The 115343-nt window shown below is 38.8% G+C and carries 104 protein-coding genes and 3 pseudogenes (2 of these 107 cut by a window edge); 48 read left to right on the top strand and 59 right to left on the bottom strand.

All coding sequences use genetic code 11. The features are described 5' to 3' along the window. Window positions 1–202, top strand: partial view of a Uma2 family endonuclease gene (locus ANA_RS00260; RefSeq protein WP_015078028.1) — the 3' portion only. It extends 362 nt beyond the left edge of the window; 202 of the gene's 564 nt are visible here — the last part of the coding sequence; its start codon lies off the left edge, out of view; its stop codon occupies window positions 200–202. Window positions 203–233: 31 nt separating this feature from the next. Here ANA_RS00260 and pheS read toward each other — a convergent pair whose 3' ends face one another. After that, window positions 234–1226, bottom strand: a complete 993-nt coding sequence (pheS, locus tag ANA_RS00265) for a phenylalanine--tRNA ligase subunit alpha (RefSeq protein ID WP_015078029.1) — start codon at window positions 1224–1226, stop codon at window positions 234–236. A 32-nt stretch (window positions 1227–1258) separates the two neighbouring features. Beyond that, window positions 1259–1510, bottom strand: a complete 252-nt coding sequence (locus ANA_RS27225; RefSeq protein ID WP_235081905.1) for a hypothetical protein — start codon at window positions 1508–1510, stop codon at window positions 1259–1261. A gap of 14 nt (window positions 1511–1524) precedes the next feature. Between ANA_RS27225 and surE the strand changes: the two genes are divergently transcribed. Next, complete coding sequence (surE, locus tag ANA_RS00270) at window positions 1525–2322, top strand: 5'/3'-nucleotidase SurE (RefSeq protein ID WP_015078030.1); 798 nt, start codon at window positions 1525–1527, stop codon at window positions 2320–2322. Window positions 2323–2484: 162 nt separating this feature from the next. Here surE and ANA_RS00275 read toward each other — a convergent pair whose 3' ends face one another. The 4 genes from ANA_RS00275 to ANA_RS00290 form a co-directional block, all read right to left on the bottom strand. After that, entirely contained in the window at window positions 2485–2760 is a 276-nt protein-coding gene (locus ANA_RS00275; protein ID WP_015078031.1) for a PIN domain-containing protein, read from the bottom strand. Further along, window positions 2760–2987: a hypothetical protein gene (locus tag ANA_RS00280; protein ID WP_015078032.1), complete on the bottom strand. Its 228-nt coding sequence runs from the start codon at window positions 2985–2987 to the stop codon at window positions 2760–2762. Before ANA_RS00280 ends, ANA_RS00275 begins: the two co-directional genes overlap by 1 nt. 378 nt (window positions 2988–3365) lie before the next feature. Then, window positions 3366–5081, bottom strand: a complete 1716-nt coding sequence (locus tag ANA_RS00285) for a bifunctional serine/threonine-protein kinase/formylglycine-generating enzyme family protein (protein WP_015078033.1) — start codon at window positions 5079–5081, stop codon at window positions 3366–3368. 222 nt (window positions 5082–5303) lie between these two features. Next, window positions 5304–5852: a DUF2854 domain-containing protein gene (locus ANA_RS00290; protein WP_015078034.1), complete on the bottom strand. Its 549-nt coding sequence runs from the start codon at window positions 5850–5852 to the stop codon at window positions 5304–5306. Window positions 5853–5988: 136 nt separating this feature from the next. Here ANA_RS00290 and ANA_RS00295 point away from each other — a divergent pair, with 136 nt between their 5' ends. Next, window positions 5989–6171 (top strand): hypothetical protein, encoded by a 183-nt coding sequence (locus tag ANA_RS00295; protein ID WP_015078035.1) that lies wholly within the window; start codon window positions 5989–5991, stop codon window positions 6169–6171. 146 nt (window positions 6172–6317) lie between these two features. Here the strand turns inward: ANA_RS00295 and ANA_RS00300 are convergent, their stop codons facing one another. Together ANA_RS00300 and ppk1 are read right to left on the bottom strand one after the other, a co-directional pair. Then, window positions 6318–6752: a response regulator gene (locus tag ANA_RS00300; RefSeq protein WP_015078036.1), complete on the bottom strand. Its 435-nt coding sequence runs from the start codon at window positions 6750–6752 to the stop codon at window positions 6318–6320. A 458-nt stretch (window positions 6753–7210) separates the two neighbouring features. Next, complete coding sequence (gene ppk1, locus ANA_RS00305; protein ID WP_015078037.1) at window positions 7211–9376, bottom strand: polyphosphate kinase 1; 2166 nt, start codon at window positions 9374–9376, stop codon at window positions 7211–7213. 496 nt (window positions 9377–9872) lie between these two features. Here ppk1 and ANA_RS23375 point away from each other — a divergent pair, with 496 nt between their 5' ends. The 3 genes from ANA_RS23375 (at window position 9873) to ANA_RS00320 (ending at window position 13129) form a co-directional block, all read left to right on the top strand. After that, the gene (locus tag ANA_RS23375) at window positions 9873–10394 is read left to right on the top strand and encodes an HNH endonuclease (protein WP_051155158.1); all 522 of its coding nucleotides are present in this window, start codon (window positions 9873–9875) and stop codon (window positions 10392–10394) included. A 242-nt stretch (window positions 10395–10636) separates the two neighbouring features. Continuing rightward, window positions 10637–12148 carry a sensor histidine kinase gene (locus ANA_RS00315; RefSeq protein WP_083881490.1) on the top strand — a complete coding sequence of 504 codons (1512 nt, stop codon included), beginning with the start codon at window positions 10637–10639 and terminating at the stop codon, window positions 12146–12148. Window positions 12149–12268: 120 nt separating this feature from the next. Continuing rightward, window positions 12269–13129 carry a tetratricopeptide repeat protein gene (locus ANA_RS00320; RefSeq protein WP_015078040.1) on the top strand — a complete coding sequence of 287 codons (861 nt, stop codon included), beginning with the start codon at window positions 12269–12271 and terminating at the stop codon, window positions 13127–13129. Window positions 13130–13209: 80 nt separating this feature from the next. Here ANA_RS00320 and ANA_RS00325 read toward each other — a convergent pair whose 3' ends face one another. Further along, the gene (locus ANA_RS00325; protein ID WP_015078041.1) at window positions 13210–13608 is read right to left on the bottom strand and encodes a response regulator; all 399 of its coding nucleotides are present in this window, start codon (window positions 13606–13608) and stop codon (window positions 13210–13212) included. A 215-nt stretch (window positions 13609–13823) separates the two neighbouring features. Here ANA_RS00325 and ANA_RS00330 point away from each other — a divergent pair, with 215 nt between their 5' ends. After that, window positions 13824–16367 (top strand): DNA gyrase/topoisomerase IV subunit A, encoded by a 2544-nt coding sequence (locus ANA_RS00330; protein WP_015078042.1) that lies wholly within the window; start codon window positions 13824–13826, stop codon window positions 16365–16367. An 86-nt stretch (window positions 16368–16453) separates the two neighbouring features. Here the strand turns inward: ANA_RS00330 and ANA_RS00335 are convergent, their stop codons facing one another. The 3 genes from ANA_RS00335 to ANA_RS00345 form a co-directional block, all read right to left on the bottom strand. Continuing rightward, entirely contained in the window at window positions 16454–17254 is an 801-nt protein-coding gene (locus tag ANA_RS00335; protein ID WP_015078043.1) for a DUF4058 family protein, read from the bottom strand. A 62-nt stretch (window positions 17255–17316) separates the two neighbouring features. Then, on the bottom strand, window positions 17317–17820 hold the full coding sequence (locus ANA_RS00340) for a hypothetical protein (RefSeq protein ID WP_235081906.1): 504 nt from the start codon (window positions 17818–17820) through the stop codon (window positions 17317–17319). Between the two features lie 104 nt (window positions 17821–17924). After that, window positions 17925–18470, bottom strand: a complete 546-nt coding sequence (locus ANA_RS00345) for an RICIN domain-containing protein (RefSeq protein ID WP_041457477.1) — start codon at window positions 18468–18470, stop codon at window positions 17925–17927. 234 nt (window positions 18471–18704) lie between these two features. Between ANA_RS00345 and ANA_RS00350 the strand changes: the two genes are divergently transcribed. The 6 genes from ANA_RS00350 to ANA_RS00375 all read left to right on the top strand — a co-directional run bounded on the left by ANA_RS00350 (window position 18705) and on the right by ANA_RS00375 (window position 23679). After that, window positions 18705–21065, top strand: a complete 2361-nt coding sequence (locus ANA_RS00350; RefSeq protein WP_015078046.1) for a tetratricopeptide repeat protein — start codon at window positions 18705–18707, stop codon at window positions 21063–21065. Window positions 21066–21143: 78 nt separating this feature from the next. Then, on the top strand, window positions 21144–21380 hold the full coding sequence (locus tag ANA_RS00355; protein ID WP_015078047.1) for a type II toxin-antitoxin system HicB family antitoxin: 237 nt from the start codon (window positions 21144–21146) through the stop codon (window positions 21378–21380). Beyond that, window positions 21377–21601 (top strand): type II toxin-antitoxin system HicA family toxin, encoded by a 225-nt coding sequence (locus ANA_RS00360; protein ID WP_015078048.1) that lies wholly within the window; start codon window positions 21377–21379, stop codon window positions 21599–21601. The genes ANA_RS00355 and ANA_RS00360 overlap by 4 nt, the downstream gene beginning before the upstream one ends. Before the next feature lie 93 nt (window positions 21602–21694). Continuing rightward, window positions 21695–22633: a cation diffusion facilitator family transporter gene (locus tag ANA_RS00365; RefSeq protein WP_015078049.1), complete on the top strand. Its 939-nt coding sequence runs from the start codon at window positions 21695–21697 to the stop codon at window positions 22631–22633. A gap of 127 nt (window positions 22634–22760) precedes the next feature. Beyond that, entirely contained in the window at window positions 22761–22943 is a 183-nt protein-coding gene (locus ANA_RS00370) for a chlorophyll a/b-binding protein (RefSeq protein ID WP_015078050.1), read from the top strand. A 517-nt stretch (window positions 22944–23460) separates the two neighbouring features. Beyond that, window positions 23461–23679, top strand: coding sequence for a hypothetical protein (locus ANA_RS00375; protein WP_015078051.1), 219 nt, complete (start codon window positions 23461–23463; stop codon window positions 23677–23679). Window positions 23680–23839: 160 nt separating this feature from the next. Here ANA_RS00375 and fetB read toward each other — a convergent pair whose 3' ends face one another. Next, window positions 23840–24616 carry an ABC transporter permease gene (fetB, locus tag ANA_RS00380; RefSeq protein WP_015078052.1) on the bottom strand — a complete coding sequence of 259 codons (777 nt, stop codon included), beginning with the start codon at window positions 24614–24616 and terminating at the stop codon, window positions 23840–23842. A 14-nt stretch (window positions 24617–24630) separates the two neighbouring features. Beyond that, window positions 24631–25122, bottom strand: a complete 492-nt coding sequence (locus ANA_RS00385; protein WP_235081907.1) for a hypothetical protein — start codon at window positions 25120–25122, stop codon at window positions 24631–24633. A gap of 31 nt (window positions 25123–25153) precedes the next feature. Between ANA_RS00385 and ANA_RS00390 the strand changes: the two genes are divergently transcribed. Continuing rightward, window positions 25154–26302 (top strand): DegT/DnrJ/EryC1/StrS family aminotransferase, encoded by a 1149-nt coding sequence (locus ANA_RS00390; RefSeq protein WP_015078054.1) that lies wholly within the window; start codon window positions 25154–25156, stop codon window positions 26300–26302. A 101-nt stretch (window positions 26303–26403) separates the two neighbouring features. On the opposite strand, the gene ANA_RS00395 is transcribed toward ANA_RS00390, so the two are convergent. Both ANA_RS00395 and ANA_RS28410 read right to left on the bottom strand, forming a co-directional pair. Beyond that, on the bottom strand, window positions 26404–27147 hold the full coding sequence (locus ANA_RS00395; protein WP_015078055.1) for a DUF561 domain-containing protein: 744 nt from the start codon (window positions 27145–27147) through the stop codon (window positions 26404–26406). A gap of 230 nt (window positions 27148–27377) precedes the next feature. Then, window positions 27378–28091 (bottom strand): rubrerythrin family protein, encoded by a 714-nt coding sequence (locus tag ANA_RS28410; RefSeq protein WP_015078056.1) that lies wholly within the window; start codon window positions 28089–28091, stop codon window positions 27378–27380. A gap of 66 nt (window positions 28092–28157) precedes the next feature. Between ANA_RS28410 and ANA_RS00405 the strand changes: the two genes are divergently transcribed. After that, entirely contained in the window at window positions 28158–29543 is a 1386-nt protein-coding gene (locus ANA_RS00405; RefSeq protein WP_015078057.1) for an aldehyde dehydrogenase, read from the top strand. Between the two features lie 272 nt (window positions 29544–29815). Here ANA_RS00405 and rpmF read toward each other — a convergent pair whose 3' ends face one another. Then, window positions 29816–29992 carry a 50S ribosomal protein L32 gene (gene rpmF / locus ANA_RS00410; RefSeq protein WP_041457480.1) on the bottom strand — a complete coding sequence of 59 codons (177 nt, stop codon included), beginning with the start codon at window positions 29990–29992 and terminating at the stop codon, window positions 29816–29818. Window positions 29993–31014: 1022 nt separating this feature from the next. On the opposite strand from rpmF, the gene ANA_RS00415 reads away from it, so the two are divergent. After that, a complete protein-coding gene (locus ANA_RS00415) occupies window positions 31015–32862 on the top strand; it encodes a caspase family protein (RefSeq protein ID WP_015078058.1) in 1848 nt (615 codons plus the stop codon). 120 nt (window positions 32863–32982) lie between these two features. Here ANA_RS00415 and ANA_RS00420 read toward each other — a convergent pair whose 3' ends face one another. After that, complete coding sequence (locus tag ANA_RS00420; protein WP_015078059.1) at window positions 32983–33360, bottom strand: Mo-dependent nitrogenase C-terminal domain-containing protein; 378 nt, start codon at window positions 33358–33360, stop codon at window positions 32983–32985. A gap of 391 nt (window positions 33361–33751) precedes the next feature. Here ANA_RS00420 and ANA_RS23865 point away from each other — a divergent pair. Continuing rightward, window positions 33752–33985 (top strand): annotated as a pseudogene (locus tag ANA_RS23865) (SLC13 family permease); the annotation flags it as partial. Window positions 33986–34065: 80 nt separating this feature from the next. On the opposite strand, the gene ANA_RS00425 reads toward ANA_RS23865, so the two are convergent. Both ANA_RS00425 and dapA read right to left on the bottom strand, forming a co-directional pair. After that, the gene (locus tag ANA_RS00425) at window positions 34066–35832 is read right to left on the bottom strand and encodes a ribonuclease J (RefSeq protein WP_015078060.1); all 1767 of its coding nucleotides are present in this window, start codon (window positions 35830–35832) and stop codon (window positions 34066–34068) included. A 220-nt stretch (window positions 35833–36052) separates the two neighbouring features. After that, complete coding sequence (gene dapA / locus ANA_RS00430) at window positions 36053–36955, bottom strand: 4-hydroxy-tetrahydrodipicolinate synthase (protein WP_015078061.1); 903 nt, start codon at window positions 36953–36955, stop codon at window positions 36053–36055. A gap of 89 nt (window positions 36956–37044) precedes the next feature. Here dapA and ANA_RS28050 point away from each other — a divergent pair, with 89 nt between their 5' ends. Further along, window positions 37045–37170: a hypothetical protein gene (locus ANA_RS28050; protein ID WP_256380189.1), complete on the top strand. Its 126-nt coding sequence runs from the start codon at window positions 37045–37047 to the stop codon at window positions 37168–37170. Between the two features lie 29 nt (window positions 37171–37199). Here ANA_RS28050 and ANA_RS00435 read toward each other — a convergent pair whose 3' ends face one another. Next, a complete protein-coding gene (locus ANA_RS00435; protein WP_015078063.1) occupies window positions 37200–38231 on the bottom strand; it encodes an aspartate-semialdehyde dehydrogenase in 1032 nt (343 codons plus the stop codon). A gap of 816 nt (window positions 38232–39047) precedes the next feature. Between ANA_RS00435 and tig the strand changes: the two genes are divergently transcribed. The 5 genes from tig (at window position 39048) to ANA_RS00455 (ending at window position 43943) form a co-directional block, all read left to right on the top strand. Then, on the top strand, window positions 39048–40457 hold the full coding sequence (tig, locus tag ANA_RS00440) for a trigger factor (protein WP_015078064.1): 1410 nt from the start codon (window positions 39048–39050) through the stop codon (window positions 40455–40457). A 148-nt stretch (window positions 40458–40605) separates the two neighbouring features. Next, complete coding sequence (gene clpP, locus ANA_RS00445; protein ID WP_015078065.1) at window positions 40606–41283, top strand: ATP-dependent Clp endopeptidase proteolytic subunit ClpP; 678 nt, start codon at window positions 40606–40608, stop codon at window positions 41281–41283. A gap of 30 nt (window positions 41284–41313) precedes the next feature. Next, the gene (gene clpX / locus ANA_RS00450) at window positions 41314–42657 is read left to right on the top strand and encodes an ATP-dependent protease ATP-binding subunit ClpX (RefSeq protein WP_015078066.1); all 1344 of its coding nucleotides are present in this window, start codon (window positions 41314–41316) and stop codon (window positions 42655–42657) included. Between the two features lie 304 nt (window positions 42658–42961). Next, complete coding sequence (locus ANA_RS28055) at window positions 42962–43093, top strand: hypothetical protein (protein WP_256370237.1); 132 nt, start codon at window positions 42962–42964, stop codon at window positions 43091–43093. 22 nt (window positions 43094–43115) lie between these two features. Further along, window positions 43116–43943, top strand: a complete 828-nt coding sequence (locus tag ANA_RS00455; protein WP_015078067.1) for an alpha/beta fold hydrolase — start codon at window positions 43116–43118, stop codon at window positions 43941–43943. A 197-nt stretch (window positions 43944–44140) separates the two neighbouring features. Here the strand turns inward: ANA_RS00455 and ANA_RS00460 are convergent, their stop codons facing one another. After that, complete coding sequence (locus tag ANA_RS00460) at window positions 44141–45673, bottom strand: GMC oxidoreductase (protein ID WP_015078068.1); 1533 nt, start codon at window positions 45671–45673, stop codon at window positions 44141–44143. 231 nt (window positions 45674–45904) lie between these two features. On the opposite strand from ANA_RS00460, the gene ANA_RS00465 reads away from it, so the two are divergent. Together ANA_RS00465 and ANA_RS00470 are read left to right on the top strand one after the other, a co-directional pair. Further along, window positions 45905–47248: a histidine phosphatase family protein gene (locus ANA_RS00465; RefSeq protein ID WP_015078069.1), complete on the top strand. Its 1344-nt coding sequence runs from the start codon at window positions 45905–45907 to the stop codon at window positions 47246–47248. A gap of 238 nt (window positions 47249–47486) precedes the next feature. Beyond that, entirely contained in the window at window positions 47487–48359 is an 873-nt protein-coding gene (locus ANA_RS00470) for a DUF5895 domain-containing protein (protein WP_015078070.1), read from the top strand. Window positions 48360–48421: 62 nt separating this feature from the next. On the opposite strand, the gene ANA_RS00475 is transcribed toward ANA_RS00470, so the two are convergent. Further along, a complete protein-coding gene (locus ANA_RS00475; RefSeq protein WP_041457482.1) occupies window positions 48422–49648 on the bottom strand; it encodes a murein transglycosylase A in 1227 nt (408 codons plus the stop codon). Between the two features lie 2 nt (window positions 49649–49650). Beyond that, window positions 49651–49899: a hypothetical protein gene (locus ANA_RS00480; RefSeq protein ID WP_015078072.1), complete on the bottom strand. Its 249-nt coding sequence runs from the start codon at window positions 49897–49899 to the stop codon at window positions 49651–49653. Between the two features lie 238 nt (window positions 49900–50137). On the opposite strand from ANA_RS00480, the gene ANA_RS00485 reads away from it, so the two are divergent. Continuing rightward, a complete protein-coding gene (locus tag ANA_RS00485) occupies window positions 50138–50770 on the top strand; it encodes a bifunctional 4-hydroxy-2-oxoglutarate aldolase/2-dehydro-3-deoxy-phosphogluconate aldolase (RefSeq protein WP_041458166.1) in 633 nt (210 codons plus the stop codon). 172 nt (window positions 50771–50942) lie between these two features. On the opposite strand, the gene ANA_RS00490 is transcribed toward ANA_RS00485, so the two are convergent. Together ANA_RS00490 and lepB are read right to left on the bottom strand one after the other, a co-directional pair. Continuing rightward, window positions 50943–51728: an MOSC domain-containing protein gene (locus tag ANA_RS00490; protein WP_041458167.1), complete on the bottom strand. Its 786-nt coding sequence runs from the start codon at window positions 51726–51728 to the stop codon at window positions 50943–50945. Window positions 51729–51732: 4 nt separating this feature from the next. Further along, window positions 51733–52389, bottom strand: coding sequence for a signal peptidase I (gene lepB, locus ANA_RS00495; RefSeq protein WP_015078075.1), 657 nt, complete (start codon window positions 52387–52389; stop codon window positions 51733–51735). A gap of 282 nt (window positions 52390–52671) precedes the next feature. On the opposite strand from lepB, the gene ANA_RS00500 reads away from it, so the two are divergent. The 4 genes from ANA_RS00500 to ANA_RS00515 all read left to right on the top strand — a co-directional run bounded on the left by ANA_RS00500 (window position 52672) and on the right by ANA_RS00515 (window position 58844). Further along, entirely contained in the window at window positions 52672–54015 is a 1344-nt protein-coding gene (locus ANA_RS00500) for a dihydroorotase (RefSeq protein ID WP_015078076.1), read from the top strand. A gap of 570 nt (window positions 54016–54585) precedes the next feature. Beyond that, window positions 54586–56847, top strand: coding sequence for a serine protease (locus tag ANA_RS00505; RefSeq protein ID WP_041458168.1), 2262 nt, complete (start codon window positions 54586–54588; stop codon window positions 56845–56847). Further along, the gene (locus tag ANA_RS00510; RefSeq protein WP_015078078.1) at window positions 56844–57584 is read left to right on the top strand and encodes a hypothetical protein; all 741 of its coding nucleotides are present in this window, start codon (window positions 56844–56846) and stop codon (window positions 57582–57584) included. Before ANA_RS00505 ends, ANA_RS00510 begins: the two co-directional genes overlap by 4 nt. 3 nt (window positions 57585–57587) lie before the next feature. Beyond that, complete coding sequence (locus ANA_RS00515; RefSeq protein WP_015078079.1) at window positions 57588–58844, top strand: hypothetical protein; 1257 nt, start codon at window positions 57588–57590, stop codon at window positions 58842–58844. Between the two features lie 62 nt (window positions 58845–58906). On the opposite strand, the gene ANA_RS00520 is transcribed toward ANA_RS00515, so the two are convergent. The 3 genes from ANA_RS00520 to yvcK all read right to left on the bottom strand — a co-directional run bounded on the left by ANA_RS00520 (window position 58907) and on the right by yvcK (window position 61762). After that, window positions 58907–59335, bottom strand: coding sequence for a bifunctional alanine racemase/tRNA (adenosine(37)-N6)-threonylcarbamoyltransferase complex ATPase subunit type 1 TsaE (locus tag ANA_RS00520; protein WP_015078080.1), 429 nt, complete (start codon window positions 59333–59335; stop codon window positions 58907–58909). 196 nt (window positions 59336–59531) lie between these two features. Then, complete coding sequence (locus tag ANA_RS00525; protein ID WP_015078081.1) at window positions 59532–60332, bottom strand: Uma2 family endonuclease; 801 nt, start codon at window positions 60330–60332, stop codon at window positions 59532–59534. A 56-nt stretch (window positions 60333–60388) separates the two neighbouring features. Continuing rightward, the gene (gene yvcK, locus ANA_RS00530; protein WP_015078082.1) at window positions 60389–61762 is read right to left on the bottom strand and encodes a gluconeogenesis factor YvcK family protein; all 1374 of its coding nucleotides are present in this window, start codon (window positions 61760–61762) and stop codon (window positions 60389–60391) included. A gap of 190 nt (window positions 61763–61952) precedes the next feature. On the opposite strand from yvcK, the gene ruvC reads away from it, so the two are divergent. From ruvC to ANA_RS00555, 5 genes are all read left to right on the top strand, one after another. Continuing rightward, window positions 61953–62444, top strand: coding sequence for a crossover junction endodeoxyribonuclease RuvC (gene ruvC / locus ANA_RS00535; protein WP_015078083.1), 492 nt, complete (start codon window positions 61953–61955; stop codon window positions 62442–62444). Between the two features lie 518 nt (window positions 62445–62962). After that, window positions 62963–65701 (top strand): type I restriction endonuclease subunit R, encoded by a 2739-nt coding sequence (locus ANA_RS00540; protein WP_015078084.1) that lies wholly within the window; start codon window positions 62963–62965, stop codon window positions 65699–65701. Window positions 65702–66472: 771 nt separating this feature from the next. Further along, a complete protein-coding gene (gene tnpA / locus ANA_RS00545) occupies window positions 66473–66949 on the top strand; it encodes an IS200/IS605-like element ISAsp20 family transposase (RefSeq protein WP_015078085.1) in 477 nt (158 codons plus the stop codon). Between the two features lie 147 nt (window positions 66950–67096). Further along, on the top strand, window positions 67097–68845 hold the full coding sequence (locus ANA_RS00550; protein ID WP_041457483.1) for a type I restriction-modification system subunit M: 1749 nt from the start codon (window positions 67097–67099) through the stop codon (window positions 68843–68845). A 386-nt stretch (window positions 68846–69231) separates the two neighbouring features. Continuing rightward, window positions 69232–70578 (top strand): restriction endonuclease subunit S, encoded by a 1347-nt coding sequence (locus ANA_RS00555; protein WP_085929754.1) that lies wholly within the window; start codon window positions 69232–69234, stop codon window positions 70576–70578. Window positions 70579–70644: 66 nt separating this feature from the next. Here ANA_RS00555 and ANA_RS00560 read toward each other — a convergent pair whose 3' ends face one another. Together ANA_RS00560 and ANA_RS00565 are read right to left on the bottom strand one after the other, a co-directional pair. Then, window positions 70645–71571 carry a carbohydrate ABC transporter permease gene (locus tag ANA_RS00560; RefSeq protein WP_041457484.1) on the bottom strand — a complete coding sequence of 309 codons (927 nt, stop codon included), beginning with the start codon at window positions 71569–71571 and terminating at the stop codon, window positions 70645–70647. A gap of 258 nt (window positions 71572–71829) precedes the next feature. Beyond that, a complete protein-coding gene (locus tag ANA_RS00565; RefSeq protein ID WP_015078089.1) occupies window positions 71830–72306 on the bottom strand; it encodes a phosphate-starvation-inducible PsiE family protein in 477 nt (158 codons plus the stop codon). 457 nt (window positions 72307–72763) lie between these two features. Here ANA_RS00565 and ANA_RS00570 point away from each other — a divergent pair, with 457 nt between their 5' ends. The 4 genes from ANA_RS00570 to ANA_RS00580 all read left to right on the top strand — a co-directional run bounded on the left by ANA_RS00570 (window position 72764) and on the right by ANA_RS00580 (window position 76786). Beyond that, window positions 72764–74488 carry a diflavin flavoprotein gene (locus ANA_RS00570; RefSeq protein ID WP_015078090.1) on the top strand — a complete coding sequence of 575 codons (1725 nt, stop codon included), beginning with the start codon at window positions 72764–72766 and terminating at the stop codon, window positions 74486–74488. Between the two features lie 75 nt (window positions 74489–74563). Then, window positions 74564–74701 (top strand): hypothetical protein, encoded by a 138-nt coding sequence (locus tag ANA_RS26340; protein ID WP_158310490.1) that lies wholly within the window; start codon window positions 74564–74566, stop codon window positions 74699–74701. 17 nt (window positions 74702–74718) lie between these two features. Beyond that, on the top strand, window positions 74719–74946 hold the full coding sequence (locus ANA_RS00575) for a DUF433 domain-containing protein (protein WP_015078091.1): 228 nt from the start codon (window positions 74719–74721) through the stop codon (window positions 74944–74946). A gap of 133 nt (window positions 74947–75079) precedes the next feature. Continuing rightward, the gene (locus tag ANA_RS00580; RefSeq protein ID WP_041458170.1) at window positions 75080–76786 is read left to right on the top strand and encodes a diflavin flavoprotein; all 1707 of its coding nucleotides are present in this window, start codon (window positions 75080–75082) and stop codon (window positions 76784–76786) included. Between the two features lie 580 nt (window positions 76787–77366). Here ANA_RS00580 and ANA_RS26345 read toward each other — a convergent pair. Next, window positions 77367–77525, bottom strand: a complete 159-nt coding sequence (locus ANA_RS26345; RefSeq protein ID WP_015078093.1) for a hypothetical protein — start codon at window positions 77523–77525, stop codon at window positions 77367–77369. A gap of 312 nt (window positions 77526–77837) precedes the next feature. Between ANA_RS26345 and ANA_RS00585 the strand changes: the two genes are divergently transcribed. Then, window positions 77838–78599 carry a Uma2 family endonuclease gene (locus ANA_RS00585; protein ID WP_015078094.1) on the top strand — a complete coding sequence of 254 codons (762 nt, stop codon included), beginning with the start codon at window positions 77838–77840 and terminating at the stop codon, window positions 78597–78599. A gap of 3 nt (window positions 78600–78602) precedes the next feature. Further along, a pseudogene (locus ANA_RS23880) lies at window positions 78603–78764 on the top strand (Uma2 family endonuclease); the annotation flags it as partial. Window positions 78765–78812: 48 nt separating this feature from the next. On the opposite strand, the gene ANA_RS00590 reads toward ANA_RS23880, so the two are convergent. The 13 genes from ANA_RS00590 to ANA_RS00635 all read right to left on the bottom strand — a co-directional run bounded on the left by ANA_RS00590 (window position 78813) and on the right by ANA_RS00635 (window position 91034). Beyond that, a complete protein-coding gene (locus ANA_RS00590) occupies window positions 78813–79139 on the bottom strand; it encodes an RNA recognition motif domain-containing protein (RefSeq protein ID WP_015078095.1) in 327 nt (108 codons plus the stop codon). 366 nt (window positions 79140–79505) lie between these two features. After that, entirely contained in the window at window positions 79506–81575 is a 2070-nt protein-coding gene (locus ANA_RS00595; protein WP_015078096.1) for a hybrid sensor histidine kinase/response regulator, read from the bottom strand. 226 nt (window positions 81576–81801) lie between these two features. After that, window positions 81802–83871, bottom strand: coding sequence for a prolyl oligopeptidase family serine peptidase (locus ANA_RS00600; RefSeq protein WP_015078097.1), 2070 nt, complete (start codon window positions 83869–83871; stop codon window positions 81802–81804). A gap of 113 nt (window positions 83872–83984) precedes the next feature. Further along, on the bottom strand, window positions 83985–84635 hold the full coding sequence (locus ANA_RS00605) for an LON peptidase substrate-binding domain-containing protein (RefSeq protein WP_015078098.1): 651 nt from the start codon (window positions 84633–84635) through the stop codon (window positions 83985–83987). A 225-nt stretch (window positions 84636–84860) separates the two neighbouring features. Next, window positions 84861–85004, bottom strand: coding sequence for a hypothetical protein (locus ANA_RS27230; protein WP_235081908.1), 144 nt, complete (start codon window positions 85002–85004; stop codon window positions 84861–84863). Between the two features lie 32 nt (window positions 85005–85036). Continuing rightward, the gene (locus ANA_RS27235; protein ID WP_233467030.1) at window positions 85037–85189 is read right to left on the bottom strand and encodes a hypothetical protein; all 153 of its coding nucleotides are present in this window, start codon (window positions 85187–85189) and stop codon (window positions 85037–85039) included. Then, on the bottom strand, window positions 85173–85490 hold the full coding sequence (gene rpsJ, locus ANA_RS00610; protein ID WP_015078100.1) for a 30S ribosomal protein S10: 318 nt from the start codon (window positions 85488–85490) through the stop codon (window positions 85173–85175). The genes ANA_RS27235 and rpsJ overlap by 17 nt, the downstream gene beginning before the upstream one ends. A gap of 164 nt (window positions 85491–85654) precedes the next feature. Next, the gene (gene tuf, locus ANA_RS00615; RefSeq protein ID WP_015078101.1) at window positions 85655–86884 is read right to left on the bottom strand and encodes an elongation factor Tu; all 1230 of its coding nucleotides are present in this window, start codon (window positions 86882–86884) and stop codon (window positions 85655–85657) included. A 22-nt stretch (window positions 86885–86906) separates the two neighbouring features. After that, entirely contained in the window at window positions 86907–88985 is a 2079-nt protein-coding gene (gene fusA / locus ANA_RS00620; RefSeq protein WP_015078102.1) for an elongation factor G, read from the bottom strand. Window positions 88986–89163: 178 nt separating this feature from the next. After that, entirely contained in the window at window positions 89164–89634 is a 471-nt protein-coding gene (gene rpsG / locus ANA_RS00625) for a 30S ribosomal protein S7 (protein WP_015078103.1), read from the bottom strand. A gap of 381 nt (window positions 89635–90015) precedes the next feature. Next, complete coding sequence (gene rpsL, locus ANA_RS00630; RefSeq protein WP_015078104.1) at window positions 90016–90399, bottom strand: 30S ribosomal protein S12; 384 nt, start codon at window positions 90397–90399, stop codon at window positions 90016–90018. 76 nt (window positions 90400–90475) lie between these two features. After that, the gene (locus ANA_RS26350) at window positions 90476–90736 is read right to left on the bottom strand and encodes a hypothetical protein (protein WP_158310491.1); all 261 of its coding nucleotides are present in this window, start codon (window positions 90734–90736) and stop codon (window positions 90476–90478) included. After that, window positions 90708–91034 carry a HesB/IscA family protein gene (locus ANA_RS00635; protein WP_015078105.1) on the bottom strand — a complete coding sequence of 109 codons (327 nt, stop codon included), beginning with the start codon at window positions 91032–91034 and terminating at the stop codon, window positions 90708–90710. The genes ANA_RS26350 and ANA_RS00635 overlap by 29 nt, the downstream gene beginning before the upstream one ends. 20 nt (window positions 91035–91054) lie before the next feature. On the opposite strand from ANA_RS00635, the gene ANA_RS26890 reads away from it, so the two are divergent. After that, the gene (locus ANA_RS26890; RefSeq protein ID WP_168654014.1) at window positions 91055–91219 is read left to right on the top strand and encodes a hypothetical protein; all 165 of its coding nucleotides are present in this window, start codon (window positions 91055–91057) and stop codon (window positions 91217–91219) included. Here ANA_RS26890 and ANA_RS00640 read toward each other — a convergent pair. Together ANA_RS00640 and ANA_RS00645 are read right to left on the bottom strand one after the other, a co-directional pair. Continuing rightward, a complete protein-coding gene (locus ANA_RS00640) occupies window positions 91179–91595 on the bottom strand; it encodes a cupin domain-containing protein (protein ID WP_015078106.1) in 417 nt (138 codons plus the stop codon). The two genes, ANA_RS26890 and ANA_RS00640, sit on opposite strands and share 41 nt — an antisense overlap. 227 nt (window positions 91596–91822) lie before the next feature. Beyond that, complete coding sequence (locus tag ANA_RS00645; protein WP_015078107.1) at window positions 91823–93673, bottom strand: phosphodiester glycosidase family protein; 1851 nt, start codon at window positions 93671–93673, stop codon at window positions 91823–91825. Between the two features lie 1282 nt (window positions 93674–94955). On the opposite strand from ANA_RS00645, the gene gltB reads away from it, so the two are divergent. Then, a complete protein-coding gene (gene gltB / locus ANA_RS00650) occupies window positions 94956–99647 on the top strand; it encodes a glutamate synthase large subunit (RefSeq protein WP_015078109.1) in 4692 nt (1563 codons plus the stop codon). A 527-nt stretch (window positions 99648–100174) separates the two neighbouring features. Here gltB and ANA_RS00655 read toward each other — a convergent pair. The 3 genes from ANA_RS00655 to ANA_RS00665 form a co-directional block, all read right to left on the bottom strand. Beyond that, window positions 100175–101122: a polysaccharide deacetylase family protein gene (locus tag ANA_RS00655; protein WP_015078110.1), complete on the bottom strand. Its 948-nt coding sequence runs from the start codon at window positions 101120–101122 to the stop codon at window positions 100175–100177. Window positions 101123–101438: 316 nt separating this feature from the next. Next, window positions 101439–101807: an EamA family transporter gene (locus ANA_RS00660; RefSeq protein ID WP_015078111.1), complete on the bottom strand. Its 369-nt coding sequence runs from the start codon at window positions 101805–101807 to the stop codon at window positions 101439–101441. Between the two features lie 83 nt (window positions 101808–101890). Next, complete coding sequence (locus ANA_RS00665) at window positions 101891–102835, bottom strand: glycosyltransferase family 2 protein (RefSeq protein ID WP_041457486.1); 945 nt, start codon at window positions 102833–102835, stop codon at window positions 101891–101893. Window positions 102836–102876: 41 nt separating this feature from the next. Between ANA_RS00665 and ANA_RS00670 the strand changes: the two genes are divergently transcribed. After that, window positions 102877–104409: an ArnT family glycosyltransferase gene (locus ANA_RS00670; RefSeq protein WP_041457487.1), complete on the top strand. Its 1533-nt coding sequence runs from the start codon at window positions 102877–102879 to the stop codon at window positions 104407–104409. Window positions 104410–104513: 104 nt separating this feature from the next. Here ANA_RS00670 and ANA_RS00675 read toward each other — a convergent pair whose 3' ends face one another. Both ANA_RS00675 and ANA_RS00680 read right to left on the bottom strand, forming a co-directional pair. Beyond that, the gene (locus ANA_RS00675; RefSeq protein WP_015078114.1) at window positions 104514–105929 is read right to left on the bottom strand and encodes a DUF2079 domain-containing protein; all 1416 of its coding nucleotides are present in this window, start codon (window positions 105927–105929) and stop codon (window positions 104514–104516) included. An 11-nt stretch (window positions 105930–105940) separates the two neighbouring features. Further along, a complete protein-coding gene (locus tag ANA_RS00680; protein WP_015078115.1) occupies window positions 105941–107140 on the bottom strand; it encodes a mannosyltransferase in 1200 nt (399 codons plus the stop codon). A 237-nt stretch (window positions 107141–107377) separates the two neighbouring features. Between ANA_RS00680 and ANA_RS25480 the strand changes: the two are divergent. Beyond that, window positions 107378–107476 (top strand): annotated as a pseudogene (locus tag ANA_RS25480) (Uma2 family endonuclease); the annotation flags it as partial. 67 nt (window positions 107477–107543) lie between these two features. On the opposite strand, the gene ANA_RS00685 reads toward ANA_RS25480, so the two are convergent. Beyond that, complete coding sequence (locus ANA_RS00685; protein ID WP_015078116.1) at window positions 107544–108866, bottom strand: hypothetical protein; 1323 nt, start codon at window positions 108864–108866, stop codon at window positions 107544–107546. 319 nt (window positions 108867–109185) lie between these two features. On the opposite strand from ANA_RS00685, the gene ANA_RS23895 reads away from it, so the two are divergent. The 3 genes from ANA_RS23895 to ANA_RS00695 all read left to right on the top strand — a co-directional run bounded on the left by ANA_RS23895 (window position 109186) and on the right by ANA_RS00695 (window position 110619). After that, entirely contained in the window at window positions 109186–109359 is a 174-nt protein-coding gene (locus tag ANA_RS23895; RefSeq protein WP_233467033.1) for a hypothetical protein, read from the top strand. Further along, window positions 109360–109590, top strand: coding sequence for a hypothetical protein (locus tag ANA_RS00690; RefSeq protein ID WP_041457489.1), 231 nt, complete (start codon window positions 109360–109362; stop codon window positions 109588–109590). A 186-nt stretch (window positions 109591–109776) separates the two neighbouring features. Next, window positions 109777–110619: an HAD-IIB family hydrolase gene (locus ANA_RS00695; protein ID WP_015078117.1), complete on the top strand. Its 843-nt coding sequence runs from the start codon at window positions 109777–109779 to the stop codon at window positions 110617–110619. 134 nt (window positions 110620–110753) lie between these two features. Here ANA_RS00695 and ANA_RS00700 read toward each other — a convergent pair whose 3' ends face one another. The 6 genes from ANA_RS00700 to ANA_RS00725 all read right to left on the bottom strand — a co-directional run. Further along, on the bottom strand, window positions 110754–111509 hold the full coding sequence (locus ANA_RS00700; protein WP_015078118.1) for an SDR family NAD(P)-dependent oxidoreductase: 756 nt from the start codon (window positions 111507–111509) through the stop codon (window positions 110754–110756). A 37-nt stretch (window positions 111510–111546) separates the two neighbouring features. Next, window positions 111547–112383 (bottom strand): sugar phosphate isomerase/epimerase family protein, encoded by an 837-nt coding sequence (locus ANA_RS00705; protein WP_015078119.1) that lies wholly within the window; start codon window positions 112381–112383, stop codon window positions 111547–111549. Between the two features lie 108 nt (window positions 112384–112491). Then, window positions 112492–113613, bottom strand: a complete 1122-nt coding sequence (locus ANA_RS00710) for a DegT/DnrJ/EryC1/StrS family aminotransferase (RefSeq protein WP_015078120.1) — start codon at window positions 113611–113613, stop codon at window positions 112492–112494. A 2-nt stretch (window positions 113614–113615) separates the two neighbouring features. Further along, a complete protein-coding gene (locus ANA_RS00715; RefSeq protein ID WP_015078121.1) occupies window positions 113616–114038 on the bottom strand; it encodes a secondary thiamine-phosphate synthase enzyme YjbQ in 423 nt (140 codons plus the stop codon). Between the two features lie 2 nt (window positions 114039–114040). Continuing rightward, window positions 114041–115048 carry an SDR family oxidoreductase gene (locus ANA_RS00720; RefSeq protein WP_015078122.1) on the bottom strand — a complete coding sequence of 336 codons (1008 nt, stop codon included), beginning with the start codon at window positions 115046–115048 and terminating at the stop codon, window positions 114041–114043. Between the two features lie 69 nt (window positions 115049–115117). Beyond that, on the bottom strand, window positions 115118–115343 hold the 3' portion of the coding sequence (locus ANA_RS00725) for a glycosyltransferase family 61 protein (protein ID WP_015078123.1). It continues 1067 nt past the right edge of the window; the window shows 226 of its 1293 coding nt (coding positions 1068–1293); its start codon lies off the right edge, out of view; its stop codon occupies window positions 115118–115120.

A 115343-nucleotide genomic window follows, 5' to 3' on the forward strand; every position in this document is an offset into this window, starting at 1 on the left:
ATTAACGAAATTATTGCATTGTTCCCGTCACGGAACTGAATTAGGTTGGTTATTAAATCCAGAGGAAGAAAGTGTATTAGCTGTATTTCCTGGACAAAAAATAGAAATATATGAAGGTGATGATAAATTACCAATTTTGGAAAATATCAATTTAGAATTAACAGTTAAAGAAATTTTTGGTTGGTTAAGTTTTGGTTCATGATTATTAAGGGCGGGGAAACCCCGCCGCTGCATTAAAATTGTTGTAAAAAGCGCAAATCGCTATTATACAAACGACGAATATCATCAATTTGGTGTAATACCATGGCAAAACGTTCTACACCAAAACCGGCAGCAAACCCGCTATAAACTTCTGGATCATAACCCACAGATTTTAATACGTTGGGGTCAACCATTCCGCAACCCATAACTTCTAACCAACGTCCTTTCCACTGTAAATCTACTTCGGCTGAAGGTTCGGTGAAAGGAAAATAACTGGCACGAAACCGAATTGGTAAATCGCCAAATATTGATTGTAAAAATATTTTCACAGTTCCTTTGAGGTCTGTAAAAGTTAGTCCTTCATCTATGGCTAAAAGTTCAATTTGATGGAAAACCGCTGAATGGGTCGCATCTACATCATCTCTGCGATATACTCGACCTGGGGCAACAACTCGAATGGGTGGTTCTTCCTTTTCCATGTAGCGAATTTGCACTGAGGAAGTATGAGTCCGCAGCAAATTACCATCTGGTAAATAGAAGGTATCCTGCATATCACGGGCTGGATGATCTGGGGGAGTATTCAAAGCCTCAAAATTGTAGTAATCTGTTTCCATTTCTGATCCTTGGGCAACGGTGTAACCCATGCCGACAAAGATATCTAGGGTTTGGTCAATAATGCCATTGAGGGGATGAATCCGACCTTGGGGACGGTAAATACCGGGCATGGTGACATCTATTGTTTCCGCCTCTAGTTGTACCAGAATTTGAGCAGATTCCAGGGTTGTGCGTTGCTGGTCAAGGCTGTTTTGAATGGCTTCTTTGACAGTGTTAGCGATCGCCCCAATCTGAGGACGTTCTTCCGCGCTCATTTGCCCCATACTTCGTAACAGCAGCCCCAATTGCCCTTTTTTGCCCAAATAGTTAACTCTGAGTTCTTCTAGGCGTTCTAGGCTATCAGCAGCAGCGATCGCTGTTTCTCCTTCTTGTCGTAATGCTAAAAGTTGGTCTTCTAAATTGCTAGTCATTAGTTATTAGTCATTGGTGATTAGTCATTAGTCTATAGTAGGGAACGGGGAACAGGGAAGCAGGGAACAGACAAGAGGCAGGGGATGTAGGGGATGTAGGGGATGTAGGGGATGTAGGGGATGTAGGGGATGTAGGGGATGTAGGGGATGTAGGGGATGTAGGGGATGTAGGGGAGAGGATTTTTCCTACTGACAACTGACAACTGTACGGGCGAAGCATTTGGAGAACTATTTTTGGCAATGACCGATAATTTATCTTCCAAATGCTTCGCCCCTACTAACAACTGACAACTGACAAATGAAATTACTAATTAGCAACGATGATGGAATTTCTGCTTTGGGTATTCGTACCCTAGCCAACACCTTAGCAGCAGCGGGTCATGAAGTGACAGTAGTTTGTCCAGATCGAGAGAGATCCGCAACAGGGCATGGATTAACCTTACTGCAACCCATTCGCGCGGAAATAGTGGAATCTGTGTTTCATCCTGATATTAAAGCTTGGGCTTGTGATGGTACGCCTTCAGATTGTGTAAAATTGGCACTATGGGCTTTATTGGATTCTCCACCCGACTTAGTGCTATCTGGAATTAACCAAGGTGCAAATTTAGGGACAGAAATCCTCTACTCTGGGACTGTTTCCGCAGCAATGGAAGGAGTTATTGAAGGTATTCCTAGTATTGCTTTTAGTTTAACCAGTCATACCCATAAAGATTTTCAACCAGCAGCTAAATTTGCTGAAGTCCTGGTTGCTAAAATTGCCGCCCAACCACTGCCAGAATTGATGTTACTCAATGTCAACGTCCCCCCGTTATCTTGGGAAGAAATAGCTGGAGTTACTTTCACTAGACAAGGAGTACGACGTTATGTGGATGTTTTTGACAAGCGAACTGATCCTAGAGGTAAAACTTACTACTGGTTAACTGGAGAGGTAATCGAAGATGTAGAACCACCTATAGAATTAAACTTACCAACCCACATTCCCCTTGATGTTCATGCCATTCAAAAAAAATATATCAGTATTACTCCATTGCAATATAATTTGACTTATGGGCATGGACTTAATCAGCTATCTACATGGGAATTTAAACTTCCGTAGATTTAGGCAACTTTGACAAAACTAGAAAAGGTTATTTTCAGTAAAGTTACTGAATCTTTACTAGCTATTAATTAAATAAGTGTAGTAAACTATATAGAATAGGACTTGTGTATCCATGCAAGTAGGCGGTACTCGGCTAATTTTTGATGCTGGTACAGGATGTTACAGATTATGCAGTCCAATTTGACCTTTCACAACGTGCAAATCGGACAGCCTATCCATAATAGTTAATGTCGTTGAAATCGCTTGTCTAGCTAGTTCAATACTTTGAGTTGGTTTGCGAGCAATGTAGAAAATGTCAGTTAGTGTGGTAGCAGTAACATATCCAATTATTTGCCCAGAATCAATCGCTTGAAATAGCATTTCTGCATCTTCTAAAAACGGTTCTCGTTCTAACAAGTAATCTAAAATAATGTTGGTATCAATGAGAATTTTCACTAAATATACTTCTCTACTCGATGTTCTTCTAACATTCCATTTACTTGTTCATCGGTTGGTGCTGGTTGATTGGTTTTTAATAAACCTTTCATTTGTTTGATTATGCGAGTCCGTTCAGATTTTTGACTGGGTTGATTTTGCAATGACTCGATGATTGCGCGGACGAGTTCTAAGCGATCGCTCTCAGGTAGTTGAAAGGCTTGTTCTTTCAGTTCTTGTAAGGACATAGAGGTTATTTTAGGCTATATTTACCTTTATTTTATTTTATTTTATCTGAAAGCGATCGCACTCCCAAAATCTTACTTCAAGCGATCGCTATTGAGCAGAAGTTAATCACCAAAAGCCTGAAACGACGGATTTCCGTTCATGCACATCATCGTGAATTTGTACAGTGCGTAAGTCCTAATCTCTTACTCATAAAGATGATTTAACTGTCTAGCTACCTGTTAATCTTGAGGATCTTGACACTTTCCCAATTTATGTGATATGGTTCAATCAATACCTCTATATTCTTCTGGAAAAAAACTTTTTCCGCCAAAGGCAGAGGGATTAAGAAGGGAAAAGAGAAAGAAGAGCAGAGGGTAAAAGAATAAGAGTATAAAGGGCTACAAAGTCCTGAACGAAGACACAACCCGAAAACCGTAGTTGGAGTGACGAGTGGCGCACAAATAAGTATAGCGAGACGCAGACCGACAGCGCCTAGCAGGCTCATTCCAAGAACCGCCACGAAGCAGTCGATAATTTCTACCCCTTAGACTGTTATAAGCAGTGCCATCTGTAGGCGCGTTTATATAGTCGCAATACCAGTCATCTTCGCACCATTCCCAGACATTACCGTGCATATCATACAAGCCAAAAGCATTAGGGGGAAATTTGCCTACATCTGTGGTTTGTTGGTACTTATAATCATGATTAACTAAATCTGGGGTGATGTTGTCACCAAAGGAAAATGGCGTTTTTGTACCGGCTCTACAAGCATACTCCCATTCTGATTCACTGGGCAATCTGTAGCTTTTTCCTGTCTTTTGAGTTAGCTTTTGACAGAATGCAAGTGCATCATCCCAACTGACACATTCAACTGGGCGGTTTTTGCCTTTGAAATGAGCAGGATTAAGACCCAAGATAGCCTGATATTGTGCCTGTGTCAATTGATATTTTCCCATAAAGAAGCTGGGAACTGTCACTTGATGTTGAGGACTTTCATCACTATCTCTTTCTACTTCATTGTCCGGTGAACCCATGAGAAAAGTTCCTCCGGGTATGGCTATCATTTCTAATTTAATACCCTTTCCTAAGTCTTCGGTAAATGATGATTGAGGATTGATATTTAAGCTGGTATTTGTTGGTGGTTTGGGTGGGTTTGTTGGTGGAGAAATAAACTGAAAAATTTGTTGAAAGGGATTTTGAGAAGTTTGTGGTGGTGGGGTGGGAATAACTATTGTTTTTTGATTTGATAATGCAGCTAAAACTTCTGTAGCTGATTGATAACGATTAACAGGAATATCTTGTAACATTGTTTCTAATACAGTTGTTAATTCCTGACTTAAAGAAACATATTTCCGCCATTGCCACTCCATTCTGTTAGTATCAAACAATTGATCTGAACCATCGGATTTTGGAAAATGTCCCGTTAATAATCTCACACAAGTAACAGCTAAACTATAGAGATCACTATTATGGTAAGCCGTACCCCGCAACTGTTCTGGAGGTGCATATCCAGGAGTACCTACTGTAGTTCCAATTCTAGTTAAAATACTGCCGCTTGTTTCTTTGGAAACGCCAAAATCAATCAGGAATAATTGACCGTTTTTGCTTCTAATAATATTTTCTGGTTTGATGTCTCGATGAATGACTTTGTTATCATGGATAAATTGTAAAACAGGTAATAATTCTATTAAGATATTTCTGATTTGCGGTTCGTTTAATGTGCCTTGATTTTGAAATTCTTGTAATAAGTTTTGACCATCAATAAAGTCTTGGACTAAATAAAGTCTACCATCTTGGGGAAAGAAGGCTTCTAAGTCTGGAATTTGGGGATGTTTTCCTAGTTCTTGCAGTCTTTTGGCTTCTTGTTGAAATAGTTCAGTGGCTTTTTGTAATGCGCCGCTTCCTGCTTGTTGAGGTAAGAATTGTTTAATGACGCAGGGTGTATTTAATCTTTTTTCATCTACTGCTTGAAATGTTCTGCCGAAACCACCTTCTCCGAGAAATTTAATGGGACGATAACGATCATCTAAGAGGATTTTACCGCCGCATTTTTGACAATAGGTAGTACCCTGGGGATTTTGATAAATACAGGCGGGGTTAAGGCATTGGCTCATGGTAGATGGTGGGTATTTCTAGGGATGCTTATACTATACTAAGATAGTTCTACCAGAGCTAGGTTTAAGACACCCGCCAGCCAGACAACCGCCAGGGAATAAATTCCCTGTCTAATAGCTGAAGTCCGTTAAAACGGACTAGGAACTTTTTTAAGTGTTTAGTCATCTTTAGATGACTTGCGCTATTAGCAAGGAACTTGAGTTCCTTGCGGGATAGAGGTTTTAGATTAAAGTTTTCATCAAAGACAGTTCAATGTAGTCCTCTCTGGGCTGTTTAATGTTGACTTCTACACCTGGACCAAAATACTTGGTCATTTTTTCATGCTTTTGTTGCCAGGTATCAAAGGTGATGAGTGGTGAATCGAATTCTAGGATTAGGGTATAAGCGCCGTTGATTTCGGTTTCTCGCAAACCGGTGACGACTGGTCTGACTTCGTCAGTGGGACTTAAACCTAGATAAGCCAGGGCTAAATCTAGATGGGATTTTTGCCCATAACAGAAGCGGGTGATGTCCTTGCGGATTTTAGTTTGTGTGACAGTTGCCTGTTGCTTTCTGAGTTCGAGGATTGATGGTGTGGTAGTTTGGCTGAAGGGGATGGGTTTAAGTTCATTAGCTTTTAGGGCTAAACCTCCCAGTAATAGCGGAAAACCATAGAAAAATCCTACTAGATTGAGGGTAGCGTTATCCATGAAGTAGGCAACAAAACCTGTGATGGTGAGTATACTACCTACTGTTAAACCAAGTGTTCCCAAAGAAATTCCGCCGAGCATAATTTAAGCTTAGTATAATTTATTTTCATCTTTTATTATCATCGCTGATTGGTGGCAGATTGGGAAAGGGATATGGAGATTTTTCCTTTTTGCGTTAACTTTAGATTTGAAGTGTTTCAAAACTGGACGCAAAAAAATGGATATTCAGACAGTTAAAGACCGAATTAGCACTGTTCAAGGTAAACGTGAGCGGTTGCTGAGTTTATTAGAACAACCCAATTTGGGAACTTTAAGGGTTGATGTCAATCAAGCTTTGGAAGAATTAGATGATTTAATTGATGAATTTAAACGGACTATTCCCCAAGCAGGAAATAATTAACCTAAGTTGTTAGTTATCTAAAACTTAGACAGGAGAAAAGGTAATTGATAATTGTCAATTGCCTTTTGCCTGATCTAATTTGTACTTTTTTAATTATTAATGATGTTGGGTTTCCCAGGGTCAACCCAACCTACATAAATTTATGATTAGGCAGAGTTCAATATTTCTTCTGGAAATGAAGAATACCTATGTCTGTTCCCTAACTCTCTGACTAAGGCAATGAGTTCCTTTGTCGGAATATCTTTTTTGCAAACTTTATCAAAGTTATGCCTAGTTTTGTTTTTTCCAAAAGATACTTCATCTACAGAGGAATAAGCCAGAATTTGAGTATTTGGAGATATAGCTTTAATGTAATGAGATGCTGACCAACCATCCATAATTGGCATTTGTAAATCGAGAATGATCACATCAGGTTGATAGCATTGAACTATTTCTATAGCTTCTTGACCATTACTAGCTAAACCAACAACCTGGATATTTTCTTGAACAGAAAAAACTAATTGTAGGCTTAAACGAGTGAGTTCATGATCATCAACTATGAGAACGCGCAAATTAGAAGACTCACGGGACAACATTAACATTCCAGAAAAGAATAAATATGAATTCTTATAGTTTATGAGTACAAGTGAAATACTTCACTCTATCTTATGGATGAATTTTAGCCACTAAAAGTTAATTTTTATGCAAATTTTCCATAAAAAACTGTTTTTTTTGCATAATACTGGGGGCGACAGATTCAGCACTTATGAAACTGGCATATTATCATAGTGCATCATCTCCAAAATATGTTATTCATCACCGAATATCAAGTCTAATGTCCTCAACAATATACATTTAGTCTGATAGTTGTATAAGTCTGAAGACTATTTAAAATATATATATCTATTGACTGAATAAGAATTTACAGCAGGGTACGTCAATTAAGCTATGGTTGAGATCCCCGACTTCTCTGATTAATTATTTTCATGAGAAAATTGATCAAAGAAGTCGGTGATATTGGCAGAGGTTATTATTCACTTTTGCTGCAACTAATGAGAGTTTAATTTATGCCTACAGATCGTAATGTCATAGACATAATAGTTTTTTGAGAATTAGCTTCTGGACAGTTATCACAAGGACATCTTTGAATATAACTACCATCAGGTTGTAATTCCCAAGCATGACGATTATCTGCCAACATAATTCCTAAAATCTCTTGCAAGTCCTTAGCAATATCTTGGTCTTTAATGGGGGTAATGACTTCCACTCGACGATCTAAATTGCGACGCATCCAGTCCGCACTACCAATATATATTTCTTCTTGACTATTGTTGTAGAAGTAAAATATGCGGGAGTGTTCCAAAAAGCGACCAATAATGCTGATGACGCGAATATTTTCGCTCAGGTTTGGCACTCCGGGACGCAAACAACAAATACCGCGAATAATGAGGTCAATTTGTACACCTGCACGAGAAGCTTCGTATAGTGTAGAAATGATTTGTGGATCAACCAGGGCATTCATTTTAGCAACGATGCGACCAGAAAATCCATTGTGGACATTTTCAATTTCGCGCTTAATTAATTCCAGAAAGCGATCGCGCATATTCACAGGTGCTACCATAATTTCTCGATAGGATTTTTGGCGAGAGTAACCTGTTAAGAAATTAAACACATCTGTTAAATCTGCACCTAATTCTTCCCGACAACTAAATAAGCCTAAATCTGTATAGAGTCGTGCAGTTTTTGGGTTGTAATTCCCTGTACCAATGTGTACATAACGGCGCATTCTATCTTTTTCCCGGCGCACTACCAGAACAATTTTGCTATGGGTTTTTAAACCAACTAAACCATAGACAACATGAACACCAACACTTTCTAAACGCCTTGCCCAGTAAATGTTATTCTCTTCATCAAACCGGGCTTTTAATTCGACTAATACAGAAACTTGCTTGCCATTTTCTGCCGCAGCAATTAAAGCATTAACGATGGGTGAGTCCCCAGAAGTCCGGTAAAGAGTCATTTTAATGGCAAGAACATGAGGATCATGGGCAGCGCTAGTAATAAACCGGACTACTGTACCAGAAAAGGATTGATAGGGATGGTGGACGAGTAAATCTTTTTCACGAATGATGGAAAAAAAGTCTCTTCCTTCTTCTAGTTCGGGAACGTCAGCATCAATACAGGGTTCTCTGAGCCGTTGCAAGCGGGAAGGAACAACAGATTGACGGGGGGGATCTTTAAGTTCTGGTAATGGTAATGCCAGAAAATACATTAAATCCCGCAGTGCTAAAAGACCATCAATTTCATAAATATCGCTTTCGGTTAATCCCAAATCTTGTAAGAGCCGGGAACGAATTGATGCGGGGGTTTGGGAGCGAATTTCTAACCTGACGGTATTTCCACCCATGCGGCGTTTGCGAAGTTCCTGTTCAATAGCTAATAACAGGTCATCTGCTTCGTCTTCTTCTAGTTCCAGATCAGCATCACGGGTAATGCGGAAGGGGTGATATTCTTGGATACTCATCCCTGGAAAGAGGGATTCTAAGTTATGAGCGATCGCTTGTTCTAAGGGAACTCCGATCCAATGAGCAGTTTTACCATCTTCCTGAATTCCCAACTCTGGTGGTAAGGGTAAAAATTGTGGCAAGACTTTCGGAACTTTAACTATGGCAAAGGACTCCTCCTCAGTATCGGGATTTTTGACCACCACTGCCAGGTTTAAACTGAGATTAGAAATGTGGGGAAAGGGATGACCAGGATTAACAGCGAGGGGAGTTAGCACCGGAAAAACCTGTTCTTCAAAATAGTTATTTAAGTAATTTCGCTGTCTTTGATTCAGTTGTATGTAATCGAGAATATAGATTCCCTGTTTTACTAACTGTGGTCGCAGAACTTCCTCAAATTCTGCGTTATGTTTTTTGAGTTGGGGAGTCAAATGCAGACGAATATCATCTAGCTGTTTTGCTGGTGTGCGTCCATCTGGCGTTAATAGATTAATACTGGCTTCTACCTGTTGCTTTAAACCTGCTACTCGTACCATAAAGAACTCATCCAGATTGGAACTAAAAATGGCCAAAAATTTCAGCCTTTCCAACAGAGGAGTTCTGGGATCACAAGCCTCATGTAAGACCCGATGATTAAATTCTAGCCAACTTAATTCACGGTTAATATAGTATTGTGGATCACTCAGATTTATGGAATCAGAATTCTTTTTTGGTTTTGCCATGATCACCTAGATTAAGGCAGATATTGCCCATAGAGCATGAATATCAATATCTTAATGGCTGGGGCATAGATTTTAACAATTCTTGGTATAGAAACCTGATTAAGTTGGCGATTTGATATTTTTATGTATAAAAAATATTTTATTCAGATACGAGAGCAAATTTAATTAAGTCTCAACAAATTTGATTGACAATGCGATGGATACTGTGGATGAGTAAGCTGTCGCGCACTTAAATTGTATAATTTGAAGGTGGAAACCCGCCTATAGCCTAGATTGGGTTCAAAAACTAGATGCGTGACAGCTTATAATGATTGCCTCATCTCCAGCAATGCTTATTTGCAAGTTAATATACTTATGGTGGTTAGAAAGTAAGTTCTGAAATCATGATAATTTTTAGAGAAATTCTAGTCATCTACCCTAAATTAAGTAGATATCAAGAAAATTTCTTGCTATTCTTAACGTGATCTTTGTTAGTTAGTACGGAAAAATAACTGTAATGCAACGCATAGCCATTCCATCTAAAATCAAACGTGCAGTTCTTGTAGAAGCAGGACATCGGTGTGCAATCCCCACTTGCCGATCAACAACAACTGAGATAGCCCACATAGTTCCATGGGCGAAAACAAAGGACAATTCGTTTGAGAACTTGATAGCCCTTTGTCCAAACTGCCATACTAGGTATGACCAAAAAAAAGAAATTGATCAAACATCTGTGCAGATGTACAAGCAGAATCTGGGAATCTTGAACAATCGTTACGGTGAAGTTGAACGTCGCCTGTTTGAGGCTCTTGCAAAGTCAGAAGATCGGGTATTTGTATTGGGTGCTGCGGGTGATTTGATGGTCGCAAATGCTGTAAGAGATGGTTTTTTCTTAGATAAACAAATTGATGGGATGTCATATTTGGCTGACAGTCCTTCTGGGATTAGGAAAATGTTTCCACTGACATTTACTTATTGGGTAACAGATAAAGGTGTTGAGTTTATTAAACGCTACGCCAGTGGATTTGATATTTCATAAATTTAGTGGGATAACCTTATAGGTTCAGTTAACACAAGAAGACCTAACATGATTTGTTGGATTGCACTGTCGATCATATAGCGCACATTAAGCAGAGTTACGATATCAAATGAGTAAGATAGGAATAATATTTGATTTGTGAATATTTTCTAGGAGAGAGATCCCTGACTTCTTTTAGAAGTCAGGGATCTAGTAGTCTGTCAAATTATAAATGACTGGTTATTAATTTTATGTCTATTTATCTGTTTCAAGCTACTCGTCGGCGGTTAGCGATTTGGTACACTACTATAACTGCGATTTTACTATTATTATTTGCCAGTGGAGTATATTTGTATGTTCGCAGTACATTAATTGAAAGAATTGACGATACATTGTATCATGTCGTGGAAGTTGTCGAGCGCTCTTTGGTAATTGAACCGATAAACTTTCAACCAAATCAAGTGCGAGTAAATGTAGAAGCTAGTTTTCCTAATAATGCTGAAAATGCCGAAGATGATCGGATTGATTTAGAGTGGTTTAGTCCTAATGGTGAATTATTATGGTCAACTTTTTCACAAATATTAGATATTCCTATTCATACTCATCATACAGGTGAAACTGTACGAATAGAGGGAATGGGAGGATGGGGAGAATCTGCACAGTTATTTAGACAAGTTACAAAAAGGATAGAAAAAGGAAGACAGGTTTTAGGATATTTACGAGTAAGTCATCCTTGGTTTGAGGTAACGAAACCTAGCAGAGAATTAATTTTTGATTTGGCTTTAGGTATCACTCTAATGATCTTGTCAGTAGCCGCTAGTGGTTGGTTTTTATCTGGCAAAGCTATGGAACCAGTTGGAGAATCTTACCAACGCTTAAAACAATTTACTGCTGATGCTTCCCATGAATTAAGAAGTCCGATTGCTTTGATTCAAACTAATGTGCAAATTGCTTTGGCTGATTTGGATGCACGGGAAGAAGAAAAAAATACAGTTCAATATAAACAACAATTAAAAGTAGTTGAACGACTTACTCAACGATTGGGAAAGTTAGTTAATGATTTGCTATTTTTGGCTAGACAAGATAGTGGGATTAATACAGATTTATTTTCATCTTGTCCTCTTGATGCTTTGTTAATGGAAGTTGTAGAAGAACAACAATTTGTAGCTAGAGAAAAACAAATTAATCTGGGTTTGAACTTAGTTGATTCTCCGTTGACGGAAGTTAATCCCGAATTATTAGAAAACTGGTTTACTCTCACGGGAAATTGGGAGCAATTAGTCAGATTATTTACAAATTTGATTGGTAATGCCTTGCAATATACTCCACCCCAGGGAGTAATAAAAGTAGAGTTAGCAAGAATAGAGGGGATAAATCGAGTTACAGGAATGCGTTACACTAATTCTCATTTACAAGTAAAAGTTAGTGATACTGGCTCTGGTATTCCTGCGGACGCGCTGCCAAAATTATTTGACCGCTTTTATCGAGTTGATCCGGCACGAAGTCATAAAGGTGGGAAAACGGCTACAGCCACAACTACTGGTTCAGGATTAGGATTAGCGATCGCTCAAGCCATTATCGAGCATCATCAAGGACAAATTCAAGTAGCCAGCAATCTGGGTGAAGGTACTACTTTCACTGTGATTCTACCCATTTTTGATAAGAGGAGTCAGGAGTCAGGAGTCAGGAGTCAGGAGGAGGAAGAAGAAGAAGAAGAAGAAGAAGGAAGAAGGAAGAAGGAAGAAGGAAGAATAAAATTACTCATTGACAACTGACAACTGACAACTGACAACTGACAACTGACAACTGACAACTGACAACTGACAATTGACCAATCTATCTGATAGCGTGGCGTTAGCGATAAGATTCCAATATTCGGACTAGTAGGTGGTAGTGTGCCAAAATATATTCGGTTGATTTCTCTTTTAGTTGCCTGTAGTGTATGGAGTTTGCCAAAAGCTGCTCATGCTCAAGCATTTATTCCGCATACAGTGCAAGTTGATAATGCTCAATTAGAGAAACAGGGCTTGAATTTAGCCCAGCAAGCGGCTCAATTAGCTCAGTTTCAGCAGGTTGAACCAGCTTTGCTCAGAGCGCAGTTGGCTACGAAATTAGCCCCGCAGAATGACAAAGTATGGTGGCTACTGGGGAGTTTGCATTTACAAAATAAAGAATTTGATCAGGCTGTTACCTCCTTGAGTAAAGCCCAAACCCTCAATCCTAAAAATCCTGAAGTGCAGTTTGCGTTGGGTTCAGCTAAGTTTCAAAAAAAAGATTACCAAGGAGCTATTACCAATTATCAAGCTGGTTTGAAATTAAAACCCAATTATTCTGGAGGGTTGTTTGATTTGGGCAATGCTTACTTTATGTTACAGAAATTCCCAGATGCGATCGCTCAATTCAATTTAGCAGTCAACCAAGATAAAAAGTTTTGGCCAGCAATTAACAATATTGGTTTAATCAAATACGAACAAGGTGATGTCACCGGAGCGATCCAGCAATGGCAAACAGCAGTTAGCATTGATAAAAAAGCCGCAGAACCTTTATTAGCTTTAGCCGTAGCTTCCTATAATCAGGGCGATAAACAAAAAAGTTTACAAATGGGAGTATCCGCGCTCCGCATAGATTCCCGTTATGCTGACTTAGATTTTCTCAAAGAAAACCTGTGGGGCGATCGCTTACTTACAGACACCAAAAAATTCTTAGAATTACCACAAATTAAATCAGCCTCACAGCCCCAGGAGGAAGCACCCTAATAGGGAGTAGGGGGAGTAGAGGGAGTAGGGGGAGTAGGGGGAAAGAATTTGCCAACGGACAACGGACAACGGACAACTGACTATTCTGGTGGTAAAAGAGCCATAATTTTGTCAATAAACAGTTGGTGATCAACCACAGGCTTAGAAATATAAGCATCAGCACCGCTTTGGTTCAAAAAATTCTCCCGATCTCCTTCCATCGCGTGTGCCGTCACTAAAATCACTGGTAAGTTGGCTGTTTGCGGGTTAGACTTTAACATTTGTGTAATTTTGATCCCATCAACAGACTTACCTTGGTATACACTACGTGATAGGGACACATCCATTAAAATCAGGTCAATTTCACGAGCTTGGGCAATTTCCATGACCTCTTCTACATTTTCCGTATGTTTTACCCCCAATCCCCCGCGTTTACTCAGAATTTTAGAAAAAACGCGAGCATTAATTAAATCATCTTCCACAATTAGAACAGTTTTCATGAGACTTTATACTAAATAGGGTTAACACCTGAGCAATCTGTATTGTATTTTTAATAATCTATAAGCTTAGATCACATCAAGGATAATACTACTGCTTTTTATCTTCATGAGTATCAAGATTGTGTGAGTATTTCTATTTAATCCGTTATGCTGTGATTGCGGAGCGTGTCAACTTCTAGCGGCTGTTGTGTAGTCAAAATTCAGGGAAAAACCTCATGGCAAAACAGTTAAACCTTCTCTCCAAGGGACAGGTCATCACCACCGCCCTACACACCGAAATGCAACGGTCATACCTAGAATATGCCATGAGTGTGATTGTGGGGCGAGCCTTACCAGATGTTCGAGATGGGTTAAAACCAGTACATAGGCGGATTCTATATGCCATGCACGAACTCGGTTTAACACCAGATCGACCTTACCGAAAATGCGCTCGTGTAGTGGGAGACGTTCTCGGTAAATATCATCCTCACGGTGATCAATCAGTTTATGATGCCTTAGTTCGGCTAGTCCAAGACTTTTCCAGCCGTTATCCCTTACTGGGAGGACATGGTAACTTTGGTAGCGTTGATAATGACCCACCGGCAGCCATGCGTTACACGGAAACCCGTCTTGCACCGGTGGGACATGAGGGAATGTTGGCGGAAATTGCCGACGAAACTGTGGATTTTACTGGTAATTTCGACAATTCCCAACAAGAACCAACCGTACTCCCGGCTCAATTACCATTTTTGTTACTGAATGGTTGTGCAGGAATCGCCGTAGGGATGGCTACAAATGTCCCCCCCCACAATTTGGGAGAAATCGTTGATGGCTTAATTGCCTTAATTGACAACCCAGAGTTAAGCGATGAAAAATTATTTCAATTAATTCCTGGTCCCGACTTTCCTACTGGTGGGGAAATTGTTGATCATGGCGGCATTAGAGAAGCCTATACCACTGGTAAAGGTAGTATTATCATGCGCGGCATCGTCACAATGGAAGAAATTCCTGCCACCAGGGGAACTAAACGCCGGACAGCATTAATAGTCACTGAACTGCCCTTTCAAGTTAATAAGGCTGGTTGGATTGAAAAAATCGCCGATTTAGTCAACCAAGGTCGTTTACTAGGAATTTCTGACATTCGAGATGAGAGTGACAGAGACGGAATGCGTGTAGTTATTGAACTCAAACGCGATACAAATCCCCAGGAATTGCTCCAGCATTTATATCACCAAACTGCTTTACAAACTAACTTTGGCGCGATTCTGTTAGCTATAGTTGATGGACAACCTCGCCAATTAACCTTACGACAACTATTAGACGAATTTCTCAAGTTCCGAGAACATACTCTCAACCGTCGCTACAGTTACGAATTAGGAAAAGCGGAAAATCGGGTAAATATCCTGGCAGGATTACTGAAAGCTTTAGCAAATTTGGATGATGTTATTGCTATATTACGGCAAGCGCCCGATGGCAGTACCGCCAAGATGACACTTTGTAATCGCCTAGATTTAAGTGATGTCCAAGCAGATGCCATTTTGTCTATGCCCTTACGTCGTCTCACTGGGTTAGAACAGCAAAATTTACAACAGGAATTTGACCAACTTAACCAGGAAATTAGTATATTGCGGACATTACTGGACGATAGACGGGAATTACTCAAAGCCCTGAAAAAAGATTTGCGAACTCTCAAACGGAAGTACAATGATCCGCGACGGACGAAAATAATTCACACTACAGAAAAACCAGTTTCCGAAGAGAAAGGTAAGGCTAAACCAGCAGCAGTAGCCGCAGCAGATAATTCTCCAGCGAAAATTCCCACTCCTAAACCGGAAGCACCGCTAGAGGAAACTATTGTCGAAGTTACTCAACGGGGTTATATACGGCGGATTTCCCCCAACAGTAAAAAAACAAAAGGGGAAAATGGCTTGCTAGATCATGATTTCCTGATCCAAACGGCATTAACTAATACTCACAAAGACCTGTTAATCCTCACTAGCGGTGGTAAAGTCTATCCCATTACGGTGGGAGATATTCCTCTAACTACTGGACGTAGTTCGACTTCGCTCACTACAAGTTCAGCGCGAGGAACGCCATTGATTACGATGCTTACCAGTACCGCTCAAGGTAACACGGAAGGTATCATTACTCGGTTCTTGTTGCCAGAAAAACCCGAAACGTTGGAAATGGTTCTGTTAACGAAGGAAGGACGGATTAAACGCCTATCTTTGTCGGAATTTGTGAATTTCTCACGGCGAGGAATTACAATTTTGAAGCTTAAAGATAAGGACGAATTAGCGTTTACCCAATTCCTCAGCAGCGGAGAACATCTAATTTTGGCGAGTTCTAGCGGTCGTCTATTAAGGTTTCCCGTCAATGATGAACAACTACCGATTATGGGTCGGGCTGCAATGGGGTTACAAGCTTTCCGCCTTTTGAAAAATCAGCAAATGGTTGGTTGTGTCAATGTCAGTAAAAATCACCAATTATTGCTGGTGACGGAAGAAGGATATGGCAAAATTATGCCAGCAAATCAGTTAAGGGCGGCTAGTCGGGGGGATTTAGGGGTACAACTTGTGAAATTTAATAATAAAACGGACAATTTAGCGGCTATGGTAGCAGCAAAACCAGGTTCGGAGGTTGCATTATTGACAAATAAGGAGCGAGTTATCCGCGTATCGGTAGATGCAGTTCCTAATCTCAACAAAGATAGTAAGGGTGAAAGTATTTGTCAACTTAATCGGGATGAGAGGATTATTAGTGTGGTGGAGGTAGAGTAGGGTTTTGACAGTCCCCGGTCTCTAGATATGGGGATTTTTAAGACCAAATCAATCATTTTAACGGCAATGTCAGTAATAATTTTTATTTACTCTCTTCTTCCTTGTTCTTTTAATAATATATCCATCCATTCTCGATCTTCCGCTAACAAGTCTGGTACAGGAGGAATATGATAATCTAAAGTTAAATCAAATGCAGCTTGTTCATATATTTCTAAGAACAAATTCTGTAAATTTAACTCTATTTCCTCCTCTCCTTTTTGTAGAGGTATGGGAAAATTAGGTATAGTTTGTTTGACGGAAAATGCAAATAATTGAGCCGATGGAAACCGATAGGATCTCACAATTAAAATGCGATAATCTGTATCAGAAATCCTGGTAACAATGGGCATTTTTTCCCCAGTTCTAATTAAGTCAATTTCTACTAAGTTAGTATCACTTTGCAATATTTTCTCCCGTTTATCTAAATAGGATTTTCTACCTTCTTTAGTTTTTTTATTAGTGGGAGAAAGTATCTCAATTATAGTTACTACCTTACCTGTAGAAACTTCTCTAATTTCTAAATATCCTTCTTTAATTTCTAAAGGTAATGGTAAGGTTACAGTAATCGCCTTATTTTCTGTTTCTGTGGATAAAGTTGCTATTGCAGTTTTATGAATATTTGGTTTTTGTGCTTGTTTAACTGATAAAATTGCTACATCAGGAATACCAATTAATAAAGAGTCTTCAGTATCAAGTCTATAGGTACGTTTTTCAATAGCTACTCGATATTGAGGACGCAAAGTAGGAGAGATAGCAATAGCGATCGCTGTAATTAATCTATGATGTACTTCTGACCATAAATCAGGATTTTCTAAGTAGGGATTCATCCCTGGGAATGGTGAACTCATAAATTTATCACTACAATATTCTAGGAGTTACCATTTTAGTATAGCATTTATCTGGATTGTGCTTAAGGAGTTCTGGGCATTTGAAAATTATTCAGTTGACAAATAGTATCTGGATTGACTCTATTTTTTACCGCCTCTGTTCTGGCATTAATACAAGCAGTAATGATGTTAGCATTTGCTCTGACTACTTCTCTTTTATTTTCATTGTTTTGTCTAATATTTTCTAAATCACTTTGATTTGTACAGGGATTAGTATTAAATGTAGTTAATAGTTGATAACTATTTTGATCACCATTATTGATATAACCACCTGAAATAGATAAACCACATTGACTACCATAGGAACTATAACCACTAAAGCTAGAACTAAAGGCGGAAACTCCTTGGTTAATAGTATTTGTGTTTAAGTTAGTATTTAAATTAGATGCAGTTCCAGTATTGGGGGTTGATGTAGTGTTTGTGTCAGCAGTAGTTCCTGTTGTATTTTCTCCTCCGGCTGCTAATGATTCTGATGTATTTATGGTAAAAAAAATTATAGAAATGAGGACAAGATACCATTTAAGCACTGTTATCTCCTTAAAAAATTAGGGTCGTATAGACCCTACATTAAATAGATTTAATCAATTTGATTCACAGCATTATTCAGATTGATAATGATGATTATTTTTAATCACTTAATAATTGTCCATTTTTGCAATGAATAATTATCTCTGCAACGTTTCAAACTAATCGGACTAAAATTCCCTCCTGTAGCATCAGCTTCTATACAAAACCCTTTTCCTGACATTTGAAGACGTTGAATTGATCTTTCGTAATCAATCATTTGTCCAGAGTCACCCCATGTACAAACGTATAAAAATGGTTTTGCTCCATCTGTAGTTCCATTAATTGTGTTCCAACAAAGTGATTTATTTTTACCAAAACGGAGAAGCCTATAAGGGTCACGTTCTGGATCAGAATTAAAAGTTTGTTCAGGGTCGTTGCTAATGCAATTGTACTGTGAAATCTGTCTATTTAAATAGTTACCGTATCTATCTGGTCCTGGTACATTCATACATTTTCCTGTACCTACGTTTCGATATATATCTGCTTGAGCAGATTGTGGTAAAATAAACGAAAACACCAAAATCAATAAATACACAAATTTTGATGAATCCAATTTATTAAGCATTGCCGAAATCCGGGTATCGAGTTTTTTGACTCCAAGTTGTGGCATAATAATCACCAGAAATGTTTTTAAGAATCGTCCTAACCCCTTGAAGGTTAGGACTTTTTGTTTCCTTTTTCTATGTATATAGCTTAATGCCTTGTCTTTAATGTGAAGTGGGTTAAAGTGTTGTGTTGGATTAATCTAATAAGTGATATTAGGTAACTTCGAGTGATATTAAGTGACTTTGGGACTCAAAAATGAGATAAACTACATATTAGATTACCCAGTGTGAAATCAGACATGAATGTAGAAGACGCTATGAATTTTGCAAATACGTTAGTTCATCAGCAAACAGGACAATATTTAAACGCGATTCAAACTATTATTATTCGTCAATTATGGTCAGATCCTAGATTGAATTACATCAAGATTGCATCAGATAATGAATATAGTCATGAATATATCAAACAGGTAGGAAAAGAATTATGGCACACTCTGACCACTTCATTAAGAGAACCAGTCAGCAAAGCGAATTTTAAGGTAGTTTTCGAGAGCAGATGGAATTTACAATCACCCCCACCTATCATTGACAATCCTGAATATGATCCTAATTTCGTAGGTCGGAAAATTTCAATTTCCCACATTGACAGCCTCATCAATGAAGGTGCAAAAATCATCCAAATTATTGCACCTGGAGGAACTGGAAAAACTATTTTAGCCCAGAAATATTTCCAAAATAAGTTTAAAATAGTCATAGAATTTACTATTGCCAAAGAAACAAAAGATATTGCCTCTGTACAGAGTTTATTAGCAGGAAAACTGCGTGAATTAGATTTAGAACCCGGACCGGAGCTTATGGTATCTTTAGACCGATTAAAGCAGAAACTCCAAACAGAGGAAATAGGGATTTTCATAGATAACCTCGAACCTGCTTTAGATGCTTCTGGACAGTTTATTGAACAGCATCGTAGTTATGTGGAGTTATTGCGAGTTTTAACCGATTCCAGCGTTAAATCATTTACTTTAATTACCAGTCGTGAAAAATTGCATGAAGCAAGTATTGAAATTGAAACTTATAGGCTACCTGGTTTAACTTTAGAAGCATGGAAAAAATATTTTAATAATCAGAAAATAATAATAAATACTGATGCTGACAAGAAATCTCTGCAAGAAATTCGTGATGCTTTTGGTGGTAATGCTAAAGCAATGGATGTTATTAGTAAAGTAATCATACAAGATTATGATGTTAATTTAGAAAAATATTGGCTCAAAAATAAGGAATATTTGCTCATTGAACCTACATTAGAAAATTTAATTAAAGAACAGTTTAAGCGACTTCAATCAATTGATCTTAATGATGCTTATAATTTACTCTGTCGCATGGGATGTTATCGTTATCAAGATGTGCCAACTGTACCAGAGAAAGGTTTATTTTGTTTACTTTGGGATGTAGGATACAATAAGCATCAAAGAATTATTAGAGTTTTAAAAGAACGCGGTTTAGTTGAATTTAAGCATAATCAATATTGGTTACATCCAGTTATTCGGGAAGAAGCAATAGATAAATTGAGAAATAGTCAAGATTGGGAAAAAGCAAATATACAAACCGCAGAGTTTTGGACTGAAAGTGTTAAAAGTGTTGAAACTGTTAAAGATGCTTTAACTGCTTTTGAAAGTTATTACCATTATTTGAATATTGAAAATTATGATAAAGCTGGTTATGTTATTGCGAAAAAACTAAGTAATAGAATAGAACAGAATGTTCCTCTTGGAGTTGAATTTTATAGATTTGGATTATTAGAAGAAATGAAGGCTGCAATTAATATTATTATAGATAAAGTAAAAACTAGTTATACATTATCTCGTCTACATAATATAGTGGGTGATTTATATTGGATGACGGGAGAATTATCTAAAGCAATTAAACATCACCAAAAATGTCAAGAAATAGCAATACAATTGATTTTAGATAAAAAGGACAATAATCATATTAATTATATCCATAATTTGAATGTTGCTTCTTCATTTAATATGGGTCTTTGCTACATAGATTTATGGGATTTTACAAAAGCAGCAAATTGTGTTAACAAAAGTATTTGTCTTTATGAGGAATTAAAATCTGAACAGCGTTATCTTGAAAACTCTATTTTTATTTTGGCTTATATTCATTCTCAAATAAATTCTCAAGAAGAATCATTAAATTTATTGAATCAATGCAACTTTGAATTTGATTCGTATCAACGATCTGTATGGGGTGTAGGTTATTCATATATTTTTTATGCTCTTACTTGTAAAAATCTCAAAAAAATCAATGATAGTTTTGAAAGTTATCAACAAGCGATCAACTTTGCAGAAGAAGTTAATTATCCTCAAGTAAAAGGAAAAGCATTAACAGGATTAGCTGAACTTTACCGCATCCAAAATGATTTTAAAACAGCCCTTACCCATCATCAAGAATCAATTGAAATCTTAAATAAAATCAGTGCAAAATGTGATCTAGCAGAAGCCTACTTTCAACAAGCATTAACCCATCAAAAAATAGGAGATAACGTCAACAGTGAAGAATATTTTCACAAAGCCATGTATCTTTGGAGTCCCCAACAAATAGACGCACCCAAGCAAATCGAAAGAGTATTAAAAGCCATGAATAGTGAACCTTGAAATAAATTTCTGGCTAGTAACTATAATTGAGATATTATTAAGTTATAATTCAAAGCAGATACAAAGGGTACTATGATTATGGATAGACTAGAGTTTCCAGTAGAATATAGCTTTGATAGTGATAGCAATATGGTAATTGCTACCATACCCCAACTCAATTATATTTCTTCCTTTGGTCAAGATTTTTCTGAAGCAGAAAAAAATGTTACTGAAGCAGTATTAGCTTATTTAGAAACATTAGAAAAACGGGGTTTACCTATTCCCAGAATTGAGAAAAATTCGGGAACATTTCTAATTATCGAGTTAGTTTCATGAGCGATAAATTATCTGCTATTACTCCTAAAAAAGCATTACGCAAATTAAAAAAAGCAGGATTTATAGAAAATCATCAAAAAGGTAGTCATTTAGTTTTAGAACATTCCGATGGTAGAATGGTTGTATTACCAATGCACAGTAAAGATATTCCGATTGGCACATTATACGCTATTGTAATTCATCAAGCTAAATTAAGTTTAGAAGAATGGAAAAATCTCTAAAAATGAGAGATAAAGCAATGTATCTTTATTATTTCTTACTCATAACTTGCTAATAAGTGAAAATAATCCGTTCTTTACTCCCAACTCATCACTATGACACAGGACCACGACCACCATCATCACCACGAACATGGACACCATCACAGTCACGCCCCAGCCACATTTAGCCGGGCTTTTGCCATTGGAACAGCGCTGAATGTAGGATTTGTGATTATTGAAGCCACTTATGGCTACTTAGCACACTCCTTGGCTTTGTTTGCTGACGCGGGTCATAACCTAAGTGATGTCTTGGGACTCCTCCTAGCGTGGGGTGCAAGTTCCCTCTCCCGTCGTCCTCCCAGCCACCGCTATACCTATGGATTGCGTGCTTCTTCGATTTTAGCTGCTTTAATCAATGCTGTGGTCTTGCTTTTGTCTATGGGTGCGATCGCTTGGGAAGCCATTCGCCGCTTTAATGATTCTGGTCCAGTATCGGGAGAAACTATTATTGGTGTTGCCCTGGTCGGCATTATCATTAATACTGCTACTGCACTCATGTTTATGTCAGGACGCAAAAGCGATTTAAACATTCGGGGAGCATTTTTACACATGGCTGCTGATGCCTTGGTATCCTTGGGAGTTGTGGTAGCTGGAATTGCGATTTTATTTACCCATTGGCTGTGGCTTGACCCCTTAGTTAGCTTAGTGCTGGTGGCTGTTGTCGTGGTTGGGACGTGGCATTTACTTAGAGACTCCGTAAATTTGGCACTTGATGGCGTACCAGCAGGAATTGAACTCCGTGCCGTGAAAAATTACTTAATTGAATGTCCTGGGGTGTTGAAAATTCATGATCTTCACATTTGGGCTATGAGTACGACAGAAACCGCACTCACAGTTCATTTAGTCATGCCAGAAGGCTATCCTGGTGATGCTTTTTTATGGGAAGTTTCTCAGGAACTGGAACACCATTTCGGGATTCAACACTCTACTATTCAGGTAGAAACGGGGGATTCGGCGTATCCCTGTGCTTTAGAACCAGACCACGTGGTTTAAGCATAAGATCCTGATCTACACATAGTTGCAAAAAAAAATATAAATAAATGTTATTTTTTTCAGAAAAATGTTATATTTATTTACATAAGACAACAAAGCTTAGTAAATCCTAATTGGAGTGCTGATCATGACTAATGCAACAAAAACAGCTAAAGCACCTGTAGCTACAGATCGCAACGCTTGGCAATGGGGTTTTACACCGGGAGCAGAAATCTGGAACGGTCGTTTAGCAATGATTGGTTTTTCAGCAGCAGCTTTGATTGAACTATTTTCTGGTCAAGGCTTTCTCCACTTCTGGGGTATTCTGTAATTTCTCCATAACATAATTTTTGAGTAATCAAAAGCCTGGTAGTTGATAATAACTGCCAGGTTATTTATTTGTGAATATTAAGATGCCTAACTTGTGTATCGGCTCAAGTTCATCTTGTTACTTTTCAAGAAAAAAGAGAATTTTATAATTTAACATCAGAAATGAAATACATTCTTCTATTCCTCCCGGAAGCTTGCCGTAATTACTACAGATATATAAGTTGATTTATCAATATTATCAATATTTTAATTAGACCATTTGGTTCATTAATAAAATTAATGTTCTGAAATTTTCATGGCCTTTTTAACTTTATTTTTAGATAAACATAAGTTACAATTATGTATTGATATTATCAGCATATAATTATATTATTAAAATTCTCTACCAAACCACTCTTGTATTTATTGCTCCTTATTGAGAATATATCTAATAAATTTTTCTATCCAAAATCTATTTTTTTAAGTTAAAGGTAATTTTTTACTCCTTTTTTATTAATTAATTTCCGTAATAAACGATTGTGACAGTTAAGGGTGCGGAATGTGGGTTACAACTAAGTAAATTTGAAAACCCTATTTCCAGAGAAAAATTAAGACAAAGTTTAAATTTACCCTCAGTTGATTTTAATAATGGTTTACAATCCTTAAAACAACGGTATTTAGTAACCAAAATCAAAGAATATAAAATTCTGTTTAAATTATCTCCAGTTTTTCAAGAATATGTGAGAACTTGTTGTTAATATAAAAAGCATTACAAAATCTATTAATTTATCCGCGTTTATCCGCGTTCATCTGCGGTCAATTATTCTTAGAATCTTATTCTATGCACCTTCATTATAACTGTTGGGTTTTGTTACCTCAACCCAACCTACAACTAAATTTCTCTTCACCAATCACTCATTATCGAATAAGCTGCATTGCTGAATTAAAAAACTGCCGACATAAACCTTTGGTAATTAAAATAGTTGTTAATAAGTTTGTGACAGCTACCATAAAAATAATTAAAATCTCATAGGACACAGCTTCCAGCGGTGTGATACCGGCTAATAATTGTCCATTGGTAAAGGTTGGTATTGTTACCATACCAATCAACATCATTTGATTCAAAGTCGGCATAAGTGCGGCGCGAATCGCCTCTTTGCGGTAGGGCTTAATCGCCTGTTCAGCAGTTGCACCTAAACTTAAATGAGTTTCTATTTCCGTGGGAAATTGGTTGATACTACTAACTAGACGTTCTCCGGCTATTGCGGCTGCATTCATGGCATTACCCAGCAAGATGCCAGCTAAGGGAATGATATAACGTGGTTCATACCATCTTTCTGGTTGAATAATTAAAAAATTGGTATAAAGCAATGTTAAGGACGTGCTGACAAAAATCGCACTTCCAGCTAAAGGTAAAACTTGCGGAATTTTTTGACTGATGCGGTTGCGAGTAATAATTACAGTAATTGTCAAAATTATTGCTAAAATTCCCAGTACCGCCCAAACATTGTTAACGGCAAAAATGAAGTCAAAAGTGTATCCTAATACAAGTAGTTGGAGGATAGTTCTACCAGTAGCTACGCTTAAATTTAATTCTAGTCCTAATTGCTCCCACGCCGATATCCCAATGGCGATCGCCATTAACCCTATAGCTAACGCCAAATCTACCATATCCAGTTTGATTAGCTCTGGCATAGTTTCTCTACCTCTTAACAATTAAAAACTTTACGTATTACAGGGAATAGGGAACAGGGAAATCTTTTTAATTCTTCCTTCTTTATCCTGACAACTGACAACTGTACGGGCGAAGCATTTGGAGAACTATTTTTGGCAATGACCGATAATTTATCTTCCAAATGCTTCGCCCCTACTGACAACTGTACGGGCGAAGCATTTGGAGAACTATTTTTGGCAATGACCGATAATTTATCTTCCAAATGCTTCGCCCCTACTGACAACTGTACGGGCGAAGCATTTGGAGAACTATTTTTGGCAATGACCGATAATTTATCTTCCAAATGCTTCGCCCCTACTGACAACTGTACGGGCGAAGCATTTGGAGAGCTATTTTTGGCAATGACCGATAATTTATCTTCCAAATGCTTCGCCCCTACTGACAACTGTACGGGCGAAGCATTTGGAGAACTATTTTTGGCAATGACCGATAATTTACCTTCCAAATGCTTCGCCCCTACTGACAACTGACAACTGACAACTGACAAATAAAACCTCATGATTAAAAGTGTAAATTCGATTCCGGCCTTTGATATTAAACAACAATATGCCACCATTGAAACTGAGGTAAGTGCTGCTGTCTTGGCGGTTCTGGCTTCTGGGCGTTATATTGGTGGTCCAGCAATTACAGATTTTGAACAACAGTTTGCAGCTTATCATGGCGTAAGCGAATGCGTAGCTTGTAACTCTGGTACTGATGCCCTATTTTTAGCATTACGCGCTTTAAGAATTGGGGCAGGTGATGAAGTTATTACTACACCCTTTACTTTTTTTGCGACAACAGAAGTTATCAGTGCCGTTGGAGCAATACCAGTATTTGTAGATATTGATGCGACTACGTTTAATTTAGATGTAGAAAAAGTAGCAGCAGCGATTACAGCAAAAACCAAGGCAATTATGCCAGTGCATTTATTTGGACTCCCTGTGGATATGACAGGATTAATGGAGATTGCCAAAGCTCATAATTTAGCAGTAATTGAAGATTGCGCTCAAGCTACCGGTGCAAGTTGGGAAAATCAAAAAGTTGGGAGTATTGGACATATTGGTTGCTTTAGTTTCTACCCTACCAAAAATCTCGGTGGTTGCGGTGATGGTGGGGCAATTACCACAAATGATCCAGCGATCGCTACACAATTACGAGTTTTGCGAGAACATGGTAGTAAAGTAAGATATATTCATGAAGAAATCGGTGTCAATAGTCGTTTAGATGCTATTCAAGCCGTAATTCTGCAAATTAAACTCCGCTATCTCGATCTTTGGAATAACAGACGCAAGCAAATCGCTGATTATTATTACCAACACCTCAGTCAACTTTCTGATATCATTGTCCCCCAGGAATTTACCTCCGGAGTTGGTGTTTGGAATCAATACACCATTCGCATCTCTGGAGAAAGACGTAATGGTGCAAGTGGTAAATATCGAGATTCCGTAAAAAACCAAATGCAGGAACAGGGTGTTAATTCCATGATTTACTATCCCTTACCTTTGCATTTGCAACCAGTATATAAAAATTTAGGTTATCAACCAGGACAATTGCCAGTATCAGAACAAGCAAGTCAAGAAGTTTTATCTTTACCCATGTTCCCAGAATTGGAGCAAGAACAACAAGATAAAGTCATTGATACTTTGAAAAATTGTTTATCTTGAATTGTTCAGAGATCAGGGGTGCAGGGGTCAAGGGGCAGGGAGAATGTTGATCTTACCTCTTACCTCTTACCTGTGCCCTGTTCCCTGTTCCCTGTTCCCTCTTACGCAAATGTGCGAGTATTTGCAGTCGCTAAAGCTTCTACTAAACTCCGCACGGCAGCAATCATAGCGATTTCGCTGTTGAGTTGGTTGATAGCCGAACCGACACCAACACCAGATGCACCAGCAGCGATCGCTAAAGGTGCAGTAACATTAGAAATACCAGAAGCACACAGTACAGGCACAGAAACCGCACGGGCAATTTCATAAGCTGCGGCTAAAGTAGGAGCAGCCTTTTCAATTAAACCCAAAGTACCAGGGTGAATAGGATTGCTGCTAGTACCACCTTCAGTTTGAATAATATCAGCACCCGCTTTCACCAAATCTTCAGCCAGTTGTACCTGTTGGTCTAAGGTGAGAATATGGGGAACAGTCACAGATAGGGTAATTTCTGGCAGCAAGGCACGGGTTTGGCGAGTTAGTTCCAAAACCTCAGCAGCTTCAAATCTGCGTCCTTGGGCGTAGAAAGAATCGAAATTACCAATTTCAATCAAATCCGCACCAGCAGCCACAGCAGTGACAAACTTCTCTGGTTCAACCGCAGATACACAAATAGGTAACTTAGTCAAGGTTTTCGCCAATCTTACCAAATCCACATCAGCAGCAATATCCACAAAAGTCGCACCACCCAAATCAGCCGCTTTTACAGTTGCAGCCACACTAGCAGCATTGAAATTATTCAAACCGCTAATTACCTTTAGTACAGGATGAGCAAATGCCCGGTTGAGGTTAGGATACATAGTCATAATTTTTTTTTGCAGCTTATTTCAGTAGGAATATTTTTACACTAAATATAGCAATATTTAATTTTGAAAAAAATTCAGTCCACTTCACTCCAGTAATTTCCTCAATTAAATAGTAGTGAAGTGTCTGTAATTATGGATACTACTGGTAGATGTGTTTTTAATGACCTGACACCAATAACTTATATTTTGCTTGTACTTAGAATTAAATAAAACTGCGATATTTACTTATCTTAACCAGCAACTTTTTCCTCAAGGGGCTTAAAAGTCTTTTTCGTCGCACCGCAAATAGGACAATTCCAATCATCAGGAATATCTGCAAACGCTGTACCTGGTGCAATTCCCGAATCAGGATCACCAGTAACCGGATCGTAAATCATACTGCATTGTCTACAAATCCATTTTTGCGTTTGCGGATCTTCACTGACAACTCTGGTGACAGCTTCTCCACCGTTTAATACTTCTAAGGCTTCAGTGTAGCGATCTGCGTGATGATTTTCAATGAATTTAAGTAATCCAAAACGATGGGCTGCGGTGCGAAATGTGTTAGCATGATCACTAGATTCTTGAGCTTGTTGGAGAAATTCTGCCGCTGCGGGATGATCTCGATCAGTTTGGGCAGCAGCAGCGAATTCAGGATACATTGTTGTATATTCATAGGTTTCACCTGCGATCGCTAAAGACAAACAACGAGAGATAATTTCCCGTTTTTGTGCATCAGTTAAAACCGCTGCGTCTTTAACTACAAGTTCTGGATGTAATAATTCAAAATGTGCAAAAGCGTGTTCAGTTTCTTGATCTGCTGTTTCTTTAAAAAGTTTCGCTAAATCAGAAAAACCCAGTTTACGTGCTACTGCTGCAAAAAATAGGTATTTACGATTTGCCATTGATTCCCCACCAAAGGCTGATTCTAAATTTTGTAGTGTAGTAAAATTGGACAAATCCATAATTGGTGAATCTCTATGAGAGGTTATTGCATTATATTAAAACATATACTTTAAAATTTGGTTAAAATGATTACTAACGAATTACCAAAATGCGTCGAGATTATTGCCAAACAACGGCAGTTTTTCCAAACTGGTAAAACGAAAAATGTTACTTTTCGGATTGGACAACTCAAAATCCTCAAACAATTAGTAATTGAGAATAAAACAGCAATTATTCAAGCATTAAAAGCCGATTTACGTAAACCAGAATTTGAGAGTTACGCTACAGAAATCGGTGTGAATAAAGAAATTGATTATGCTCTCAAACATATTAATACTTGGACAAAACCCAAAAAAGCAGCCGTTCCTTTAGACTTATTTCCATACTCGGCTAAAATATATCCAGAACCGTTAGGAGTAATTTTAATTATTAGTCCTTGGAATTATCCCTTTCAGTTAATTATCTCACCTTTGGTTGGGGCGATTGCTTCGGGAAATTGTACCATCATTAAACCTTCAGAACTTGCGCCTCATACTTCCAATTTAATCACAGAACTTATTCATAAATACTTTGATCCAGAATATATTACAGTTGTCCCTGGAGCAGTCGAAACTAGTCAACAGTTACTAGCAGAAAAATTTGATCACATCTTATTTACGGGTGGGACAGCCATTGGTAAAATTGTCATGGAAGCTGCTGCAAAACATCTCACTCCAGTGACTTTGGAATTGGGGGGAAAAAGTCCTTGTATCATTGATACAGATATCAATCTAGAACATACCGCCAAACGCATTATTTGGGGTAAATTTATTAATGCTGGACAAACTTGTATTGCCCCGGATTATTTGTTGGTAGATGCTAAAATTAAACCAAATTTAGTTAATGCTTTGCAAAAATGTCTCAAAGAATTTTATGGTGAAAATCCTGCTAAAAGTCCTGATTATGCCAGAATTATTCATCAAAAACATTTTGACAGATTAGCTAATTTACTCAAATGTGGTAAAGTGATTATTGGTGGTGAAACTAACCGTGAAGAACTTTATATTGCTCCTACTTTATTAGAAAATGTTTCTTTAGAAGATGCAGTTATGCAAGAGGAGATTTTCGGGCCAATTTTACCAATCATTGAATATACAGATATCAATGAAGCTATTACCTTAATTAACTCTAGACCAAAACCCCTGGCTTTATATTTATTTTCCCAAAACAAAAACCTGCAAAACCGCATTTTACAGGAAACATCATCTGGGGGAGTATGTATTAATGACACAGTAATGCAGGTTGCTGTTTCTTCTTTACCATTTGGGGGTGTGGGTGATAGTGGGATGGGTAGCTATCACGGTAAAGCTGGTTTCGACACTTTTTCTCATGACAAAAGTGTCTTGCAAAACTCATTTCGTTTAGATATAAATTGGCGATACGCACCCTATCAAGGTAAATTATCGCTATTGAAAAAAATTATTGGCATTTAAAATTCCAGGAATCACAGAGTCAGAATTTAACTTGAGGATTTTCTAGGAATCCCAATCTATACTTCAATACCTTAGCCAAATTGAAAAAAGCCTTGATTCGTAGGTATTGATACAAAAAATGGCTTAATTGTTTGATTCTCCAGGTAGGGGTAAAGCGCAGTGCTAAACCCTTACACATTTAGGTTTTTAGTAATCTTGTAAAAATTCAAATCTCAGCCGTCACGAGTATAAATTTATTCTAACTCCTGAATTGGAGACTACTGAATTCTTCTTTAAGATTCTTCTGTTTCTTCTTCCTCAGTCGTTGGATAGACGAATTTAGAACGGCCACTCAAAATGGATTTACCAAGGGAAAGAGCTTTTTGCGCTTCAACAACAGCCTTGTGTCTCCAGGTAGCGCGACGTTTATCTCGTTTAGATTTTGATGTTTTCTTCTTAGGAACAGCCATGACAGCGGTATATCGTGATTCTTGACAACCTTCCTATTGTAAGCGATCAATTGACATTATGGGACTATTAAAAGAACTGTTATCCAAATCATCGCTAAAGATTAAGGATTGGAATGCTTGTCATCTATTGATCAAATAACAGTAACAAGCGGGCTGTTTTGAAGTAAATTGCCCGCTTGTTGGGGATCAGGAAGTTTTTTCCATTGAGGACGAATGACTTTTAATGATAAGATTGGTGCGATCGCTTCCGTCGTTAACCATAAAGGAACTGCTAAGAACAGCCAAACTCCACTGTCAGTAACCCAGCCCTAAAGGGACTGGGCTTGCAAGAGTAATCAAGCAAGCCGTACTGACCAGACCACCCTGAGCGTAGTCGAAGGGTAGCCGTTATTTGAGTCACGACACCCTGGAATGCGTAGCCCCTTCGGGGTTCAGCAGTCGCTCATGGGGGAAACCCCCAAGACCGCGCTGCTTCACTAGTTCCCTGCTCTGTCGCTGGCAATTAAACAGTTTTAAGGTCACTGAAACAGTGTTGCAAGTCTAACAAGCTCTTATAACTGGTCGTTCGCGCCAGCGTGCCGGAGGCATCTAGCTAACATTACCCCAGAAATGGGAGTTGGTTTCCAGGTTCCAATCAAAAATCTGGTTTCAATTTTAAGATTCACAGCGGTTAAAACCGCTCGTGCCGTTTCCCTCTCAGGGCTAAAGCCACTGAGTTTCCCACTTACCGGGTATTCTTATGAATAATTCGGATTTTTTTGCCAACTTGGCTAATAATTGAAACGAGGATCACTGAAAATGGTTGTTCTGTATAAATCCTGAACATAAACTTGTAGCTCCTGAGTGATCGATCATGGAAATCGAGTGCAAGTATTTTACGATTATTTATGTTGTATAAACTACAACTAATTTCATCGAGAGGTGAAGATTAACTAAACTATAAGATGTAAGTTAGCTTTGTGGTTAAAGCCCCGTGCTAACAGCAATTTCAGGCAAACAACAAACAACCGACAAAGAGCGGGATGGTAAATTACTGGGCGATCGCCATCGGCATTAATCAATATCAATCCTTTCAACCTCTCAGTTGCGCTCAAGCCGATGCTGAGGCAATTAAGGATTTTTTGGTGACACAAGCAGGTTTTCTTCCCGAAAAATGCCTGTTAATGACAAATACTTCACCCCCCATAGGAGAGCAATCCTCCTATCCGACAAAGGAAAACATCCTCTCGTTGCTAGAAGAATTAGCAGCCACATTCTGGCAGCCAGAGGACTGTCTATGGTTATTTTTTAGCGGCTACGGGGTTAACCACAAAGAACAAGATTATTTAATGCCAGTCGCAGGGAATCCTGATCAAGTTCCCGAAACCGGGATAGAAGTGCGATCGCTCTTACAGAGTCTACAAGTTACCGGACTCAATATCTTACTCATCTTTGATATTAACCGCGCTTTTGGAACTCAAGCCGATGCACCCGTAGGACAAGAAATCATCGAACTAGCCCAAGAACTGCAAATGGGGGCAATTATTTCCTGTCAACCTGAAGAATTTTCCCATGAAAGCACAGAATTAGGTCATGGTTTCTTCACAGCAGCATTATTAGAAGCCTTGGGTTCTGCAAAAGGCTACAACTTTGCCGATTTAGCCGCTTATCTGACTTATCTTACCCCCAAACTTTGTCAACACCACTGGCGACCAGTCCAAAATCCCATGACTGTGATTCCCACGACCCAGCCAGCTATTTTACCCACGTTGACATTAGATGAAAACTCAGAAGCACTAATTTTCCCAGCAGAAAGTTTTGCTATCACCCGGACTGCACCTCCTCTAGAAAATAGTCCCTCTAGCGCCACAGATAAGGCTTGGTGGACAGAGAATGCCTCAGTAGAGACTACTTTAAGCCAAATAAAGACCGGGGGAAATTTAGCACCTCCACCAGCCTCAGAGTCACTTATTAGCAGCAATTACACCTTAGCAACTTCCCCAGAATCCAAACCGGGGGGCAGATTTATTCCCGCTCTCCCCACAGCTAACACCTATCCTTCATCCCAGTCTGAGCTACCAATTTGGCAACAGTTTATTATTTGGGGTGGCGGTACTATGGTGGTAGTAGGTTTAATTGCTACATTTTTACTCCGTAATCATGAGAGTTTCCGGTTTAAAAATTTCTCAAAAACAGTATCTAATAATCGGACTGGCAAACTTCCACTTCCCCAAATATTTCCCACTCCTCAAAATCCTAGTACAGCCCAAATCAATTCAAATACAGACTCTCATAAACGTAATCAAGCTATTTCCGACCTAGAAAAAATGTCTCTTGTCCCTACTAAACCGAGTAATTTAAGTATTGCGATCTCTAAAGCCCAAAGAACTCCAGCGGACGCACCACTATACGCCAAAGCTCAGGAGAATATTCAGGTTTGGTGTCAAATGATTTTAGAGTTGGCACAAGCACAAGCCAAACAAGGAAAATATGAAAATGCGATAGCAACTGCCCAGTTAATTACCAAAAAAGAGCCGCTTCATACCCAAGCCCAAACTGTCATTCAAAAATGGCAACTAGAAGCCAAGCAATATGTAAGTAATAAAACTCTCTTAGATGCAGCTACAGCTTTGATCATTCCCGAACAAGCATCTACATATAATCGCGCTATCGAAGTAGCCAAAAAAATCCAAAAAGGACAACCTGGGTTTGAAATTGCCCAAACGTCAATTAATCAGTGGAGTGAAAAAATTTTAGATTTAGCCAAAATCCGCGCCACTCAAGGAGATTTTAATGCCGCTGTCGCCACTGCTATATTAGTCCCAAAAGTGACGATTGCTTATGAAGATGCTCAGGATGCTATCCAAAAATGGCAACAGCAAAAGAATTAGTCAGTTGTTAGTTGTCAGTTGTTAGTTGTCAGTTGTTAGTTGTCAGTTGTCAGTTGTAAAACTACTACCTATTACCCATTACCTATTACCCATTACCTATTACCCATTACCCATTACCCATTAGCAATATTGGGAAATATCTTCGCCACAGGTATCAGCTAGATAGCACATCGCTTTAAATCGCAAACCTACTACTTCTTCGTATAAAGGATTAAGTTTACACATTGGCGGAATGTGAAACAGTGTTTTCCCAAATACTTTGACATCACGCTCAAATGGACACTGAGCCGGAATGTATTTACACAAACGATGAGCTAATAGGCGATCGCTTACTTGGATGTTATCTAGCCAATTACGCACAGGACGCAAAAAGTCCCAAATAGAATTAGCTGCAACATGGTGCAATGGATTAACATTAGCTGCACTAGCCTCTACTGGATTTATAGAAATCCAACTTGCTAAAAAAATATTTTTGCTGGTATTTTTAGATACTTTCACAGTAATTCCTCTTTTCTTATGAGGGTATTCACTTGACTAATGAATATAGAGTATGACAAGAACCTGAAGCACAGAACAGGAAGGAAATTCTGTAAGAGGTGTAATTAACTGCTTCCTCTGATTGAATCTATATGTTAATACGTCAATCTGACCATAATTTCCCAAAAAGCAATACTGTACTTGTTCAATCTTATTAGTAACTTGGCACAGTTAAAATTCTAATAAAGACATCTGCCTTTAGTTGTGATTTCTTTTAACTGCAACAAAACTTATTATAGCAATAATTATCAATAATTAAGATTAAGAAAAATATTCTTACATAGCTAAATCTAGTCCGTGATTTTTACTAAATTCGTCATTTATAGTACCTTTTCCTTAACCTATCTAAGTATTGGTGTTGCTATTGAGCTTTACTTGTAGTCCTCTGAGCTTATTGATAGTCCTTACTTTTGGCTGTGGCATCCTCTCTGCCTACTTTCTCAATGACACCATAGCCCTAATTTTTACACCCCTCGCTTTAAGTCTAACTCTATCTTTAGGCTTAAATCCCATTCCCTACTTATTAGCTATAACCGGTGCGACTAACATTGGTTCTGTTACTACACTCAGCGGTAATCCTCAAAATAACTCTCAAACAAAAACGCAAAGATGCCAAAAAACACCTTTGCGCCTTTGCTCCTTAGCGTCTCTGCGCGAAATAATCCTTTAAGAAGCAACCGCAGTAGAACGAGTGCGTCGTCTTCTACCATCAGAAACCTTAGCAGCAGGTTCTTCAGGGACTTGCATCAACAACGTCAGAGAAGGTTGACATTGCAACTCTCTCCGCATAGAACGAGCCAGTTCACGCTCTAATGTTTCCTGCAAACCACCCCAATCTGTATCAGCGGGTTGTCCTTCAACAGGTGAAAACTCTGACCAACGGACGCTGAGAATTTCTTCAATGCGTTGTTGTACCCATTTTTGCAACAGCGATCGCTCGATACTTGTCACCACACCCTGCATGAGAAGTTCTGGTTTAGCCATCAGCTTACCACTCCAATCAATAGCAGCAGCAATGGTCACAGTCCCTTCAGAAGCCATGCGTTGGCGTTCTTGCAACACTTTAGAACTAACCATACCAGAACTCGAAGTATCCACCAATTCAATCCCTGCTGGCACTTTCCCAGCAACGCGGATAGAATGTTCTGTCAACTCAATGACATCCCCATTTTCGATAATGATCATATTTTCTGCCGGAATGCCCATACTTTGAGCAGTTTCCGAATGCTTGACTAACATCCGATGTTCACCGTGAAATGGCACAAAGAACTTGGGACGAGTTAAAGCAATCATCAGCTTTTGTTCTTCCTGACAACCGTGGCCAGAAACGTGAATCCCCTTATCCCGTCCATAGACCACTTTTGCCCCCTGAATCATCAATTTATCAATGGTATTAACCACCGCAATTGTATTACCAGGAATGGGGTTAGCAGAGAATAAAACCGTATCTCCTTGGCGAATTTTGATATGGGGGTGTTCTTTATTAGCAATTCTTGTCATTGCTGCCATTCTTTCACCCTGAGAGCCAGTAGTTAAAATCAGCACTCTTTCATCTGGCATTCCCCGCACAGTATGCAACGGTTGGAACAGGCTATCTTCACATTTGATATAACCTAAATTGCGGGCATGGGCGATTAAATTCAGCATGGAACGCCCAACAATCGTCACTACACGATTATGTTTTCTTGCTAGTTGCAAAATCATGTTAATGCGATGGACGCTAGAAGAAAAAGTCGTGATAAATAAGCGCCCAGTTGCGTGGGAAAATTCTCGGTCAAGGTTAGGAAAAACAGCCCGTTCAGAAGGTGTAAATCCTGGCAATTCTGCGTTAGTGGAATCACTCAATAAGCAAAGTACGCCTTTTTCACCATGTTCTGCCAGACGTTGTAAGTCGAACTTCTCACCATCTACGGGAGTATGATCAATTTTAAAATCTCCGGTGTGGATAACTACGCCTATTGGTGTATGAATAGCAACAGTGAAGCTATCAGCAATGGAGTGGGTGTTACGGATATATTCAACTAAGAAATGCTTGCCAATTCGCACCATGTCACGGGGCATAACTGTTCTTAATTCTGTGCGATCTTTTACCCCAGCTTCTTCCAATTTACCCTCTAGCATTGCCATTGCTAGTCTTGGTCCATGAATCACTGGAATATCAAATTGCTTCAAGTGAAAAGCAATTCCCCCAATATGGTCTTCATGACCATGAGTGACGATCATCCCTTTAATTTTGTGGCGATTTTCTCGGAGATAAGTTGTGTCAGGTAATACAATATTTACCCCGTGCATGGCTTCTGTGGGAAATGCCAATCCTGCGTCTAAAAGGACAATTTCGTCTTCATACTCGAAAACGCAGGTATTTTTACCTATTTCGTGTAAACCGCCCAAAGGAATAATTTTGAGAGCGGAATTAGCTTCGTTTTTAACCATTTTGTCCCGGATATTTTTGTTAGTTGTGAATCAGTTGATAGTTCGGTTTCTGGGATGAAAGAAAAGACCAAATTTCTGTTTAAATTCAGTTTTTGATGGAGTCCTATTCAATTTTGTTTACCGAAAACGGACTTAAAACTGAATGATTTTTATATGATTCAGTTGTAGCACAGGTGTTTAAATTGCAATAAAGTAACAATTTGTACACATTATTTATAAATCACTCACCTATTGTGGTTGGGATTAAATTCAGTTTTTGCATGACTGACTCTAATTTTTTAGATACATCCGTATCAGCGTCACACAGGGGTGGACGAGTTGAACCTACTTCCCAACCTTGCAGTTTTAGTGCTTCTTTGACAGGAATGGGATTGGTAGTTAAAAATAAAGCTTTAAACAATGGAAACAGTTGCAGATGAATGTCGGTAGCAATTTGAGTTTTTCCCACTTTCCATGCTTGAATCATTTCTTGGATTTGATTACCCACTAAATGAGAAGCTACACTGACTATACCTTGAGAGCCGATCGCTAACATGGGCAGGGTTAAAGAATCATCTCCAGCGTAAATCTCAAATTCTTTTGGTGTCAAGCGACGGATTTCACTCACTTGATCTAAGTTACCACTGGCTTCTTTAATGGCAACAATGTTATTAATTTCTGCTAACTTGACCACTGTTTCTGAACTGAGGTTTTGACCTGTGCGCCCAGGAACGTTATATAACATCATTGGCAGGTCGGGACAGCATTGTGCTATTGCCTGGAAATGTCGATATAATCCAGCTTGTGGCGGTTTGTTGTAGTAGGGAACTACTTGTAAAGAACCATGTACTCCTATCTTAGCGGCTTTTTGGGTGGCAGCGATCGCTTCTTTGGTGTCATTAGAACCACATCCAGCCATTACTTTAGCTTTACCTGCTACAGTTTGCAATACCTCAGCAAATAATTGGTATTCTTCCTCCCAAGTCAGGGTTGGGGATTCCCCTGTTGTTCCACACACCACCAATGTATCTGTACCGTTGTTAACTAGATAATCTGCTAGTTTGGCAACTACATCATAACTAATACTACCGTCTGCTTTAAACGGCGTAATCATAGCGGTTACAACTGTTCCAAAATCTCCCACACTCTTTTCTCTCCTAATTTGTTAGTTGTCAGTAGGGGCGAAGCATTGGGAAGATAAATTATCGGTCATTGCCAAAAATAGTTCTCCAAATGCTTCGCCCGTACAGTTGTCGGTTGTTAGTAGGGGCGAAGCATTGGGAAGATAAATTATCGGTCATTGCCAAAAATAGTTCTCCAAATGCTTCGCCCGTACAGTTGTCGGTTGTCAGTTATTAATTAATGGTGACAAATGACTGAATTTAAACTTATACTGTAGTCAATTTTAGTAAATTTTTTTCTACTAATAATTCGGCAATTTGCACTGCATTTAAAGCTGCACCTTTACGAATTTGATCGCCACATAGCCACAATTCTAAACCGCAAGCATGAGAAATATCCTGACGAATTCTGCCTACTAAAACTTCATCTTTGCCACTGGCATCTATGGGCATAGGGAAATAATTTGCTTGCCAATCTTCCACTAATTTAACACCAGGTGATTTTCTTAAAATTTCTCTGGCCTCATCTGGATCAAAAGGTGTTTCAAACTCTAGATTAATCGCCTCAGAATGGGCGCGGAGGACGGGAACCCGTACACAAGTCGCGGTAATTCTGATTTCTTGACTACCAAAGATTTTGCGGGTTTCGTTCACCATTTTCATTTCTTCCTCACAATATCCCCAAGCTGTCATCGGAGAATTATGGGTAAATAAATTAAATGCCAATGGGTAAGGTAAAACTTCCGCTACAGGTTGTTTTCCTTGTAGTATAGCGTCACTTTGGATTTTTACTTCCTCCATGGACTGAGCACCAGCACCACTAGCAGATTGATAGGTAGCAGCTACAATCCTTTTAACTGGTTTGACTTGATGTAAAGGCCACACTGCCAAGGACATAAGAATCGTTGTACAGTTGGGATTGGCAATAATTCCTTTGTGAGTAAATGCGGCTTGGGGATTTACTTCTGGAACTACCAAGGGGACATCCGGGTTCATCCGAAAGGCACTGGAATTATCAATTACCACTGCTCCTTTTTGCACAGCTATCCCAGCCCATGTTTTGGAGATGCTACCTCCAGCACTAGCTAAGACTATATCTATATTTTCTAAACTGCGATCGCTCACAGCTTCAACTGGGATATCTTCCCCTTTGAATCTGAGTGTTTTTCCCGCACTGCGTTCTGATGCCAACAATTTTAAATCAGCTAGGGGAAAATTTCGACTTTCTAGTAATTCCAGCAACTCCGTACCTACAGCACCAGTTGCACCCAAAATAGCTACACGATAGGACTTAGACAAACTCGACTCCTCCTCTAAGAGGTAATTAGCACTTTTTTTTCGGACAACTTAAAAATTAAATGTTTCTGTCGTTCCGCTCAACAGCAGATTTTAAATAGTAAAATTTGCATATTTTTGTGATTATATCTCAGTTTTTGATGGTTATTAAGGAATTTGAGACTTTGTTATTCATATGGCAAAATTAACTGATACCATGGTTTACAGCAATTTAAGTTATAGCGATCAAATATAGTTATATACTATCGTATAACATTCTATTATACGGCAAACTGCAAAAAAAAAGAAGCGCGATTAATATTTTAGGTATTTTTAAGAAGCCCGATCTGTAAAGTTATGTTACCGGAGTTAAGGCTACCATTGAAGAATACCATAAAGTGTTTTGTCCCTGACTTTTGGCAGTATACTGGATATCTCCCTAAGGAGATTCATAAGCATTTTTAGCTGAATGATAGCTAGTCAGTAGATAATCACGTCTTGAAGACAGCGTGTAAGCTGAAGTCGGGATAACTGAATCCCCATTGGTGTCAACTTAACGCAAAACCCCATCCGGCAAGGAACTCAAGCTCCTTGCTGATAATAAAAGTTATCTTTTGATGACTAAACACTAGGCAAATTTATTAGTCCGTTAAAACGGACTTGAGCCATGAGACAGGGAATTTATTCCCTGACGGTTGTGGAAGGCAACAGATAAGCCATTTTTAGTTTAAGTTGACACCAATGCCCAATCCCATACCCCCGTTGAAGTAAGAAGTAAATGTCTAGACTTGTCTAGTATTTAGATAGCAGATTAAAATACCAGAAAACAAGAAATAAAGCATGAAAGTTACCCAGGAAAAACTCCCCGCTAGTCAAATTGGTTTAGAAATAGAAATTACATCGGAAATTACCACACAAAAATACGAGCAAGTCCTGAGAAATTTAACTAAAACCGTAAATATTCCTGGGTTTCGTAAAGGCAAAGTACCCCGGCAAATATTAATACAACGTATCGGTACTACTCGCGTTAAGGCAACTGCCCTAGAAGAAATCATTCAAGAAGGGATTGAGCAAGCAATTAAACAAGAAGCAATTACCGCTCTTGGTCAGCCCCAATTACGCTCTTCCTTTGATGATTTGATTAATAGTTATGAACCAGGAAAACCCCTGACTTTTGCGGTGGCTGTGGATGTAATTCCAGAAATCAAGTTAAACCAATACACTGGTTTAGAAGCCAAAGCGGAGGAAATTAAATATGATCCTACCCAGGTAGATACCGTTATTGAAGCCCAAAGAGAAAAGTTAGGAACTTTAGTCCCTGTAGAAGGACGGGCTACGGAAATCGGTGATATGGCAGTAATTGACTTTAAGGGTGTAATTGCTAAAACTCAAGGTGATGATCCTGACAGTGAACCCAAACCAATTCCTGGTGGAGAAGGAACTGATTTTCAAGTTGAGTTACAAGAAGATAAGTTTATTCCCGGTTTTGTGTTGGGGATAGTGGGTATGAACCCTGGGGAAACAAAAGAGGTATCTGCTCAATTCCCAGATCCTTATGGTAACGAAGAATTATCTGGTAAAGCGGCTCTGTTTACCATCACGCTTAAAGAAATTAAAGTTAAAGAATTGCCAGAGTTGGATGACGATTTTGCTCAAGAAGTCAGTGACTTTGAGACATTAGAGGAATTGCGGGCATCATTGACCCAGCGGTATGAAAAAGAAGCCGCAGATAAAACCAGAAATAATCAGCAAGAAGCTTTATTAACAGAATTGCTTAATCATGTCGAAATAGACTTGCCAACAACATTAATTGATCAAGAAGTTGATGCTATGCTGTCACAAACAGCAATGAAGTTGTCTGAGCAGGGAATAGATGTGAAAAAGCTATTTACCCAGGAAATTATTCCCCAATTACGGGATAGATCCAAACCTGAAGCTATAGAACGTCTTAAACGGACTCTATCTTTGCAAGAAATTGGTAAACGCGAATCTATTGAAGTTGCAGCCGCAGAAGTGGAAGCTAGAGTCACAGAATTGCTGACAGAGTATGCTGATCAAGATTTGGATGAAAAGAGATTACGTGGAGTTGTTCAAGAAGAACTTCTCACCACAAAGATTGTTGATTGGTTACTAGAACGTTCTTCTGTGGAACTAGTAGCAGAAGGGTCTTTAACTCCTCCAGAAGAACCAGATTCAGAAGCAGAAGCCGCTGAAGCAGTTCAGGAAGAAGAAACCAGTAATCCTGAGTAATGGGTCATGGGTCATGGGTAAAAGTTCTTTCTTTTACTCTTGCCCCTGCCTCCCGCCTCCTGCCTCCTGCGCCCTGAATTTTGCCATATAAGGCATAATGGTTAACAGTTCACAATTTCATTTCATTTATTGTTAAATATTCTAGATTATGCTTGTATCGCAGTCAGGAAATTACCCCATCAACAGCTTGAGTCCTATCGGGGCTAGTGGCAATTTAAGCACCTCTAGCAACATTGTACCGATGGTTGTAGAACAGTCGGGGATGGGAGAAAGGGCATTTGACATCTACTCCCGCTTACTGCGCGAGCGGATTATTTTTTTGGGAACACCGATAGATGATGTTGTCGCTAATTCTATTGTTGCCCAATTACTTTTCCTCGATTCTGAAGACGCGGAAAAGGATATTCAATTGTACATTAATTCTCCTGGTGGCTCTGTCTACGCGGGTATGGCAATCTATGATACAATTCAACAAATACGTCCCGATGTTGTAACTATCTGTTTTGGACTAGCCGCAAGCATGGGGGCTTTTTTATTAACATCTGGAACTGCCGGAAAGCGGATGTCCTTACCTGACTCCCGGATTATGATTCACCAACCCCTGGGTGGCGCTCAAGGGCAGGCTATTGACATTGAAATTCAAGCGCGAGAAATCCTTTACATCAAGGGTGAATTAAATCAATTAATGTCTAAACATACTGGTCAACCCTTGGAAAGAATTGAAACTGATACCGAGCGCGACTTTTTCATGTCAGCAGAAGAGGCGAAGAATTATGGTTTGATTGATCAGGTCATTTCTCGACAAAATCTGCCCACAGCAGGGTAAATCGTCATCATTCTGAAATAAGAGGCTGATATGTCTAAGTACGACTCCCATTTAAAATGTTCATTTTGTGGTAAGTCTCAAGAGCAAGTCCGTAAATTAATCGCAGGTCCGGGAGTCTACATCTGCGATGAATGCGTTGACTTGTGTAATGAAATCCTTGATGAGGAGTTGCTGGATACTAATACTGCGGCAGCATCACAACCAACTCAAAAGTCAGAACCAGCGGAAAAACGGCGGACACGTTCGTCTAATCTCTCATTTAATCAAATTCCTAAACCGAGGGAGATTAAAAATTATTTAGACGAACACGTGATCGGCCAAGATGAAGCTAAAAAAGTGCTATCTGTCGCTGTTTACAATCACTACAAACGGTTGGCTATTCTTCAGGCTAAAGGCAGTGCCAAAGTTGAGGCTGATGATGCTATAGAACTACAAAAGTCCAATATTTTACTTATTGGTCCGACTGGTTGCGGTAAGACTTTATTGGCACAAACTCTCGCTAAAATTCTGGATGTCCCCTTTGCTGTGGCTGATGCTACAACCCTAACTGAAGCGGGGTATGTGGGGGAAGATGTGGAAAATATCTTGTTGCGTTTGTTGCAGGTGGCGGATTTGGATGTGGAAGAGGCTCAACGGGGTATTATCTACATTGATGAAATTGATAAAATCGCCCGCAAGAGTGAAAATCCCTCGATTACCAGGGATGTTTCTGGAGAAGGGGTACAACAGGCTTTACTGAAAATGTTGGAGGGGACTGTTGCTAATGTTCCCCCTCAAGGCGGACGTAAGCACCCGTATCAAGATTGTATCCAAATTGATACGAGTAATATTTTGTTTGTCTGTGGTGGGGCTTTTGTCGGTTTGGAAAAGGTTGTAGATCAGAGAGTTGGTAAAAAGTCAATCGGCTTTGTCCAACCAGGAGATGTGCAAACTAAGGAAAAACGCGCTGCTGATACATTGCGTCATTTGCAACCGGATGATTTGGTGAAATTTGGCATGATTCCTGAGTTTATTGGGCGGATTCCCATGGTGGCTGTGGTAGATCCTCTGGATGAGGACGCGCTGATGGCAATTCTGACTGAACCACGCAGCGCTTTGGTGAAGCAGTACCAAAAACTGCTGAATATGGACAATGTCCAGTTAGATTTTAAACCAGATGCGTTGCGAGCGATCGCTCAAGAGGCTTATCGGCGAAAAACTGGAGCGCGGGCTTTACGCGGTATTGTGGAAGAGTTGATGCTGGATGTAATGTATGAGTTACCTTCTCGTAAGGATGTGACTCGCTGTACTATTACTAAGGAAATGGTGGAAAAACGTTCTACTGCGGAACTGATAGTACATCCTTCTTCTTTACCTAAACCAGAGTCGGCTTAATTGTCAGTTGTCAATTGTCAGTTGTCAGTAGGGGCGAAGCATTTGGAAGATAAATTATCGGTCATTGCCAAAAATAGTTCTCCAAATGCTTCGCCCGTACAGTTGTCAGCAGCATTTGGAAGATAAATTATCGGTCATTGCCAAAAATAGTTCTCCAAATGCTTCGCCCGTACAGTTGTCAGCAGCATTTGGAAGATAAATTATCGGTCATTGCCAAAAATAGTTCTCCAAATGCTTCGCCCGTACAGTTGTCAGCAGCATTTGGAAGATAAATTATCGGTCATTGCCAAAAATAGTTCTCCAAATGCTTCGCCCGTACAGTTGTCAGCAGCATTTGGAAGATAAATTATCGGTCATTGCCAAAAATAGTTCTCCAAATGCTTCGCCCGTACAATTGTCAGTTGTCAGTTGTCAATTGACAATTGTTAGTTTTTAATTCTTAATTCTTAATTGTGACAATGAGTTATATAAATGTTCGGGGTGTTGATCATTATTACGAGTGGATGAAAAAATCATCAGATGTTATGAAACCGGTGATGGTTTTTTTGCATGGTTGGGCTGGTTCAGCAAGATATTGGCAAAGTACGGCTGAGGCTTTATTAGATAATTTTGATTGTTTATTATATGATTTACGGGGTTTTGGCCGTTCTCAATGTCAGCCTCATTTAAGTTATGAATTAACAGAATATGCGGAAGATTTGGCGGTTTTATTAAATGAGTTAAATCTTGATCGTGTTTATATTAATGCCCATTCTATGGGTGCTTCTATTGCTACTTTATTTTTTAATCGTTATCCCCAAAAAGTTGAAAAGGGAATTTTAACTTGTAGTGGAATTTTTGAATATGATGAAAAGGCTTTTTCTGCTTTTCATCAATTCGGTGGTTATGTAGTTAAATTCCGTCCCCAATGGTTAAGTAAAATTCCCTTGGCTGATAGAATGTTTATGGCTAGGTTTTTACATCGTTCTATTCCTAAAGCTGAACGACAGGCTTTTTTAGAAGATTTTATTAATGCTAATTATGATGCGGCTTTAGGGACTATTTATACTTCTGTTAGTCAAGAACAAGCGGAAACAATGCCGGGAGAATTTGCGAAATTAACTATCCCAACTTTGCTAATTGCTGGGGAATATGACATTATTATTCCGGCTAAATTAGGAAAAACAGCCGCGGCTTTAAGTGATAAGGTTGAATTAAATATTATTCCTAATACGGGACATTTTCCGATGTTGGAAGACGCAGAAACTTATTTGGCAAAAGTCAAAGAGTTTTTAAGTTGTTCGTAATTGGGTTTGAGCCTAAAATTATCTAAAAATAACCACAAATACTATATTAGTAGGTGAACGGAAAAAAACCGTAGACGCGGAGCGGCTTCTCGAAGAGTAATATGTAACGAAAAGTAAAATCGCCCAAACCCTCTTCACTCTTGCCTCTTGCCTCTTGCCTCTTGCCTAGTGCCATAACGACGATTTTCAATGCTAACCTACTTTCTTGTCAATAAATGTTCTCCCACCCGCAAAGCATTAGCAATAATAGTTAATGATGGATTTACCGCAGCGCTAGAAGGAAAAAAACTACCATCAACAACATAAAGATTATCAACATCATGAGTCCGACAATTGATATCCAAAACCGAAGTATTTGCATCTTCACCAAAACGACAAGTACCACATTGATGAGTAACTTCTCTTAAACCCATTTTTTGAGGAATATGTAAAGTTCCAGGTGATTGAAATACAGAAATTGATTGTAAAACCTGAATCCATTGCTGAATTAATTTATTAAAAGCCCTTTGATTATTATGAGTATATTCCAGGAAAACCTGCCCATTTTTACTCAAAACCCTATTATTAAAATCTGGTAAATCCTCTGTGATTACTAACCAAGATAGGGAATGATTCGCTATAGCCTCAGCTATAAAATTAGGCATCAAAGGCGGACCATAAGCAAGTATTTTATCCTTATTTGCCCCACCCAGTAATTGCACACTCCCCATAGGATAAGCAAAATCTTGATTTCCCCAATAAAAATCAGTAAAAGCCAAAGTTTTCGGAAAAATTGTATTATTCAACTTGGTATTTAAAGTCATGACCACAGCAAAATTATGTGTCATGTAATTGCGTCCCACAAGATGAGAACTATTAGCTAATCCATTGGGGTGATGATCATTGGCAGATTTCAATAACAATAATGCTGAATTAACAGCACCACCTGCTACTACCACAATATCCCCAGAAAATATCTGCCGTTGATTTCCTATTTCTACTTCCACTCCAGTCACTTCTCGACCCGATGGGCTAGTATGTAAACGAATGACTTTTGCTTCAGTTATTAATGTGATATTTTCATAAGTCATTGCTGGACGAACACAAGTAATATCCGCGTCAGCTTTACCATCAATTAAACACGGAAAACCATCGCAAGTATGACAACGAATACAGGCACTTAAACTCCGATTTACTTCATTGAGTTTGATAGCAAGTGGTTGATAAAAAGGATGAAAACCTTGAGCTTTTAAAGAATCATTAACTTCTTGAACATAAGGTTCATGACTCAATGGTGGAAAAGGATATTCTTGATTAATTTGCGGTTCTGTAGGGTCAAGACCTCGCTTCCCATGTACATCATAAAGTTTTTCTGCTTCGTCATAGTAGGGAGCAAAATCTTGATATTTTAATGGCCATTCTGGAGAAATCCCATCTTCATGAATAACCTTTTCAAAATCTTGTTCACGCAATCTAAACAAAGTCCCACCATAAAATTTAGTATTACCACCCACATAATAATGTGTGAGCGGTTTGATAGCTTTTCCGTGTTTGTCATACCATACTTCACTAGTCCGATAGCGTTCTTTGCGAGAAACTTCTTGAGTATCCCAATTAGCTTTTTCTTTAGGTAAAAAATTACCTTGTTCTAAAACTAAAATTTTCTTGCCACTGGATGCTAATTTGTAGGCTAAAGTTCCACCTCCAGCACCAGTACCAATGATGATAAAGTCGTAATAATTGACAGTCATTGTTTACTATTTTTTCCTCTAGAACCGGAGGCAAATACAGCTATTCTACTTCTACCTATTAAGTTTGTTAAAATAGATGAATTATGTTGTTTAAAATTAGAGATTAGTCATTAATTTAGCCTGTCTTAATTGTTAATTCTGTATTTTAAATCCTATCAGCAACAGAGCAGAATCGTCCAAGGAGTACATTTTGCAGTAAAATTAGGGCTTTGCATAGAGGAAAGAAAAAAAATGACCCGTGTGATCATCGTGCGTCATGGTCAAAGTACCTACAATATAGAAAAACGTATTCAAGGGCGAACTGATGCCTCATCATTAACTGCAAAAGGTCAAAATGATGCTAGTCAAGCAGGTAAAGCCCTCAGTAGTATTTCCTTTCAAGCTATTTATAGTAGTCCCCTCCAGCGAGCAAAATCCACAGCGGAAATTATCCGTAGTCAATTAGCTACACAATCTCCTGTGATTCAAATTGATGAAAACTTAGTAGAAGTTGATTTACCTCTGTGGGTAGGAATGACTACAAGTGAAGTCAAAGAAAACTTTACTGAAGATTACCGCACCTGGAAAGAACTTCCCCACGAGTTTCGCATGGTTGTGAATGAAGATTCCGGGACTAGAGAACATTTCCCAGTGCTGGCTTTATACGCCCAAGCCAAACAGTTTTGGCAAGAGATTCTCCCCCAACATCAAGGCGAAACTATCCTGATTGTGGGTCATAATGGCATCAATCGCGCCTTAATTAGCACAGCTTTGGGAATTTCCCCCAGTCGCTATCATTGCTTACAACAATCTAACTGTGGCATTAGTATCTTAAATTTTACTGGTGGTTTAGGTGAACCAGTGCAGTTAGAATCCATGAATCAAACCCAACATTTGGGTGAAACTTTCCCTTCCTTGCGTCCTGGTCACGAAGGCGTAAGATTATTATTAGTGCGTCACGGGGAAACAGAATGGAATCGTCAAGGCAAATTTCAAGGACAAATTGATATTCCCCTCAATGATAATGGTAGAAACCAAGCTGCAAAAGCCGCAGAATTTCTCAAAGACGTAAATATTGATTTTGCTGTTAGCAGTACCATGTCCCGTCCCAAGGAAACAGCGGAAATTATCTTAAAATATCATGCTAGTTTGAAATTAGAACTATTTGCTGGTTTAAGAGAAATTAGTCATGGACTTTGGGAAGGCAAATTTGAATCGGAAATTGAGCAAGAATTTCCTGGTGAATTAGAAAGTTGGCGCACAATTCCCGCCAATGTGCAAATGCCAGAAGGGGAAAATTTAGAACAAGTAAAAAAACGGAGTGTTGCCGATTGGAATACTATAGTTGAAAATGCCCAATCGCAGCAATTACAACTAGGATTGGTCGTCGCCCATGATGCCACTAATAAAACCTTGTTATGCCATATTCTCGGTTTATCTAACGAGAATTTCTGGAACTTCCGTCAAGGTAATGGTGCTGTGAGTGTCATTGATTATCCTGATGGGATTCAAGGTTATCCAGTTCTGCAAGCGATGAATATTACTGGGCATTTAAGTAATGGTGTTCTTGATAAAACTGCGGCTGGTGCATTGTAGTTGAGATAAGTTGTTAGGGTAATTGATGAATTGCCCTAATATCAAATAGAGTAGGAGATTAAGAATAATTTAACGCAGATAAACGCAGATAAACGCAGATAATAAGGGATGAATTAATGGATTTAAACGGAAATTGTTACAATCTAATTCACAAAGTGCCTGATACCGGAGATAGATGGTACAAAATATGGTACAAACGATAGACTTATTAAATTAAACACACTGATATTCTAAAATCATGAAAGCATCTGCAAAATTCGACTTTGAAGACGAAAAATTTAATGCCCCACCGTCCCAAGTGATTCCCTGGGGTTTAATGATCAATCCTCGCTATGGTACAGATGGTTTACAAAGCTATGGTTTAGCGATTAGCCGTGATAATGCTCAGTCTGTTGGGTTTGAAGCAGATGATAATTGGCAACAGGTAGAACATGAATTTAGTTCTGGAGAAGTAGAAACAATATTTATTACTACTACTCCTAAACTGGTGATTGTGCGTCGTGGCCCGTTATCTGTGCAAGATCGGGAAACTAAGATTAGATTAGGTACATACAAAGATTACAAAGAAGAGTTTTTAGCTGATAAACTTAAATTCAAAATTTATACTCGCCATTTGATTTTTTTAGTCGGTGAAGATAAAAAGTTTTTGCATCAATCACCTCTACAATTAACTCTGAGTGGTTCACCCGGCGCTAGTTTTGGTAAAAATTACGCTGAATATCAACAAGGGAGAATTACTGGCGGTTTTGCTGGGGAATTGGAAAAAGCTTATGCTGGTTTTCAAAAGAAACCACTCACTCCCAAGGGTCCTTTATTTCATGCTCATGGGATTTTTTGCCCTATAATTGAACCGGAAGAAAGAGGAATAGAACCGAATATTGCTTTGGTAGCTTCAACTGTAGATTATAAACATCCCACAATTTCAACTTTAATAGATTATATGATTGCCTCAGATTCCCCTGAGTCAGCAATTATTTGTAAGACTTTTGAAGAATACAAAGAATTTGGTAAGGAAGTAATTAAACCAGAAGCTCCTAAAGTAGAAACATCTGGTGTTACTAGTTCTTATGTCTATGCAGATGATGATGAATTTAGTTATCCACCGTATTAGGTAGTAGGGGAGCAGGGGAGAAATTTTCTTCTTTCTTTCTCCTGACTCCTGACTCCTGACTCCTATTCTTTCAGTAGTAAATAGAATAGTAAACCGTTACCGCCGGAAATACCAGCGCGATCGCCTGCTAATTGACCAGAACCCATGAAATAATCAACTCTTCCTGGTCCTTTAATTGCACTACCTGTGTCTTGATCTAAGACAAAACGGTTAACTAGACGAGATTCCAGTTTGCCACCATTAGTAGGATAAGGAAATGAATTGATAATTAGGGCTAATGCACCTGGTGGCATGAGAGATTTATCTGTAGCAATGGAACGTTCCGCAGTGACAGGAACAAGAATACTACCCGTCGCTGGTGTACCGTTAGTTTCTGCAAAGAAAACAAATCTTTCCCAACGGGGTAAATAATTACTTAACTCCTTGGGATGTTGGCGAAAATAAGTAATTAATTTAGGCATAGTTAAACCACTAAGTGGTAGTTTGCCATCTTTTGCCAGTTCTTTACCAATGGAAGTCCAAGCATAATCAGTTCCTCCAGCATAACCAACGGATGTTCTGCGTCCATTGGTTAATTTAATTTGGGCTGAACCTTGGATATGAACCATGTATGGATCTAGACGATTGCTAAACCACAGAAGTTCTAACCCTCGCAACCTGCTTTTATCCCCCAGCAACCCATTCTTGCCTTCCAAATCAATCCTTTTAGGATGAGGTTTTGGCCATTTCTGGAAATCCGGTGGCAGACGATAAAGAGGATACTTGTATACAGAAGTCCTGACACGGCTGGCAGTATACACAGGCTCATAATAAGCAGTGAACTTAACAGTTCCCTTACCATCGTTGCCTACAGACTGGTAAAAGACAAATTCCCGGCGCACAGCAGCTTGTAATTCTGCCGCTGACTGAGAACTAACAACCAGTTGTCGAAAGCGTAGCAAACTCCGCTGCACCCGATTTAGGGTAATTTCCTTGATTGGGTAAGTTTGATAGATAGCGATCGCTCTATTGGTTGCCAAATAGCGCAAACTGTTATCTATAGAACTTAGCAATGCTTGTTTATCACCTTGTTTACCCCAAAGTTGTTCGTCCAAACCCAGGCAATTTTGGGGCGTACAAACAGTTTCTAAATTAATAGGTTCGAGGGCTGGTAATACTGCTGGTGGTACTTCAGGCGTGACTGGGATTGTAACTGGCTGCGAATTAGGAGCTTGAGCGACAACTGACGAAAGTGGATTTATCAAGGCAATTCCCAGACTTAAAGCAAGCAAAGTAAGGTTTTTTCTCATTTTTATCTTTCAATACTGGAATTAAAAATTGGTTCTACTCGAATCCCTGCAATCTTAGACGGACGTACCACCATATATTCTCCCTGAATATTTTTAATCGGTACGCTAATAAAATCATGAGAAGCTGACTTTGGCACAAGCTCACCGCTATACCACTTTTGAAATTCTTGAATAGTAGGAAAGCGCACTTCTTCCCGATGTCCATTGTCTAAGAGCAGGAAGACAGCATATTCACTCGGAGTTCTGGGCATAAATTTACATGACTAAAGATACAGCTACGCCATTGTTCACCACGTTACACCACTTTGCCAGTCTCAGGGCTAAATTTGCGTTCCTAAGTTTTAAGTTTCCGGCATTTCACATATTCCTATTAGGCAATGGTAGGAAAATAATTTTCGGTGAATCAGCAAGATGGAATGTTTTGATCCTGTTCCTAGGTTATGTTTATATTTGAGGTTTTTGACCTCTTGGTTACAAGTCACAGTAAAAATGTCTAATCAAGTTTGGTTATCACAGTTAAAAATACACCGAGCGATCGCGGTGATTCGCGCCCCAAAAATGGTATGGGGTGAGCAAATGGCCATAGCTGTAGCATCTGGGGGAATGCAGTTAATTGAAATTACCTGGAATAGCGATCATGCACCCGAATTAATTTCCCAACTCCGCGCCAAATTACCTAACTGTATGATTGGGACAGGAACGTTATTTAATGTCCAACAGTTAGAAGATGCGATCGCTTGTGGGGCGCAATTTCTCTTCAGTCCCCACACTGATCCCGAAATGATTCAAGCCGCAGTAGCCAAAAATATTCCGATTATTCCCGGTGCATTGACACCGACAGAAATTATTACCGCTTGGAATTATGGAGCAAGTTGTGTCAAGGTGTTTCCTGTGCAATCAGTGGGAGGAACTAGCTATATCAAAAGTTTACAAGGACCTCTTGGGCATATTCCCTTAATACCTACTGGTGGGGTGACATTAGAAAATGCCAAAGATTTTTTGCAAGTTGGTGCGGTAGCCGTAGGGTTGAGTAGCGAATTATTTCCGCAAGCATCAGTGTTACAGAAAAATTGGCAAGCAATCAGTCAACAAGCAAAAACCCTCATGCAGAGGTTACAATAGTAGTTACAGCACTTTCCGGTGTGATGAGGTACTTATGTAGCGGGCAGGACTTGTACTGAACTTGCGATGCCCTGAGCCTGTCGAAGGGTCGAAGTATGCCCGCAATACAAGAGTTTCATAATTCAAGTTTGTATCTCATTAGAGCGAGATCTGCTGTAAGTAAGGTGGTTATTCAGAAATAAGATATTTCGATCCTATTACCAAGTCTCATCATTTTCCCCGCTTCCGAAATGGGAACTCTGGTATTCACACTCAATCTATAAAAATGATTAAATTGCCCTGTAATTACAGAAGCGGGCATAGTTGCTTGGCGTTTTTGCCCAAATATTTTCTGAAAGTTTGGGTAAACTGCCCCTGAGTAAGAATCGCGTGTGGGAACTACACAACGTTGACAAGGGTTAATTGCCAAAAACTGGATATCTCCCAGTTTAAAGGGTACTGTTTCCCCACTAGCAGCAAATAACCCATCTTCCCAAAATGCTGGGACACCATCAATTTCAATATTGGCACGCATTCGCCGCCGCATTTCATCAACATTGATACCAGAAAACCAGGACGCAACCTCCGTTAAAGTTGCTGTACTAATTACCGTTGCTCCTGGTGAAACTGTATCATCAGGAAAACCCATGGCGGTATTTTGCTGTAGTTGCACAGGAAAACCCAAAAAATCGCTGACAACTGCGGCTAATGCTGGACGTTGTTGATCTAAATGAAAAACCTGTTCTGAGTTTTCACCAGGAAACTTCAACTTTACCAGTCTTTGTTCTAGGGAAAACTCTGAACGCAACAAAAGGATTTTTGGATAACGTTTACCATTGACAAACTTATTTTCTGCGTCAAAAAATGCAAATTCCCGGTCATACTCAAGTGCGCCACGGTCGAGAATAGTCGCCTTTTCTACTTCTATACCATCTAGCGACTTAATTGGATATAGCAAAATCTTGGCTAGATATGGCATCATTTCATGGTTTTGGAGATGAATAAGCAGGAGCTTTATCAATTGCACCCATTCTATCAAGTGGCCAAAAACGAGCTACAGCCCGACCAATCATATTTTTTCGGGGAACAACACCCCAACAACGCCCATCATAACTATTAGGACGATTATCACCGAGCATTAAGTAAGAATTTGCGGGAATAATTTCCGGTTTAGCCAAAAAAGGAGGTTGGAGTCCGCTACTATTGCAAGCTTCAACAAAAGTCCGCACAGAAGAGGATAGGTAAACATTTTCCGGTAGAGGCTGGCTATTTATATATACTTTCCCTTCTCTGAGTTCTACTTTTTCCCCAGGTAAACCAATTACTCTTTTAATAAATGCTTCCCGTTCAGGATTATTCTGTATTTCTTGTGGCGGTAAAAATACGACTATATCTCCCCGTTCGGGGTTAGCAAATTTATATTTCACTTTATCAACAATAATCTTGTCTGCCAGCCACTGGTCTTTGACACCATGGAGGGTTGGTTCCATAGAACCAGTAGGAATCCAACGGGCTTCGGCAACAAAGGTACGAATTCCTAGAGCCAGAAAGATACTCAAGATCATCGTTTTACCTAGCTCTACTATCCAGGAATTATCGGGTTCTTGACTAGAGTTTTTATCAGACGCTTGATTTTGCATGAAATTGTTGAAGTATGTTAGGAGACTAGTATTGAACTCAGACAGATAGACTTGATATTATTAATCTTAACCAGATGGAGCAGATGACAGTTAAATAAGGTAAAAAATCTAGTGTTTTTCTGTTGTCAGCTACAAACATTCAGGTTTTTAGCTTACTTGATGATAAACATTTTTTAACACAAAACCAAAATTAAAGGTTCTTCGTGCCAATTAAGTTTACCTTAAAGAAAAAGTTATCTATCATCCATAAATAGTTCCTTTATCCCGAAAAATCTTAAATCCATGTCAAATCCACAAAGTTTACTGATTCGTCACGCTGAAATTATTTTACCCAATGGTGAGTCAATGATTGGGGATGTGTTGATAGAAGGAAGGCACATAACCCAAGTAGGACAAGAAATTGCTAATGCTACACCCACTCATGAGATTGACGCAAAAGGATTAACTTTGTTGCCTGGTGTGATTGACCCCCAGGTGCATTTCCGTGAACCAGGACTAGAATACAAAGAAGACTTGTTTACTGCCAGTTGTGCTTGCGCTAAGGGGGGTGTGACTTCCTTTCTGGAAATGCCGAATACAAGACCTTTGACAATTAACCAATCAGCTTTAGATGACAAGTTACAACGGGCTGCCCAGAAGTGCTTGGTTAATTATGGCTTTTTTATTGGGGCTACGGCTGATAATTTACCAGATTTACTTTCTGCCCAGCCAACACCGGGAATTAAGATTTTTATGGGGTCAATGCACGGAGATTTGTTGGTGAGTCAGGAAGACTCTCTAGAGGCGATTTTTGCCCAAGGAAGCCGTTTAATTGCTGTTCATGCGGAAGATCAAGCCAGAATTAAGCAACGAAAACAGGAGTTTGCGGGGATTACAGATTTGGCTGTTCATTCCCAAATTCAAGATAATCAAGCTGCATTATTAGCCACCCAATTGGCATTAAAACTTTCTAAGAAATACCAACGCCGGTTACATATTCTGCATATGTCAACAGCCGAGGAAGCGGAGTTGCTGCGTGAGGATAAACCAAGTTGGGTGACGGCAGAGGTAACACCACAACATTTACTTTTGAATACTAATGCTTATAACACTATTGGTAGTTTAGCGCAAATGAATCCACCTTTGCGATCGCCCCATGATAATGAAGTTCTCTGGCAAGCTTTACGGGATGGTATCATTGACTTCATTGCTACTGACCACGCCCCCCACACTCTAGAGGAAAAAGCCCAAACCTACCCCAACACCCCTTCAGGAATGCCCGGTGTAGAAACTTCTTTACCTTTAATGTTAACCGCTGCAATGGATGGAAAATGTACTGTTGCCCAGGTTGTGCAATGGATGTCTAAAGCGGTCGCGGTAGCTTATGGTATTGCCAATAAGGGAGAAATCACCCCTGGTTATGATGCTGATTTAGTGTTGGTAGATTTAAAAAATTACCATGAAGTTAAACGGGAAGAAGTTGTCAGCAAGTGTGGTTGGAGTTCTTTTGAAGGTTGGAATTTAACAGGTTGGCCTGTAACAACAATTGTCGGCGGGGAAATTGTTTATGATTCCTACGGAGCGCTTCGCTATCATGGTCAGCTAAATACACAAGTTCGTGGACAAGCTTTAACTTTTAGCGGGTGACAAGGTAGCTAAAAATTTTTGTAGATTGCGTTTGGAACAGAAAAATCAATTGTGTAATTATACTCAACACGGCTTAATTATTCGATTCCATCGGTAGGGGTAAAGCAAGAGCTTCATTGGTGTTAACTTAACGAGAAAACCCATAATCTCCAAAAACCTAACCCCCCTGCCCCCTTCCCTACCAGGGAATGGGGTTTTCAAAGCCTCTCCCCGCGTCGGGGAGAGGTTTGGAGAGGGGTCAATTTATACATTCAAAACTTTTCAAACATCCTCTAAACACTAGGAAAATTTATGAGTCCGTTTTAACGGACTTGAGCTATGAGACAGGGAATTTATTCCCTGGCGGTTGTGGAAGCCAACAGATAAGCTATTTTTAACTTGAGTTGACATCATTGAAACCCCCACACATACTGGTTTTTGTAATCTTACAAAGTCTATTTCCTAACCTTGTTTAGTATAATTCTGTTCCATTATTGTGGTTATTATGATAATATTGCGTATATCCTGCGTAAATTCTCTGTTTTAAATTAAGATTAAAGCATCAAATTCTGGCAAATATCTAAGATGATTATGCGAAATCGGATATTTAGTATTTTATTGCTCACCTTATCTCTAACTACCACACCCCAGCTTGTATTTGCTCAAAATACTGTCCAACAGCTATTTAAGCAAGGTGAAACAGCCGAATCTGTGGGTGACAACTCCCAAGCGGAGACGATTTGGCGTAAGGTTTTGCAGGTTGAACCTAATAATGGCAAAGCTTATAACAATTTGGGTAATGCTTTACGACGACAGGGAAAACTACCAGAGGCATTAACAGCACACCAAAAAGCCCTACAACTCAATCCTAATGATGCAGAAGCCTATGTTGGTATAGGTAATGTATTAAATGCCCAAGGTAAACCAGATGAGGCTGTTGCTGCTTACCGAAAAGCTATTGAATTTGACCCTAAATATGCTAAAGCTTACAACAGTCTTGGCAATGCCCTGTATGACCAGGAGAAATTAAAAGAGGCTGTTGCTGCTTACCGAAAAGCTATTGAATTTGACCATAAATATGCTGCTGCTTACTACAATCTTGGTAATGTCCTGTATGAGCAGAAGGAATTAGATGAGGCTGTTGCTGCTTACCGAAAAGCTATTGAACTTAACCCTAAATATGCTACTGCTTACAACAATCTTGGCAATGCCCTGAGTGACCAGAAGAAATTAGATGAGGCTGTTGCTGCTTACCAAGAAGCTATTAAACTTAACCCGAAAGATGCTACTGCTTACAACAATCTTGGCATTGCCCTGAGTGACCAGAAGAAATTAGATGAGGCTGTTGCTGCTTACCAAAAAGCTATTGAACTTGACCCTAAATATGCTACTGCTTACTACAATCTTGGCAATGCCCTGAGTGACCAGAAGAAATTAGATGAGGCTGTTGCTGCTTACCAAAAAGCTATTGAACTTGACCCTAAATATGCTACTGCTTACTACAATCTTGGCAATGCCCTGAGTGACCAGAAGAAATTAGATGAGGCTGTTGCTGCTTACCAAAAAGCTATTGAACTTGACCCTAAATATGCTACTGCTTACTACAATCTTGGCAATGCCCTGAGAGGCCAGAAGAAATTAGATGAGGCTGTTGCTGCTTACCAAAAAGCTATTGAACTTAACCCTAAATATGCTACTGCTTACAACAATCTTGGCATTGCCCTGAGTGACCAGAAGAAATTAGATGAGGCTGTTGCTGCTTACCAAAAAGCTATTGAACTTAACCCGAAAGATGCTACTGCTTACTACAATCTTGGCATTGCCCTGAGTGACCAGAAGAAATTAGATGAGGCTGTTGCTGCTTACCAAAAAGCTATTGAACTTGACCCTAAAGATGCTGCTGTTTACAACAATCTTGGCAATGCCCTGAGTGACCAGAAGAAATTAAAAGAGGCGATATCCAACTATAAAACAGCCCTATCATTACCAGAAGATACTTCTACAACTCCAACAACTGCCCATACTTTAGCTAATAATAATTTAGGTTTAGCATTGCAAGACCAAGAAAAGTTTGCAGAAGCTATAAAATATTTCGACAAAGCCGAAGAACTTGACCCTAATTTTATATATGCCAGTAACAATAATATAGAAGCACGAAAATTATGGACTGAAAAACAGAATAAACTAGCCAGTGTAGACAGCGATATCGAATTTTTGCCCAAAAATGACCCCAATTTACCTGTTAAACGTTCTGTCGTCCTCATTACTGCCAAGTTTTCTAACAGCCAACGTCAAGGAATTGAGGTTGGTACTGGTGTAGTTATCCAGCGAGATGCCAACCGGACATTAATCCTCACCAATCGTCATGTAATTTTTGATGGCAATGAACAGGGTGAAAATATTCAAGTGGAGTTTTTCAGTTCCCCACCACTAGGTAAAGTCCGCATGAGACGAAATGCCAAACTACTCCAAAAGACTCCTACAGATGAACTCGATTTAGCTGTTTTGGAAATTACCGATAAACTGCCAGCAGATATCCAACCTTTATCAATGTCTACCACCATCAACCCCGCAATGTCTATTCAAATTATCGGTCATGATGCCAAACGAGGTGAAGATAAATCATGGTCTGTAAAATCAGGAAAAATCATTATTGTTCAAAACCGAAAATTAGAAATATCTGAAACTGAACTTAAACCTGGTTATTCTGGCAGTCCTGTGATAGACTCAAAAAATAGGCTCATAGGCATAGTTTATGCCCGAAAACCGGGTGAAACCAAAAATTTTGCCTATCCTATATCTGTAGTTAAAAAACAATTGTCCACCTGGAAAATTACTTTAACGCAACCATGAGTTATAAAGTTCTACTGGCCAGCTTATTAATCCTCAGCATTAATCCTCTCTCTGCTGTTGCCTCTTGTCCTCAAGGAAATGCCCGTTCTATAGATTATATCCGTCGGCAACCACCCAACCGTTGTGAAGGCATCAAACTCGAACCATTAAGCGGCAATAGCTTGAGTTTAATTTCCATTGCTACTCGAAACATTGCCAATTATGGTGAGAACATAACCTTACAAGTTCCCCGCATCAAGAATGGTAAAAATCCTCAAGTCATAGTCAAATCATTGAATGATAATTATCACTATCAATTAGATGATTTGCTATTATCTAACAATGGTGCAAATTTCGGCTTTAGCTGGAATACTTATGTTCTTAAAACAGCAAACATCCCTGCAAATAAACTCCGCGCTGTAGCATCCTATAGCCTGGGTTCTCAAAATGTTTATGTTCCCGTTACATTGGGAAAAACTTCTGGTAAATACGAGTTTGTTTTTTATTCTCAAGATCGAGTCAAATTTACCAGTGTAAAAATCGTCCCTCTCACAGATCAAAAAGATCAACAGCCAGTATATAGGACATCTCGCACTACCCCCAATAGTGGTGAAATTAGTTTTACATGGGATGGAAGTAAGTCTCCAAAGGGACGTTATGAACTTCACTATATCGCTAATATTGAACGCAGTAATGAACCAAGTGATAGAATTGAACGGCGCATTATATTTGAACATAACCCAACTTGGTTAAAATAAATCATGGGATATCGGCAAAAAGGCAGACAGAAATCTTCTCACAATTCCAGGTTTAGTAAGATTAATAACTTTATTATTACTAAGTCTGGCTTAATTCAGACAAAATTTAATAATATTAATCATAATTTTCTCCAGCGATTGCCAAATCTAAAACAATATCTAATCCAGCAAAAATCATCTATTTTAGTGATAATATTGCTTGTGGTTTTGTGTATTATTACTATTGGTGCTATTGTCCCTGGAACTCATACATTTGAAGGTAATCTTATTTTTAAAGAAATGAGTTTTACTTATGATGATAATCAACCTAAACTGTTTCTCGGCAATATTAAAAACATTAAAGAACTAGAAACTGAAGGTAAGCAAACATTAACTTTTACTGGCAGTTTTCAAAGTCAATCTTTACCAGAAATTAATAAATTAAATTCCTTGGAAATCCAACTTACAGACAGAGAAAGTAAAATAATTATTACTCCAGCCAATTCTAGTACAGAAAGCGAAATTAATCTGAAAGAATTACGACTACAACCCCAAACAAGAATAGCTAGACTAAATTATGATTTTTATCGTCAGCAACTAGCTTTTTCTCTACTTCCCAATTCTCAAAATAATCCCAATCCCTTAGAAATCTATTTAGGTGAACAGCCTATCAAAGTTATTATAGAAGGTTATAAAATACCCAGTTTAAATTTACCGAAGTCACAGGATGATCAAGCACAATTAGAGTTTATTGTCAACCCCAATAATAAAGAATTTACTTTTAACATTCAAGAAAATACTAATATTTATCTCACTTTATCAAAACCACCAAAATATGAATCAGAACAATGGTTTAGAGGCAAAATAAAAACTAAAGATGTCACATTTACTCACGTAGATAAAAATGGTGGCAACCTGAGAGATGATTTAGAAATATCTACCATTGTCGAAGGTAAAATTCGCATGGCAGAACAGGATCGAGAAATTGAAGAAAATCAGTTTCTGATGGGAGAAGACACTAATAAACCGTTAAATATTCAACTTATCCGCAATCTGCAAATAATATCTGATAAAAAAGGTATAGAAGCCCGGTTTTCTGGTAAAACCAAACAAATTCAAATTGGACTAGATCAAGATTTTCCTGTTTCTAGTATCCAAGGTAGTTGGTTAGATGGGGTGCTACCTCGTGATGCCATTATTGCCCTATTTTCCTTTGGCGCTGCTACAGTTGCCAATCTTCTTTCTTGGTTATTTAGTAATACTAATTCCCGCAAACCATAATATTTGTTTAACAGGAGAATGTTTAATTATATCAAGTCCGTTGTTCGTACCTCAAAATTAAATTAATTTACAGCAATAATTTCGGCTTGACGGCTGCCATTTTCACCATAGTTTAAACATACCTTTAAATAACTATCTGGTAGATATGGCATTCGTTCAGCCCATTCAATGGCGACAATTCCCGGTGTTACTTCTATGCCTTCCCAGTAACTTTCTAGATTCAAGCCTGTCACTTCTTGAGGTTCTAAGCGGTATAAATCTAAGTGATAAAGAGGAATACGTCCTTCTGTGTACTCATTAATCAGAGTAAAAGTAGGACTAACAATAGAGTCAATTATCCCCAATCCTTTACCAATACCTTGCACCAAAGTAGTTTTACCAGCACCCAAATCACCTTCTAGCAAAATCACACTTCCAGCAGTCAAAGTTTCTCCAAGGGTAATACCTAATTGCTGTGTTGCTTCTATATCTGGAAGGAAAATTTTAGTCATTGGTAATTGGTAATTGGTAATTGGTAATGTCTAAGAGGGTGTTTGAAAAGTTTTGAGTGTATAGACTGACCCCTCTCCAAACCTCTCCCCTTGCAGGGGAGAGGCTTTAAAACCCCCATTCCCTTGCAGGGAAGGGGGGTAGGGGGGTTAGGTTTTTGGAGATTACTGGTTTGATATAATACTTTTTAAACAACCTCTAAGCATTATCCAGTGTATCGGGATTAACGCCTAAATCACGCAACAGTTGTCCTAGTTGTTCAACTTTTCTTTTTGCTTCTATTGTTTCTTGTTCAGCAAGAATAACTCTTTCATTAGCCGCAGCCGCTTCTTCTGTTGGTTCAGGAATTAATTCTCCTGTTAGTGTGAACCACCTTAACCATAACTTGGGAATATCTCGAAATGTCCCTTGCCATAGTCCTAAACTTAAACCTAATTCTGGCATTAGTAAGCGTCCTTCAATCATATTCATAGGTTCATAATGACCACCTACTAACTGAAATGCGCGGACTTCATTGGTGTAGCGACTAAAAACAATGTAGTAGGGAATCCTTAAAATACGTTCATAAACTTCCCATTTTGTGGGAGGTTTACCTATCTTACTTTCCCTATTACCTAAATCTTCATCTTCTGTACCAGGAGATAATAATTCTACAACTACAAAAGGGTTTGCTGGTTCTTGCCAAGTGACATAACTTAAACGTAAATCTTGACCATTATATAATTTGGGGACTCCAACCACACCAAACCAATCTGGGCGTTTATACCATAAAGGATTTTGCAGATCATAATAAAGATTCAGATCAGCAGCACTATAAACAATTTCTGGATTCCAGTTTATGGGTTGAAATGTTAAATATAAAAGTAAAGGTTGTAAAAAATGAAAGTCGTCTGGCAAGCCTTTTTCCTCTGGGTTTTCGCTAGGTAAATCATACATTGTCGGTAAAGTTTCCCAAGGGGGAAGGGGTGGTTCAGTTTGAGAAATGATGAAAGAAGTCATAAATATTTTAGGTTGGTAATTGGTAATGGGGAAATATATTTCCCCATTACCAGTTTTTACTTCCCGTGATGCGCTCCACTGTACCATTTTAATAAGACTTTGGCTAGTTTTTGGGGGTCATGGCGAACAGCACCATATTCATCTTCAAATAAAATATTAGCAGGAACTATTCGCCGTCCTAATTGGGTGACAGATTCTCGGTCTAAAAAGACTGGATGGGCATTTTGTTGGGCATAACGGATAAGCGCTTGGGCTGAGGGTGTTTTTTTATGAACTAATACAGCATCGAATAACCTTCTATTGCCACAAGCATCATCTATGGCTTGAATATGTTCAGCAACGCTATATCCATCAGTTTCTCCTGGTTGGGTCATGATATTGCAGATATAAATGCGGGGTACATTGGTAGCGGCGATCGCATCGGCAATTTCTCCAACTAACAAATTAGGAATTAAGCTTGTATAAAGACTACCCGGACCAATAATAATGTAATCAGCTTCTTGAATGGCTTTAATTGCGGCGGGAACTGCCGGTGGATTTTCAGGAATACAACCAATTTTGACAATTTTTCCCGCAGCTTTGGGAATATTCGACTCACCCTCAATGCGGCGGCCATCTGTCAATTCTGCCCAGAGACGGACATCACTGAGGGTAGCAGGTAAAACTTGTCCTCTCACCGCCAATACTTTAGAACTGGCAGCGATCGCTTGCACCAAATCCCCAGTAATATCAGTCATGGCTGTTAAAAACAAATTACCAAAACTGTGACCTGTTAAGCCATCTCCAGCCCGAAAGCGATATTGAAATAATTCCGTCAGTAATTTTTCTTCATCAGCTAGTGCTGCTAAACAATTGCGGATATCTCCAGGTGGTAAAACGCCAAATTCTTCACGCAGTCTACCAGAAGACCCGCCATCATCTGCTACGGTGACAATAGCAGTAATATTAGCACTATAAGTTTTTAAGCCTCTGAGTAACGTTGAAAGTCCAGTTCCACCACCAACAACCACAATTTTTGGACCCCGGTATAAGCGACGGTGGGCTAAGAGGACATCTATCAATTCCTCTTCATTCACTCCAGGTCTGAGGACTTCTGTAATTGAACCGACAGTGCGGGATTGTCCCCACAACACCAACAGGACACCACATATAAGGAGTAATGGACCACTGATATAGTTGGGTAAAATATCCGCGAGGAGTCCCAAAAGACCTTTTAGCAACTCTAGTATCCAAAAAATGGGGGTTAATTTTACCCAAATAGCCAACCCCAAACTGGCTAAGACAACACCCCCAACAGTGATAAGTAACCAGCGTTTCACCGCTAATCCAGGGGATAACCATTTGAACCATTGGTTAACCCGGTGGGAAGTGCGACTGTGAGACTCTAGTTGTAGCGAATTAATGGCTTGTTTCAAAAAACCGATGAACATACTTAATAGGGAAAGTTGGTAAAAACAATATTTAACAGAAACTTAACATCACCTGCTTTCAATACTGAAAAAACCATAAGTTTGATTTAATCCTTTATATTTCAGGGAGGATAGGGAATCAACAGTTGAGGAAAATACCTATCTTACTTTTGCGGCGTTGTGTTTTACCAATTTAATAAAAGTGAATTTGATGAAAAAGCGAATTTTAGGAATAGATCCAGGACTGGCAACTGTGGGATTTGGGGCAATTAATTGGCAACAAAGTCAAAATAAAGGACAAGAGACAACGGTAGAGATGGTAGATTTTGGCGTAATTCGCACAAATGCTGATGTGGAAATGACTCAGCGACTATGTATTTTATTTGATGATTTACACAGCGTGATGGAGGACTTACAGCCAGATTTGGTGGCAATTGAAAAGTTATTTTTTTATCGGATGGCAAATACCATTGTTGTAGCACAAGCCAGGGGTGTACTGATGTTAGTTTTAGGACAGCGTAAGCTTCCTTATGTAGAATTTGCACCTCCCCAAATTAAGCAAGCTTTAACGAATTATGGTAAGGCAGATAAAGCAGAAGTGCAAGAGGCTGTGATGCGGGAGTTGGATTTAGATGAAATTCCTCGGCCGGATGATGCGGCAGATGCTTTAGCGGTGGCGTTAACAGCTTCGTTCCAGTTGTAAGATTGTATAAAGAGAATAAAGTTAGAAACTGAATAATAAAGTGGGAAACTATCCCTCTCCTGTCACTCTCCAAAAACATTTGCCATTCCTGGATTTTAGAGCTTTTGTATAGCAAGCGAACTGCTTGCAGCAGCGCTTCGCTATCGCACGATTTTTTGCTAATAAACATCCAATATCTCCATCTTCTATAATTCGTGAAGTGAAGCGACACGCAATTGTGGATCTTAGAATGAAGCTAGTAGTTCGTCAAAATAAATTTGACGGGTAATGATCGGAAAAAACTTCTGTTCTTCCCTCCCTTGCCCCCCTGCCTCTCTTCTCCCCCTGCTTGCCTTCACCCGTCATTTTCGGGTTGACAGACTACTAGTCCAGTTAAAGAGAACACCCACAGAATTAGTTATTATTTTTTACATTACGAGTGTTGGCTAACGCTAAAAAGCATACTATACTGTTGCTGTATAGCTAAAATATAAGCACAGTAATACTCTGCAAAGCAGAATGTACTAAAGGATGCTGTAATGTCAGCGAATGAAGCCAACACTAGGACACAATTAATTGATCCTGCTTTAATCTTAGCAGGATGGAACATCAAAGACCCCCACCAAGTGGGGTTAGAAATTCCTGTGGATGGCTATCATGCCGAACCTTGGAACGGTGTTACTGATTATTGCTTGTACCAACCCAATGGGGAAGTTATAGCAGTGGTGGAAGCAAAACGCCAAAGCAGTGATCCTCAAATTGCCCAAACGCAAGTAGAATACTACGTTAAAGAAATAGAAAAGCATCAAAGTTTCCGCCCTTTTGCATTTATGACGAATGGGGAGGAAATTTATTTTTGGGATGTGGGAAATTCTGCAAAACGGCAGGTAGCTGGCTTTTTTTCGCCAGCAGATTTAGAAAATTTACTGTATATTCGTCAAAATAAAATTGCGTTAAGTTCATTACCAATTAATACCCAAATTGCTGGGAGAGATTATCAACAGGAAGCTATTCGTCGGGTTTGTGAAACATTTGATGAAGGAAAACGCCGCACTTTATTGGTAATGGCTACGGGAACAGGGAAAACACGCACCGCAATGGCTATTATTGACTTATTTTTAAAGGCTAATCAAAGTCGTAAAATCTTATTTGTTGCTGATAGGGATAATTTAGTCAAGCAAGCTTTAGAAGATGGTTTTATGGAACATATACCCCATGAACCATGCGATCGCATTTTCAGCTACAACATAGATAAAACTAAACGGCTGTATGTTGTTGTGGAAAAGACTTTGAGAAATTCCTATAAAAAATTTAGTCCAGCTTTTTTTGATTTAATTATTTTTGATGAGGCACATCGTTCTATTTTCAATCTCTTTCAAGAGGTAATGGACTATTTTGATGGGCGGATGATTGGCTTAACAGCTACTCCCGCAGATTTTATTGATAGGAATACATTTATTACTTTTCACTGTTTTGATGGTATTCCTAGTTTTCTCTACACCTATAAACAAGCAGTTGAAGAGAAAAATTTAGTTGATTTTAGTCTTTATCAAGCACAAACTAAATTTCAAAGTGAAGGTATTAAAGGCGCGAAACTTTCAGAAGAAGAACGGAATGTATTGATAGCACAAGGAACTGACCCAGATGATATTGATTTTTCCGGTACAGATTTAGAAAAAAAGGTTAGTAATAAAGACACTCTCCGCAAGCAGTGGGAAGAAATTATGGAAGTTTGCCATAAAGATGAATCAGGGCAACTACCAGCGAAAACCATTGTATTTGCATTAACTCAAGAACACGCTTTTAGGCTATGTGAAACTTTTGAAGAAATGTATCCACAATATTCTGATTTGGTGCGAGTAATTACCCACAAAACAGAATATAAAGGCAAGCTAACAGGGAATTTTAAAAAAAATGATATGCCTCGCATTGCTATTTCTGTGGATATGCTGGATACTGGGGTAGATGTACCGGAATTGATGAATTTGGTGTTTATGAAACCTGTTCAATCACAGATTAAACTTTGGCAAATGATTGGACGAGGAACACGCAATCAAAAGGCTTGTAAAAAGTTGGAATGGTTGCCAAATCGGACAAAGCAGGAATTTTTAATTATTGATTTTTGGGAAAATGAATTTGAATCTAAAGTACAAACAGAAGTAGCCCAAACTATTCCTGTACTTCAACGCATTTTTAACACTCGTTTGGATTTGCTGGAGTTATATTTACATGACCAAGAATCACCAGAATGTCAAGCGGTAATTGCAAGTTTACGGGAACAAATAACCCAAATTCCGACAGATTCATTTACTGTCAAAAAGAAGATGTTGGATATGGATATTGCAGAAGCTTGGACAGATTTATTTTGGAATTACATTACTAAAGATAAATTGAAGTCATTACGGTTTAAAGTTGCTCCTCTTTTGCGATTTGTGCCAGGTGTGGAGATAGCAGCAGCAACTTTTACAAGTAAAGTTGAACGATTAAAATTAGAAATTCAAACGGAAGGAGCAAAACCGGATACTGTACAATCTATTGTTGAAGATGTGAGTCGTTTACCTGATTTTGTTCATCAAGATAAACGAAAACAAGATGCAATTAAGTTATGTTTATCTTCACGGTTGAATAATGCAACGGTGAAAGAATTAAATCAGATAATCAATGATTTAGCTGAAGAAATGAAAAATCGGCGACAACGCCCTAGTATTTTTTTAGAGTTAGATTTAGCTGATTTTGTGGCTACTCGCGGTTTTATTACTGTGGGTGAGGGTGGTGAACAAGTTTATGTGGAGGAATATAAAAAACGAGTTGAGGAGAAAATAAATGAAATTGTAGATGTTCATCCTACTATTAAGGCTATTCAGGAAGGTAAAGCGGTTACAGATTGGCAATTGATTGAGTTAGAAAGAACTTTACGCCAAGGTTTAGGAGGTGGTAATATTCAGCTTTCTGAGTCGAATATTCGCAAGGCTTACGGGTTAAAGGCTAATAGTTTATTGGCGTTTTTGCGGCATTTATTAGATTTGGATGCCATACCAGATTATGATGAGGTGGTAAAGCGTCAATTTGAGGATTTTATTGCCAAACACCAGTATAATGCTAATCAGATTAATTTTTTAAGGGCTGTGCAAAGTGTGTTTTTACAAAAGCAGAGGTTAGAGGTGGCTGATTTGTATGAGGGGGCTTTGGCTAGGTTTGGGAAAAATGCCGTTGATAGGTTTTTTTCTGATGATGAGGTGGATGATTTGTTAGCGTTTACGGAATTGTTGGCGGCTTAAAATTTATTTGTTCATTTATTTATTCATTGAGTTAGATTTAATAGCCAGGGAATAAATTCCCTGTCTAATAGCTAAAGTCGGTTAAAACCGACTAAGTTGGGTTTTTATGTGATTCTTTGTTTGATTTTTGAGTAATAATAGAAATTTTATTTTTAATTTAATTCATTTTTTTGGTAATATAATGTGAGACAGAGACAACAGAGCCAGGGAATTTATTCCCTGTCTAATAGCTAAAGTCGGTTAAAACCGACTAAGTTGGGTTTTTATGTGATTCTTTTTTAATTTTTGAGTAATAATAGAAATTTTATTTTTAATTTAATTCATTTTTTTGGTAATATAATGTGAGACAGAGACAACAGAGCCAGGGAATTTATTCCCTGTCTAATAGCTAAAGTCGGTTAAAACCGACTAAGTTGGGTTTTTATGTGATTCTTTTTTTGATTTTTGGGTAATAATGGAAATTTTATTTTTAATTTAATTCAATTTTTTGGTAATATAATGTGAGACAGAGACAACAGAGCCAGGGAATTTATTCCCTGTCTAATAGCTAAAGTCGGTTAAAACCGACTAAGTTGGGTTTTTATGTGATTCTTTTTTTGATTTTTGGGTAATAATGGAAATTTTATTTTTAATTTAATTCATTTTTTTGGTAATATAATGTGAGTCCGTTGAAACGGACTTGAGCTTTGAGACAGGGAATTTATTCCCTGGCTGAATTGGCTGGAATGGCTGGATAATTACACATTTATTGTTATTCTTTTAAAATTCATTATGGCTTTGTGGCGCTTGTATTATCATGTTGTCTGGGCTACGAAAAAACGTGAGCCTTTAATTACCAATGATGTAGAGGAAAAATTTTATGGTTATTTAATTGGGAAGGCGGATCATTTAGGGTGTATAATTCATGCTATTGGTGGAATTGAAGACCATATTCATTTTGTGGTTTCTATCCCTCCTAAATTGTCTATTGCTGAATTTGTGAAAACTTTAAAAGGTAGTAGTGCTTACCATTATAATCATACTTTTGGTAAAACACAACAATTTGCTTGGCAGGAGGGATATGGTGTATTTTCTTTAGGAGGTAAACAATTACAAGAAGCTATTGATTATGTAGATAATCAAAAAATACATCATCAAAATAAAACCACAATTCCATTATTAGAACAAGAAACAGATTTAGATAAACCACCAGAAAATAAAACAAAACCTAAAATCCCAGAAATACCAGGAAATAAATTTCCTGACTAAAAGCTAAAATCCCTTAAAACGGATTAAACTCAAAAATAATTAGTCGGTTTTAACCGACTTTAGCTATAAGACGGGGAATTTATTCCCCGGCTAAATCAATGACTAAATAAATAGATAGCTACATTAAATCAAAAACCCTAATTAAAAATGCTAACCGACCCCAATTTAAAATCAAAAGTAGACCTCCTGTGGGATAAACTCTGGACAGGAGGCTTATCCAACCCAATGGATGCTATCGAACAATTCTCATTTCTCCTCTTCCTCAAACGCTTAGACGAAACTGAAGATTTAAACGAACGCCAAGCCAAACGCCGCAAAGAAGATTATCAGCCCAAAATACCCCTAGAAATGCGTTGGCGAAATTGGACACAGAAGAAAGCCGAGGATGCTTTAAATCATGTCAAAAATAAAGTTTTCCCCTGGTTGAAAGAAATGGGTAATTCTGACAACGAGGAAGAAAATGAGGAAGGAAATGAGCAAGAAACTAATGAAGATAAAAGTTCCTTTAGTGAGTATATGCAAACTGCGGAATTTAAAATTAATAAACCCAGTTTGTTAATTGAGGCTTGTAAATCAATTGATGAGATGAAAATCTCTGAACAAAATCAAGATGTTCAGGGTGATTTGTATGAGTATTTATTAAATAAATTAAGTATTGCTGGACGCAATGGCCAGTTTAGAACTCCCCGCCATATTATCCGCATGATGGTGGAAATGGTAGAACCTAAACCTACTGATAGAATTGGTGATTTAGCGGCGGGTACTTGTGGTTTTCCGGTGAATGCTTATCAGTATATTTTAGAAAAAAACACCAGTCCAGAAATATTATTTGATGAAAAAGGTAATAAACATTTAGTTGGTGATTTACTCACACTAGAACAACAGGAATTTCTGCAAACAGAGGCGTTTACAGCTTATGATAATGATTCGGGAATGACGATGTTACGCATCGGTTCTATGAATTTCATGCTGCATGGTATTGAACAGCCTCGGTTTTTTGCTAAAGATACTCTTTCTAAAAGGTTTGATGATGAAAATACCCTCGATTTAGTATTAATGAATCCACCTTTTAAGGGTGCGGTTGATGCAGCAGATGTACATCCAAAATTGGCAGGTTTAAGCAAAAAATCCGAGTTGTTATTTCTGCACTTGATTTTGCGGGTTTTAGATATGGGTGGGAGATGTGCGGTTATTGTCCCTGATGGGGTGCTGTTTGGTTCTAGTAAGGCGCACGTCGAGATTCGCAAAAAGATTATAGAAGAAAATCGCTTGGATGGGGTGGTTTCTATGCCTAGCGGGGTGTTTAAACCTTATGCGGGGGTGTCTACGGCGGTGCTGCTGTTTACTCGTGGGGGAACGACTGACCGCGTTTGGTTCTATGATATGGAGCATGATGGCTTTTCTCTGGATGATAAGCGTCAAGCTGTGACAGAAAACGATATTCCTGATATTTTGGATTGTTGGAAAAATCGGTTTAATGCTGATGTTACTAAACAAAATGAGGAACGTTTGGCGGAGTTGAAAATGCAAATTGCACCTTTAAAAGCGGAACGTTTGTTATTACATAAGGAAATTAATCGTTTAACTTTTGAAAATGCTGTTGCACCGGCTGATGATGAAGCAACTCGTCAGGCTTTGGAAACGGATAAACAAAAGTTGGCGTTATTACATGAAAAAATCTCACCGGTGCAAAATGAAATTAATCGCCTGAATCGTCAATTTTGGGTGACTAAGGCGCAGGTAAAGGGGAATAAATATGATTTATCTGCAAGTCGTTATCGTCAGGTGGAACAGGATGAGGTTTTTTATGATGTTCCCCAGGTGACTTTAGAAAGGTTGTTAAAATTGGAGGATGTTATGGGCGCTGAGGTGCGAGAATTGGAGAGGTTGTTATAGATTTATCGGTTTATTCATTTTATCGGTTTTGTTGGGGAATAAATGCCAATCAATTCTAATAAATGTCAATAAATGCCAGGGAATCAATGTCAATCAATGCTAATCAATGCCAATAAATGCCAGGGAATAAATTCCCTGTCTTATAGCTGAAGTCGGTTGAAACCGACTGAATATAATTTGGATGTTGATTTGATTGTTTTGTTTTGGGGAATAATGGTAATTTTATTTGGCAATTAAACCCGATTTTTTGGTAATCTCATTTTAGTCCGTTTTAACGGACTTGAGCTTTTAGACAGGGAATTTATTCCCTGGCTTTATTGATGACAGATACTAACTCATGTGAGATTAGAGATTTAGATATTGTGTTAAATTTGAAAGATGAAATAATGGAATATTTCAACAAAAAAACAGATTATAAACAACCAAATTGGATTAAAACAACACTTGGTAAATGTTTCAGATTAATCAATGGTAGGGCATATTCTCAAGTTGAAATGCTCAATTCTGGTACTCCTATCATCAGAATTCAAAATCTTCATGGAAGTGAAAAATGGTACTACTCTGATCTTCAACTTCCTGAAGATCAATATTGTGATAAAGGAGATTTACTATTTGCTTGGTCAGCTACATTTGGTCCTTTTATATGGAATGGAACAAAATCTATATATCATTACCATATATGGAAAGTTGAACCAACACCAGCGATAGATAAAAAATTTGCTTACTATTTACTGACAAACATTACAACTTCAATTAAAGCAGCATCTCACGGTATCTCAATGCTGCATATGACAAAGGAGGGTATGGAAAAATGGGAAGTAGATATACCACCATTACCAGAACAAAAGCGAATTGCAGCAATATTGGAAAAATGCGATCGCCTACGTCGAACCCGTCGCTACTCCCTACAACTCAGCGAAACCTTTCTACAATCCGTCTTTCTGGAAATGTTCGGCGATCCTGTTACTAATCCGATGGGTTGGTTTATTAAAAATTTAGATGATGTTGCTGATATTGCTTCAGGAGTAACCAAAGGACAAAAGTTTAATGGTAAACAAACTGTTCAAGTTCCATATATGCGTGTTGCCAACGTACAGGATGGTTATCTTGATTTAACAGATATAAAATTAATTGAAGCTTTACCACAAGAAGTAGAACAATTAAAACTTCAAAAAGGTGATATTTTAATGACTGAAGGCGGTGATTATGATAAATTAGGTCGTGGTGCAATTTGGCATGGTCAAATTGAAAATTGCATACATCAAAATCATATATTTAGAGTAAGAACAAATAGGAAAATCATATTACCTGAGTTTTTTGCAAAATTACTTTTAACTCAATACACTAAATTATATTTTTTGCAATGTTCAAAGCAAACAACTAATTTAGCAACTATTAATATGACACAATTAAAAGCTTTACCTGTTCCACTCCCCCCTCTCCCACTCCAAGAAAAATTTGCCCAAATAGTCCAAAAACATGAACGCTTTCGCACCCAACAACGAGAAGCCGAACGCCAAGCAGAACATTTATTTCAAACGCTGCTATATCGCGCCTTTCGTGGAGAACTTACATCCTCAGACAGCAACGAACTAGACATATCCGCATTATCCGCAGAAAATCACCCACAACAGCCAAAACCAAAATCTACAGATAAACCGGAAAACCTTCCTATCCCAGCCACCCAGCCACAAATAAACGCACTACAACTAACCCTACCAGGCTTAGAATAGCCAGATTAGTTACCGTTCAAGTACATGAATCGTAATAGATATTGATGCAAAATTCATCTTTAAATATTAAACACTAAAATCATTACCATCTTGATTTACAACTAATCTTAAAATTGATAACCCTAAAATAATTAAAAATAGCACCAAACCAATGGTACAAGCATAGCTAATCTCTAAATTACCAAATGCTTGTTCATACAAATAATAAACAATAGTCTTAGAACTATTCAGCGGTCCGCCTTGGGTCATAATATAAACTTCTTCAAAAACTTTAGTTGCGGAAATTGCCGAAATTACAGCCACTAAAGCTAAATAGGGTTGCATCAATGGTAAGGTAATATCCCAATGTTTACGAACACTATCTGAACCATCAATAGCCGCAGCTTCATAAATATCAGCGGGAATGGCTTGTAATCCAGCTAAATAAATTACCATATAATAGCCTAAGCCCTTCCAAATCGTTACAGCCATAATACTAGCTAGGGAAATGGGGACAATTCCCAATATCTTATCAGGACTTGTTAACCAGGGAATTCCGTCGGTAAAAATCCCTAAAGTTTTGAGAATTTGATTCAGCAATCCGTTTTCTGCATATAACCATTTCCAAGCTATCCCAGCTACTACCATGGAAATGACAACTGGAGTATAATAAGCTGTTCTAAACCAATTCATTCCCCGCAGTTTTTGATTGACTAAAATTGCTAAAGCCAAGGGTAAAAATACTAAAATTGGCACAACACCAATTAGATAAATAAATGTATTTTGTAATGTTTGCCAAAAAACTGGATCTTTCGATAAACGCAGGAAATTTTTCCAGCCAATCCATTGAGGAGGATCTCCTATATTTTCATAGTTGGTAAAACTGAGATAAAAGGCTTGAACTGCTGGATAAAAAACAGTTAATGCTAAAATAATTAAGGCTGGTAATAAAAATAAATAAGGTGTTATTCTCTGTTGCATTAAAATCCATTGTTTTGATGTTAATTGAGACATATATTTGAGGATCAAGTTTTAGCAACTATAGTATCTTATTTCGGAGTCTAGATAAAGTTATTTTGATTAATACTTACGCCAAATTGAGAAAAGCCTTGATTTGGAGGTTGGATTGTTTACCTCAGTGTTACGTAGCAATGGCAAAGGTATTATTTTATCAGTATGATTTCAGAGTCGCACAAAAACTATTTAGCAAATATACTCAAAAATTAAATAGGGAATTAGTAAAATAATCCTTTTCCCTATTCTTCAATAAAATTACAATTCTGGTTTTGTATCTACTGTTTCATGCTGATTAATTTTCACCTGTTCTAATAAACGAGGCATCCAAGGTAAAGCCAGGAAAATTCCTGATAAAATTAGTAGAAATACAGAAAGTCCAAAAAGTTGGTCGCGGGAAATTTCTAATACACCACGTAAAATTACCTCTCGTAAAGCCGAAACAATCGTAATTTCTACCGCTGCACCTACAGAAATACTCCGTTCTTGCAGGTAATCAACTAACAACCGAAACAGTTCTACTAATATCAAAATAAACAAAATATCAGATGTTACTTGCCGTAGATCTAATGGACTTAAAAATGATAAAAACATATCTCCTAAGCGAATGAGCATTACACAAAACAAACTCACGCAAAGGGAGATAACAATAATATCCTGAAAAAGTTCTAAGTTACGAACAATTCTATCCCGTTTAAACAAATTATTGACTTCTATAATTATCCGCTGTGGCATAGTATTTTCTAGAACAGAAAGATAAATCTATTTTAATAATTAACCATTAAACTACTTTGAATAAAGTGAACAGAGAACAATAAGTAATTATCAATTCAAATCAAGGAGGAGATTAACTGTTTCTACCCCCCACTTTCAAACTTTAATTAATTCCTGGTTCTATTTTTTTACTGATGCTTCAGTAGCTGATTAACTTTAAGTTAGCCCCGCTGACCTAAGTAGATAGGATTTATCCATTATTAAGTATAAGATTTTATCTATGAATAATGCCCAATGGAAACGGGAATTGCCCACAATTAGGACTATGGAAAGATGCTGTTGGTCTTTTGACTGACGATGATTGTTGACAGTTTTAATTTTCTTAACTGAGGTATATGTTTTTTAATAAAAATTAATATTCAAGCTGTGCCACAATAAGAGAAAGGCATAAATACTCAATTTATTCAAGAGGGGCGTTATGGTATTGCTTACCGAGAAACTAGAAAAGCGTCTGACTATAAATACTGTAGAGATTAGTGAAGATACTACCGCAATTCGGTCTTTGGATTGGGACCGCGATCGCTTTGATATTGAATTTGGCTTACAAAATGGTACAACCTACAACTCTTTTCTGATTCGGGGGGAAAAAATCGCCCTGGTTGATACTTCCCATGAAAAGTTTCGCAAACTTTATTTTGATACTCTCACCGGTTTAATTAATCCCCAAGATATTGATTATTTAATTGTTAGTCACACTGAACCAGATCACAGCGGTTTAGTAAAAGACTTACTACAACTCGCTCCTCATCTAACTGTAGTTGCGTCAAAGGTGGCAATTCAGTTTTTGGAGGACATGGTACATCAACCATTTAACCGCAAAATTGTCAAAAATGGCGATCGCTTAGATTTAGGCAATGGCCATGAATTTGAATTTGTCATTGCTCCTAATTTACATTGGCCGGATACCATTTTCAGCTTTGACCACAAAACCCAAATTCTCTACACCTGCGATGCTTTCGGGTTACATTATTGCTCAGAAAGTACCTTTGATGACGATTTAGCAGCAATAGAAGCTGATTTTCAATATTACTACGAATGTTTGATGGGACCAAATGCCCGTTCCGTCCTGTCCGCTATGAAGCGCATGGCAGAATTGAAAACAATTCGCATGATTGCCACCGGACATGGACCCCTATTATATCACAATGTGGAAGAATTGACAGGCCGTTATCGCAGTTGGAGTCAAGGCCAAACCAAAGCCGAAACCCCAGTAGGAATATTTTACGTTTCCGAGTACGGTTTTGGCGATCGCATCGCCCAATCTATTGCTAACGGGATGACAAAAACTGGTGTCGCTGTAGAAATAGTAGATTTAGCCAGCGTCAACGAATTACAAGAACTGCGGGAACTGGTAGGACGTTGTACAGGCTTAGTTGTGGGAATGCCCCCAACTTCAGGCAATTCTAACATTCAAGCCGCCCTCAGCACCGTTTTAGGTTCTGCCAAAGAAAAACAAGCCATTGGCATTTTTGAAACTGGTGGAGGAGATGATGAACCCACCTATCCCCTATTAAATAAATTCCGGGCTTTAGGGTTACACTTATCTTTTCCCGTAATTGAAATTCGGGAAACACCCACAGCTAACACTTATAAAAAGTGTGAAGAAGCTGGTACAGACTTAGGACAATGGGTAACAAGAGACAAAAGCATCAAAGCCATGAAATCCCTGGCTGCTGACTTAGATAAAGCCTTGGGCAGAATTAGCGGTGGTTTATATATCATCACAGCCAAAAAAGCCGACGTATCCAGCGCCATGTTAGCTTCCTGGGTAAGTCAAGCCAGCTTCAAACCCTTGGGCTTTTCCATTGCCGTCGCCAAAGATCGAGCCATAGAATCACTCATGCAAGTAGGCGATCGCTTCGTTCTCAATATACTCGAAGAAGGCAACTATCAACCATTAATGAAACACTTCTTAAAAAGATTTGCTCCCGGTGCAGATCGTTTTCAAGGAGTGAAAACCCAACCTGCGGAAAATGGCGCACCTATACTTACAGATGCCCTAGCTTACGTAGAATGTGAAGTAGTCAGCCGCATGGATTGTGGTGATCATTGGGCAGTATACAGCACAGCTTACGCTGGTAGAGTATCAAATCCCGATGCCATGACAGCAGTACACCACCGCAAAGTCGGGAATCATTATTAAAAATAGGGAACAGGGAACAGGGAACAGGGAACAGGGAAAGAAAATTCCGTACAACGAACAACTGACAACTGACAAATGACCACTAAACCCCGTGACGTGCAAATATTGCCCATTGGTACAGATACTATCGTATTGCGATCGCGCAGTTGGTCCAGATTAAGATTTGAAATTGAATATGCTTTAGCTAGATTTCCAGGCACAATGAAAAAATAGCAAAGAGAAAGGTATATATGGAAATTGCACCGCATATTAGCGTAGATAGTGGTATCCACCACGGTACACCTGTTATTACCGAAACCCGCGTTCCTATTTCTATTATTATTGGCTCTCTTGCTGGTGGTATGAGCAAGGAAGAAGTCATGCAAGAATACGAACTCAGTAAAAATCAAGTTGAAGCTGCTCTCAGTTACGCTGCTGATCTAGTTAAATACACCCAAGTCACTGCATTGGGAGCGTAAATTTTGAACTTCCTCGTTGATGAAAATATGCCCCGTTCCCTCTAAAATTGGAAAATTAAAAATCTTAACCTTTGCGCCTTTGCTCCTTTGTGCCTTTGCGCGAAACATAATTCATACCAATCACCAATCACCAATGACCACTAAACCCCGTGACGTACAAATATTGCCCATTGGGACAGATACAATCGTATTGCGATCGCGCAGTTGGGCAAGACTAAGATTTGAAATTGAATATGCTTTAGCTAAGGGAACAACAGCTAATTCTTATCTCATCCAAGGCGATAAAAATGCCCTGCTTGACCCCCCTGGCGAAACTTTTACCGAAATTTACCTCCAAGCCTTACAACAGCGGTTCGATGTCAAAAAACTCGACTATGTAATTTTAGGTCACATTAACCCCAACCGCGCTGCAACGTTAAAAGCATTACTGGAAATCGCCCCCCAAATTACCTTTGTTTGTTCTAACCCAGGGGCGATAAATTTACGCGCGGCTTTGGAAAAAGACGATTTACAAATTTTGGTCATGCGGGGAGAAGATACCCTAGATTTAGGAAAAGGACATCATTTACAATTTATTCCCACACCTAACCCCCGTTACGCTGACGAACTTTGTACATGGGACCGGCAAACAGAAATCTTGTTTTCTGATAAACTATTTGGAGCGCATATTTGCTCAGATCAAGTTTTTGATGAAGGTTGGGAAGTATTTAACGAAGACAGACGCTATTATTTTGACTGTTTAATGGCACCTCACGCCAGACAAATCGAAACAGCTTTAGAAAAATTAGCAGATTTGCCGGTGCGAATGTATGCTACTGGTCATGGTCCAATTGTCCGCTATGGTTTAATTGATATTACCAAAGGCTATCGGGAATGGACTAAACAGCAAACTTCCGCTGATATGACAGTGGCTTTGATTTATGCCTCAGCCTATGGCAATACTGCAACTTTAGCACAGGCGATCGCTCGCGGCATCACCAAAGCCGGTGTCAATGTCGAAGCCATTAACTGCGAATTTACCGAACCTGAAGAAATCAAAGCCGCAATTGAAAAATCCGCCGGTTTCGTCATAGGTTCTCCCACCTTAGGAGGACACGCACCCACACCCGTGCAAACAGCATTAGGAATTGTCCTTTCTACCGCAACTAACAATAAATTAGCCGGCGTATTTGGTTCTTTTGGCTGGAGTGGAGAAGCCGTTGATTTAATTGAAAGCAAACTCAAAGACGCAGGATACAGATTTGGATTTGACACCATTCGCGTTAAATTCAAACCCAATGAAGTTACCTTGCAAACCTGCGAAGAAGCGGGAACTGATTTCGCCCAAGCATTGAAACGCGCCGCGAAAAAATCAGTTGTCGCTAAACAACCTGCAAGTAATGTCGAACAAGCTGTAGGGCGGATTGTTGGTTCTATATGTGTGGTTACAGCAAGCCAAGGTGATGTTAAAACGGGAATGTTAGCATCTTGGGTAACACAAGCCAGTTTTAATCCTCCTGGTTTAACCATTGCGGTAGCTAAAGAACGAGCTATGGAATCCTTATCCTATACAAATAACAAATTTGTAGTCAATATTTTGGCGGAAGGGAAAGAAATTCGTAAGCAATTTATGAAAGTTTACGCCCCTGGACAAGATAGATTTGCCGGTTTGGACACTCAAGAAGCCAATAATGGCGGGATTATTCTCAATGGTGCTTTAGCGTATTTGGAATGTTCTGTCCAAAGTCGGATGGAATCTGGTGATCATTGGTTAGTTTATGCCACTGTTGATGATGGTAAAGTCTTAAATCAAGATGGTGTCACAGCGGTACATTATCGCAAATCGGCGAGTTATTATTAAACAGTAGGGTGGGCAATGCCCACCTAAATATTTTTTGATTTTCTTGTTTAGTTAAAATATAAGTCTGCCAGGCTTCGCCCCGCTTCGCTAACACGCAAAGGCGCAAAGGTAAGAGTTTTCCCTTGTCGCAGGCATCGCACTCTTGGAGTTTACCATTTACAAGCGATCGCATCCCTCTCCCCAAGCATCACATTTTTGGAGTTTGGACAAAGGTGACGTAAATGCGATATTTAAGAAAATAAAAAATATATCCCTCGTTCCCAGACTCCGGCTGGGAATGCCTACCAGGAGGCTCTGCCTCCAATCCCAGAATACAAGCCATTTTACCCCATTTTGTGCTGGTACTTGAGGCAGAGCCTCATCAACTGCATTCCTAGTCAGAGACTAGGAACGAGAACAATATTTTATATTTTGCGCTTGACAGATTATTATATTCTTGTTATATTGGTTTACATGATGCGTCAAATGTTTAAATAAAAAAAAGGGCAGACCCCCTATATAAGAGAAGTGCGCCCTTAGTAAGGTTAACTTTGATACAGAAGAACATACAATAGTAGTATCACCTACTTAAACGTACCTATTACTTATTGCGATTAATCCATCGCTCTAAGATATGCTCAATTGAACGGAACATTAAAACGCCTGAATTTGCAATTTCGGCAGTCTTGCTGGAGATAAAAGCCAGAGAAAGCAAAGCCAAAATAAGCAAAGCCAGAACAACACATAAAACGTAAGACATCTGATGTTGCTCCTTTTTATATTTAATTTCACCTCATTCAACATTATAGTTGTTTGGGGTGTTCAGTGTAAATATAGATATGAATTTACACTACTGAATAGTATAGCTTAAATTAATCAAAATTGAACAGGTAATTTTTTTATTCGATGTGCCAAATTATGATGCACTAAAATTTTTTCTAAACAAGATTTGTAGGTTGGGTTGAAGCATGAAACCCAACGCATTTGTTGGGTTGCGCTGTCGCTTAACCTAACCTACAGAAAATGGACAAGGTATTGATAGTGAAATTGACATTTCTTTTTTGCAGCCGTTATGTATCAAACAGACCCACCGCGTTCTGCTCAGGAATTCCTACCGACAATGTATGATTTACCTAGCGAAGATCCAGAGGAAGCCGGTTTGCCAGACGAATTTCATCTTTTACAACCGCAGTTATTACGGGAAACTTTTTGTCCTTCAAAGTTCCCGGAAAATCAGGTATTTATCGCCACAGACTTAAATCTTTACTACGATGTTCATCATCCATTATGGTATAAACGCCCTGACTGGTTTGCGGTAGTTGATGTCCCTAGGTTGTATGCACAAAAAGAACTACGGCTTAGTTATGTGGTTTGGCAAGAAGGCGTTAATCCTTTTGTAGTGGTAGAATTTATTTCACCAGGAACAGAAAAAGAAGATTTAGGGAGAACCTTACGAGATGCTAGTCAACCTCCAACTAAATGGGAAGTTTACGAACGAGTTTTAAGAGTACCCTATTATCTAGTTTTTGACCGTTACACTGACCAGTTAAGAGCATTTCAGTTACAGGGAAGTAGTTATGCTGAATTGGAAATCAATCAACTGCGTGTATGGCTAAATGATATTGAACTAGGTTTGGGACTGTGGCAAGGTGTCTATCAAGGCATTGAACGGCAGTGGTTACGCTGGTATGATGCTTCAGGTAACTGGGTTCTCACACCGGCAGAACGGGAAAGAAAACAAGGGGAGCGAGAAAGAAGACGTGCAGAAAGATTAGCAGCACAATTACGCGCTCTTGGTGTTGAACCTGATTTTGGTGATGATGAAGAAGGCTAATTGATAGATAATGGTTTGCGTTTGGGTTGGTTAATTAACCCCCAAAATCAACAAGTGGAAATCTACCGACTAGGAAAACCTGTAGAAATTGTCCAACTTCCGGCTGTACTTTCTGGAGAAGAGGTTTTACGATCAAAAAAATTACCCACCCCGCGAAGGGAATAGGTAATTTTTTCAGCATTGAATAACTAAAAGATCTTAGCTAAATTCAGCTTAATAGCGACCGCCGCCGCCGCCACGGTTACCACCGCCGCCGCCGTAGCCACCGCGACTACCACCACCACCAGGACCTCTATCTTCCTTGGGTTTGGCCTTGTTCACTTTCAGAAGACGACCCATCCATTCAGCACCATCAAGGGCATCAATAGCGGCCTGTTCTTCAGCTTCAGTACCCATTTCCACAAAACCGAAGCCGCGCAAGCGGCCTGTCTCACGGTCAGTAGGAAGTTGAACACGTTTTACAGCACCATAGTCTGCAAAAACAGCACTGAGAGCCTCTTGTGTAACTTCGTAAGAGAGGTTACCCACGTAAATTGACATAGAATATTTCCAAAATCATAAGAATGTAGAGATTTAGATTTCGGAGAAAAGTCTGTAAATACCAAAAGGGAAAGCCTGTCAATACTAACCACAAACATTACCGCCGAATTAATTCCCACTTTCTAATGATTACACAAAAAATGATAATTGTGGAAAGAAGTTAAAAAAATGTTGTAAAAAGTCATATTTGTTGTTTATGAGCAGTCAATATTGGAAATTTCCCCCTATTTCTCGCACTTCAGCCGCAATAATTCAATTTATATCCACTTTTGGAAGCATTAACTAATTCTTAGTTGTTCATTGACAGAAAAAATAATGCTTTGCCGGGTAATACATTTACTACCAATTAGTTTAAGTTTGATTCGGTTAAGCTAAATATCCATCTTGTGGCTGAGGATAATCAGCATTTTCTGAGTTAGCATTCATTAACGGTAGTCTAAAGGTGAAAGTAGCTCCCTGTCCCAGACCAGAACTATCAGCTTGAATAGTGCCACCATGCAGTTCTGCTAAATTACGGGCAATTGCCAACCCCAACCCCAAGCCACCGAATTCTCTAGTAGTTGAGCTATCTTCTTGACGAAAGTAATCAAATATGTATGGTAAAAATTCTGGGCTGATTCCTTTACCTGTGTCACTGACTGTAATTTGAGCATCAAAGCCAACGCACTCTAGCCTCACTTCTATTTGCCCACCATGAGGTGTAAATTTGACAGCGTTGGACAACAAATTCCACACGATTTGTTGCAATCGGACTGGATCACCAGCAACTAGACCAATATTTGCTGCAATAATAGTTTGAATCTGAATTTTTTTAGTTTTGGGTGCTAAAAACAGTGTTTCTGAAACTGCTGAAATTATAGTAGCAAGATTAACTGAAGAGACTTTCATTGTCCCTTTACCCTGAAAAATCCGGGACATATCGAGCAAATCATTAATTAAGTAAACCTGTAATTTGGCATTACGCTCAATAATACTTAGAGCTTCATCCGTTTCTTCTGGCTTTAATTTACCTTTTTTGAGTAAACTAGCCCAACCGAGTATAGAGTTCAGTGGTGTCCGCAATTCGTGGGATACAACCGCCAAAAATTCATCTTTGATCTGGTTAGCAGCTTCTACTTGTTTGCGAGCAGCTTGTTCTTGTTTTAATATATCATTCCGCTCTTTAATTGCAGCTTGCTGTTTAGTGATGTCATGGGAGCAGCCAACTATATGAGTAATGTTGCCATGGTTGTCCCGGATGACCGAAAGCCGCAAGTTGATATAAACAATATCTCCTGATTTCGCACGACAGGCAGCCACCTCTACCTCATGACGACCCTTTGCCAATAGGGTTGACATTATGTTTGTTTGGAGTTCAACTGGATCTAGGTAGAGAATGCTCACACTCTGCCCAATCATTTCCGCTGCTGTATACCCATAATAGTTCTCTGCACCGAGATTCCAACTTTGAATAATGCCATTGATATCAGTAGTAATGACAGCATCGTGAATTTCTTCGAGGATCTGGGCTTGAAATTTTAAAGTGGCTTCTGCTTGCTTGCATTTAGCTTCATTAAGCTTTGCTTCAGTAATATCCCGTCCCTCTGAAATCAGCATAACTACTTCACCGGCATTATTTCTTAGGGGTCCGATGGAGAAATCTATGGTGAGGATTTGATTATCTATTCCCTGTACTTCTACTTGGGAGGAAATAAAGTCACCTTGGGCAGCACGAGCGATCGCGTGCTTTAACTGATCCTGAGTTGCCTGGGAAATTTGCCAACCATAAACTTCCCAAATGGGACGGTTGATCAAATCTGCCATTTGCAACCCAGTAAATTCCAAAGATGCTTGGTTGAGTTCCAATACCATCCCTTCTAGGTCAAGTAGCCCTGTAAATTGAAATCTTTGGTTGAAGATAGCGCGATATTTACTTTCACTAACTGCTAGTTCCTCAGTCAGTTTCTGTACCTTTTTCTCTAAAGAGGCATTGAGTTTTTGCAAATCTTGATATAATTCTGCTTGCTGGAGGGGAATATAAAGGGCTTGCATATTCTTCATCATGCGGGTTTTCTCTAATACCTCATGAATGGCGCGGCACAACCCTTGGGGAGTGATTTTATCCTTAACAATGTAGTCCTGAACACCGTTCTTCATTGCTTGCACAGCAATCTTTTCGTCTCCTGTTCCTGTTAAAATAATCACTGGAATATGTGGACTACTGAGTTGTAGCTGCAACTGGTTGAGAAATTCCAACCCATTCATATCTTGCAGTTGATGGTCTAGAAGAATTAAATCTGGCTGGCTTTCCGCTAGTTTGGTTAATCCTTCTAATCCTGATTTAGCCTCAGTTATCTCATATGTAGCCAACGTATCCTGACTTAAAAAGCGGCTATATAATACCCTATCTACTGGGGAATCTTCTAAAAACAGGATTTGGTAATGGGCTTGAGCCATAGTTTTTCTTTTCAGTGCTTTTTTGATTCATTTTGCAGTCACGAAGTAAGAGTAGCATTGAACCCAAAATTCGCGCTAGGTAAAATTTTACCAAAATATTAACTCATACTATGCACTCATATATATATATATATATATATATGAGTGAAAGCATTAAAGACGCAGGTTTAAACAAGTATTGTGTGTGCAGTAACTGAAAATTATCGGAAATTTATCTACCAATAAGTTAAACATCAATCGCCAAAACGCGTACCAAAAAACCCCACTTATCTGCTGCTTCTTCAATAATTTTTGCTGTCGGTTTACCTGCACCATGTCCTGCTTTTATTTCAATTCTAATTAATACGGGTGCATTACCATTATGGGCTGCTTGTAAAGCCGCAGCAAATTTAAAACTATGGGCAGGAACTACACGATCATCATGATCTGCGGTAATAATTAAAGTTGGCGGATAAGCTGTTCCCATCTTCAAATTATGCAAAGGTGAATAAGCATACAAATTTGTAAATTCTGCCGCATTTTCTGAAGAACCATATTCAGCTACCCAAGCCCAACCAATAGTAAATTTATGGAAACGCAACATATCCATAACACCCACTGCGGGTAAGGCTGCACCAAACAAATCAGGGCGTTGAGTCATACAAGCACCCACCAATAAACCGCCGTTACTACCTCCACCAATTGCTAGTTTTGCAGGTTTAGTGTAATTATTAGCAATTAACCATTCAGCAGCAGTAATAAAATCATCAAAAACGTTTTGCTTTTGCAGTTTCATTCCTGCTTGATGCCATTCTTCCCCATATTCACCACCACCCCGCAAATTAGGAACAGCATACACTCCCCCCATTTCTAGCCATATTAATAAACTCACAGAAAAACTTGGTGTTAATGAGATATTAAAACCACCATATCCATAGAGATAAGTGGGATTATTGCCATCTAATTTAATTCCTTTTTTCTGGGTAATAAACATTGGCACTTTTGTACCATCTTTACTTTCATAAAAAACCTGTTTTGTCTCATATTCATCAGCATTGAAATCTACTTTTGGCTGCCGGAAAATTTCACTTTTACCCGTTTTCATGTCGTAACGGTAAATAGTTCCGGGAGTAGTAAAGCTGGTGAAACTATAAAATGTTTCTGGATCATGGCGTTTACCACCAAATCCACTTGCTGAACCAATTCCGGGTAATTCTACTTCTCGAATAAAATTCCCTTTGAGATCAAATATCTTGATTTGGCTATGGGCATCTTGCAGATAATCAGCGACAAATTGATTATTCAGAATACCAACACTTTCTAATGTTTCTACAGCTTGAGGAATAATTTCCTGACAATTTTCTGAAGTTGGTTTTTTAGTATCAATGGCAATAACTCTGCCTTTTGGGGCATTTAAATCTGTGCGAAAGTAGAAAATATGATCATCATTATTAATAAAGCTATAATCGGCTGCAAATTGGTTAATTAGTTCGATAATTTCAGAATTTAGATTTGTTAAATCTTGATAAAAAACTAAGTTTTTGGAGTCAGTTCCTAGCCAGATTGAAATTATCAAATATTTGCCATCTTCGGTGACGTTACCACCAAAACCCCATTCTTTTTCATCAGAACGATGATAAATTAAAATATCTTCTGATTGCTGTGTACCAAGTTTGTGATAATATAATTTTTGGTAATAATTTACATCTTCTAATTTGGTTTTTTCATTTGGTTCATCATAACGACTGTAGAAAAAACCTTGATGATCATGAGTCCAAGCAGCACCAGAAAATTTAATCCATTGTAAATGATCTTGTAGATCTTCACCTGTGGCAATATCTCTCACTTTCCATTCTTGCCAATCTGAACCAGAACTAGATAAACCATAAGCTAAAAGTTGACCATTTTCACTGATAGCAATTCCTGAAAGGGCAACTGTACCATCTTCTGAAAGTTGATTAGGGTCAAGTAATACTCTTGGTTCTGATTCTAAGGTTGGGAGAGTGTAGAGAACACTTTGATTTTGCAGTCCATCATTTTTGAAATAAAAGTAACTTTCACCTTCTTTAAAGGGAGTTCCATATTTTTCATAATCCCAAAGTTTGGTGAGACGCTGTTTTATTTTTTCCCTAGCAGGAATTTCATTTAAGTAGCTAAAAGTAACTTGATTTTGGGCTTCTACCCAAGCCTTTGTTTCTTCCGTATCCGGGTCTTCTAAGGCGCGGTAAGGGTCTGCAACCACAGTTCCGTGATAATTATCTATTTGATCACTTTTGCTAATGGTGGGATAGGTCAGGGGTTGTTTAGAGTTAGACATAGATTCAGGATAGATGGACTGTTATCTCTATCCTATAGCAATCAATTACCAGATTCAGATCCCCGACTTCTTAGAGAAGTCGGGGATCTTTAAAGATTAAGTAACGTTTTCCTTTATTCCATTTCATTAAACGTATCTTTAAGTACAGAACGCGCTGCTAAATGATTACGAGTAGAAGTGAGAATTTCCGCTTCTCGTTCTAAACGAGCAACTGTATCCTGTATTTCTAATAATGCTTGCTGTTCGGGAGCGACACCATAGAGATTACTAGCTATCCAATAAGATAGTTCTGTGGGTAAATCTGGTAAATCATTTGGTAGTTCAATCTCTTGTTCTGTTAACTTGGCTGAAAGACGCACAACATCCCGCAACAGTTGTTCTACCTCAGATGCTAAAGGACGTAAATCTTTAGCTGGGGGTTGATCTTCAATCCATTCTACCAAACCGACGCGATAGGGCTTTTCGCGGACATATTCTAAAACCCGAAATCTTTGCTGTCCTAAAGCTAATAGCTTGATTCTGTCATCAGGTAGCCGTTGATAATGGAGAATTTCCGCACAACAACCCACATTAGCAATTGTCCCCTTTGTGGGATCAATCATCAATACCCCAAATCGGCGATCGCTCTCCAAAATCGTATTCATCATGATTCTGTAGCGAAATTCAAAGATATGTAGAGGTAATGGTCTGGTCGGAAATAGAACCACTTCGGGTAATGGGAATAGAGGTAGTTCACGCACTGCAATTTTAGAAGAAGATGTCATTGTTAGTATTGTTAGTTAAGTATAAATTGTAGTCTTAAAATATTATATTCTTCCCGACTTTCTCTGTACTTTATTCATATTTTATCATGATGTTTTATAGCTAATAAAAAGCCCTGAGATAAATTGTCTCAGAGCTAATTGTCAGTTGTTCGTTGTTTTTCCTTCACTACTGACAACTGTACGGGCGAAGCATTTGGAGAACTATTTTTGGCAATGACCGATAATTTATCTTCCTAATGCTTCGCCCCTACTGACCACTGACAACTGTACGGGCGAAGCATTTGGAGAACTATTTTTGGCAATGACCGATAATTTATCTTCCAAATGCTTCGCCCCTACTGACCACTGACAACTGTACGGGCGAAGCATTTGGAGAACTATTTTTGGCAATAACCGATAATTTATCTTCCAAATGCTTCGCCCCTACTAACAACTAACAACTGTACGGGCGAAGCATTTGGAGAACTATTTTTGGCAATGACCGATAATTTATCTTCCAAATGCTTCGCCCCTACTGACCACTGACAAATGACAAATTTACAATTTGACTTCAATATCTACACCAGAAGGTAAATCTAGCTTCATGAGTGCATCAATGGTTTTAGAAGAAGGCTGGTAAATGTCAATAATCCGGCGATGGGTGCGGGTTTCAAAGTGTTCGCGGGAATCTTTATCTACGTGAGGCGATCGCAGTACGCAATATATCTTGCGTTTGGTGGGTAAAGGAATTGGTCCGATAGCTGTAGCGTTGGTACGGTTAGCTGTTTCAACAATCTTCTCGCAAGATGTATCTAATAAACGGCGGTCAAATGCCTTTAAACGAATTCTAATCTTCTGCTGCTGTAGAGTTGCCATTTTTAGTTTTCCAGGTTCGGTAAATTTTAGACTTTAGATTTTAGATTTTTAGATGTTAAATTTCATCGCAAATCTGAAATTTAAAATTGTTTATGGGAATAGAAAGGAGCAGAGATTATATAATTCATCTCTACTCCTTTTGAATAAGAGCAAAAAGGTGAGTGTTATTTCAAGATTTTAGCGACAACGCCAGCACCGATAGTCCGGCCACCTTCACGAATAGCGAAGCGCATACCTTCTTCAATAGCGATCGCGTTAATCAATTCTACTGTTACCTTGATGCGATCGCCAGGCATAACCATTTCCACATCTGCACCTTCATCAGAAGTAAAGGCTTTGATTGTACCAGTTACATCAGTTGTCCGCACATAGAACTGAGGACGATAACCGGAGAAAAATGGTGTTTTCCGTCCACCTTCTTTCTCAGTTAAAACGTAAACTTCGCCTTCAAAATCAGTGTGAGGTTTAATTGTACCAGGTTTGGCAATTACCATACCCCGCTCAATGTCTTCTTTTTTGAGACCACGCAGTAGTACACCTGCATTATCCCCAGCCATACCTTGATCAAGGCTCTTCTTGAACATTTCAATCCCAGTGACTGCGGTAGTCTTGGTATCTCTGATGCCAATTAGCTCAACTGTATCGCCAACCTTAACGATACCGCGTTCGATCCGTCCAGTAGCCACAGTCCCACGACCTGTGATGGTGAACACATCTTCCACAGCCATCAAGAATGGTTTATCCACATCCCTTTCAGGAGTAGGAATAGAAGCATCTACAGCATCCATCAACTCATAGATTTTGTCTACCCACTCATTTTCACCGCGCTGAGTTTTGGGATTAGCAATCATTGCTTCCAGAGCTTTCAGACCCGAACCCTTGATAATGGGAATATCATCACCGGGGAAATCATAAGTGGTCAGCAATTCCCGCAGTTCCATTTCTACCAATTCCATCAACTCTTCATCGTCCATCATGTCTTGTTTGTTCAAGAACACGACCAGACTAGGAACACCGACTTGTTTTGCCAAGAGGATGTGTTCACGGGTTTGGGGCATGGGACCATCCGTAGCCGCAACTACGAGGATGCCTCCATCCATTTGCGCTGCACCTGTGATCATGTTTTTCACATAGTCAGCGTGTCCAGGGCAATCTACGTGAGCATAGTGACGAGCAGTGGTTTCATACTCAACGTGAGCGGTATTGATTGTAATACCCCGAGCTTTTTCTTCTGGTGCATTATCAATTTGGTCGTAACCTTTACCCACCGCTTGACCATTAGCGGCCAAGGTCATGGTAATAGCTGCTGTTAAAGTAGTTTTGCCGTGGTCAACGTGACCAACAGTACCGATATTAACGTGAGGTTTAGTTCTTTCAAACTTTGCGCGTGCCATGAATAATCGTTTCCTTTTTTAATTAAGCGTTCCCTTTACTTTTTGAGATGATTCCCTCAGCTACGCTGCGAGGCACCTCTTCGTAGGTACTAAATTCCATCGTAAAGATACCCCGACCTTGGGTTTTCGACCGGATATCAGTAGCATAACCAAACATGGTTGCCAGTGGAACTTTCGATACCACCTTCGCCAGCCCATTATCAGTGCTTTGGCTTTCAATCTGTCCTCTGCGGGAGATTAAGTCACCAATCACGTTGCCGATATAGTCTTCAGGTACTTCAACTTCAACTTTCATCATCGGCTCTAAAATGACAGGAGAGGCTTTTGATGCCGCTTCTTTCATTGCCATAGAACCGGCAATTTTGAAAGCCATTTCTGAAGAGTCTACGTCGTGATAAGAACCATGTATCAAGGTAGCTTTGACATCAATGAGTGGATATCCGGCTAAAATACCAGATTCACAACATTCTTTCATGCCCTGTTCCGCAGGTCCTACGTACTCTTTGGGAACAATCCCACCGACAATTTTAGAAACAAATACAAAACCTGTGCCTGGTTCACCTGGTTCTAAGTTGATCACTACGTGACCGTACTGACCCTTACCACCACTTTGGCGAATAAATTTACCATCAATTTTTTCGACGGCTTTGCGGATGGTTTCGCGGTAAGCCACTTGGGGCGCACCAACGTTTGCTTCTACTTTAAATTCCCGTAACATCCGATCTACAAGAATTTCTAGGTGCAATTCTCCCATGCCCGCAATCACGGTTTGGTTGGTTTCTGGATCAACACGCACACGGAAGGTGGGGTCTTCTTCACTCAAAGATTGCAGCGCTTTGGAAAGCTTATCCATGTCGTTCTTGGTTTTGGGTTCAACCGCTACCGAGATCACAGGTTCAGGAATAAATAGGGATTCCAGAATTACTGGGAAACCTTCATCACAAAGGGTATCACCTGTCAAAGTATCTTTCAATCCCAAAGCAGCACCCAAGTCACCCGCCCGTAGTTCATCTACGTCTTGTCGGTCATCTGCTTTCATCAGCACTAACCGAGAGATCCGTTCTTTTTTATTCTTGCTGACGTTAAGAACGTAACTACCTTTCTTCAGCACACCAGAATAAACACGAACGAAGGTGAGGCGACCGTAAGGATCAGCCATAATCTTAAATGCCAACGCTGATAATGGTTCGTTATCATCAGCATGACGTTCTACGGGATCACCGTTGAGCAGTGTGCCTTGAATTGGTGGCACTTCCAGTGGTGATGGTAGATAATCTATCACCGCATCCAACATCAATTGCACGCCTTTGTTCTTAAAGGCTGAACCGCAAAGCACTGGGACTATTGTTCCAGCAATTGTTCCTTTGCGGAGGGCAGTACAGATTTCTGCTTCTGTCAGTTCTTCGCCCTCGAAGTACTTATTCATCAGCACATCACTAGTTTCTGATACTGCTTCTACCAACTTGATGCGGTATTCGGCGGCTTTTTCGGCTAGTCCAGCGGGAATTTCTACTGTTTGGATATCAGTTCCTTGGTCGTTTGTGTACATATATGCACACATTTTCACCAAGTCAATAATCCCCTTAAATTCAGTTTCACTACCGATAGGCAGTTGAATAGCGATCGCATTAGCTCGCAAGCGATCGACCATTTGGTCATGCACTCTATAGAAGTTCGCACCGGTGCGATCCATCTTGTTAATAAAGGCAATGCGAGGGACTTTATAGCGGTCTGCTTGTCGCCATACTGTTTCTGATTGGGGTTGAACACCACCTACGGAACAAAATACAGCGATTACACCATCTAATACTCGCATGGAACGCTCAACTTCAATGGTGAAGTCCACGTGACCGGGAGTATCAATAATGTTAATTTGATGATCATTCCAACTGGTACTAATGGCAGCAGCAGTGATGGTAATTCCCCGCTCCCGTTCTTGTTCCATCCAGTCTGTAACGGCTGTTCCTTCGTGAACTTCGCCAATTTTATGAATGATCCCAGAGTAAAATAATATTCTCTCTGTTGTCGTTGTTTTGCCCGCATCTATATGCGCCGCAATACCGATATTGCGTACTTTCTCTAGCGGGTTCGTGCGTGCCACAGTTACCTCCTAAGGTTGTCGCCTCATGATATCTTGTATATTACTCTTTGTTAAGATTCTATACTTTTACGGAAAACCGTCTTTTTTTGTTAGCCTAGCTAGGCAGTTGCCTTTTTGGGCATTAGCTATAAATTCTACGATATACCGCACACGAGAAGACGATATATCGTTTTTCTAGTTAGTAACGATAATGTGCAAACGCTTTGTTCGCTTCCGCCATCCGATGTGTTTCTTCGCGCTTACGAATAGCACTACCAGTTTCATTCGCTGCATCCATTAATTCATTAGCCAATCTTCCGGCCATGGTTCTACCTGGACGTTGGCGAGAATACTGAACTAACCACCGCAATGCTAGAGTAGTACCGCGATCTGTACGCACTTCCATTGGTACTTGGTAAGTTGCTCCACCAACGCGGCGAGCTTTAACTTCTACCAATGGTGTCGCATTACGCACCGCTTTTTCAAAAGTTTCTAATGGACTTCCACCAGTACGTTCTTCAATAGTTTTCAAAGCGTCATAAACTATTCTTGCGGCAATTGATTTTTTGCCATGACGCATGATCCGGCGCATCATCATGCTGATAAGGCGACTATTATACACTGAGTCAGGCGGGACTGTGCGCCTTTGACTAACACCACGACGAGACATACTTCATCCTTGAATACGGAATTTGACCACGAAATTATATGCTATCAGAACACAGGAGACTAAAAGCGGTTTAATTAGCCGCTGATTTTTCCTGTGTTTTCCTTTATGGCTTGAGCCATGCTATCGCTATCAGTTGAGAGGAGGCTGAATTAATTCACTTATTATCTGCTACCAGACACAGAAGACGACAACGTAATCAGCTTTAAAATTTAGATTAAAGTGCTGTTATCGTTTACAAGATTATCTTCTCCAAACTCATACAACTTGTTTTTATGCCAGATCCAGTTTGATTTTCTGAAAAAAAATTCGTTACTGCTGGTTTATTACGCAGTTTGCAGGTAGGACGATTAACCGTATTTAACGCGATTAACCGCCGCTTACCTATTTTTTACCTGCTTTTGGGAGCTTAGTTCCATATTTGGAACGGCCTTGTTTGCGGTCTTTAACTCCGGCTGTATCTAATGTGCCACGAATAATGTGGTATCTAACTCCGGGCAAGTCTTTGACCCGACCACCACGAATCATAACTACGGAGTGTTCTTGTAAGTTATGACCGATACCTGGGATGTAAGCTGTTACTTCAAATCCAGAGGTAAGTCTTACCCTGGCTACCTTGCGGAGTGCTGAGTTAGGCTTTTTAGGTGTAGTTGTGTATACTCTGGTGCAAACGCCTCGCCGTTGCGGGCATTGCTTCAGAGCAGGGGACTTGGTTTTTTGACGCGCTAGTTCGCGCTCACTACGTATTAGCTGCTGTATTGTTGGCATGAGTTACAGCGCGTGAAGCTGCTTTATGATCTAAGTTTTAACAAATCCTGATTATATCTTTTTTTTTGATTTTCTGTCAATCATTTTTGGGAGGGAACAGGGAAGTTGGGGGAGTAGAGGAAGTTGGGGGAGTAGAGGAAGTTGGGGAAGTTGGGGAAGTTGGGGAAGTTGGGGGAGTAGAGGAAGTTGGGGAAGTTGGGGGGGAGAAAGAATTTTCCCAATGACCAATGACCAATGACCAATGACCAATGACCAATGACCAATGACCAATGACCAATGACCAATGACCAATGACCAATGACCAATGACTACTGACTAATAGAGAAAGAATTGCCACAGTTACAGGTGGATGTTGCTTGGGGATTATGAAAGCGAAAACCGCCACCTGTCAAATCTTCTGAATAATCTAGTGATAACCCAGTGATGTAATTTAGGCTTTCTGGGTCTATAACTACGCGAATATCATCCAACGCTAAAACCCGATCTTGAAATTGGACTGTGGTATCAAAAGCCAGATCGTAAAACAAATCAGCACAACCTCCAGATTTGACTCGCAAGCGAAATAAGGTATCTGATGGTTGTTTAGATTTTAAGCGCCCGATTTCATTAATGGCTGCTGGACTGAAATGAATCATGGAATTTTCTTATTAGTCAGTTGTTAGTAGGGGCGAAGCATTTGGAAAATAAATTATCGGTCATTGCCAAAAATAGTTCTCCAAATGCTTCGCCCGTACAGTGGTCAGTTGTCAAAGAATATTTCTCTCCCCCTGCTCCCTTGCCTATTTGTCCGAACGGGCATAATCATCTTGATAGCGAATAATATCATCTTCTCCGAGATATTCGCCATTTTGGACTTCAATCAAAATTAAGGGAATTACACCGGGATTTTCTAACCGATGAGTTGTACATTGGGGAACATAAGTAGATTGATTATTGCTTAGTAAAATTTCTTGATCACCACAAACTACCTTAGCTGTACCGGAAACAACAATCCAGTGTTCACTGCGGTGGTGGTGCATTTGTAAACTGAGGCGATGTCCGGGCTTGACTTCAATTCGCTTAATTTTGTATCCACGCCCTTCTTCCAAGACTGTGAACGAACCCCACGGACGTAATTCACCAGCAGCAATACTTCTAGAATTAATTGTTGGTTGCAGAGTGAGAGTATTTGGGGCAGTTTCTGATAATTTAGCCATAGTTACCTCAATTGGAGACATAACAAACCTGTTTTTAGTGGGAACAGTTGATGGAAAAGGGGGCCAGATTTAGCCACTTTGATCAAGATAGCAAAACTCACCCTTGACTGGTAAAGTCCCTGGCGGAAACTAATCTGTCCACACAAAGTCTTCATCAAAAAATAATCTCTTTTGTTGGTGGTCAGTTGTCAGTTGTCAGTGGTTAGTGGTCAGTTGTTAAAAATTCTCTATTGCCTCTTTGGTGATATAAAAAGCCCAATCCCATTGTGAACACGGGCTGCTGTATTGGGGGAACGGTCAAGTAACTGACCGCCTAAATAAAGACTGGTAGAACTACCACCATCTAAATTTAAAGCATTGATACAACCCATTGTTTGCATTAATTTTGCCTGTTCCTCCAAGGTTGGACCACCACCACCAGCCCGATTATGTACAGCAGCAATCATCAGATTACCTCTGGAGGTAGTACAAATACTGCTACGAACTGCTTGACCTTTCATAAAAGCAGGGCTGAATGTTTCTCCTGGTCCGTCCAGGACTATTTGCCGATTTTGGACTAATAGGGGACCTGCACCAATAATGTGGGGGTAGCGACTAAATTCAGGTGTGGTGGTGTTGCTGGTCAGGGAAACTTTTGTCCCCATGGGTAATTGTGGTGTCTGATTGCGGAAGATGAGGAGATAACCATTTTGGGGAATGGGAATAGCAGTTATACCACTTTTATCACCTGCTAACTGATTAATTACTTGATTGTTTTCCACAACTACGATAATTTCATTATCAGCTAAAGGTGTATAAGTATTTCCCCATACTGGAGTATAACGAGCAATACCGCGTTGGACATAGCCAGTATTAAGTAAGGAAATGGGTAACCGTTGATTATTGTTGGTAATTAAGGTTTCTGTGAGGGTCAGCCGACCAAAATAAAATTGTCCGTTATTATTCCAAGCGATCGCTCCCCGGTTGAGAATTGGACCGGATATCCATTGATTATCTCGCCGAATTGCCCCTAAAGGTAATTTATTATTGCGGTTAAAATAACCACCATTAATTGCGGCTACTGCTAAGTAATTTTGAGCAGTTAGCAACAAAGGGGCAGTCCCAGTTAATGTTTGCGGATTAGTTAATATAGGCTTAATGCTTAATCCTATAGCACGAGGGTTAATATCTAGCCAAACCACAGGAAAGCGATCTGTTCCTAAAGCTACCAACTGCTGTCGCCATTGTAATCCCTGCGCCCAAGCAATAGTTTTTTCTACCATGGCATCAGGTTGAATATCAATAACTAAGCGATTTGGTTGGGGAATAGTGCTAACTTGTAGAGACTGACCAAAGGGAACGCTCAAACGCACAATTGTTTGATTATTCACCATTTCCACTTTTTGAATTATTGATGCGGGAATAGGCGGTGTAGTGGGTTGAGAGTTATAGCGTTGTATTAAAGCCGGATCAGCAGTACCATCTAGGGTGAGAGTCCATTCTCGATTGGGTGGTGTGGTAGATTTAGGGATAATCTCATCAGGATCTACTACTTTTTTAACTGGTAATTCTTGTCGAATTTGCCAAGGGGTCGCTATATCTAAATCGAGGACAACTCTATCTCCTTGTGGTTGTTTACCAAGACGGATATTTTTCAGTTGAGAAGGGGGAGTAGAAATTACTAAAGTGCTACCATTAGCTTGGATTTGCCATTTAGCTGTTTGGGCTAATTGAGTAATATCTAAATAGCGATATCCTTCGCTGAGATTAGTATTGAGAATAGGGGGATTTGTCAAGCCAGAAAACCACTGTACTGGTTGTTTGCCAGGATTACTACTATTGAGTAAATCTATCCCCATTAATTGCTTAACTGCGCCATCACTCAGATAAGTTTGTCCTTTAACGGTGGTTGCTGTTGGTTGTAACCATGCTCCTGGTAAGGTGCGTCCATTGAGAATAATTTGATTACCAGCACTAACGGCACTGGGAACGGGAGTTGGTAAACTAGGAGTATTTTCAGCAAATACCCTATAAGTAGCAGTCAAACACAGCGCTGTTGACAGTAGCGGTAACACAGAATTGAGTATTTTCAGAATCATAAAACCTCGCGGTAAGCGGGAAACTCAGTGGCTTGGCTCCCTGAGAGGGAAGGGACACGAGCGGTTTTAACCGCAGTGGTATTTTATGCTAAAATGAGATTGTGAGTAGGAATAACTATCTACGTGTTGAAACATCCTAGTATCGGAGAAATCCCGGCTCCCGTGAAACAACGGTTAGGTTTAAGTCCTAACGGCAGTAGGACGAGAAAGAGCGATTAATGGCAGGTTGTGGAGCGTACCGGATCTTGGCTGAGTGATGGCCTCTGAAAGCACCAAAATGATAAAAGTAGCTAGAAACCTAAGCTGGACTTAGAGTAACTAAGTAGGCGTTGTTTGACGAACGCAGCGAGAATTAGACTTTGGGTACTCCCTAATCTCAATCTGTCAGCAGAATCTCAGCAGCTAAAGCCTCTGAGAGTGTCAATGACTCGGTATTTGGGAACGTGATTATGCAAAACCCAGCGATTAGAAATCGCGGCTACGCAGGCAAAACCCACCTTCGTGGGTTAAAAACCTTGATTTTTCATTAGTCCACGTATCCCTTAGGAGACCGCAGGAATAGGTGGACTTCGTTTGTGTAGTAGCGAATTATATTCGCCATAAACTTTTCAAACATCCTCTAACGAAAATTTATCAGAAAATTTAAAAAATAATTATCTTTTTTAGAAATAACCGTGATAATATTTATTTTGGGTCTTTGTCTCTTGTTCAGAGTAGCAAACAATTATCGTGCTAAAAATACTAGCTAAAATTGTTTTAAATAATACAAATCACTTAGAGACTGCTATGATACTGTTAGGGGTTAAAGGTGAAATTCGCACACCCTATCCTCATATCTAAAATTTTGGATTTTGGGGTTTGAATCTAAAATCTAAAGTTCCTGTGGTTGCCAATGAATAAACAGCCAAAATACAGGAAAAAACAGATATATTTTAGGAATTGTCAAATGGGCATATAGTGAAAATAGACTAATTTTGGTGAACTATCAGTATCAGCCAAGAATAGGAATAAGCAAGTATGGTGTAAGCCATCAGCAAAAAAACTGCAAACTTCAAAACGATTGAATTTACAGGTTCTTCTGGATTAAGGTAGTTTTTTAACAGTGCATAAACAAATAAAAAATAAATAGGCATTGGTAGCACAGCTTCGACTAAATGTCAAGCTAAAATTGTTATCCCTAAACTTTGGTAATTATGTATTTTTTATCCAGTGCCAAAACTGAGAAAATTTCCCTCTAAGCAGTAATAACAACATCTGTACCTCAACATTTCAGGAATAGAGTATGAATCATCAACCATCAAATCAGGGTCAGCAAATTACAGTGTCAGATACTAATTTTCCAGATACATATCCAGGACCAAAGTGGCTAGTAGAAGAAAGGGATGCTTGTGGAGTCGGGTTTATTACCCATCGTCAAAATATTGCCAGTCATGAAATTCTGGCTAAAGCCTTAACTGCTTTAACTTGCTTAGAACATAGAGGTGGTTGTAGTGCTGACCAAGATTCTGGTGATGGTGCGGGGATATTAACAGCGATTCCTTGGGAATTATTAGCACAGGAAAATAGTAATGCAATTGATTTTTCTCATCTAAGTAATATGGCTGTGGGGATGATATTTTTTCCCCAAGACGCAACAGCCGCCAAAGCTGCTAAAACTGCATTTGAGCAAATCGCAGCAGAAGAAAAATTAAATATACTGGGCTGGCGAGTAGTTCCAGTGTGTCCAGAAGTATTAGGGGTGCAAGCTAAAGAAAATCAACCCCAAATAGAACAGGTGATAATTGATTGTGCTGATAAAAGCGGTGATGAACTAGAAAGAGAATTGTATATTGCCAGTAAACGCATTATGCAAGCGGGAAGAAGAATTTCTGAGGATTTCTACATCTGTTCCTTGTCTAGCCGGACAATTGTTTATAAAGGCATGGTGCGTTCCGCTGTCTTGGGGGATTTTTACGAAGATCTCAAAAATCCGGCTTTTAAAGTGGCATTTGCGGTATATCATCGCCGATTTAGTACCAATACCATGCCTAAATGGCCTTTAGCCCAACCCATGCGGCTATTAGGTCACAATGGAGAAATTAATACCCTATTGGGGAATATTAATTGGATGATGGCACGGGAAGCTACCCTTAGTCATCCGATTTGGGAAGACAGGTTTGACGAACTCAAGCCATTGGTAAACGTTAATAATAGCGATTCCGCTACTTTAGACAATGTACTAGAGTTATTGGTGCGTTCGGGACGCAGCCCCTTAGAAGGGTTAATGATGATGGTTCCTGAAGCTTATAAAAATCAACCTTCCTTGGCTGAATATCCCGAAATTGTGGATTTTTATGAATATTACAGCGGGTTGCAAGAATCATGGGATGGACCTGCACTGTTAGTATTTAGCGATGGTAAAAAAGTTGGGGCGACATTAGATCGTAATGGTTTAAGACCTGCACGTTATGTCATTACCAAAGATGATTATATCGTTGTTGCGTCCGAAGCTGGAGTTGTAGATTTCCCGGAAGAGAATATTCTCGAAAAAGGTAGACTTGGCCCTGGACAAATGATTGCGGTGGATTTAAATACCCAGGAAATTCTCAAGAACTGGGAAATTAAACAACGCATTGCTAAACAGCATCCCTATGGGGAATGGTTGCAACAGCATCGCCAAGAATTGAGTAAATTAGTGAAGGGTCAGTCTGTAGTTAATGGCAATGGTAACGGTAATGGTAATGGGCATTTGTCAACGAACAACGAACAACTGACCACTGACAAAATTGATCCCCAAGTTTTATTACAACAGCAAATTGCCTTTGGCTACACCATAGAAGATGTGGAAATGGTGATTCACCCCATGGCCAGCACTGGTGCAGAAGCAACTTTCTGTATGGGAGATGATATTCCTTTAGCGGTATTGTCAGAAAAATCCCATTTGCTGTATGACTATTTTAAACAGCGATTTGCTCAAGTTACCAATCCAGCAATTGACCCTTTACGGGAAAAGTTGGTGATGTCTCTGACGGTGGAATTGGGTGAAAAGGGGAATTTATTAGAACCCAAGCCAGAATACGCCCGCAGACTCAAGTTGGAGTCTCCTGTACTGACTCAAACAGAGTTGGAAACTATTAAGTTGTCAGGATTTGCAACGGCTGAATTGTCAACTTTATTCCCCATAGCCACAGGCCCAAATGGTTTAAAAACGGCTGTGGAATCTTTGCAAAAACAAGCTGCGGAATCGGTGCGGGCTGGTGCGAAGATTCTCATATTAAGTGACAGAACAGGTACAGGGATTGCGGCAGAATATACCTATATTCCTCCTTTATTAGCTATTGGTGCGGTTCACCATCACTTAATCCGTGAAGGGTTACGGATGAAAACATCCTTAATTGTGGATACAGCCCAATGTTGGAGTACCCATCATTTTGCTTGTTTGTTGGGTTATGGTGCGGGTGCAGTTTGTCCCTATATGGCTTTAGATACTGTAACTGCTTGGTGGCATGAACCTAAAACTCAGCAGTTTATGACTAGGGGCAAAATTGCCACTTTGACTTTAAACCAAGCCAGAGAAAATTATCGCAAAGCTATAGAATCGGGTTTGCTGAAAATCCTTTCTAAGATGGGAATTTCCCTACTTTCCAGTTATCAAGCAGCGCAAATATTTGAAGCTATTGGGATTGGTGGTGATTTGTTGGCTTTGGGTTTCCGAGGAACAACTTCCCGCATTGGTGGTTTAAGTGTGAGTGAGTTAGCGCAAGAGGTACTATCTTTCCACAGTAAGGCTTTCCCAGAATTGACGGCGAAGAAGTTGGAAAACTTAGGTTTTGTGCAATACCGTCCCGGTGGTGAATACCACATGAATAGCCCAGAATTAGCGAAGTCGCTGCATAAGGCTGTCAATGGTAAGCAGTATGACCATTATGAGGTTTATAAACAACATCTGCATAATCGTCCGGTGACGGCGTTGCGTGATTTGCTAGACTTCCACAGCGAGCGCTCATCAATTCCAATAGAAGAGGTAGAATCAGTTAGTAATATTGTTAAACGTTTCTGTACCGGGGGAATGTCTTTAGGGGCGTTATCACGAGAAGCACATGAAACTTTAGCGATCGCTATGAATCGTATTGGTGGTAAATCTAATTCTGGTGAAGGTGGAGAAGATCCGGTTCGTTACAATGTTTTAAATGATGTGGATACGGCTGGTAAATCTGCGACGCTTCCTCATCTCAATGGGTTGAAAAATGGTGATACGGCTGCAAGTGCCATTAGACAAATTGCATCGGGACGGTTCGGCGTTACTCCCCAATACTTAGCTACAGCCCAACAATTAGAAATCAAAATTGCCCAAGGTGCAAAACCAGGAGAAGGTGGACAGTTACCCGGACCCAAGGTAAGCCCCTATATTGCGATGTTGCGCCGTTCTAAGCCCGGTGTAACTTTGATTTCTCCACCACCACACCATGATATTTATTCCATTGAAGACTTAGCCCAGTTGATTTTTGACTTGCACCAAATTAACCCGAAAGCCCAAGTTTCGGTGAAATTGGTCGCAGAAATTGGAATTGGCACAATTGCGGCGGGTGTAGCTAAAGCTAACGCCGATATTATCCAAATTTCGGGTCATGATGGTGGTACTGGTGCATCACCGCTTTCTTCGATTAAACACGCAGGTAGTCCCTGGGAACTGGGTTTAACAGAAGTACATCGGGTCTTGATGGAAAATAGGTTGCGCGATCGCGTCATCTTGCGTGTAGATGGTGGTCTGAAAAGCGGCTGGGATGTCCTGATTGGGGCGTTAATGGGGGCGGAGGAGTTTGGGTTTGGTTCGATAGCCATGATTGCGGAAGGCTGCATTATGGCGCGGATTTGCCACACTAATAATTGTCCTGTGGGGATAGCTTCTCAGAAGGAAGAAATGCGGAAACGGTTTACCGGCATTCCTGAACACGTTGTCAACTTCTTCTACTTCATTGCGGAAGAAGTGCGGAGTCTGTTGGCTAAATTGGGATATCGTTCTTTATCAGAAGTAATTGGCCGCGCTGATTTATTAACGGTGCGTTCTGAAGTCAAACTGAATAAAACCCAAGCTTTGAATTTGGATTGTTTAACTAAACTACCAGACACAAAAACTAATCGTAGTTGGTTAGTACATGAAGAAGTTCACAGTAATGGACCAGTGTTGGATGATCAGTTACTAGCAGATGCAGATATTCAAACGGCAATTAAGAGAAATGGCACAGTTAGTAAAACCGTTACCGTCGTCAATACCGATAGAACCGTCGGTACAAGGTTGACTGGAGCGATCGCATCTCGACATGGTGACAACGGCTTTACAGGGCAAATAAACCTGAATTTCCAAGGAAGTGTGGGGCAAAGCTTCGGCGCATTTAACCTCGATGGTGTGATTCTCAACCTGGTAGGGGAAGCTAACGACTATGTAGGGAAGGGAATGAACGGTGGGGAAATTATTATTCAGCCCCCAGCAAATGCCACTTATGACCCAGCAGAAAACGTGATTGTGGGGAATACCTGCCTTTATGGGGCGACAGGTGGGGCGTTATTTGCCAATGGTTTAGCTGGAGAACGGTTTGCGGTGCGGAACTCTAAAGGTACAGCCGTGATTGAAGGGGCTGGTGATCATTGCTGCGAGTATATGACTGGTGGTGTGATTGTTGTTCTGGGTAAGGTTGGCCGCAACGTGGGTGCAGGAATGACCGGCGGATTAGCTTATTTCTTGGATGAAACTGGTAATTTCCCTGATTTAGTTAATCATGCCATTGTCAAGGTGCAACGAGTTGTAAGTGATGTGGGCAGACAACAATTGTATGATCTCATTAAAACTCACGAGCGTCGCACTGGTTCACCTAAAGCCCAGGAAATTATCGCCAATTGGGCAGAATATTTACCTAAGTTCTGGCAATTAGTACCACCTTCTGAAGCTGATAGTCCCGAGGCAAAAACTGAGGAAAAACAGTTAAGTTCTGTGTAATTTGTCTGAATCAGGATTTACAGGATTTACAGGATTTAAGGATTTACAGGATTTAATGAAATACTTTGTTTGTATTCATTCTGTTTATTCTTTAATTCTTTTTTGTCTGAATCAGGATTTACAGGATTTAAGGATTTACAGGATTTAATGAAATACTTTGTTTGTATTCATTCTGTTTATTCTTTAATTCTTTTTTGTCTGAATCAGGATTTACAGGATTTAAGGATTTACAGAATTTAATTAGAGGGTGTTTGAAAAGTTTTGAATGTATAGACTGACCCCTCTCCAAACCTCTCCCCTTGCAGGGGAGAGGCTTTAAAACCCCCATTCCCTTGCAGGGAAGGGGGGTAGGGGGGTTAGGTTTTTGGAGATTACTGGTTTGATATAATACTTTTCAAACAACCTCTTAAATACTTTGTTTGTATTCATTCTGTTTATTCTTTAATCGGTGGTTATCCTGAATCAGACCTTTTCTGTATTTATCCTCTTCATCCTTTAATCGGTGGGTATCCTGATTCAGACATTCTTTAAGGCTTCTTGGGTTTTTGAGGTTTTTGAGATTTTGTTTTATTCTGAGCAACTAACTGTGGATATTGATCTTGCATTTCTAACAGTTCGGGAACAGTGACAAATTCATAACCCTGTTTACGGAACTTGCTAATGATTTCTGGTAAGGCTTTGACAGTGTGAGAGCGATCGCCACCACCATCGTGCATTAACACAATACCCCCTGGTTTAGCTTCCCTAAATATGTTATTAATTAGTCTTGGCACACCCGGACGTGAATAGTCCATAGAATCAGACGACCACATAATAACAGCATATTTATTACTTTTAGCATAAGCCGCTACTCCATTCCTCATGTTTCCTCCTGGTGGACGAAACAGACTGGTTTTTATACCAGTAGTCTTATAAATTATGTCTGTTGTATTAGCAACTTCGTAAGCTGCTGTCTGTGCATTCATGTGATGATACCAATGATGCCAAGTATGGTTAGCAATAATATGACCATCTGTAACTACCCGCTTTGTTAAATCGGGATAATTCTTGACATTTTGGCCAACAACGAAAAATGTACCTTTGATATTATTTTTTTTGAGAATATCTAATACTTTTGCGGTACTACTAGGCCAAGGACCATCATCAAACGTTAAGGCAATAACTTTTTTTTCTGGAGGAAGTTTAGCTTCGCTAATTACAATCCCTTGAAATTTAGGTGGTACATCAGTAGAAAACCCTTTGGCTTGTGCTTCTTGTTGCCAACTGGTCAGCATTTCTGTTTTAAATTCCTCTAACCGCTGCTGAGTTTTCACATTAGCAGCAATATCTTTATTTTTAACAATGACGTTTTGGTTTTGAGCATCAGAGATTTTGGCTTTGAATAGAATCATCAAAGCAATGCTTAAAGTACCAGTTAGTCCAATTAATCCAATTAATATTCCCTGCGTTCCCAAAAATGACTTATTATTTTCCACAGTGTAACTCCTTCAAGGGGTGAGCAACCAATGATGGTAGTGATGGCTCTGACGGTAGGTTATAACACATTTTTCTAAAAATTGAGGATGTATTTAGGTATTCACGTATATTGTGTTGCTTGGACTCATGATTTACTATTAAAGAAAAAGTTATTTTTTCCTCAATGTCATGAGTAGTTAGATGATAATTAACTGAATATAGTTTCTCACTTGTGAATGATATTTGGTAGTTACGTTAGCTACTATTCTAGCCTTGAACAGATATATTCTATCACCGATTGATGACTTTTCAATGTTAGTTTATTTTGTCTTGAGTTTATTTTTTCCAAACTACTAATATCACCCCAGTGACAATCAAACCTAATCCAAAAACACGGGTTAGAGAAATAGGTTCTTTTAAAATAAAGTACCCCAGGAATACAGAAAATATATAACCAACTGATACGGCTGGTGCAGCAACACTCAGATTGACTCTGGTTAGTAGTAAGATATAGGCTACTGCACCAATACCATAACAGGTTAATCCTAATAAAAGTTCCGGGATGGTGATCATGTTGAGAATGAGACTAATAATATTCCCTCCATGCACTTTACCTAATTTGATTGCTCCCATTTTTAAAGAAAATTGTCCTGCTACACTGATGAGGACGGAGATTAACAGTAAAATAAATTCTGGTATTGACACTGAATATTACCTTAACTTTATTGATTGAATATTATGCTTTGCTGCCATACCTTTGCCTCAAAATCAAACCAGATTTTTATATTTCAGGTTTTTGTAAACCCTCCAGTTTCTTTTAATGTATAAAGAGGACGACCTTTTACTTCTTCGTATATTCGGCCAATGTATTCACCTAAAATCCCAATACAAATTAATTGAACTGAACCTAAGAAAAACATGGAAATTGTAATTAATGTATAACCAATTAAATGAGATACTGGGGCAAAGATTCGCCAATAAAGCACTAATATTATCATAATCATAGCGATCGCAGCGGAGATAATCCCTAAGTAGGTTGCTAGTCGTAAAGGAACTGTGGAAAAAGAGATAATACCATCAATTGCTAAAGATAAAGATTTACCAAAGGTATATTTTACATCTCCTGCAAAGCGAGGGTTTCTTTCAAAAAGTACAGAGGTTTGTCGAAAACCTACCCAAGCACGTAAACCGCGAATGTAGCGATTGCGTTCAGGCATAGAATTCAATATATCTACTACTTGTCTATCCATTAAGCAAAAATCTCCTGTATCCACAGGAATATCAACTTTAGCCAAGCGTCGAAGAATGCGATAAAAAAGATATGCTGTCAAGCGTTTTAGTCGGCTTTCTTGTTGACGAGATATTCTTTGAGCATATACTACTTGGTATTCTTGATGCCATTTTTCGATCATTGTTAAAATTAGTTCTGGTGGATCTTGGAGATCGGCATCCATAACAATGATACATTTGCCTTGGACAAAGTTCAAACCAGCGGTAACGGCGATTTGATGCCCAAAATTCCGGGCTAGACTGAGGTAATGGACTCGATTATCACGATGATGTAATTCGCGCATCATCTTTAAAGAGCGATCGCGGCTACCATCATCAATTAAAATTAGTTCTACATCACCGTCTAACTGCTCCATGACATGATGTAACCTACGATACATCTCAGTGATATTTTCTTCTTCGTTATAAATGGGGATAACTAGGGAGTAGATAGGCTGATTCATCATCATAATTAATAATTAAGTTTATTTAACATTTAATAATAATGCGTTCATTCTCACAAAAAGAATACTTTTTCGGCTTACTTTTGGCATCTTTAATTTTATGGTTGATAGGTTTGGGTAATTTACCTTTACGAGATTGGGATGAAGGCACTTATGCTATAGTCGCTAGAGAAATTTACCGCACGGGTAACTGGCTTTATCCTACTATACAAGGAGATCCTTTTTTATTAAAACCACCTTTAATGCAATGGTTAATTGCTATTTGCTATCACATAGGAGGAGTGCAGGAGTTTACGACCAGATTTCCGGGAGCATTTTTAACAGCTTTAGGAGTTCCTTTACTTTACTTAATTGGACGTTTAGCTTTTAGAGAAAATTTACCAGCTTTATTTTCAGCTTTGGTTTATTTAACATTATTGCCTGTGGTTCGTCATGGTAGATTGGCAATGTTAGATGGGATGACTATTTCCTTTTTCTTATTATTGTTATTTTGTGTTCTCAAAGCGCGTCATGATAAAAAATATGCTCTTGGTATCGGGTTTTGTTTGGGTTTAATTACTCTCACAAAGGGAATGTTAGTGGTAGTTTTGGCAGGAATAGCAGGTTTATTTATTCTTGCTAATAAACAATTAGCTATATTAAAAAATCCATTTCTATGGATAGGAATGCTGTTAGGGAATTTCCCTGCTATTGCTTGGTATTTTGCCCAATGGCAACATTATGGCAATATTTTCTTAGAAGTGCATTTTCAATCTCAAGCTTTTGATAGACTGGGAAAAGCTGTGGAAGGGAATACTGGTCCGGTTTGGTATTATTTACTTGAAGTCATAAAATATGGTTTTCCCTGGTTATTGTTTTTGCCAGGAGGTTTATATTTAAGTTGGAAAAACCGTGATACTGCTTGGGGTTGTTTAACTCTGATTGGCACAATTGTTTATTTTGCCATAGTTTCTTTAATGGGAACAAAATTACCCTGGTATATTATGCCCGTATATCCATTTTTAGCTTTAGCAATTGGGGCTAATTTAAGTTATATTTGGCAAGGTGGGAAGTTTAGAAGTAAGTTTTTGACGGGATTTTTCGGATTTTTAATTATTGTTGGTTTAGCGGGTTGTGTTTATTTCATTATGTTTGATAAACAGCCATTGTTAATTATTATGAGTATTATTTTAGCAATAACTATGGTAATAACATCATGGTTAATTAATCAGCATAATCGGCAATTTATTTCTGTTTTATTGACGGGAATGTATTTAGTTTTAGCACTATTGATGAGTTCTCAATCATGGATTTGGGAGTTAAATGAAAAATTTCCTGTTGTCCCAGTGGCAACATTAATTAAGGATAATGTGCCACCAGGAACACAGATTTATACTTCTTTTCCTGATAGTCGTCCTAGTTTAGACTTTTATAGTGATTGTAAAATTATTCCTGCATCTATTGCCGATTTACAGGATAAGTTTGTTCATAAATCTTATTTGTTGGTGGATAATGAGAATTTGCAGAAAATGAATTTAAAACAGAGTAAAATGATAGGAGAAGCTAAAGGATTTACATTAATTTCGTTTTTTTAAAATGATAATTTGTAGGGGTTTAGCATTGCTAAACCCCTACGCATCAATAATAGATAATCCTGATCATTTTGATGTTTCAATTAAAACTTTGCTGTCTTATATCGTTAATTTTTTGTAAATAAATAAACATCATCTTGTTGATATGTCAATTTAAATTCTGGGTTGCTTTTAAGTTGATTTCCTAATTCTGGATTAAAGTCAAGTTTATTATTATTATTTTTAGTTCGTAAATCAAGTAGTACATAATCAAATTTTTCACCACTTGTATTATCAGGTTTCCAATCTGGACTAATTAGCTTAATAATTTGGCGTTGACTTAAATGAGGAGCAATTCTAGATGTTGTTAAAACACTTCCTTGAGTTTTAACAAAACTAACTGCTGTATGCAGAGAGTTAAGATTGGAAAGACTAGATAGATATCGGTTGATGAAAAATTCATATTTGGCTAGTACCAAAAATGAAATAATAGCCCAAATAATTAAAAATTTTGGCTTTAGCCAAGGTCTTTTTTTATCTTTCTGGTACTGCCATATTGAACGTAATAACCAAACAATAATAAATGGGAAAATTGTTAAAGAATAATGGTGAACTAAGTCTCGTTGTGCTGAATAATCAGAAATGATATTGAGCAAAAACATTGGTAAAGCAGGAATTATTGTCATTGCTGCTCTCCAATGCAATCCAATGATGACTGGAAGTACAAGGAATAAATAATAAAATATTGTCTCAGGTAAAAAGAATTTTCCTAAAATCAAGCCAGGATTAGTAATGATATTCGATATAATTTCTTTAGGGGAATCACCCATAGAAGCATAAAATACAACCCCACCAGCTTGACCACCTCGCAGCATGGGAACAAGATAACCAACTGTTGCTAAATACCAAACTGCACCTGCTGCAATACAACCGATTCCATAATTACGCTGATTCTGGGTAAAGCATAACCACACCCCAAAAGCAACTACAGTTAAACTTAAACTATCTTTGCAAATTAAAACTAGCAGAATAGCTACTATCAACTGCCAAGTTTTACCACCAATTCCTGCCCATATTGCCCATAATATTGCTGGAATTGCGATCGCTTCAGGTCGGAAGTCAGTAAAAAAATTGCTATTAAATAAGCAAGGATAGAGTAAGTATGAAATGGCAATTGCTCGCGCATACTTAACTGATAAACCTATTTGTAAACCCAAGGCATATACAGGTAAACATCCCAATGCTAAGGCTATGGCTTGTACTGCAAATAGCCAGTGGACATCGGGATAAATTTTGTATAGTAAAGCGATTGGATACAAGATGAAAGCTGCATGATCTCCAATCAGATGAAATCCAAAAAATGATGAAATTGGCGGTAGTTCTTGACTTGCTAAATATACCCATTGGTCAAATACTGCTAAATCAAGGGCATTTGATTGAAATAAGAAGTGTCTTAAACTGCTACAAGCAAATAAAATGAAAGCACTTATCGCAATCATCCAACTGATAGTAGCAAGTCCGTTTTTAGCTAGTAATTTTTCCACACTAGAATTTGTTATTTATTGATATTTAAGGAAAAATCTGTTTTTGATTTGGTGTAAATCATATCACAATTTCGCACAACAAACCAAAGTGTAAAACCTAAAGGAATAGAAGATAATTGGATATATATAGGAGTTCCCAAATAACTAACAAATGATGCCAGTTGCACTGATATTGCTACCCAACGATATTGGGGAAAGTAAAAAGCAAAGATAGTAGATAAAATATCTGTAGGATAAAAATATCTTTCGTGCATTTTGGGTAATAAATACGGCATGAGAAATACTGATATTGTCGCTAAATATATCAATCTGTCCTGAGTAATTTCTAATTTACTTCTATAAACAAGATATGCTAACAAAAATATCGCAGTTACAGTTAACAGTAAACCTATTGGCACAACAATATTATAATAATCGTTAGGAATCCATTGATAAAAATTAGGGACATTTTTAGCTAGTTCTTTATATTTATGAGATTGTTCAAAATATACTAAAAGCAATTCTTTGATTGGTCTACCAGCAATCCAAGCTGGCAACATTGCCCCTATATATACTAAAGGAATTATTGGTAAATAAAACCAAAATATTCTTTTTTTAATCAATAAGATTAATAATAAAGGTGCTAAAAACATCGCTTGTAATTTAAACGAAAGTGCTACACCAAAACTAATTAATGCGGGAATTTGTTTGTGAATAGATAAAAAGTAAATACAGGCAATTAATCCTGTGGTATAGATAACGTCACATTGTCCCCAAAGCGAACTATTATAAATTACAGTGGGACTTAATATAACAGCTAAAAATGCCCAATTTGCCATTCTACCCACAGGATATTTCAGCTTGACAATTTTATAAGTTAAAAATGCACAAATAAAGTCAACAGTCATGGCAAAAAGTTTGATTGCTAGAATTTTCGGTAATCCAGAAAGCAGGGTAGAAGCAATCAAAAGCCAGTAAAGATAGGAAGGTGTATAATCAGCAAAACCATATTTTAATGCAATAAATCCGCCATGAGATGCAATAAAATCATACCAAGGATCTAAAAAATATTTATAATCTACTGATTTATTGGGAACACAAACTAATCTGATTGTCACTGCGAATATAATACCAATTAACAAATATCTGGGAATTGGTAATTGGCAAGAGTCTAATATATGATTAAACTTATCTTTTATTGAATTCAATAATGTTTTGTGTGAATTATTCATGATTATTAATTATGATACTTTTATCTTTGTAAATTGTATTTTAAGAGAAATAGTAAATGCCGTACCATTATTGATTATTTACAAGTTGGACTATTATTGACGTATTAAAACTTACCATACTTTGGTTGAATCTCTGATGCAACAGATGAAAAGTATTAGAAACTTAATAGATAAAAACTTAATCAATAATTATTACTGATATGTTAAACTAACAGACATCGCTTTCTGCTCAAAAACATGCAATTAATAGCAAAGCAATATTACACCCCAGAAGAATATCTGGAATTAGAAGCAACTGCTGACTACAAAAGCGAATACATTGACGGACAAATCATATTTCCTCATATAAAATCCGCAGTCGAAAATTCTACATCTTGATATTCTCCACTTTAAATATCTCCTCCTATCCTACCCAAATTTCTTGAGCAAAACCTATTGCCAATTTACCAAGTAAGGTGATAAACAAACCCATAACTAAATAAGCTTGACGCGGATAACGAGATAAGCAGATACCAATAGCTGCACTCAGAGGAACGATTCCATAAGCAAGACGACTTAAAGAAATTGTGCCACCAGAGGCTAAAAGTAAACCAATACCACAAAAACCATAAACTACCATAACTGGAGTTAGTTGCTGACGGAAATACCATAAAAGGTAGGTACTACCTAATATCATAGATACATTCAGTAAATTATTTATTAATCCCTGATCGGCAATTATTAATGATAATATGATTATCGCATAACCAGCATAGAATATCAATGGATTAAAATATTTTCGCCAATAGAATAAACAAGAAGAACTAATTACAATTAAACCAAAAAATAGCGGATACCAAAAGTCTTTAATCCCGCCTTCATCATTCTCAACCCAACCAAAATACCAATTGTTGCCAAAGGGAATTTGCATAAACATATTTAACCAGCCTTCCCAATCAAAACCTAAGGAAGGCCGCCATCCTTTTTGTGCAGCAATAAAGGCTAAAAAATCATTAAAATTCAATTTACAATAGACACTAAATATTAACAACCCTGTGGCAGATAATAAACCTGCAATATAGGCAGTTAATGGTTTATTTTGTTTCCAAGCAGTAATTAAAAATGCGGGAATTAATGCCATACCTGTGGGACGTGTTGCTGTGGCCATTGCCCCACAAATTGCTGTCCAAACATATTGTTTTTGATCAAAGGCACGTAAAGCCATTGTACTCAATAACAAATACAATCCTTCTGTATAAATTACCCCCGTAAATAGAGACATAGGACAGTAAGCCATGACAGAAATTGTCCAATGGGCTGCGCTGATACCACATTGTTTTTTCACCCAAGAATATAAAAAATAAAGTGTTCCTAGAAATGCTAAATTATTGATAATTAATCCAGCTAATTCAAAAGGAAACCCAAATTTCATGAAGATAAAAATGCTGACAGGAAATAGGGGGAAAAATGCCAAATTATGTTGCTTGCCATCATCAACAAATTCGTACCCTTCAGTGGAAATTGCTCGATAATGGACACTATCCCAAGCATCAAAAATTCCCCAGCCAAAATGAGGCGTAATCCCATCTTGTAATGCTGGTAAATTGGGGGCAATCAATAACATAGCAGTCCCAATAAATATGCGACTCACAAGCCACATAGACGCAGGAAATAAGAAATCATCTGTCCAGATAAATTTGGCGATGGCTGCGACGAGCGTAGATATCGCCATTTGCGCTTTAACCATAGGCTTATGCTTTTTTCTGACTTTGAGATAATGACAATGTTAGTTTTAACTGTTTTGCTTACATCCCCACCCTCAATGTACTGATATGGTGGGGATGTAAGCAAGTCAAAAACGAAACGTCTGGATAATTAATTTTCAACACGTTGAAAGAAATTATTTGGACAGTTGAGTTTTTGACAACTATATTTTATTTATGCCAAATTATCAATGTATTTCTCGACAAAGTCAGCAGATTCAGCAACCATTTGTCTGTATTGAGAATATCAGTGATGGAATTAGATAATAGCAGTATACTATAGATAAACCAAGGGGGTGATTGATGATGGCATTACGGAGAGCAACTTTCCGACTATATCCAAATAAACAAGTCAGTGAAATGTTGTCCTACCACCGCCAACTTCACAAAGATTTGGACAACGCTGCTGTATCCAACCGCATTACTTCATCTAAAAAGTTTGGTAAATCTGTTTCTTACTTTGAGCAACAGAACTAAATGGGTCAGAAACAGGTAAAACCATCTCAAACTTGTCCAAAATGTGGGCATCAAGAAAAGAAGAGTTTAGCCGCAAGAACCCATGTTTGCCCAGGACTATTTCATTCTTATTTAACCCGCCTCCGAATGAATTCTGATAGCTTGCGTGGCGAAGCCATGTCTAATAGCAAAAGTCGTCTCAAGACGACTAAAGGAAAGTTTATAGTGAATGTGGGCTATAATAGGATGTAAAATATAAAGTCTTTTCGCCCGAATCTCACAAAAAATAAAATAATATGTATAGGAATAATATTTGAGTCCTGAAATTATTTGCGTAGGTAGGTAAGATGCAAAAGGCATGAGGTAAAAGGATTCTAGGCGATTCAGGTGTACCGGGTGTTTTTCAAAAATCAAATATGAGTCCTATATAAGCATTATATGAAATATTGCAAACATAATATAAAACTGTTACCTTCTGTCCCAGAACCAAAATACGTTGTTTTTACAGATTTTGATGAAACTTATCTTGCTCATCAAAATAGAGAGGATTATAAAAATGATCTCAAAGAACTTGAGGAGTATTTATTAAATGAAACATATCAGAAACAAATCTTTTTTGGTTGGGTTACTGGTAGTAGTTTAACTTCAGTTTTTGATAAAATAAATAAATGTGGTTTGACATTATTACCTCATTTTATTGCTAGTAGTTTAGGGACTGAACTAATCTACTTCAATCAAAACCAATACGCTGAAAAAGATAAAATATGGGAAAACAATCTTATGAAAACTGGATTCTCTGAGAATTTAGTTAATAACTTAGTTAGTTTTCTAAAATTAGATAATATACATTTGACACCACAACCTCAAATAGCAGATTGTCCTTTTTTAAAAAATTACTATTACCATCAACAAAATGATCTAATTGATAATCAGGCAATTTTGAAGATAAAAGAGTTAGTGAAAAAAGCTGGTATTCAAGTAAATATTAGTCAAGCAAATCCTTTATCTGGAGATCCAAACAATTGCTATGATGTTGATTTTATCCCATCAGGGACAGGTAAAAAACATATAGTTAATTTTATTTTACAGCAGACAAATGTAAGCTATCAAAACTCCATAGCCTTTGGTGAAAGTGGTAATGATATTGAAATGCTGCAAACTGTTAGACATGGTTATTTAGTTGGAAATGCAACCAGCGAAGCTAGGAAATTACATTTTCAAATAGCAGAAAATGAATATGCTAAAGGAATATTATCTGTATTAAAAACACTTATTAAATAATCAAGAGTCATGAGTCAGAATGTTTGATATATTACATCCCACATTCCGCAATTATGAAACGCCATATTTTTGGTATTTTTTGTGTAATCCTGAAAAAGCTGAATTGTTTATAACTCAATCAGTCTTAACCATATTTACATAAGAGTAAAGCCACCGTTAATACATAAATATTGCCCTGTAACAAATCTGGACTCATGACTGGCGAAATAAAGCACTGCTTCAGTAATATCCTGTGGAGTACCCCATTGCTGCATGGGAATTCTGACTTGGTAAGCGTCTTTTTTTTCTTGAGGAACGTTTTCATGGCGTTCTACGGGTATCCAACCGGGAGCAACTGCATTAACTGTAATACCAAAAGGCGCTAATTCGGTGGCCATGCTGCGTGTAAATCCCAGTTGTCCATTTTTGGCAGTAACGTAAGCACTGAAGTTATTAACTGAGCGGAAACAAACGTCACTACTAATATTAATAATTCGTCCCCATTGTTTTTGTTTCATGGAGGGTAAACAAATACGAGTTAATAAGTAGGGACTTTTGATAAAAAAATCCAGCATGGTTTGGAAATCTTGCCAGGTGTATTCCTCAAAGGGGATCTGGGGTTGGTTTCCTGTGGCATTTAACACCAAAATATCTACTGCACCCAGTTGAGAGGCGATCGCTTCATAAATTGCTGCTACATCTTCTTCTTGGGTAACATCCCCACGAACCAAAATAGCTTGGCAACCTTGTTGTTCAAGTTCAGCTAAAGCCTGTTTAGCCCGTGATTCGTTATTGCTGTAATTGATTGCTACCTTAGCACCTGCTTGTCCCAATTTGAGAGCGATCGCTTTCCCTAAACCAGCGGAACTTCCTGTAACTAAGGCCACATGACCATCTAAAGAAAATGACATTTAATTGCTAACCCCTGATGAAAATAATGAAATAAACTTAGACAACGGCAAATTTTTGTAATACTTGAGACAAGTTATTTAAACTCTCTTTCGTTCCCTGCTCAACATCTGATGTTTCTTCATATTCAACCACCCAATATCCCTGATAACCTGCATTTAATAGTTCTTTAATAATCGGTTCCCAGACAATTTCTCCCTCTCCAAAAGCACAGAATTGAGGACTACCATTAACCCATTGCACATCTTTCCAATGACTATAATTTACCCAAGGAAGAATATAGCGGAGTGCCATCAAAGGATCAGTTCCCTGATTCAAAAAATTAGCGGGATCATAGTTAATACCAACAGCAGGACTTTTAATACCTTTCATCATTCTGGCCACTCTTTGTCCGGTTGCAGTTGGTCCACCATGATTTTCAATCGTTATTTGAATTCCTCGTTCTTCGGCGTAATCACCGATTTTATTAAAAGCATAATGCAACAGAGGAAAAACATCTGGGAGAATATAATCATTTCTGTGATCACCAGACAATAATCTGACAAATTTTGCCCCTAATTTTTCAGCACTATCAACAAAACGCTCTACTCTTTTAATTTCTGTTTCTAACTCATTTGCATCTGAGAGTGTAAAATTATTTCTTCCTGCTATACAAATAATATCTACTCCTGCTTCTTTAGCCCAATCAGCAATTTTAGATACTGCTTGATCATCACCATCATGTAAAAGATGTTTGGGTGCTTGGGGATGAGCATTCACTTCTACTGAACGAATGCCTTGGTTAGCTATCCAGTGGAAATATTCAGGTATTTCCACTTCTCTCCAGCCCCAAGCAGCACAGCCAATATTTAGTGAATTAATGTTAGACTTTAGCATATTTTTGATTTTGGATTTTAGAAATGATGTGTATAGCTTAGAGGGTAAGCTGTCGTGCATTCAAAATGCACAACAGCAAGTCAAAAGTGAAGAAAATTTGAGGCTTATTTATTGATAGAATAACTTAATGTTTTCACAAACTTGCTCAAGTTCCTGAACGGTTAGTCCTGGATAAATAGGTAAACTCAGGATGCGGCTTGCTTGCATTTCTGCGACAGGAAAACTCCCTGCTGGATAGCTTAATTCTTTACCTGCTGTAGATAGATGAATTGGCACTGGATAATGAATTGCTGTACCGATACCGCGATCGCTCAAAAATTGACGCAATTGATCACGCCGTTCAGCTTGAATCACAAAGGTGTGGTAAACGCATTTTTCCCACTCTCGTTCCCATGGCATTATGATTTGGGGAATACCCGCAAGTTGACTTTGGTAATAGTGAGCATTTTCTTGACGTTGCTGTGTCCATTCCTGGAGGTAACGCAATTTAACTAACAGAATAGCTGCCTGTAGAGTATCTAAGCGAGAATTATGAGACCACATCACACAGTCATCACGAGTTCGTAAACCAATATTCCGCATAATTTTTAACTGGTCATACAGTTCGGAATCATCCGTTACTATTACTCCTCCATCTCCACAAGCATTTAAGTTTTTCAGGGGGTGTAAACTGAAACAACCCACTATTCCCAAAGAACCTACTCGTTGACCTTGATACTCAGCCAGTACAGATTGGGCGGCATCCTCCACTACAGCTATTCCATTTTCCTGGGCAATATCTAAAATTGGTTTCATGTTACAAGGTCTTCCCGTCAGATGTACAGGGATAATTGCCTTTGTTTTGGGAGTAATAGCTGCGGCGATTTTAGTTGGATCAATATTGTAATCATCGCCCACATCAACGAATACAGGTTTAGCACCAAGTATGCGAATACAGGTAGCTGAAGCCACGAAAGAATTAGGGACAGTAATAACTTCATCACCAGAACGAATACCAAGTGCTTTGAGTGCAAAAATTAAGGCATCTGTCCCAGAATTAACACCAACTGCATAACGAACGCCACACAATTGAGCAAACTGACGCTCAAACTCTGCAACTTGCTCGCCTAAAATAAAGTTGCCATCATCAAGGACTTCACCCATTGCTGCTAGTAACTCAGACTTGATGGCAGCGTGTTGACTTTTAAGATTAACGAAGGGTATTTGATTAATGGTTAATAGTTGTGACATTTTTAATATCCCAATATATTGATAACGACTTCACGGATGTAACCAGATTGACGATGTTCCCAGATATAAATATCTTGTAAACGTCCTAGCTGCAAAAGACCTTGAGCAATCGGAACTTGTTCAGAGGTATGGGTAAGGGCAGAGCGAATATGTGCCGGCATATCATCTAAACCTTGTCCGGCTAAAAGATATTGACCATTTTCGGGAACTAACTTCGCAAAAAAGGTTTCCACGTCGGGTTTGGCATCTTCTTCTTGAATCAATAAACTGGCGGAAGTATGACGGATAAAAAGGTTACAAATTCCTGCTGTAATTCCTGATTCTGTAATGACTGCTTGGACTTGGGGCGTAATTTGACATAGAGATTTACCAGTAGTTTGTACCTTGATTGATTGTTGGTCAAGTCTTATAGATGAGTTGGTCATTTTTATTCCTTTCCTAAATGCTCAAACCACGATTTTGTCTCTTGCTGAATTGTTTCTGGTGTCCAAACTGGAGCATCTCGCCAAAGTTCAATATTGGCTAACATTTCACTTACACCTTGACTTAAAGGTACTTGAGGTTGCCATTTTAAAAGAGTCGTAGCTTTAGTAATATCAGCCCAAGTACAATCCGGTTCTCCTGGGCGTTTGGGAATGTGAGTAATTTCTCCTGCTAATAATTTCACCAGTGTTAAAACGCTTTCAGATTTACCAGAACCAATATTAATAATTTCCCCGGTAATATCCGATTCAGCAGCTTTGATAAAGGCTGCTACTACATCACTAACGAAGGTAAAATCTCTCGTTTGCATTCCATCTCCAACAACAGTAAAAGGGGTTTTCGCTAGTTTTTGAGCTAAAAATACGCCAAATACTGCACCATAAGCTCCTGTGGTTCTGGATCTTGGTCCATACACATTAAACAATCGTAAAGAAAGGGCTGGAAGTTGATAAACTTGCGCCCAGTGCATGACTAATTGTTCACCTAAATATTTTGTTAAGCCGTATGGATGTTTAGGATGACAAGGATAGGTTTCTGATGTGGGATATTGATTAGGAATACCATAGCAAGTGGAAGAAGCTGTGTAGATAAATTTTTGGATTTTAGCAGTACGACAAGCTTCTAAAAGGACGAATGTACTATGTAAATTGGCATGATAATATGCTCCTGGATTTTGGATTGAGGGAACTAAATCAGCTAATCCTGCTAAATGAAATACCCAGTCAATATCTGTTAATATGGATGGGGAAATATCAGCAACATCTTGCTCAATAAATGTAAATGTGGAATAGGTTTGAGCCACTTTTAAATTAGCCGTTCTTCCTGTCACCAGATTATCTAAACCAACGACACTATGACCTGATTTGAGGAGGAGATCACACAAGTGGCTACCAATAAAACCAGCAGCACCAGTGACTAAGCAATGTTTAGGAGAATTTAATTTACTGTTCATACAAAATTAATAATCTGTTAGTCAAAATTTAAATTTTCATCAAGCTTTATGATCATCTAATTTACATTATCAAATTCTATTTTTTGTCATTTTATCAACCATTCTACTTAATTCTTCACAATTGACAATGATATCTTCATTCTTTACCTCACAAAACATACAAGCATAATCGAATCCTAATCCTTTAGCAACTGTATAATAGAAATGGCTAATTTTCTGACCAAAAAGTTCAATTAAAGTTAAATTTTGGGAGAAAATAATATTTGTTACTCCACCACCATGAGGAGCAATAATA

This window comes from Anabaena sp. 90 (genome assembly GCF_000312705.1).
GTDB lineage: Bacteria > Cyanobacteriota > Cyanobacteriia > Cyanobacteriales > Nostocaceae > Dolichospermum > Dolichospermum lemmermannii.

Coding starts and splice junctions, on each gene's coding strand:
- rpmF (WP_041457480.1), bottom strand. CDS start 29,992: ATGGCTGTTCCTAAGAAGAAAACATCAAAATCTAAACGAGATAAACGT.
- ANA_RS00690 (WP_041457489.1), top strand. CDS start 109,360: ATGGGTCAGAAACAGGTAAAACCATCTCAAACTTGTCCAAAATGTGGG.
- ANA_RS00715 (WP_015078121.1), bottom strand. CDS start 114,038: ATGACCAACTCATCTATAAGACTTGACCAACAATCAATCAAGGTACAA.
- ANA_RS00560 (WP_041457484.1), bottom strand. CDS start 71,571: ATGTCTCAATTAACATCAAAACAATGGATTTTAATGCAACAGAGAATA.
- ANA_RS00455 (WP_015078067.1), top strand. CDS start 43,116: ATGAGTTATATAAATGTTCGGGGTGTTGATCATTATTACGAGTGGATG.
- ANA_RS00550 (WP_041457483.1), top strand. CDS start 67,097: ATGCTAACCGACCCCAATTTAAAATCAAAAGTAGACCTCCTGTGGGAT.
- ANA_RS00300 (WP_015078036.1), bottom strand. CDS start 6,752: ATGTTAATGTTGTCCCGTGAGTCTTCTAATTTGCGCGTTCTCATAGTT.
- ANA_RS00335 (WP_015078043.1), bottom strand. CDS start 17,254: ATGAGTTCACCATTCCCAGGGATGAATCCCTACTTAGAAAATCCTGAT.
- tuf (WP_015078101.1), bottom strand. CDS start 86,884: ATGGCACGCGCAAAGTTTGAAAGAACTAAACCTCACGTTAATATCGGT.
- ANA_RS26340 (WP_158310490.1), top strand. CDS start 74,564: ATGACCACTAAACCCCGTGACGTGCAAATATTGCCCATTGGTACAGAT.
- ANA_RS00505 (WP_041458168.1), top strand. CDS start 54,586: ATGCGAAATCGGATATTTAGTATTTTATTGCTCACCTTATCTCTAACT.
- ANA_RS00405 (WP_015078057.1), top strand. CDS start 28,158: ATGATTACTAACGAATTACCAAAATGCGTCGAGATTATTGCCAAACAA.
- ANA_RS00295 (WP_015078035.1), top strand. CDS start 5,989: ATGGATATTCAGACAGTTAAAGACCGAATTAGCACTGTTCAAGGTAAA.
- rpsG (WP_015078103.1), bottom strand. CDS start 89,634: ATGTCTCGTCGTGGTGTTAGTCAAAGGCGCACAGTCCCGCCTGACTCA.
- ANA_RS00685 (WP_015078116.1), bottom strand. CDS start 108,866: ATGGTTAAAGCGCAAATGGCGATATCTACGCTCGTCGCAGCCATCGCC.
- ANA_RS00415 (WP_015078058.1), top strand. CDS start 31,015: ATGGTAAATTACTGGGCGATCGCCATCGGCATTAATCAATATCAATCC.
- gltB (WP_015078109.1), top strand. CDS start 94,956: ATGAATCATCAACCATCAAATCAGGGTCAGCAAATTACAGTGTCAGAT.
- ANA_RS00645 (WP_015078107.1), bottom strand. CDS start 93,673: ATGATTCTGAAAATACTCAATTCTGTGTTACCGCTACTGTCAACAGCG.
- ANA_RS28410 (WP_015078056.1), bottom strand. CDS start 28,091: ATGGATTTGTCCAATTTTACTACACTACAAAATTTAGAATCAGCCTTT.
- ANA_RS00575 (WP_015078091.1), top strand. CDS start 74,719: ATGGAAATTGCACCGCATATTAGCGTAGATAGTGGTATCCACCACGGT.
- ANA_RS00635 (WP_015078105.1), bottom strand. CDS start 91,034: ATGATTCATTTCAGTCCAGCAGCCATTAATGAAATCGGGCGCTTAAAA.
- ppk1 (WP_015078037.1), bottom strand. CDS start 9,376: ATGGCAAAACCAAAAAAGAATTCTGATTCCATAAATCTGAGTGATCCA.
- ANA_RS00485 (WP_041458166.1), top strand. CDS start 50,138: ATGTCTAATCAAGTTTGGTTATCACAGTTAAAAATACACCGAGCGATC.
- ANA_RS00705 (WP_015078119.1), bottom strand. CDS start 112,383: ATGCTAAAGTCTAACATTAATTCACTAAATATTGGCTGTGCTGCTTGG.
- ANA_RS00580 (WP_041458170.1), top strand. CDS start 75,080: ATGACCACTAAACCCCGTGACGTACAAATATTGCCCATTGGGACAGAT.
- ANA_RS00350 (WP_015078046.1), top strand. CDS start 18,705: ATGAATGTAGAAGACGCTATGAATTTTGCAAATACGTTAGTTCATCAG.
- ANA_RS00520 (WP_015078080.1), bottom strand. CDS start 59,335: ATGACTAAAATTTTCCTTCCAGATATAGAAGCAACACAGCAATTAGGT.
- ANA_RS27230 (WP_235081908.1), bottom strand. CDS start 85,004: ATGCTTCGCCCGTACAGTTGTCAGTGGTCAGTAGGGGCGAAGCATTTG.
- ANA_RS00585 (WP_015078094.1), top strand. CDS start 77,838: ATGTATCAAACAGACCCACCGCGTTCTGCTCAGGAATTCCTACCGACA.
- ANA_RS00515 (WP_015078079.1), top strand. CDS start 57,588: ATGGGATATCGGCAAAAAGGCAGACAGAAATCTTCTCACAATTCCAGG.
- ANA_RS00670 (WP_041457487.1), top strand. CDS start 102,877: ATGCGTTCATTCTCACAAAAAGAATACTTTTTCGGCTTACTTTTGGCA.
- pheS (WP_015078029.1), bottom strand. CDS start 1,226: ATGACTAGCAATTTAGAAGACCAACTTTTAGCATTACGACAAGAAGGA.
- ANA_RS00525 (WP_015078081.1), bottom strand. CDS start 60,332: ATGACTTCTTTCATCATTTCTCAAACTGAACCACCCCTTCCCCCTTGG.
- ANA_RS00680 (WP_015078115.1), bottom strand. CDS start 107,140: ATGAATAATTCACACAAAACATTATTGAATTCAATAAAAGATAAGTTT.
- clpP (WP_015078065.1), top strand. CDS start 40,606: ATGCTTGTATCGCAGTCAGGAAATTACCCCATCAACAGCTTGAGTCCT.
- ANA_RS00490 (WP_041458167.1), bottom strand. CDS start 51,728: ATGCCATATCTAGCCAAGATTTTGCTATATCCAATTAAGTCGCTAGAT.
- ANA_RS00710 (WP_015078120.1), bottom strand. CDS start 113,613: ATGTCACAACTATTAACCATTAATCAAATACCCTTCGTTAATCTTAAA.
- ANA_RS00390 (WP_015078054.1), top strand. CDS start 25,154: ATGATTAAAAGTGTAAATTCGATTCCGGCCTTTGATATTAAACAACAA.
- tnpA (WP_015078085.1), top strand. CDS start 66,473: ATGGCTTTGTGGCGCTTGTATTATCATGTTGTCTGGGCTACGAAAAAA.
- ANA_RS00365 (WP_015078049.1), top strand. CDS start 21,695: ATGACACAGGACCACGACCACCATCATCACCACGAACATGGACACCAT.
- ANA_RS00595 (WP_015078096.1), bottom strand. CDS start 81,575: ATGGCTCAAGCCCATTACCAAATCCTGTTTTTAGAAGATTCCCCAGTA.
- ANA_RS00555 (WP_085929754.1), top strand. CDS start 69,232: ATGGAATATTTCAACAAAAAAACAGATTATAAACAACCAAATTGGATT.
- ANA_RS00465 (WP_015078069.1), top strand. CDS start 45,905: ATGACCCGTGTGATCATCGTGCGTCATGGTCAAAGTACCTACAATATA.
- ANA_RS00695 (WP_015078117.1), top strand. CDS start 109,777: ATGAAATATTGCAAACATAATATAAAACTGTTACCTTCTGTCCCAGAA.
- lepB (WP_015078075.1), bottom strand. CDS start 52,389: ATGCAAAATCAAGCGTCTGATAAAAACTCTAGTCAAGAACCCGATAAT.
- ANA_RS00605 (WP_015078098.1), bottom strand. CDS start 84,635: ATGACATCTTCTTCTAAAATTGCAGTGCGTGAACTACCTCTATTCCCA.
- ANA_RS00460 (WP_015078068.1), bottom strand. CDS start 45,673: ATGACTGTCAATTATTACGACTTTATCATCATTGGTACTGGTGCTGGA.
- ANA_RS00510 (WP_015078078.1), top strand. CDS start 56,844: ATGAGTTATAAAGTTCTACTGGCCAGCTTATTAATCCTCAGCATTAAT.
- ANA_RS00370 (WP_015078050.1), top strand. CDS start 22,761: ATGACTAATGCAACAAAAACAGCTAAAGCACCTGTAGCTACAGATCGC.
- ANA_RS00640 (WP_015078106.1), bottom strand. CDS start 91,595: ATGGCTAAATTATCAGAAACTGCCCCAAATACTCTCACTCTGCAACCA.
- ANA_RS28050 (WP_256380189.1), top strand. CDS start 37,045: ATGCTTCGCCCGTACAGTTGTCGGTTGTTAGTAGGGGCGAAGCATTGG.
- ANA_RS00345 (WP_041457477.1), bottom strand. CDS start 18,470: ATGCCACAACTTGGAGTCAAAAAACTCGATACCCGGATTTCGGCAATG.
- ANA_RS00570 (WP_015078090.1), top strand. CDS start 72,764: ATGGTATTGCTTACCGAGAAACTAGAAAAGCGTCTGACTATAAATACT.
- ANA_RS00565 (WP_015078089.1), bottom strand. CDS start 72,306: ATGCCACAGCGGATAATTATAGAAGTCAATAATTTGTTTAAACGGGAT.
- ANA_RS23375 (WP_051155158.1), top strand. CDS start 9,873: ATGCAACGCATAGCCATTCCATCTAAAATCAAACGTGCAGTTCTTGTA.
- ANA_RS00540 (WP_015078084.1), top strand. CDS start 62,963: ATGTCAGCGAATGAAGCCAACACTAGGACACAATTAATTGATCCTGCT.
- ANA_RS00330 (WP_015078042.1), top strand. CDS start 13,824: ATGGCAAAACAGTTAAACCTTCTCTCCAAGGGACAGGTCATCACCACC.
- yvcK (WP_015078082.1), bottom strand. CDS start 61,762: ATGTTCATCGGTTTTTTGAAACAAGCCATTAATTCGCTACAACTAGAG.
- ANA_RS00395 (WP_015078055.1), bottom strand. CDS start 27,147: ATGACTATGTATCCTAACCTCAACCGGGCATTTGCTCATCCTGTACTA.
- surE (WP_015078030.1), top strand. CDS start 1,525: ATGAAATTACTAATTAGCAACGATGATGGAATTTCTGCTTTGGGTATT.
- ANA_RS00590 (WP_015078095.1), bottom strand. CDS start 79,139: ATGTCAATTTACGTGGGTAACCTCTCTTACGAAGTTACACAAGAGGCT.
- ANA_RS23895 (WP_233467033.1), top strand. CDS start 109,186: ATGATGGCATTACGGAGAGCAACTTTCCGACTATATCCAAATAAACAA.
- rpsL (WP_015078104.1), bottom strand. CDS start 90,399: ATGCCAACAATACAGCAGCTAATACGTAGTGAGCGCGAACTAGCGCGT.
- ANA_RS00480 (WP_015078072.1), bottom strand. CDS start 49,899: ATGCCCAGAACTCCGAGTGAATATGCTGTCTTCCTGCTCTTAGACAAT.
- ANA_RS00600 (WP_015078097.1), bottom strand. CDS start 83,871: ATGTCTAACTCTAAACAACCCCTGACCTATCCCACCATTAGCAAAAGT.
- ANA_RS00355 (WP_015078047.1), top strand. CDS start 21,144: ATGGATAGACTAGAGTTTCCAGTAGAATATAGCTTTGATAGTGATAGC.
- ANA_RS26345 (WP_015078093.1), bottom strand. CDS start 77,525: ATGTCTTACGTTTTATGTGTTGTTCTGGCTTTGCTTATTTTGGCTTTG.
- ANA_RS00425 (WP_015078060.1), bottom strand. CDS start 35,832: ATGGTTAAAAACGAAGCTAATTCCGCTCTCAAAATTATTCCTTTGGGC.
- ANA_RS00360 (WP_015078048.1), top strand. CDS start 21,377: ATGAGCGATAAATTATCTGCTATTACTCCTAAAAAAGCATTACGCAAA.
- ANA_RS00720 (WP_015078122.1), bottom strand. CDS start 115,048: ATGAACAGTAAATTAAATTCTCCTAAACATTGCTTAGTCACTGGTGCT.
- tig (WP_015078064.1), top strand. CDS start 39,048: ATGAAAGTTACCCAGGAAAAACTCCCCGCTAGTCAAATTGGTTTAGAA.
- fetB (WP_015078052.1), bottom strand. CDS start 24,616: ATGCCAGAGCTAATCAAACTGGATATGGTAGATTTGGCGTTAGCTATA.
- clpX (WP_015078066.1), top strand. CDS start 41,314: ATGTCTAAGTACGACTCCCATTTAAAATGTTCATTTTGTGGTAAGTCT.
- ANA_RS28055 (WP_256370237.1), top strand. CDS start 42,962: ATGCTTCGCCCGTACAGTTGTCAGCAGCATTTGGAAGATAAATTATCG.
- ANA_RS00665 (WP_041457486.1), bottom strand. CDS start 102,835: ATGAATCAGCCTATCTACTCCCTAGTTATCCCCATTTATAACGAAGAA.
- ANA_RS00475 (WP_041457482.1), bottom strand. CDS start 49,648: ATGAGAAAAAACCTTACTTTGCTTGCTTTAAGTCTGGGAATTGCCTTG.
- ANA_RS00500 (WP_015078076.1), top strand. CDS start 52,672: ATGTCAAATCCACAAAGTTTACTGATTCGTCACGCTGAAATTATTTTA.
- ANA_RS00290 (WP_015078034.1), bottom strand. CDS start 5,852: ATGCTCGGCGGAATTTCTTTGGGAACACTTGGTTTAACAGTAGGTAGT.
- ANA_RS00280 (WP_015078032.1), bottom strand. CDS start 2,987: ATGTCCTTACAAGAACTGAAAGAACAAGCCTTTCAACTACCTGAGAGC.
- ANA_RS00325 (WP_015078041.1), bottom strand. CDS start 13,608: ATGAAAACTGTTCTAATTGTGGAAGATGATTTAATTAATGCTCGCGTT.
- ANA_RS00700 (WP_015078118.1), bottom strand. CDS start 111,509: ATGTCATTTTCTTTAGATGGTCATGTGGCCTTAGTTACAGGAAGTTCC.
- ruvC (WP_015078083.1), top strand. CDS start 61,953: ATGAAAAAGCGAATTTTAGGAATAGATCCAGGACTGGCAACTGTGGGA.
- ANA_RS00285 (WP_015078033.1), bottom strand. CDS start 5,081: ATGAGCCAATGCCTTAACCCCGCCTGTATTTATCAAAATCCCCAGGGT.
- ANA_RS00470 (WP_015078070.1), top strand. CDS start 47,487: ATGAAAGCATCTGCAAAATTCGACTTTGAAGACGAAAAATTTAATGCC.
- rpsJ (WP_015078100.1), bottom strand. CDS start 85,490: ATGGCAACTCTACAGCAGCAGAAGATTAGAATTCGTTTAAAGGCATTT.